This window comes from Rhodococcus gordoniae (assembly GCF_001646655.1).
Classification (GTDB): Bacteria; Actinomycetota; Actinomycetes; order Mycobacteriales; family Mycobacteriaceae; genus Rhodococcus; species Rhodococcus gordoniae.
In genome coordinates, this window is sequence record NZ_LPZN01000016.1 from 1 (window position 1) to 94,761 (window position 94,761).

Below are 94,761 nucleotides of genomic sequence, written 5' to 3' on the forward strand. Positions count from 1 at the left end.
AAACTAGCTATACAACACTGACCATCCCAGACGGAAGAATGAGACGATCAGCAAATACCCACCCCATCGAAACGATGGAGCGGAGTACCAAATAATATTGGCACTGACATTCATCGGCACACTGTTGAGTTCTCAAAGAACACGCACACACCATCGATCCCGAACCTTCCGGTTCGTTCACTCCGGGGTGAGAAGTTCCATCCGGAAGTCTTTTCAACTTCCGGGGCGGCCACCGACCTTACCAGAAGAATCGGGGACTCGTAAACACGTTCAGGCGCCTTCGTCCAACCTCGTTGTCCCGTTCCTTTCGGCCCGGGTCGGTGTCCGTGTCGCTCTGACCTGGATTAAGTTACGCGAGGATCAACTGCCCGCCAAATCGCCTGGTCAGAGTGGGTGAGTCGCGAGGAATCCCCAGGTGGGCAGGTCCGAGAACCGTCTGCCGGCCCGACATCCCTTCTCGTGACGCCCGCCACAGGCGTTCGAACAGGGATGTACGCCTAGCGCGACAGGAGCCGGTCTTCGTCGACACCCACCCGCTCGATGGTTCCCCCGAGCTCCTGGAGGATCTCGACGAATCGCGGATAACCACGATCGATGTGGTACACGTCGTGCACTTCCGTGACCCCGTCGGCGCACAGGCCGGCGAGCACCAATCCGGCGCCCGCACGGATGTCCGACGCCCACACAGGAGCACTCGACAACTGCTCCACTCCGCGCACGACCGCGTGGTGTCCGTCGGTGCGGGCGTCCGCTCCGAGACGCACCATCTCCTCGACGAATCGGAATCTGGCTTCGAAGACGTTCTCGGTGATCATCGATGTCCCGTCCGCGACGGCAGCGAGACCGATGGCCATGGGCTGCAGGTCGGTCGGAAATCCCGGGTACGGCAACGTCGCGAAGTTGACGGCACGGGGGCGTTCCTTCTGCACGACGTGGAACCCGTCGGCCAGGGGCGTGACCTCGGCACCGGCGCTGCGCAACTTGTCCAGCACCAACGCCAGGTGCTTCGGGTTCACCCCATGAACGCTGAGCTCGCCTCGCGTCATCACTGCCGCGATCCCCCACGTCGCCGCGACGATCCGGTCGCCGATGCAGCGGTGTTCGGTGGGCCGGAGCGAGGCGACGCCCGAGACCCGGAGCGTCGTACTACCCGCCCCGGTGATCCGCGCGCCCATCCGGACGAGCATGGTGCACAGGTCGACGATCTCGGGTTCGCGGGCAGCGTTGTCGATCGTTGTGTCGCCCTTCGCGAGGACTGCTGCCATCAGGATGTTCTCCGTCGCTCCCACCGAGGGGAACGCCAGGCGGATGGTGGCGCCGTGCAGATCGTCCGCTTCGGCGACGACGCATCCGTGTTCGATCGTCGAATGCGCGCCGAGCAGACGCAGACCCGCCTGGTGCATGTCGAGGGGGCGAGAACCGATGGCGTCACCCCCGGGCAGGGCCACGATCGCCTTGCGGCATCGGGCAACCAGCGGACCCAGCACGCAGACCGATGCCCGGAACTGGCGCACGGCCGCGAAGTCGGCGCGGTACTCCGGTTCGGCAGGTGTCGTGATGCGGACCGCGTCGCCGTCGAGTTCGACCTCGCACCCGAGTCCGCGCAGGACGTCGGCCATCAAGGGCACGTCGAGGATGTCGGGGCAGTTGGTGATCGTGGTCGTGCCTTCGGCCAGCAGAGCTGCGGCCATCAACTTGAGGACACTGTTCTTGGCACCCCCGACGACGACGTCGCCGGAAAGGCGGCTCCCACCTGTGACAAGAAAGCGTTCACTCACAACGACACAGCGTAACGGCGTGTCCGCCGGAAGAGCAGAGCCGGTACCGTGACGCCCATGGCAGTCCACCTCACACGGATCTATACGCGCACCGGAGACGACGGAACGACGGGGCTCAGCGACTTCTCCCGCGTCTCGAAGAACGACCCTCGTCTGATCGCCTACGCCGATTGCGACGAGACCAACGCGGCGATCGGTGTGGCGCTCGCACTGGGCGCGCTGCCGGAACGGCTCGTCTCGGTCCTTCGGCAGATCCAGAACGATCTCTTCGATGCCGGCGCCGACCTGTCGACTCCCGTTGTGGAGAACCCGAAGTACCCGCCGCTGCGCATCACGCAGCAGTACATCGATCGACTCGAGGGCTGGTGCGACGAGTTCAACGAAGAGCTGGAACCGCTCGATTCGTTCATTCTTCCGGGTGGCACGCCGGGCGCTGCTCTGCTGCACACCGCCAGGACGGTCGCGCGACGCGCCGAACGGTCGGCGTGGGCGGCGGTGGATGCTGCTCCGGACGACACCGACGTCTTGCCGGCGAAGTACCTGAACCGGCTCTCGGATCTTCTCTTCATCCTGTGCCGGATCGCGAACCCGGACGGAGACGTGCTGTGGAAGCCCGGAGCAGGAGCGTGACGAAGTCTCTCTAGAGGGGGCGGCGGCGCTGCGACCGGCCGTCGGGCCTGGATTCGACCCAGGACATGAAGGCCATCAAAGCGCCGCTGTCGAGCGCGATCTCGTACGAGTCGTCGCGGTCGACCACATCGAGGATCACGATGTCCTCGGTCATGATGTCGAATTCGGTGTTCTTCGGCGACCGCCGCGACCGCACGTCGATGCCCTGACGGGCCAAGCGCAGGTCGGGTCCGGGCCGAAGGCTCGAAAGCCTGTAGAACGCGAGTGTCTCGTCGCCGTAACGGACGATTCCGTGCCTCCAGCCGGAACCCTCGTTCTGAGGCATCACTCGCAGGATCGCGGCAGTACCCCCGCCGCGCAGGGTGAACAGTCGGTACAACAAAGCCGCGACGGAGACCGCGAGCAGCACCACAAGGATAGTGAGAATCAGAAATCCGAGTGACACTGCTCGTCGGCTCCGTCGCGGCTTCTCGTTGTTCGACGATCAGGCTCGTTCGACAGCCCGCAGGCGGCCTCGGGCCGCTGCGATCTCCGACTCGTCGCGATTCTCATCGTTCAGAGCCGACTTGGCTGCCTCGACGTCGATGTCCTCCACGCGGTCGGCGGCTTCGGCGAGCACCGTCACCGTCGTCGCGGTCACCGAGAGGAATCCGCCGTGGACGGCCATGACGATCCGCTGACCGTCCGCGGTCCTGACGGACACGACGCCACCCTCGACGAGCTGGCCGAGCACGGGCTCGTGACCGGGCATGATGCCGATCTCGCCCTCGGTGGTCTGGGCGGTGACGAGAGTCGCCGATCCGGACCACACACGCTCCTCGACGGCAACGATGTCCACGCTCATCTCAGCCACGGTGGCCTACTTTCCGGCGATCTTCTTGGCTGCAGCCTCGACGTCGTCGAGTCCACCGCAGCTGTTGAACGCCTGCTCGGGCAGGTGGTCGAACTCACCCTTGCACACGCGGTCGAAGGCCTCGATGGTGTCGGCGAGCGGCACGACCGAACCCGGCTGACCCGTGAACTTCTCGGCGACGATGAAGTTCTGGCCGAGGAACTTCTGGAGACGACGGGCACGGGCGACCGTGACCTTGTCCTCTTCGGAGAGCTCGTCCATACCGAGGATGGCGATGATGTCCTGCAGTTCCTTGTACTTCTGCAGGATGCGCTTGACCTCGTTGGCCACCCGGAAGTGGTCGGCACCGACGATGCCCGGCTCGAGGATTCGCGAGGTCGACGTCAGCGGGTCCACAGCGGGGTAGATACCCATCTGCGAGATCGGACGCGAAAGCTCGGTGGTCGCATCGAGGTGGGCGAACGTCGTGGCCGGCGCGGGATCGGTGTAGTCGTCGGCGGGCACGTAGATCGCCTGCAGCGAGGTGATCGAGCGACCACGCGTCGAGGTGATGCGCTCCTGGAGCTCACCCATCTCGTCCGCGAGCGTGGGCTGGTATCCCACGGCCGACGGCATACGGCCGAGGAGGGTCGAAACCTCCGAGCCTGCCTGCGTGAAGCGGAAGATGTTGTCGATGAACAGGAGCACGTCCTGTCCCTGGACGTCGCGGAAGTACTCCGCCATCGTCAGGGCCGACAGAGCGACGCGCATACGCGTTCCCGGCGGCTCGTCCATCTGACCGAAGACAAGGGCGGTGTCCTGGAGGACGCCCATCTCTTCCATCTCGAGGTGGAGGTCGGTGCCCTCACGGGTGCGCTCACCGACGCCGGCGAACACCGACGTGCCGGAGAACTCACGCGCGATACGGGTGATCATCTCCTGGATCAGAACGGTCTTGCCGACACCGGCGCCACCGAACAGGCCGATCTTGCCGCCCTTGACGTACGGGGTCAGCAGGTCGATGACCTTGATGCCGGTCTCGAGGATCTCGGTCTTGCCCTCGAGCTGGTCGAAGGCCGGGGGCTTGCGGTGGATGCCCCACTGCTCGCCGTCGCGGCCGGTGCCCGGCGCGTCGAGGCAGTCGCCCAGCGCGTTGAACACGTGGCCCTTGACGACGTCGCCGACGGGAACCGAGATCGGCTTGCCCGTGTCGGACACCGGGGCACCGCGGACCAGTCCGTCGGTCGGCTGCATGGAGATCGTGCGGACCAGGTTGTCACCCAGGTGCTGCGCGACCTCGAGGGTCAGGGTCTTCGCCACGGACGGCAGAGTGACCTCTGCGTGCAGGGCGTTGAACAGCTCGGGCACGGCGCCACGCGGGAACTCCACGTCGACGACGGCGCCGATGACGCGGACGACGCGCCCGGCAAGGGCCGACGCCGCACCGGCGTTGTTGTCGGTTACTGCTGCGGTCATTGTGGTTCAGTCACTTCCTGCACTCGAGGCGAGCGCACCGGCACCGCCGACGATCTCGCTGATTTCCTGGGTGATCTGGGCCTGGCGGGCCTGGTTCGCCTGACGGCTGAGGGTGTTCACCAGTTCCGTGGCATTGTCCGTCGCGGCCTTCATGGCGGTACGACGGGCCGCCGACTCGGAGGCCGCCGCGTCCAGCAGCGACGCGTAGATACGCGTGCTGATGTACTTCGGCAGGAGAGCTTCGAGCAGGACTCCGGCCTCGGGCTCGAAGTTGTACACCGCCTGAGGCCCCTCGGTGCCCGTGCCACGGTGCCCGTCGGTGAGCATGTCCTCGCCGAGGTCGATCTCGTCCTCGGTGATGCTCACCTCGAGCGGAGCCATTCTGCGGACCTGGGGGGTCTGCGTCAGCATCGACACGAAGCGGGTGTAGACGATGTGCAGTTCGTCGACGCCCTCGACGGTGCCTTCGCCGTTCGGGGCGGGCACCTCGGTGCCCGAACCCGCCATGAACAGCTCGACCAGGTGGCGGCTCGCCTTCGCGGCGTCCGTGTAACGAGGATCCTGCGAGAAGCCCGTCCAGGCAGCGACCACTTCACGCTCACGGAACGTGTAGTAACCGAGGCCCTTGCCGCCCATCACGTACAGCACAGGCTCCTTGCCCTCGCTGAGGAGCAGCTGACGCAGCTCCTCGGCTTCCTTGAGGACGTTGGAGTTGTAACCGCCGGCCATACCGCGGTCGCTGGTCACGACCAGCACTGCGGCACGCTTGGGGTTCTCACGCTCGTTGAGCAGGGGGTGATCCAACGAGGCCGACGCACTCGCCAGCTCGGAGAGCACCTTGGTGATCTCCTCGGCGTACGGCTTGGACGCTGCCACTCGGGCCTGGGCCTTCGTGATACGCGACGTCGCGATCAGTTCCTGCGCCTTGGTGATCTTCTTGGTCGAGTTGACCGACTTGATCCGCGAGCGCAGTTCGCGCAAGTTCGCCATTCGTCGATCACACTCCCTTCACTGGACGCTGGGTCATGGACTCCCCGCTCACTTGCGAACGGTGGTGCGCTTGACGGAGACCTGCTCCTGCTCGACCTCGTCGGCACCGAGAGCCTCGGCCTCCGCCTCGTTCACGACACGGCTGCCGTCGGAGGCGATGAAACCCTCCTTGAACTTGGCGGTCGCGGCGTGGAGAGCCTCGATCGACTCGTCGGACAGGGCCTTGCCACCGGCGATCTGCTCGTAGACGCCTGAGGCGTTGCGGTGCAGATCCTCGAGGAGCTCGGCCTCGAAGCGACGCACGTCTCCGACCGGAACCGAGTCGAAGACACCTTCGCCGGCGAGGTAGATCGACACGATCTGGTCCTCGACCGCGATGGGAGCGTACTGGTCCTGCTTGAGCAGCTCGACGAGACGCTGACCGCGCTCGAGCTGAGCCTTCGACGCGGCGTCGAGGTCGGAGGCGAAAGCGGCGAAGCCTTCGAGCTCACGGAACTGGGCGAGCTCCAGACGCAGCGAGCCGGACACCTTCTTCATGCCCTTGGTCTGGGCGGCGCCACCGACTCGGGAAACCGAGATACCCACGTTGATGGCGGGGCGGACACCCTTGTTGAACAGGTCGGACTCGAGGAAGACCTGGCCGTCGGTGATGGAGATGACGTTGGTCGGGATGTACGCCGACACGTCGTTCGCCTTGGTCTCGATGATCGGCAGGGCCGTCAGCGAACCGCCACCGAGCTCGTCGGAGAGCTTGGCGGAGCGCTCCAGCAGACGCGAGTGCAGGTAGAAGACGTCGCCGGGGTATGCCTCGCGGCCCGGCGGACGACGCAGCAGCAGGGAGATGGCGCGGTACGCCTCGGCCTGCTTGGTGAGGTCGTCGAACACGATGAGGACGTGCTTGCCCTGGTACATCCAGTGCTGGCCGAGGGCCGAACCGGTGTAGGGGGCGAGCCACTTGAAGCCGGCGGAGTCGGAGGCGGGAGCCGCGACGATGGTGGTGTACTCCATCGCGCCGTTCTCCTCGAGTGCCTGCTTGACACCCGCGATGGTCGAGCCCTTCTGGCCGATCGCGACGTAGATGCAGCGGACCTGCTGCTTCGGGTCGCCGGTCTCCCAGTTCGCCTTCTGGTTCAGGATCGCGTCGATGCAGACCGCGGTCTTGCCGGTCTTGCGGTCGCCGATCACGAGCTGACGCTGGCCACGGCCGATCGGGGTCATCGCGTCGATGGCCTTGATGCCGGTCTGCAGCGGCTCCTCGACCGGCTGGCGCTCCAGCACGGTCGCGGCCTGCAGCTCGAGGGCGCGGGTCTCACCGGCTTCGATGTCGCCGAGACCGTCGATCGGCTGACCGAGCGGGTTCACGACGCGGCCCAGGAAGTTGTCGCTCACCGGCACCGACAGAACGTCGCCGGTCCGCTTGACTTCCTGGCCCTCCTCGATGGTCTGGAAGTCGCCCAGGATAACGGCACCGATCTCGGTGGCCTCGAGGTTGAGGGCCACGCCGAGGACGCCGCCGGGGAACTCCAGCAGCTCGTTGGCCATCGCCGACGGCAGACCGCTGATGTGCGCGATGCCGTCACTGGTGTCGACGACCACGCCGACCTCCTCGCGGGAGGCCTCCGGGGAGTAGCTCGCGGTGTAATTGTCAATCGCGCTACGGATCTCGTCGGAGGAGATCGTCAGCTCCGCCATGTTCTTCCTGCTCTCGGTATCTGGTCTTCGAAAAGATCTATGTGTGTGTTCGGTAGTGGACTACGTGAGGCTCTTGCGCACTGCAGCGAGTCGACCCGCGGCACTACCGTCGATGACCTCGTCGCCCACCCGGACGACCAATCCACTGAGAAGCTCGGGATCGACCTCGACGTGCACCGTCACAGGCTTCCCGTAGATGCGGGTCAGGGTCGCGGAGAGCCGCTCCTCCTGCCGCGCATCGAGCGGTGCCGCGCTACGGACATGCGCAACGGCACGGTCCCGCTGGGCTGCTGCGAGTGCCGACAACTCGTCGAACGTGCCGGCCGGAGACTCGCTCAGCCGACCGACCGCATGGACGGCCAGCGTTTCGGTGACCGCGGTCACCTTCCCGTAGAGCAGGCGCGTCAGCAGATCGCGCTTGGCCGAAGCCGGCGTGCCGCGATCGGAGAGCGTCTGCTCGAGGTCGGGGTTGCCGGCCACGATGCGACCGAGGCGGAACAGTTCGTCCTCGACGGTGTCGAGCTGGTCCTGGTCCGCTGCAGCCTTCAGCAGCGCCTCCCGACCGAGCTGGACGAGAGAGTTCGTCAGATCGGACTGGGCCGACCAGTCCTGCCCCGCTGCTGCCTTGACGGTCGCGAGGGTCTGAGCCGAAACCTTGCCGCCGAAGACCTGCTCGGCCAGCCGCTCACGAACGGCAGCCGGGGCCGAGGCGTCGGCCAGCGCGGTCCGAAGAGCCCGCTGGCTGTCGAGCGCCTCGACCACCGAGAAGAGTTCGGAACCGGCCTGAGCCGCAGCGGCAGTCGCGGCACCCGAGCCCAGGGCGGACTGCAACGCGGAACGCGTATGAGCGAGTGCCTCACGGCTTGCTGCGTACATGGTGCTCACTTTCCGGATGCAGAGTCAGCGCTGAGGGAGTCGAGTTCGTCGAGGAATCGATCGATCGAGCCGGCACGCTTCACGTCGTCCGCGAGCGCTTCGCCGAGGATCTTCTCGGCGAGATCCACGGAGCTGCGTCCGAGATCGCTACGCAGCTCGGCCACGATCTGCTGGCGCTGGGCCTGCAGCTGGTTGTGACCGGCGGAGACGATACGGTCGCTCTCCTCCTGGGCCTGCGCCTTCATGTCGGCGATGATCTGCTGGCCCTGTGCACGGGCCTCTTCACGGATCTGCGCCGCCTCGGTGCGGGCCTCGGCGAGCTGGCTACGGTACTGCTCGAGCGCGGCCGCAGCCTCCGCCTGAGCTTCCTCTGCCTTCTTGATGCCGCCTTCGATCAGCTCCGAACGCTCGTCGAGCACCTTCTGGAACATCGGAAGCACGAACTTCCAGAAGACGAATCCGACGAGAATCAGGGCGACCAGCGACCAGACGATGTCGTATGTCGCGGGAAGGAGGGGGTTGGGAGTCTCCCCTTCCTCGGCCGCGAGAATCAGGATGCTGTCAGCCATGGTGATCGTCGGATCAGAAGATGAAGCCGGCGACGATGCCGATCAGCGCCAGGGCCTCGGTGAACGCGATACCGAGGAACATCGTGGTGCGCAGCTGGCCGGCCATCTCGGGCTGACGAGCCATGCCCTCGATCGCCTTGCCGACGACGATGCCGATGCCGATGCCGGGGCCGATGGCGGCGAGGCCGTAGCCGATGGCGCCTGCACCCGAGATCGTGGTGTCCTGGGCGAGGACGTCTGCTGCCTGAAGCGCAACGCTCATTGGTGTTCCATTCCCTTTCTTGTGGCTCGGCCCCGGGAGTCGGCAACCGAGTCAGTCTGTGTGTAGATGTGGGTCGTGCCGTTCGTCGAGCTAGTGCTCTTCGGCGTGCAGCGCCAGATCGATGTACACCGCGGTGAGCAGCGCGAAGATGTAGGCCTGCAGGACGATCACCAGGAGCTCGAAGAAGGTGAACGCGATTCCGCCGATGAGAGAACCGATGCCGAACACCTTCATGAAGCCGTCGGAATCGAAGAAGAAGAACTGGGTGGCACTGAAGAACAGCACGAGCATGATGTGACCGGCCAGCATGTTGGCCATGAGACGAATGGTCAGCGTGAACGGCCGCAGAATGAACGTCGAGACGAACTCGATCGGGATCACCAGCACGTGGAGAGCGGGCGGCAGGTTCGGAATGACGATGCTGCTCTTGACGTAGCGGAAGAATCCGTACTTCTTGATGCCCACATAGTTGAAGACGATGTAGGCGAGTGCCGCGAGCACGATCGGCATACCGATTCGTGCGTTGGACGAGATGTTGAGGAACGGGATGACCGATGTGAGGTTCAGACCGACCACCAGGAAGAAGATGGTGACGATCACCGGAAGGAACCGGCGTCCCTGTTCCTTACCGAGGATGTCCTCGGCGATATGGATCCGGACGAAGTCGAGCATGATCTCGGCGACGTTCTGCACACCCCGCGGCACGATCTTCGGACTCCGCAGCGCGAAGAAGAAGAACAGAGCGACGATCAGGGCGACGGCGACGCGGATGAGCATCAACCGGTCCATCTCGAAGGGGGTGCCTTCGAACAGGACTGCCGGTGGGAAAAAATCAGCTAGTGACGGCGCGTGGAATTCTCCGGCTGCCAAGGTGGTGACGCTCAGCGCTCTCTCCCGTAGTCGGCCGCAGGCATGCCGTCTGCGGTTCGATCGGACATTGACGATCCAGAAGTCGACCAGGTCGGCTCGCGTATTCGCCAGTGTTCCGAACCGCGTGAACGGTCCTGCTTCCTGCCGGTGTCGGCGACTCTCGTCGACTCGGCGGCCATTTGAACACGGCCGCCTACGAAGTCACAACTGCGCACCGTTTCCAAACCGGATGCGGCCAGTGTCACTCTCGCAGAACTCACCCTACCAACTGCTCTACGACAGCGCGTAGGTGGGTTCCTACGTGGGGGGTTATGGACATCCGGCGCTACTACCGATCGTCGTTGTTCACCTCGGGCGACGGGCGGGGATCGACGTACAGGGCGCGCTGCGAGAGCACCCCGTAGGTCTCCGCTCCCAGAACGATGACCAGCGCGAAAACGATCGTGAGCACCAGCGCGTTGCGGTTGTAGAAGTCGAGCGAGTCGAGCGAACCCATCACGACGATGGCGAGGATCAACTTCAGCAACCAGGTGCCGAGAAGAACGGCACCGGCGGTCATCGCCGGCATCTTCGACGTCAGGAGCACACCGAGCGCGGTGAAAAGGATGAATCCTCCGCCGACGGCCGCGCCGATCAGCGCGCCCCACAGTCCCGGCATCCCGGCGACGAGCACCGAGACCACCGATGCCACCACGGCGAGCGCGAGAAGACCGAGGACGCCGTAGCGCACCGCCGCGCGCATGGGTGCGATCGGGTCGGGCAGCGAGGGCAGACCGTGGTCGGGTTCGGGATGATCCGGGTTCGTCACGATATCCGAGCCTAACCGACCTCTCGGGAGTGCTCCGGTGGTGTCTCCCCCGACTCGTCGTGCCGCCGCAGCGACGGCACCGCGGTCACGACGAGAGCGAACACGAGACCGCCCGCGAGAATCAGCACCACGGCCCTCCGATCGAGCAGCGAGGAACCGACGGCCCCGAACGCGAGGATGCCGACCCACAGGTAGAGCAGGAGCACCACGCGACGGTGGGAGTGCCCGATCTGCAGGAGGCGGTGATGGAGGTGCATCTTGTCCGGGCTGAACGGGCTGACACCGGCCCGCGTGCGGCGCACGATCGCGAGGAGCAGGTCGAGGATCGGGATGAACATCACCGCACCCATCAGAATGAGCGGTGAGAGCAGACCCAGCAGGTCGCGCGAGCCGTATGCGCTCAACGGGATGAGCCCCGAGGCGCTCGTGGAGATCGCGGCGAGCATCAGGCCGATGAGCATCGATCCGGAGTCGCCCATGAAGATCTTGGCGGGCTGGAAGTTGTGCGGCAGGAAGCCGAGGCACGCACCCGCGAGGGCCGCAGCCATGAGGGCCGGCGGGTAGGCGGAGACGTCGCCACCCTGATCGAGCAGCAGGCCGACGGAGAACGCACAGATCGCCAGCGCGGCGATGAGACCCAGCCCGGCCGCGAGTCCGTCGAGCCCGTCGACGAAGTTCATCGCGTTGATCATCACGGCGGCGACGACGACGGTGATGAGCCCGCCCTGAAGTTGGTCGAGCACGAGCGTCGACGCGCTGAAGGGGTCGTAGATGACGATCCAGCTCACGCCCATGACCACGAGCACGCCGGCCGCGGTGACCTGCCCGACGAACTTGGTGAGCGCGTCGAGACCCCACCGGTCGTCGACGATCCCGACGACGACGATGATCGAAGCTGCGACGAGCGCCGCTCCCATGTCCGGGGTGTATTCGAAACCCCTTGTCAGAGCTGGCAACTGCTGAGCGAAGATGATCCCCGCAACGAGACCGATGTACATGCCGACCCCACCCATCCGGGGTGTCGGTGTCACGTGCACGTCGCGATCACGGGGCACCGCGACCGCCCCGAACTTCAGTGCGAGGATCCGCACCACGCCGGTCGCGAGGAAGGTCACCACCGCGGAGGTGAGCAGGACGAGGAGAAGCTCCCGGATGGGAACGCCGGCGCCGCGCCCGGCCTGAGCGAGCAGTACGGCGGTGGTGTCGGCTGCAGTCACGTGCTCCGTTCCTCCGCCGCTACTCCCCGCCGGAACGAAGACGCTCGGGATCGTCGCCGAGCACCTCCGCGAGCGCTTCGGCCGTCACGGCGCCTTCGCGCAGGATGCGCGGACGGTCACCCGTGAGATCGACGATCGTCGAGGCGATGCCGTGTTCGGCGGGACCACCGTCGAGATAGACACTCGCCGACGCTCCGAGTTGCTCGCGCGCCTCGGTGACGTTCGTCGCCGGCGGCCGGCCGGAGACGTTCGCGCTGGACACCGCGAGCGGGCCGACCTCGCGCAGCAGTTCCAGGATCACGGGGTGCAGCGGCATGCGGAGCATGACCGTGCCGCGCGTGTCCCCGAGGTCCCAGGCCAGGGAGGGTGCCTGATGCACCACGAGGCTGAGCCCACCCGGCCAGAAGGCACGGATCAATTCCCGCGCCTCGGGACGTACCGAGGCGACGAGGCCGTCGATGGTCGTCCAGGAGCCGACGAGGACCGGCACCGGCATGTCGCGTCCGCGGCCCTTCGCGCGCAGGAGCGAGGTCACGGCGTCGGAGTCGAACGCATCTGCCGCGATGCCGTACACCGTGTCGGTAGGTACGACGACGAGTCGTCCGGCCTTGAGTGCACCACGCGCCGCGTTGAGTCCGGCGGCGCGCGAAGCTTCGTTGTTGCAGTCGTACACGGTGCTCACGCGCTCATCCTTCCACTTCGGCCGGAGTCGGCACCGGACGGGTCCTGCCCGTCAGCCGTCCGCAGCAGACCGTACCGACTTCATGCGGTCGGCCTCCACCGCGGTGGGAACCCGGTGGGCGGTGACGAACCGGGCCTTACCGGCGAGGTCGGGGTGCCGGACGACATCGCCGAAGACGCGACGCTGTTCGAACAGTTCGGCGACGAGCAGACTGTGTGTGTCGTCGTGCTCGACCGCGGCCGCTCCCCCGATCCGCAGCCATCGCGCGATGTTCGACACCATCGGGCGGATGACGGACAGACCGTCGACCCCTCCGAAGAGCGCCGAGTGCGGGTCGTGCTCGATCACCTCGGGTTCCAGTTCGGCGCCTTCCGGGATGTAGGGCGGATTGGCGACCACCAGGTCGACGGTGCCTTCGAGGTTGCTGAGCAGGGTGCGGTCGGTGACATCGCCCTGATACAGCCGGATCGGGGTGTCGCCTTCCTGCGCGCGGGTCTCGGCGTTGCGTCGGGCCCACCCGAGGGCCTTCGCTTCGAGTTCGACGGCGTGGACCTCGGCGTCGGGCCGGGCGTGCGCGATCGCCAGTGCGAGTGCGCCGGATCCGGTGCACAGATCGAGCACGATCGGATTGCGGCTTCCGTGACGTTCGAGGAAGGCCAGGGCCCATCCGAGAAGCAGTTCGGTCTCGGGTCGGGGCACGAAGACACCCGGTCCCACCGCGAGGTCGATCTCCCCCATCGGCGAGGTGCCGGTGATGTACTGCAGCGGTATCCGTTTCGCTCGCTGTTCGACCATGGATCGATAGGCGTCGATGGTCGCCGCGTCGACGAGCGGGACCAGGCCGAGTCGGCCGCGCTCGATGCCGAGCAGGTGCGCGGCGAGAAGTTCGGCGTCGACCCGGGGACTCGGGACTCCTGCTTCCTCGAGGACCGATGCCGCTTCGATGACGGCCAGGCGCAGAGGTTGACGGCTCACGCCTTACAGCGTGCCACGACTCCGGTCCTGCGCTACGCGGAGGTAGCCCTCACATTGCACGCATACGCCGCGGACCGGACATCCGATGTGTTTCCGGCGACGTGATTGACGGCACGGTGGGGCGGGCACCCGAACAGGGACCGATACCTTGCGGTCGGTTTCATCGACAGAAAGGGATTGCCCATGAAGTCACGGACTGTGCGTGGAATCACCGTTCTCGCCGCAGCGGGCGCGGCCGCTTTCGCGGCCCCCGCCCTCGCGAGCGCGGACCCTATCGATTTCCAGCCGATCCCCGTCGGATGCCCGGCGGGGATCGGTCCGGTCGATACGGAGACCGCCGTCGCCGAGGAGGATGCGGAACCCGGCTCGATCGAGTACGAGATCGAGCAGGAGGGCAGCGGCGGAGGCCGGATCGGCTGGGTGAACCTGAGGACGCTCCAGCTGGGGACGGGTGCGCTGCCGGGACCGCTGGAAGGTGAGGAGCCCGCGGTGGTCCTCGAGACCGGTGAGGGCCTCGTCGTCAGCGCAGTCTGGGGTGCCCATGAGAACTCCGACGGTCAGGGTTGCTTCCTGCTGCCGGGCGTCGATCTCACCGACGTCCCGCCGGCCGATCCGGAGGTACCCGCAGTAACCGACCCTGCAGGCAACGAGTAGCCCTGCTCCCCCGTCGAGGCCCGGCTCCTGCGGTTACTCGGCCGCGAGCCGGGCTTCTCGGTCTGCAGCGCCCAGGGCGTCGAGCAACGCATCGAGTTCGCCGTCGAGCACCGCGTCGAGGTTGTGGGCCTTGAAACCGATGCGGTGATCGGTGATCCGGTTCTCCGGGAAGTTGTAGGTGCGGATGCGCTCCGACCGGTCGACGGTGCGCACCTGGCTGGCCCGACCTGCCGATGCTTCCGCGTCGGCTGCCTCTTCGGCCGCCGCCTGCAGGCGCGCCGCGAGCACCTGCATCGCGCGGGCCTTGTTCTGCAGCTGGGAGCGTTCGTTCTGGCAGGTCACCACGATGCCGGTGGGAAGGTGTGTGATGCGCACGGCCGAGTCGGTGGTGTTGACGCCCTGACCGCCCTTGCCGGACGACCGGTAGACGTCGATGCGCAGGTCGCTCTCGTCGATCTGCACCTGCTCGACCTCGTCGGGCTCGGGGTAGACGAAGACGCCGGCCGCGGAGGTGTGCACGCGGCCCTGCGATTCGGTGACGGGCACCCGCTGGACGCGGTGCACGCCACCCTCGAACTTGAGGCGGGACCACACGCCGTCGCGCACATCGGTCTTCGACTTGACCGACAGGGTGATGTCCTTGTAACCGCCGAGATCGGAGTAGGTGGCGCCGAGAACTTCGACGCGCCACCCGGCGCGTTCGGCATAGCGGGTGTACATCCTGGCGAGGTCGGAGGCGAACAGAGCGGACTCCTCACCGCCCTCACCGGACTTGACCTCGAGGACCACGTCGTCGCTGTCGTGCGGATCACGAGGAGCGAGCAGGTCGGTGAGGGACCGGTCGAGCTCGGCGACCTGCGATTCGAGGTCGTCGACCTCCGACGCGAACGACGAGTCGTCGGTGGCGAGTTCGCGCGCCGCTTCGAGATCGTCGCGGGCCTGCTTCAGAGCGTTGTAGGTCGACATCACCGGGGCGAGTTCGGCGAACCGCTTGCCCACCCGGCGGGCCGCCGCGGGATCGTCGTGCAGCGACGGGTCGGACAACTGCTGCTCCAGACCCGCGTATTCGGCCAGGATGTCGTCGATGGCCGACGGCTTGGTCTGCCCCGCCATGATGTGCTCCGCTCTGATTCGGTCCGTGCAACGAAAATGCCGACGCCCGGCCTGCACGGGGGCAGTACCGGGCGTCGGCGTGACAGCTAGCTGTCGGAATCGGCCTTCTTCGATGCACGCTTGCCGTAGCGAGCCTCGAAGCGCGCGACACGACCGCCGGTGTCGAGGATCTTCTGCTTGCCGGTGTAGAACGGGTGGCAGTTGGAGCAGACTTCGACGGTGATCCGTCCGGCCTCCGACGTGCTGCGGGTCTCGAACGTGTTGCCGCAACCGCAGACGACGGTCGTCGTCACGTAGTTGGGGTGGATTCCTGCCTTCATGGTGTCCCTTTCGTGGCCGCCGGGTCGCCTTCGCGGATCGAAGACGTGAACCGGAGCCGGACTGAGCCTGTCGATTATGCCAAACGTAGGGCCCCGGGAAGAAATTCCCGGGGCGCCGACGTCAGTCGTCGAGTGCCCCCGGTGCGGTCTTCGCCACATTCATGAGGAACTCGATGTTCGTCTTGGACTTCTTGAGCCGGTCGATGAGCAGATCGATCGCCTGGTGCGAATCGAGACCCGAGAGCACGCGGCGCAGCTTGTGCACCACGGCGAACTCGTCCGGGCTCATGAGCAGCTCGTCCTTGCGCGTACCGGACGGGTTGACGTCGACCGCCGGGAACACGCGACGCTCGGCGATCTTCCGGTCGAGCTTGAGCTCGGCGTTGCCGGTGCCCTTGAACTCCTCGAAGATGACGGTGTCGCCGGTGGAGCCGGTCTCGACCATCGCGGTGGCGATGATCGTGAGCGACCCGCCGTTCTCGATGTTGCGGGCAGCACCGAGGAAACGCTTCGGCGGGTACAGCGCGGTCGAGTCGACACCACCGGAGAGGATGCGTCCGGATGCCGGCGACGAGTTGTTGTACGCGCGGCCGAGACGGGTGATGGAGTCGAGGAGCACCACGACGTCCTGGCCCATCTCCACGAGACGCTTGGCACGCTCGATGGCGAGCTCGGCGACCGAGGTGTGGTCTGACGGCGGCCGGTCGAAGGTCGAGGCGATGACCTCGCCCTTCACCGAACGCTGCATGTCGGTGACCTCTTCGGGACGCTCGTCGACGAGCACGACCATGAGGTAGCACTCGGGGTTGTTGACGGCGATCGCGTTCGCGATGTCCTGGAGGACCGTGGTCTTGCCGGCCTTCGGCGGCGACACGATGAGCGCGCGCTGCCCCTTACCGATCGGCATGACCAGGTCGATCACGCGCGTGGTGAGGATGTTCGGCTGGGTCTCGAGCCGCAGACGCTGGTTCGGGTACAGCGGCGTGAGCTTGTTGAACTCGGGGCGGCGCTTGGCCGAGTCGACGTCGCGGCCGTTGACCGTGTCGAGGCGGACCAGCGGGTTGAACTTCTGGCGCTGGTTGCTCTGCTCGCCCTCGCGGGGAACCCGCACGGCACCGGTGATGGCGTCGCCGCGGCGCAGGCCGTTCTTACGCACCATGTTCATCGACACGTAGACGTCGTTCGGGCCGGCGAGGTAGCCGGACGTGCGCACGAACGCGTAGTTGTCGAGGACGTCGAGGATGCCGGCGACCGGCTGCAGGACGTCGTCCTCGCGGATCTCGGGCTCGCGCGAGTCCGAACCGCCTTCGTTGCGGTCACGTCCACGGCGACGCTCACGGAAGCGACGGCCCCGGCGGCCGCGGCCGCCTTCCTCGTCGTCTCCCCCACGGCTGTCCTGGCTCTGACGCGGGCCCTGGTTTCCGCCGTCACGATCGCCGCCGTCCTGACCGCGATCACCCTGGTTACGGTCACCCTGGTTGCGGTCACCCTGGTTGCGATCGCGCCGCGAGGAGCCGTCGCCGGAGTTGCGGTCCTGGCCCTTCTCGCGCTGCGAGTCGCGGTCCTGGCGGCCGTCCTCGGACGACTCGGCACCTTCGGTCTGCTGGTTCTGGTCGGCGTTGTCGCCACCACGACGTCCGCGACGGCCACGGCCGCGACGGTTTCCGTCGGATTCGTTGTCGCCGCTGGGGGTCTGGCCACCCTGCTGCTTCTCCTGCGAGCCGTCCACGGCCGACTTCGCGTCGGCCTTCTGCTCGGCCGACTTCGCGTCGGCCGGGTTCGCGTCGGCCTTCTGCTCGGGCGCGGCGGTCTCGTCGGAGGCGGCACGGCCACGGCGACCGCGGGTGCCACGCGAGGGCGCTCCCTCGGGCTTGTCTGCCGTCTCGGTCTTCGCTGCCGCTTCGGCCTTCTCGGCGGACGCGGTCTTGTCGGCGCCGGTGTCCGACGCGGCTGCAGGCTGCTCGGTGGCAGGTGCGGCGCCGCCGCCTCCCTGCCGCTCCTTGATGGCAGCGATGAGATCGCCCTTGCGCATCCCGGAGGTGCCCTTGATTCCGAGCTCGGCGGCAAGTGTCCGCAACTCGGCAAGCACCATGCCCGAAAGGCCTGCTCCGCGGCGACCGCGCGTGGTCGTCCGGCTACCGGCCTCGGGAATGTCGAGCGCAGGTGTAGCGATCAGGTCCGTATCTGTCACGGAGATCCTTCCTTCCCTCGCTCGCTTCATGCGCAGCAGAGGGTTCGTCCCGCAGATCAGTTCGTCCACTGAGCTGGGATTTGCCGTACGAGTTCAGGGAAAACGAACGGTCGGCACGTCCGCCACCACACCGAAATCCGGTAGGTGCGGTCTGTCCCCCTCCCGGATCCGGGAGCAGGTGAGGATCGATCCAGGTTCGACGCCCCGATGGAGCTGGAGTGATTGCCCTGGAGAATCCGGCGACTGATACGCACGACGTGCGGACACCCCACAGAATAGCGACGATCTGTACGTAGGGCAAGAATCGCCGTGCCGGACGGGACGTGTGTGTTGCACCACCGTCCACTCCCGCATCCGGCACCGCGCGCCGGTCTCAGTCGACCTGGACGCCCTCGGCGATCTCGAGGTCCAGCACCGTCAGATCGTCGGCCTCGGCCGCGGCTCGCAGCTCGTCGGGCAGCGCGGAGGTCGTCAGCGCCAGCACCGTCGGCCCTGCACCGGAGACGACGGCGGAGATACCCGCTTCGCGCAGTGCGGCCACCCATTTGGTGGTGAGCGGAAGGGCAGGGGCCCGTTGGGCCTGGTGGAGCAGATCCTGCGTCGCCGGCATCAGCAGTTCGGGTCGCTCGGTGAGCGCGACGACCGCAAGAGCCGCGCGGCTGACGTTGAACGCCGCGTCCCGATGCGGCACGAGCTCGGGCAGCAGTCCCCGGGTGTGGGCCGTGGAGGAACGGACCGACGGGACGAAGGCGTACGCCTTGATGTCGGGGTGCACGCGCAGGTTCACCGCGCGGTAGGTCCGCTGCTGGGAGTCGACCTCGACCTCGGTCCACGACACCACGGCTCCGCCGAGCACGCTGGCGGAGGCGTTGTCGGGATGTCCCTCGAACTCGGACGCCAGTTGCACGAGCTGCTCGTCGTCGAGGACACGCTCCGGCGCGATCTTGCGGACCAGCCCGTTGGCCGCCGCCAGCCCTCCCACCGCCGCGGAGGCCGAGGACCCGAGCCCGCGGGAGTGCGGGATGACGTTGTGGCACACGACGTCCAATCCGTCGGCCCACACACCGGCGGCCTCGAGTCCGCGCTCGACGGCGCGGACGACGAGGTGGGAAGGTCCCCACGGAACCTCTTGCGCGCCTTCCCCCTCCACCCGCACGTCGAGGCCGGAAGCCGTTGTCGTGACGGTGATCTCGTCGTACAGGCCGAGGGCGAGGCCCAGGCAGTCGAAGCCGGGACCGAGGTTCGCGCTCGAGGCCGGAACCCGTGCCGTCACCGAGAGCCCCACGGGCAACGTCTGCGTCATGTCCTGATTCCCAACGGAGGAAGGCGTGGCGGTCAACTCAGGCCAACTCGAGCGCGGAGGCGACCGCGACCGGGTCGACCGGGATCGGCTCGACCACGGGCACATCGCGCAGGGCCGTGTCGGGGTCCTTGAGGCCGTTGCCGGTCACGGTGCACACGACCTTCAGGCCGCGTTCGAGCCAGCCTTCCTTGCTCGCCGCGAGCAGACCGGCGATGGACGCGGCCGACGCCGGCTCGACGAAGATCGACTCGGACTTCGCGAGCAGCCGGTACGCCTCGAGGATCTCCTCGTCGGTCGCCGCGCGGAACGCGCCGTTCGATTCCTCCTTGGCGGCCACCGCGCCGTTCCACGATGCGGGAGCACCGATGCGGATGGCGGTCGCGATGGTCTCGGGATCCTTCACCGGATGGCCGAGGACGAGCGGTGCGGCACCGGCGGCCTGGACGCCGAGCATGCGCGGGCGGCGCGTGCCGAGGCCGTCGGCGGCGTACTCGCTGTAGCCCTTCCAGTAGGCGGTGATGTTGCCGGCGTTGCCCACGGGCAGCACGTGCACGTCGGGCGCGTCGCCGAGCGCGTCGACGATCTCGAAGGCCGCGGTCTTCTGGCCCTCGATGCGCACCGGGTTCACGGAGTTGACCAGCCCGATGGTGGAGAACTCCGCGGTGGTCTTGCGTGCCAGCTCGAGGCAGTCGTCGAAGTTGCCCTCGACCTGCACGATCTTCGCGCCGTGCATGACGGCCTGGGCGAGCTTGCCCATCGCGATCTTGCCCTGCGGCACGAGCACCGCGCAGCCGATGCCGGCGCGTGCGGCGTAGGCGGCGGCCGAGGCAGAGGTGTTGCCGGTGGACGCGCACAGCACGGCCTGCTTGCCGGTCGCGAGAGCCTCGGTGACCGCCATGGTCATACCGCGGTCCTTGAACGAACCGGTGGGGTTGAGACCCTCGACCTTGACGTGGACCTCGCAGCCGGTGATCTCCGACAGGCGCGGAGCCGGGAGCAGCGGCGTGCCACCCTCACGCAGCGTGACCGTCTTCCAGTCGTCACCGATCGGCAGGCGCGAACGGTACGCCTCGATCAGGCCCGGCCACGGCGTGTGCACGGGGGTGGTGTTCTTCTCGGCCGCGCTCATTCGGCGGATCCCTCCAGTCTCAGGACGCTGGTCACAGCGATCACGGATTCGAGTTTGTCGAGCGCTGCGACGGTATCCGCCAGCGCACGGTCGGTGGCCTGGTGGGTGAGTACCACCAGACGGGCAGCGTCGCCGGCGCCTTCCTGGCGGACCGCTGCGATGCTCACGTCCCGCGTGGCGAACTCGGCGGCGACCGCCGAGAGCACACCGGCGCGATCGGCGACCTTGAGGTTGACGTAGTAGCGCGTGAGGATGTCGCTCATGGGTGCGATCTCCAGTTGCGCATACTTCGACTCGCGCGGACCACGCCCACCCTGAACCCGGTTGCGGGCGGCCATCACGAGGTCGCCCATCACCGCGGAGGCGGTGGGGGCGCCACCTGCACCCTGGCCGTAGAACATGAGCCGGCCCGAGGATTCCGCTTCGACGACGACGGCGTTGAACGCGCCGTTGACCGAAGCCAGCGGATGCTCGCGGGGCACGAGCGCCGGGTAGACGCGGGCGGACACACGGTCCTTGCCGTCGGCGGACGGGACGCGCTCGCACAGCGCGAGCAACTTGATCGTGCAGTTGAGCGCACGCGCCGAGGTGAGATCGGCGGCGGTGATCGAGGAGATGCCCTCGCGGTAGACGTCGGCCGCCGTCACACGGGTGTGGAAGGCGATCGACGCGAGGATCGCCGCCTTGGAGGCGGCGTCGAAGCCTTCGACGTCGGCGGTGGGATCGGCTTCGGCGTACCCGAGGCGACTCGCCTCGGCGAGCGTCTCGTCGTAGTCGGCGCCCGTCTCGTCCATGGCCGAAAGGATGTAGTTCGTGGTGCCGTTGACGATGCCGACGACCCGGTTGACCTTGTCGCCCGCGAGCGACTGGGTGAGCGGGCGGATCACCGGAATCGCGCCGGCCACAGAGGCCTCGAAGTACAGGTCGACGTTGCGGGACTCTGCGGCCTCGGCCAGTTCACCGGTGTAGGCGGCGAGCAGCGCCTTGTTCGCGGTGACGACGGACTTGCCTGCGTCGAGCGCCGTACGCACGAGCTTGCGGGGCAGTTCGATGCCACCGATGAGCTCGACGACGATGTCGACGTCGTCACGACGGATCAGCGCCTCGGCGTTCGTCGTGAGCAACTCCGCGGGAAGTCCCCTGTCGCGGGAGACGTCGCGGACCGCGACCCCCCGCAACTCGAGGGGCGCACCGATGCGCGCCTCGAGATCCGCGGCGTCCTCGCGGATGATCCGCGCGACCTCGGCACCGACGGTGCCGTGCCCGAGAACCGCCACACCCACCGGACGCCGGCCCGAAGCATCGGTCGCCGTTGCACTGGTCACTCCGAAACCTCCAAGTTGAGCAGATCTTCCACGGTCTCGCGGCGCAGCAGAACGCGCGAGACACCGTCCTTGACCGCCACGACGGCGGGGCGAGGCAGCAGGTTGTACCTGCTCGACATCGAGTAGCAGTATGCACCCGTCGCCGCGACCGCCAGTAAATCACCGGGTGCGACGTCGGCGGGCATCCAGGCGTCGCGGATGACGATGTCGCCGCTCTCGCAGTGCTTGCCGACGACCCGCGAGACCACCGGTTCGGCCTCGCTCACGCGGGAGACGAGGCGCGATTCGTACTCCGCCTGGTACAGCGATGTGCGGATGTTGTCGCTCATGCCGCCGTCGACGCTGATGTAGCGGCGGACGTGTCCGGAGCCGACCTCGACGTCCTTGAGGGTTCCCACCTCGTAGAGGGTGACGGTGCCCGGTCCGGCGATGGCCCGCCCGGGTTCGACCGCGAGGGTCGGAGCCGGGAGCCCGGCGAGTGCGGACTCGTTCCGGACGATGTCGCCCAGCTTGGCGGCGAGATCGGCGACCGGCGGCGGATCGTCGCTCGGCACGTACGAGATGCCCAGGCCACCGCCGAGGTCGACGATGCTCATCTGCGCGGTCTTGTCGACACCGAACTCGGCGACGATGTCGCGCAGCAGACCGATGACGCGGTGCGCGGCGAGTTCGAAGCCGTCGACGTCGAAGATCTGCGAGCCGATGTGGCTGTGCAGGCCGACGAGTCGGAGGTTGTCGGCGCCGAAGACCCGGCGCACGGCCTGCATGGCATGGCCACCGGCGAGTGAGAGCCCGAACTTCTGGTCCTCGTGCGCGGTGGAGATGAACTCGTGGGTGTGGGCCTCGACGCCCACGGTCACCCGGATCAGCACGTCCTGGACGACACCGGCCTCACCGGCGACCGCATCGAGCCGGTCGATCTCGGCGAGCGAGTCGAGCACGATGTGCCCGACCCCGGCGCTCACGGCGGCCTGCAGTTCGCGGACGGACTTGTTGTTGCCGTGCATCGCGATCTTCTCGGCGGGGAAGCCGGCGTGCAGGGCGACGGCGAGCTCACCGCCGGACGCGACGTCGAGCGAGAGTCCCTCCTGGTGGACCCACCGCGCGATCTCGCTGCACAGGAACGCCTTCGACGCGTAGTGCACCTTCGCCGTCGGACCGAAGGCTTCCGCGATCTCCCGGCAGCGGGAGCGGAAGTCGTCCTCGTCGACGACGAACAGCGGCGTGCCGTACTTCTCGGCGAGCTCGGTCACCGGGATACCGGCGATGCGCATGACGCCGTCCTCGCCGCGCGCGGCGTTGCGGGGCCACACGTGCGGGGCCAGCGTGTTGAGCGCCGCGGTGTCGGCCGGACGGTCGGGCAGGTTCGGGGCGTGCGGGATCTGGGCGTGACGCGGTCCCGCGGGGTGCGCGTTCACATCCGCTCCGGAGCGCCGACGCCGAGCAGGCCGAGGCCGTTGGCGAGGACCTGCCGTGCGGCCGCGCACAGCGCGAGTCGCGCGGTGTGCAGCGGGCCGGCCTCCTCGTCGCCCTGCGGCAGGATCCGGCAGGCGTCGTAGAAGCGGTGGTAAGTGCCCGCGAGTTCCTCGAGGTAGCGGGCGACGCGGTGCGGTTCGCGCAGTTCGGCCGCCTTCGCGAGCACCCGGGGGTACTCGCCGAGGGTGCGGATCAGGTCGCCCTCGCGCTCATGGGTGAGCAGCGAGAAGTCGGCGCCCTCGGTGCTCAGACCGAGATCGGCGGCGTTGCGCGCGATCGACGACAGTCGCGCGTGGGCGTACTGCACGTAGTAGACCGGGTTCTCGTTCGTGGTGCTCGCCCACAGTTCGAGATCGATGTCGATGCTCTGGTCGACCGAGGACCTCACGAGCGAGTAGCGCGCGGCGTCGACGCCGATCGCCTCGACGAGGTCGTCGAGGGTGATCACGGTACCGGCCCGCTTGCTCATCTTCACGGCCTCGCCGCCGCGGACGAGGTTGACCATCTGGCCGATCATCACCTCGACGGTGTCGGGATCGTCGCCGAACGCCGCTGCGGCGGCCTTCAGGCGCGCGATATATCCGTGGTGGTCGGCTCCGAGCATGTAGATGCACAGGTCGAAGCCGCGCGAGCGCTTGTCCTGGAAGTAGGCGATGTCGCCGGCGATGTAGGCGGCGTTGCCGTCGGATTTGATGACGACGCGGTCCTTGTCGTCGCCGTAGTCGGTGCTCTTGAGCCACCAGGCGCCGTCTTCGAAGTACAGATTGCCGGACGCCTTCAGGGTCTCGACGGCCTTCTCGACGGCTCCGCTCTCGAAGAGGGAGTTCTCGTGGAAGTACACGTCGAAGTCGACACCGAACTCGTGGAGGGTGCGCGTGATGTGCGCGAACATCAGCTCCACGCCGATCGAGCGGAACGTCTCGTTCCGCTCGTCCTCGGGGAGTTCGAGAGCGTCGGGGCGCTGCTCGAGCACGGAGGAGGCGATGTCGACGATGTAGGCGCCGGCGTAGCCGTCCTCGGGGGCGGGCTGTCCGAGCGCGGAGGCGATGAGCGACCGGGTGAAGCGGTCGATCTGCGCGCCGTGGTCGTTGAAGTAGTACTCGCGGGTGACCTCACCGCCCTGAGCGGTGAGGATGCGTCCGAGCGCATCGCCGACCGCGGCCCAGCGGGTGCCACCGAGGTGGATCGGACCGGTGGGGTTGGCGGAGACGAACTCGAGGTTGATCCTCGTGTTCGCGAGATCGGTGCCGTTGCCGTAGGCGTCGCCCTCGGCGAGCACCTTCGCCACGATCGCTCCCTGGGCGTCGGCGGCGAGCCGGATGTTCAGGAAGCCGGGACCTGCGACCTCGGCCGAGTCGATGCCCTCGGCAGCGGTCAGGGCCTCGGCGAGCCAGGTGGCGAGTGCGCGGGGATCGGCACCGACCTTCTTCGCGACCTGCATCGCGACGTTGGTCGCATAATCGCCGTGCTCCGGGTTGCGCGGGCGCTCGACGGTGAGGGTCTCGGGAAGAACGGACGCGTCGAGACCACGGTCGGTGAGGACACCGGCGGCGGTTCCGCGGAGCAGCTGAGCAAGGTCGGAGGGAGTCACAGGTATCCATCCTATTGGCTGGTCGATCGTGGCGCCGACGCTCCCCCTACCGGCAGCTCCCACCGCCGCGCGCGGGCACGCCCGTAAAGTTGTGGGTGTTTGTGCGCCCGATGGGCGCGCGTCCGCCTGTCCACCCCGTCGAAAGAGCACACAGCGATGCCCAGCGGTTCGGTTAGTGGCGGCTCCGGTAACAAGAAGACCGGAGCCAAGTCGTCGAAGGCCATCCAGGCCGCCAAGAAGAAGAGCGGCGGCGCTCGCGGGGTCCCCTCCCGGCGCCAGATCCCGTGGCTCACGATCGGCGGCGTGGCCCTGGTCGTCGTCCTGGTCGCCGTGATCGCTGTGAGCCTGATCCCCAAGTATCAGAACCAGCAGGAGCTGTCGGCGTGGACGCCGTCGGAGTCCAACCAGGATCCGTCGGACGACATCGAGGGTGTCCTGAAGCTCGAGTACCCCGCCGGTGTGCACGTCGCAGCGAACCAGCGTGTCGCCTACGACCAGTCGCCGCCGTTCGGTGGCCCTCACGACTCCGTCTGGGCGACCTGCACCGGAACGGTGTACGAGCAGCCGGTGCGGAACGAGAACATGGTGCATTCGCTCGAGCACGGTGCGGTGTGGGTGGCCTACAACCCCGATCTGCTCGACGACGCCGGGGTCGACACGCTCCGCGCGAAGGTCGACGGCCGCACCTACATGGTGATGTCACCCTATCCGGGACTCGAGGCTCCCGTCTCACTGCAGTCGTGGGGTCACCGGCTCGAGGTCGACAGCGTCGACGACGAACGCATCGACCAGTTCATCAGTGCGCTGCGCCTGAACCAGTACACCTATCCCGAGGTGGGTGCGAGCTGCTCGACGATCCCCGGCTCGTTCGATCCGGCGAACCCGCCGCCCTTCGACGCCTCCGAGCCCGGCCCCGACGCGGTGCCGATGAACGGGGAATCCATCGGCGACATGCAGCAGGCACCGGCCGGGAGCTGACGATGAGCGAAACCTCCCCCACCATCTCCACCTCCGAGCGCGGTGGGCACAACCGGCTGCTGCTGGTGCTGCTCACCGCCACCGCGGTCGCGGTCGGCTTCCTCGCGGGGTTCCTGTCCCGGATCCCGTTCGAGGATTCCGCCCCGGCCGCGCCGGGCGCAGGCTCGGTCGATGTCGGATTCGCGCAGGACATGATCGTGCACCACGACCAGGCCGTCGAGATGGCCGCCGTCGTGGTCTCCAATTCGGAGGACGATCGGATCCGCAACCTCGCGTACGACATCCTCACCACCCAGCAGAACCAGATCGGTCGGATGCAGGGCTGGTTGTCGCTGTGGGGACAGCCGGCGCTGCCGGCAGGTGACTACATGGCGTGGATGACCGAACCGGGTCACGGCCACGGTGATCACGGCACGACCGCGAACTCCGCGGATTCCGGTGGTTCACATCTGATGCCGGGTATGGCGACCTCCGAGGATCTCGCGAATCTCCGAGCCGCTCGTGGTCCCGCCCTGGACGTGCTCTTCCTCCAGCTGATGCTGCGCCATCACGAGGGTGGCCTGCCGATGATGGAGTACGGCGAGCAGTACGCGAGCACCTCGGCGGTCCGCAACCTGGCGGGCACCATGGTCGCAACGCAGCAGGGAGAATCGGATCTGATGAGGTCTCTGCTCGCCGAGCGCGGCGCCGAAGCCCTGCCTCCGAACTGAGCCATTCGCTCGGGCCGACCCCCGATTTCGGGCCGAGAACCGGCTCTGACCTGGCGATGTGGAGTTGAGCGCTCGATGCGCTAGGCTAACTCCCGCGCCTCCGGTCATCCGGTGGTCCGGATGCCCTCGTAGCTCAGGGGATAGAGCGCTTGCCTCCGGAGCAAGAAGTCGCAGGTTCGAATCCTGCCGAGGGCACCACGAAGGCCCCGCTTCTCACGAAGCGGGGCCTTCGGTGTTCGTCCGGTCGGTTCGGTGTCCGGTGTCGGTCAGGTGCCGGTGAACGACGTGGGGTCGAAGTAGTCCCGGCAGGCCGCGATCTTCCCGTCGACGATCTCGAACACGCCCGTGACGGGAAGTTCGATCGTCCGGCCGTTCATGGTGAACACGTCGGTGCGTTCGTTGAGCACGACGGTGCCGGAGACCGCCTGGTGGTGGATGCGGTAGTCGATGGCACCGAAGGACGTCACGAAACCCGCGATGTACTCCTCGATCGCCGCGCGGCCGCGGATCGGTTCCATCGGGATGTTGTGGAAGACAGCATCGTCGGTGAAGAAGGCCGCGAGCTCGGCCGGGTCGGGATCGGCCCACCGCCGGCAGAAGTCGGTGACGATCTCGTCGGGCCTCATTCGTTCACCGCGATACGCGCGAAGCGGGCAGGTTCGGTGCCCGGCACGCGACGGACCCGTCCTCGTTCGATGAGCTGGCGCACGTGCGCAGACCCTTCCGCGAGCGCCATCCTCTTACCGTGCACGGGAGTCTCGGTCCACGGCCGGTACCAGCGCATGCGAGCGGTGGCCTCCCACAAGGTGAGTTCCTCGTCGCCGAACGCGTCGTAGAGATCGTCGAGGCGCCGGTCGTGGTGGGCGATCAGTTCGCCCGCGCGATGCGGCAGGTCGTCGATCTGCTGTCGGTGTGCGGGAAGAGCTCGTCGCACGGGCAGATCCGCGACCGCGCGCAGTGAGTCGAAGTACTCGCCGAGCGCATCACGTTGCGGCAGGGGAAAATCGAACTCTCCGACATGCGGAGTCGTGGTGGCCAGGACGTGGTCGCCGGTGAACAGCACACCGTGTTCTTCGAGAAGGAAACAGGCGTGGCCGGGCGTGTGACCCGGGGTGAGCACGGTGCGCAGGGAACGCCCCGACAGCGGGATCGTCTCGTCGGCGCCGAGTTTGCGGTCGGGGAGCACGTCGGGACGACCGACGGCCGGCACGGCGGTGGTGAGCACTTCGTCGATCGCATCCTCCGGCGCTCCGGCGCGGCGCAGCAGTTCGGCCTCCCGGGGACGTCGATCGACATCGGAGAGCATGACTTCGAGGTGGGCGAAGTCGGCCTCGTTCATCGCCACCCAGCATCCGGAGGCTTCCTGGATCCGCCCGGTCAGACCGACATGATCGGGGTGGAAATGGGTGACGACCACTCCTTCGACGTCGGTGACCGACAGACCCGCCGTGGCCAGGCCGTTCTGCAACGCCGCCCACGACCGGTCGTCGTTCCAGCCGACGTCGACGAGGACGACGCCGCGTGGGGATTCCATCACGTAGACCTGAGTATCGCCGACGGGCAGGTCCCCCACCGGGACAGGGACGACATGGATGCCGTCCCCGATATCACGCGCTTCGGCCATGGTGATGCCTCTCGATCATGGTTACTTTCGTTCGAAAGCTACAACAATGACTTCAACTATTACCCTGCACGGGCTCGATGATCGCGACGATCGACCTGATCTCCCCCGCCGGGATGTCGAAGTGCTCCGTCACCACGACCGATGTCTCGGCGCTCGGACCCGCTGCGATGTCCAGGACGAACCGCGCGACGACGCTGTGGTGCCATTCACGGAACTGCAGGTCGCGGATGCGGCGGATGGGCCGGTACTCGGGGCCGTTCTCGAGGCGATCGCGGATCTCGATGCCGCTGTCGCCGGTGCGCTCCCCGTTCTCGACCCGCCAGGCGTCCTCGGCGAGCCGCACATGAGACGCGTCGTGGCTGACCAGGGACCGGATGTACGCGCGTGCCATCGCGACGCGGGGGCTGTCGGTCGGTCCCGTGGCGTACACGGCCAGCGCGGACATCACGTCCGGTGCCCAATCGGCACGGCAGATCACCAGGTCGGGCAGATACGGATGCGGCCGGTTGTATTCGAGTTCGCTGCCGTCGATCCGGGCGCAGTGCAGACCCGCGGCACGCGCGACCGCGACCGGCGCCGCCGAATCCCACTCCCACTGACCGCCGGCGTGGATGTAGGCGTCGGCCTCCCCGCGCACCACCGCCATCGCCTTGGCACCGGCCGAACCCATCCGGATCAGATCGGCACCGAGATCGCGGGCCAGATCGAACACGAAGGCGGGCGGCCTGCTCCCGCTGATGACGATGCGGGGGCGGCGCCGGGCCGGTTGCGGTGCCGGAACCGGATCGGCGGTGCTGTGAACGACGCCGATCGCCGGTTGCGCGACCGCGGCGGCGGTGAGTCCTCGTCCTGCCTCCCAGAGCGCGATGTGGACCGCCCAGTCGACGTGGTCGGGCATCCCGTACTCCTTCGACCCGTCGAGGGGGTCGATGATCCAGACGCGGTCTGCGCCGACCCGGGCCGGATCGTCCGCGGATTCCTCCGAGAGCACCGCGTCACCGGGTCGTGCGGCCGCCAGCCGTTCGAGGATGTACGTGTTGGCGGCGTGGTCGCCGCGCCGGCCCAGCTCGCGCCCGGTGAGAGCATCCGATTCGATGGCACGGACCGTGAGCAGCAGTTCACCTGCGCCGGAGGCCGTCTCGGCTGCGAGTCGGGCGTCGTCGCCCTCGGCTGCGAGCCGGGCCGTGTCGCCCTCGGCTGCGAGCCGGGCCGTGTCACCCTCGGCCGCGAGCCGGGCCGTGTCACCCTCGGCCGCGAGCCGGGCCGTGTCACCGTTGTCGTGCGTCATGTTCTCAACAATTCCACGACAAGGCCGGCCTGCACGGCAGGCGTGCCGTCGTGGGGGCGCACGACCAGGTCGGGATCGGACGGTGGTTCGTAGGGATCGTCGACGCCGGTGAAGCCGGTGATCTCACCGGCCCGTGCCCGCGCGTACATGCCTTTCGGATCGCGGGCCTCGCAGTCGGCGAGCGGAGTATCGACGAAGACCTCGACAAAGCGGATCCCGGCCTCCTCGTGTTGCCGGCGGATGCGGTCGCGGTCCTGTCGGTAGGGACTGATGAGCGCGCAGATCGCGACGAGTCCGGCGTCGGCCATCAAGTGTGCGACCGCGCCGACGCGGCGGACGTTCTCCGCGCGGTCCTCCGGACCGAATCCGAGATCGGCGTTGAGTCCGTGCCTGAGGTTGTCGCCGTCGAGGCGGTAGGCGGGGATGCCCTCGGCGAGCAGCCGTCGTTCGAGTTCGACGGCGAGGGTGGACTTGCCGGAGGCGGACAGCCCGGTGAGCCACACCGTCGTCCCGGCCCTTCCCCGCTCGGCCCGCGAGACCGCCGCCGAGTGCCAGACCACCCGGCTGTCCGCCAGTGTCGGCCCGGTGATCATTCCGGCCGCGACGGTGTTGCCGGTGCGTTCGTCGACGAGCACGAAGCTTCCGGTGGTGCGGTTGCGCCGATAGGGATCGAACAGCAGCGGCTGTTGTGTGCGCAGGTGCACGCGGCCGATCTCGTTGAGACCGAGCGTCGTCGCGGCCTCGTCGCGGTGCAGGGTGTTGACGTCGAGACGGTAGTCCAGGCGTGCCACCCGCGCGGTGGTCGAGCGCGTGGTGTGCAGGAGGGCGTAGCGGGCGTCGGGGTCGAGTGCGGAGCGTTCGTCGAACCAGCACACCATGGCGTCGATCTCGTGCCCGACGAGAGGACGATTGTTGGGTCGGCACAGCATGTCGCCGCGTCCGACGTCGAGGTCGTCCTCGAGTTCGACGCACACCGCCGCACCGGCGAAGGCGTGCTCGAGTTCCGTTCCACCCGGCCCCCACAACGTCCGCACCCGCGTTCCGAAACCGGAAGGGAGAACGACCACGTCGTCGCCGGGCGCGAATCCGCCGGCCGCGACCGTTCCGGCGTAGCCGCGGAAGTCGCGGTGCTCACCCTCGCCGGGCCGGATGACGTACTGCACGGGCAGTCGCGCGTCGATGAGGTTGACGTCCGAGGCGATGTGCACCTGTTCGAGATGGTGCAGCAGCGAAGTGCCCTCGTACCACGGCATGTTCGCGGTGCGGGAGACGACGTTGTCGCCGTGCAGCGCGGAGACGGGAACGAAGGCGAGGTCGGGCATGTCGAGTTTCGCCGCGAAATTCCGGAATTCGTCGCAGATCTCGTCGAAGCGGCACTGTGACCAGTCCACCAGGTCCATCTTGTTGATGCACAGCACCACGTGCCGCACCCCGAGCAGCGACGCGAGGAAGGCGTGCCGGCGGGTCTGTTCGACGATGCCCTTGCGGGCGTCGACGAGGACGAGCGCCAGGTCGGCGGTGGACGCCCCGGTGACCATGTTGCGCGTGTACTGCTCGTGACCGGGAGTGTCGGCGATGACGAATGTTCTGTGCGCCGTAGCGAAATAACGATAGGCGACGTCGATCGTGATGCCCTGCTCACGTTCGGCGCGCAGGCCGTCGGTGAGCAGCGCGAGGTCGGCGCGGTCGGACCCGCGGTCGAGGCTCGTGCGGGTCACCGCCTCGAGCTGGTCCTCGAAGACCGCCTTCGAGTCGAACAACAGCCGGCCGATGAGCGTGGACTTGCCGTCGTCGACGCTGCCGGCGGTCGCGATGCGCAGGAGGCGGGACATCAGAAATATCCTTCCTTTTTGCGGTCTTCCATTCCGGCGTCGGAGATCCGGTCGTCCGCCCGGGTAGCGCCGCGCTCGGTGACACGGCTCGCGGCGACCTCGGCGACCACCTCGTCCGCGGTGGCGGCGGCAGATTCGACGCAGCCGGTACACGTCGCGTCGCCGACCGTGCGGAAGCGCACGAGACTTTCGCGCGGCACCTCTCCGCCGTGCAGGGTGAGAAACGGGTTGTGCGCGAGCAGCATTCCGTCACGTTCGACGACGGAACGCCGGTGGGCGTAGTACAGGGAGGGGAGCTCGACGCCCTCGTCGCGGATGTAGCGCCAGATGTCGAGTTCGGTCCAGTTGGACAGCGGGAAGACCCGCATGTGCTCGCCGCGGCGGTGCCGGCCGTTGTACAGGTGCCACAGTTCGGGGCGCTGTGCCTTCGGGTCCCACTGCCCGAATTCGTCGCGCAGGCTGAAGATTCGTTCCTTGGCGCGAGCCTTCTCCTCGTCGCGACGGGCGCCACCGAAGACGGCGTCGAATCCCCCTTCCCGCAGAGCGCGCAGGAGGGTACCGGTCTGCAGCCGGTTGCGGGTGGCGTGCGGCCCGTCGTCCTCGACGGCACGCCCGGCGTCGAGGTCGTCCTGCACCGAGGCGACGATCAGCCGGAGCCCGAGGCGTTCGACGGTGTGGTCGCGGAAGTCGATCACCTCGTCGAAGTTGTGTCCGGTGTCGATGTGCAACACGGGGAACGGAAGCGGCGCGGGCCAGAACGCCTTGGTGGCCACGTGCAGCATCACCGCGGAGTCCTTACCGCCGGAGAACAGCAGGACGGGCCGCGAGAAGGTCGCGGCGACCTCGCGGAAGATGTGCACGGACTCGGCCTCGAGCGCACCGAGCAGCGGCAGTTCGTAGATCGGTGGTCGTTGCGGCGGCACCGTGGTCACTCGCGCCCCTCTCACCCGGTGCGGTACACATGTGTACCGACGCGGTCGAAGATTACCCCGCAACAGTAGAACGAGTTTCAATTCCAGGTCAACGGGTGACCGCGGTGACCGTCCGTCAGCGCCCCGGCCGGCGTCCACCGAGATCGACGGTGATCGCATCGGCGACCGCCACCAGCGCCGCGCCGCACCGCTCGATCCCGGCGGCGTCCACCTCCCGCTCGAGGTGGAGTGTGAGCACGAGCGACTGGTGACCGTCCGGATCGTAGGCGGGGGCCGCCACGAGGTTGACCGCCCGCTTCTCCCCCGCGGCGAAGGCGTCGGGCGTCAGCACGCGCTCACCGGGACTGGTCACGAGTTCCGCCAGCATCTCCCGCATCTCGGGTGCCAGGTCGTGCGAGACCACCCCCGCCATGAGCGCATACAGGCGGCGACCTCCGGGCGTGAGGGATTCGGCGAGATAGCCCGCGCGGCGACAGTCGGTGACGATCCGCCACAGGTCGTCGCGGTCGACGGACACGGGCAGGGTCGGCTCCCGCCGCAGCCACTGCTCGATGCGCTCGTCGGTGTCCCACAACACGTACATCAACCCCACCGGCGGTGCGAAGGGATACACCTCCCCCACCCGCGCCGCCGCAGCCGTGCCGTGCCCACCGACGACGTCGAGCACCGCGATGCGGTCGCCGACGACCGCCGACGCGGAGCACATCACGCCGAACTCCTCGACGAGTGCGGCGAGATGCCGGCGCGCGACCGGCCCGGACGCGAATCCGCGCTGCGCGGCGCGTCCCGCGACGATCAGCGCCGGCCCGAGCCCGTAGGTCTTGTCGACGGGGTCGCGGATCAGATAACCGGCGTCGGTGAGCGCCGTGAGGATGCCCAGGCAGGTGGGCTTGCTCAGGTCGAGTTCGCGCGCCAGTTCCGACAATCCGAACCGGACGCCGGGTCGCGCGACGAGGTGGTCGAGGACCTGTACGACGCGCTCCGTGGGCGGCGACCGGCGGGCGGTCCCCGCCCCGGCAGCCGACTCCGCGAGCGCCTCGGTCTCGCGACGACCCATTGACCCTCCCTGGAACACGTTCTACTCTCGGCGCAACGGAAGACTACCGCAGCGGTACATATTTGGACCACAGGAGTTCGCAGTGCTCACCGATCCGCTCACCGCGGCGATAGCCGAGGCCGAGAAACTCGTCGCCACCGCCCCCCACATCCGCACCGAGCAGGACCTCGTCGAGGGATACGGCTATCTGGCCGGTGGGATCTCCGCGTGCGTCCACGCCACGTTCGCGTACAGCCGCTCCCATCCGGTCTTCGTCACCGGCACCGGCCCCTACACGAAGATGGGCCTCGACAATCCCGACACCCTGTACTGGGGCGCGTCGATCCGAGACGACGCCGAGTACGTCGTCACCGGGCGCCGCGGCACGACCTGCGACCTCAGCTTCCAGGTGCTGGCCGGCAACTACACGGACGCCGAGGTACCCGGCAACGTCACGGCCTTCGACGACCGCGCACTGACCATCGCCGACGACGGCACCTTCGAGGTGCGGTTCGGTCCCGGCCCCCGCGACCCGGATCGGAACTACTTCCCGCTCGCGCCCGGCTCGTCGCAGCTCGTCGTCCGCGAGGTCTACAGCGACTGGACGCAACGCCGCGGCACGCTGGGCATCCACCGGCTCGACAGCCTCGGCGTCCCGGCCCCCGAACCCACCCACCAGGACGTGGTCACCCGTTACGAACGTGCCGGTCGCGCGCTGGTCTCGCGGGTGAAGACCTGGCTGCAGTTCCCCGAGTGGTTCTACCTGAAGCTGCCGGTGAACACGGTGACGGAACCACGCCGCACCCCCGGCGGTCTGGACACGCAGTACTCGTCCGTCGGGCACTACGAACTCGGCGACGACGAGGCGATGGTCCTGACCCTCCCCGCGAGCGACGCGCCCTATCTGGGCTTCCAGATCGGCAGCCTCTGGTACATCTCCCTGGACTACATCCATCACCAGACCTCCCTGAACAACAGCCAGGCGCAGGTCGATCCCGACGGGATGGTCCGGATCGTGGTCTCGGCCCGCAATCCGGGACTGACGAACTGGGTCGAGACCCTCGGCCGCAGCCGCGGGATCCTGCAGTTCCGCTGGCAGCGCCTCGATCGCGAACTGACCGCGGCCGACGGCCCGACCGCCGAGGTGGTGCCGGTCGATCGGCTCTCCGAGGTCCTGCCCTTCCACGAGTCGAACCGCATCACCCCCGACGCCTGGGCGCAGCGCATCGCGGACCGCCAGCGGGGCGTCGCCGATCGGATGCTCGGATGAGCGCGACAGCGGGACTGCTCCGCGACCGAGTCGTCGTGATCTCCGGGGTCGGCCCGGGACTGGGACGCACGCTCGCGCTGCGGTGCGCCGAGCACGGCGCCGACGTGGTGCTCGCCGCCCGGACCCGGGAGCGGCTCGAGAAGGTTGCAGCGGAAGTCGAGGGCACGGGCCGCCGGGCACTGGTCGTACCCACCGACATCACCGACGACGAATCCGCCGCCGCACTCGTCGAGAGGGTGGTCTCGGAATTCGGACGGGCCGACGTGCTCGTGAACAACGCTTTCTCCGTTCCGTCGATGAAGCCGTTGGCTCGCACCGATTTCCAGCAGATCCGGGACAGTGTGGAGCTCACCGTCCTCGGCGCATTGCGACTCACCCAGTTGTTCGCCCCCGCCCTCGCCGAATCGGCCGGTGCGGTGATCAACATCAATTCGATGGTGCTGCGGCACTCCCAGGAACGTTACGGCAGTTACAAACTCGCGAAGTCGGCACTGCTGGCGATGTCCCGATCCCTCGCGACCGAACTCGGAGTCCAGGGCATCCGGGTGAACTCTGTTGCGCCGGGCTATATCTGGGGTCCGATCCTGCAAGGGTACTTCGAACACCAGGCGGACAAATACGGTACCACCGTCGAACAGATCTACGAGCACACCGCCGCCGCCTCCGATCTGAAGCGTCTCCCGACCACCGAGGAGATCGCGGATGCGGTGATCTTCCTGGCCTCGCCGATGGCGTCGGCGATCACCGGCCAGTGCCTCGACGTCAACTGCGGCGAATACCACCACTGAACGGGACAGCACATGAGCGAACGCACCACCGTCGGCACCGCCCCGGATCTGCATGCCTCCGCGACCCGCCTGACGGGCCTGACCGATTTCGGCGACGACGCCTACCTCGACGGACTCGAGGTGCTGCTCGAATCGTATGCGCGGGACGAGAAGCTCACCCCGCTCGGCAGCAAGATGTCGCGGGTCTTCCTGCGCGGCGCCCTCGTGGCGCGGTTGCTGTCGGAATCTGCCTGGGCCGCCCATCCCGAGCACACGGACGTCCCGATCACCCGGCCGATCTTCGTCACCGGCCTGCCCCGCACCGGAACGACGGCACTGCACCGCCTGCTCGCCGCGGATCCCGCCCACCAGGGGCTCGAGATGTGGCTGACGGAGATGCCGCAGCCCCGGCCGCCCCGCGAGACCTGGGCGGAGAACCCGGTGTTCGCCGGTATCGAGGCCGGATTCGCGCAGCACCACGTCGAGCACCCCGAGTTCATGGGTGTGCACTACATGTCCGCCGCCGAGGTCGAGGAATGCTGGCAGTTGCTGCGCCAGTCGTTCCGGTCGATCTCCTACGAGTGCCTGGCCCACCTGCCCACCTACTCGCAATGGCTTGCCGGGCAGGACTGGACCGCGGCGTATGCCCGGCATCGGAGGAACCTGCAGCTCATCGGGCTTCCCGATGCCGGCAAGCGGTGGGTGCTGAAGAATCCCAGTCACCTGTTCGCACTGGACGAACTGCTCGAGGTGTACCCGGACGCGCTCGTCGTCGTCACCCATCGCGATCCGCGTACCGTCATCCCGTCGGTGTGCAGCCTCGCGGCGCAGGCCACAGAGGGGTGGTCCGAGGCGTTCGTCGGAGAGACGATCGGTCGCAGTCAGCTCGATCTCTGGGCACGGGGTTTCGACGATTTCACCGAGGCGCGCCGCCGACACGATCCTGCCCGTTTCGTCGACGTGGACTACCGGGATTTCGTCGCCGATCCGCTCGGCACCGTCGGGGGCCTGTACGACCGGTTCGGTCTGCCGTTCACTGCGGAGGCCGAACACGCGATGACCGCACTGCACGAAGAAAGCCGCAGCGGGGCAAGGAAACCCGCACACCGGTACACCCTCGAGGAGTTCGGGCTGAGTGTGGGCGAGGTCGACGAGCGTTTCCGCGACTACGCATACCGCTGAACCCGGCAGGAACGGCACCGGAAACCGGTGTGCCCTGGCTACCTGCGCGTTCGTCCGTGGGATGATGGAGACATGCCCGCACCACTCCCCCTCGACCCCATCGCCGAAGCCCACCGCCAGTGGACCGCCCACGGCTGGGGCGAAGTCGCCGACGGCATGGCCGCGGTCACCTCGGTGATGCGGGCGCAGCAGATCATGATGGCGCGGGTCGAGGAGGTGCTCAAACCCTTCGGCCTGACCTTCGCCCGTTACGAACTGCTCACGCTGCTGCATTTCACCAGGTCCGGAGCGTTGCCGATGGCGAAGGCCAGCGCGCGCCTGCAGGTGCACCCCACCAGCGTCACCAACGCCGTCGACCGCCTCGAGAAGGCCGGGCTGGTCCGGCGCACCCCGCATCCGAGCGATCGACGGGCCACTCTCATCGAACTCACCGACGAGGGACGGGCATCGGCGATCCAGGCGACCGAGAAGCTCAACACGGAGGTCTTCGCCCGGCCCGGCATTCCCGAGGGGCACATCGACACGTTGTTGCGCATCCTCGCGACGATGCGGCACGACGCCGGCGACTTCGACACCGGCGGTGCGCCTTCCAAGTGGTGAGGCGCGAGAACGGTCGAATGCCGAAAACGAGAAGGGCCGCCCCGTTCGGGGCGGCCCTTCGTCGCATGCGGGGTGATGCCTGTCAGGCGTGCTTGAACTCCGGCGCGCGCTTCTCGACGAAGGCCGCCATGCCTTCCTTCTGGTCGGCGGTGGCGAACGTCGAATGGAACACGCGGCGCTCGAACTTCACGCCCTCGGCCAGCGTCGTCTCGAAGGACCGGTTGACGGCCTCCTTCGCCATGATCGCGACAGGCAGCGACATCGACGCGATGGTCGTCGCCGTCTCGAGAGCCACGTCGAACAGTTCCGCGGCGGGAACGATGCGCGAGACGAGTCCGGCGCGCTCGGCCTCCTCGGCGTCCATGTTGCGTCCGGTCAGACACATGTCCATGGCTTTGGCCTTGCCCACCGCGCGGGTGAGGCGCTGCGATCCGCCGATACCGGGGATGACGCCGAGCTTGATCTCGGGCTGACCGAACTTGGCGGTGTCGGACGCGATGATGAAGTCGCACAGCATCGCCAGCTCGCAGCCGCCGCCGAGCGCGTAACCCGACACCGCGGCGACGATCGGCTTGCGGACGGACGAGAGCCGATCCCACTGCGAGAACAGATCTTCCGCGTACGCCTCGGCAAAGGTCTTCGGCGCCATCTCCTTGATGTCGGCGCCGGCGGCGAACGCCTTCTCCGACCCGGTGAGCAGGATCGCACCGATCTCGCTGTCCGCGTCGAGTTCCTCGACGGCAGCAACGACCTCGCGCATCAACTGGCTGTTGAGCGCGTTGAGCGCCTTCGGCCGGTTGAGGGTGACGATGCCGACGCGGCCCTTGCGGTCGAGCAGGATGGTCTCGAAATCTGTCACTTGCTGTCCTTCGCGGTCGAGCGGTCTCGGATATCGGTGATGATGGCGGAGAAGTCGAGTCCTCCACCACCCTCGGTATTGAAACGATGGTAGAGCTCGGCTGCCCGCAACCCGAGTTCGGCTTCGACACCGTTGGACCGCACCGCGTTCGCGGCCAGTCCGAGATCCTTGTCCATGAGCGCGGCCGCGAAACCCGGCTGGTAGTCGTTGTTCGCGGGCGTGGTCGGGACCGGCCCCGGCACCGGGCAGTTGCTCGTCAGCGCCCAGCACTGCCCGGACGCGTTGGACGCGACGTCGAACAGTGCCTGGTTGTCGAGGCCGAGCTTCTCGCCGAGGACGAAGGCCTCGCTGATGGCGATCATCGAGATGCCCAGGATCATGTTGTTGCAGATCTTCGCGGCCTGGCCGTTGCCCGATCCACCGCAGTGGACGATCTTGCGTCCCATCGCCTCGAGCAGGGGTTGCGCGGTGGCGAAGTCGTCCTCGCTGCCGCCGACCATGAAGGCGAGCGTCCCTGCCGTGGCTCCGGCGACACCCCCGGAGACCGGTGCGTCGACGGCGCGGTGGCCGGCCTCGTGCGCCTTTTCCGCGGCGGCGCGGGCGTCGGCGACGTCGATGGTCGAGCTGTCGACGAACAGCGTGTCCGGCTCGGCGGCGGGCAGGATCTCGTCGTACAGGTCGAGGACGAGTTTGCCGTTCGGCAGCATGGTGATCACGACCTCGGCGCCACGCACCGCGTCGACAGCGGCCTCGGCGACGGTGATGCCGTTCTTCGTGGCCTCTTCCTGCGCAGCGGGAACCGGGTCGTAACCCGTGACGGTGTACCCGGCGCGGACCAGGTTCGCGGCCATCGGTCCGCCCATGTGTCCGAGGCCGAGGAAGGCGACGGCGGGAAGTGCACTCATCGGTCGTTCTCCTTGGGAGCGGCGAGCCCGAGTTCGAGATCGCCGAGCGGCTGGAAGTAGGCGTCGACGTCGGCCTCGGTGACATCGGCGAGGGTGGCCGGCGACCACTGCGGGTTGCGGTCCTTGTCGACGACCTGCGCGCGGATGCCCTCGACGAGGTCGTGCGACTTCAGCGAGGCGGCCGAGACCCGGAACTCCTCGTTCAGCACCTCTTCGAGGCTGCCGAGCTGCCGGGCGTGCCGCAGCGACCGCAGGGTCACCTTCAGCGCGACAGGCGATTTCGAGAGCACCTGATCGGCGGTCTCGCGTGCCTCCGGCACGTCCGAGGCCCGGAGGCGCTCGACGATCTCGTCGACGGTGTCGGCGGAGTACGCCGCGTCGATCCACTCACGCTGAGCGAGCAGCGCCGATTCGGGTGCGGGCTGCGAGTATTCGGCGAGTGCGTCCTCCACCGAGCCGGACTCGAGTGCGGCGACGAACTTGTCGAGCGCCTCGGACGGCAGGTAGTGGTCGGCGAAACCCAGGGCGATGGCGTCGCCGGCCTTCATCCGCCCGGTGGTCAGCGCGATGTGGGTACCGATCTCGCCGGGTGTGCGCGAGAGCAGGTAGGTGCCGCCGACGTCGGGGACGAATCCGATTCCGGTCTCGGGCATGGCGATGCTCGAACGTTCGGTGACGATCCGGACGTTGCCGTGCGCCGAGATCCCGACGCCGCCGCCCATGACGATGCCGTCCATGATCGCGATGTACGGCTTCGGGTAGCGGCCGATGGCGGCGTTGAGGATGTACTCGTCGCGCCAGAAGTCCTGCGATCCCGTGCCGCCGTCCTTGGCGTCGTGGTAGATCGAGACGATGTCGCCGCCGGCGCACAGGCCGCGTTCACCGGCACCGCGTACCAGCACGGCACGCACCGAGTCGTCGTTCTCCCAGGCGTTCAGGGCCTTCGACATCTCGAGGACCATGGCGTGGTTGAGGGCGTTGATGGCCTTGGGCCGGTTGAGCGTGATACGGCCGATGCCGTCCTTCACGTCGATGAGGATCTCGGGTTCCTGCCCGGTCATGCCGCTCCGTTCTGCGCTGCGGCCACCACGCTCCGCGCGACGACCACCCGCATGATCTCGTTGGTTCCTTCCAGGATCTGATGCACGCGCAGATCGCGCACGATCTTCTCGATCCCGTACTCGGCAAGGTAACCGTAGCCACCGTGCAACTGCAGCGCCTCGTTCGCGACCTCGAAGCCGGTATCGGTCGCGAACCGTTTCGCCATCGCGCACAGCTCCACGACGTCGTCGGCGCCGCGGTCGAGCGCGTCGGCGGCGCGCCACAGCAGCGTGCGCGCGGCCTCGAGTTCGATCCGCATGTCGGCGAGGCGGAACTGCAGGGCCTGCGAGTCGAGCAGACGCTCCCCGAAGGCCTTGCGCTCGGCGAGATAGGCGACCGCCCGGTCGAGAGCGGTCTGACCGCCACCGACGGAGCACGCGGCGATGTTGATGCGACCGCCGTTGAGCCCCTGCATGGCGATTCGGAAGCCGCCGCCCTCGGTACCGAGGAGGTTTTCGGCGGGCACCCGGGCACCGTCGAGGATGACCTGCCGGGTGGGCTGGGCGTTCCAGCCCATCTTCTTCTCGTTGGCGCCGAAGGAGAGTCCGGGGGTGTCCTTCGGGACGATGAACGCGGAGATGCCGCGGGCGCCGGTGTCGCCGGTGCGGGCCATGACCACGTACACGTCGGACGTGCCGGCTCCCGAGATGAACTGTTTGACCCCGGTGAGCACGTACTCGTCACCGTCACGAACGGCCTTGGTGCTCAGGGCCGCCGCATCGGAGCCGGCACCCGGCTCGGTGAGGCAGTAGCTGCCCAGATGCTCCATCGAGCACAGCTTCGGCACCCACTGGTGACGCTGTTCGTCGTTGCCGAACTTGTCGATCATCCACGTGACCATGTTGTGGATGGAGATGTACGCCGCGACGGACGGGCAGCCCTTCGCCAGCTCCTCGAAGATCCGGACGGAATCGAGGCGGCGCAGCCCCGATCCGCCCACGTCCTCGCGGACGTAGATGCCGCCCATGCCCAGCTCGGCCGCCTTGCGCAGTACGTCCACGGGAAAGTGCTTGTTCTGGTCCCAGTCGACCGCGTTCGGGGCCAGATACTCGGTGGCGAAGTCCCGGGCGGTGTCGCGGATCGCCCGGTCGTCGTCGGTGAGGAGAAACATGCCGGCCGCCTAGTCCATCGTCGGGATGACGAAGTGGTCGGTGTCGGCGACGTGAGCACCCTCGATGTCGCCTTCCTTGACACCGGAAGGCCAGCGCTGCGTGACCGTCTTCGTCTTGGTGTAGAAGCGGAAGGCGTCGGGGCCGTGCTGGTTGAGGTCGCCGAAGCCGGAGGCCTTCCAGCCGCCGAAGGTGTAGTAGGCGATCGGCACCGGGATCGGGACGTTGACGCCCACCATGCCGACCTGGACGCGGTTGGTGAAGTCGCGGGCGGTGTCGCCGTCGCGGGTGAAGATCGCCACGCCGTTGCCGTACTCGTGCTCGGTGGGCAGGGCCAGGGCGTGCTCGTAGTCACGGGCACGCACGACCGTGAGCACCGGTCCGAAGATCTCTTCCTTGTAGATCGACATGTCGGTGGTGACCTTGTCGAACAGGGTCGCACCGGAGAAGAAACCGTTCTCGTGGCCCTCGAGAACGAAATCACGCCCGTCGACGACGAGTTCGGCACCTTCGTCCACGCCCTGGGCGATGTAACCGTGGACGCGCTCGCGGGCGGCGGCGGTCACGAGCGGACCGAAGTCGGCCTTCTCGTCGAAGCTGGTACCGATCCGCAGGTCGGCGATGCGCTCGGTGAGCTTGGCGACGAGCCGGTCGGCGGTCTCCTCACCGACGGGAACGGCCACCGACAGTGCCATGCAGCGCTCGCCGGCCGATCCGTAGGCGGCACCGACGAGTGCGTCGGCGACCTGGTCGAGGTCGGCGTCGGGCATGATGATCGCGTGGTTCTTCGCGCCGCCGAAGCACTGTGCGCGCTTGCCGTTCTTGGCGGCCGTCTCGTAGATGTACTGCGCGATCGGGGTGGAGCCGACGAAGCCGACGGCCTTGATGCGCTTGTCGTTCAGCAGGACGTCGACGGCTTCCTTGTCGCCGTTGACGACGTTGAACACCCCGGCGGGCAGGCCTGCTTCGAGGAACAGCTCGGCCAGGCGCAGCGGCACCGAGGGGTCGCGCTCGGAGGGCTTGAGCACGAAGGCGTTGCCGGAGACGAGGGCGGGAGCGGCCTTCCACAGCGGGATCATGGCCGGGAAGTTGAACGGGGTGATGCCCGCGACGACACCGAGGGGCTGACGCATCGAGTACACGTCGATGCCGGTGCCGGCGGATTCGGTGTATTCGCCCTTGAGCAGGTGGGGAGCGCCGAGCGCGACCTCGACGACCTCGAGTCCGCGCTGGATGTCGCCCTTCGCGTCGGGAATCGTCTTACCGTGCTCGCTCGAGAGCATGCGGGCGAGTTCGTCCATGTTGTCCTGGGCGAGCTGGAGGAACCTCATGAGCACGCGGGCCCGCTTCTGCGGGTTCCACGCCGCCCATTCCTTCTGGGCCACTTCGGCATCGGCGATCGCAGCCTCGACCTCGCTCACGGCGGCGAGGGGTACGCGTGCCTGGACGTCGCCGGTGTTGGGGTCGAAGACGTCGGCGTAGCGGCCGGAGGTGCCGCTGACGTGCTGTCCGCCGACGAAGTGGGTCAGTTCTCGAACGCTCATGTCCGATCCCGTCCTTTACTGGTGTGCGATGACGTGGGATGTGCGATTTTCGGCGCGAACGGGCTCAGGCCCGAAGTCTTCGCCCATCCTATAGTTGGAAGTCCACGTATGTCTACCGTCACACCGCACCGGAGCGGCCGGCGCACTTCATGGGGGCTGTATGTTAGCCTTCTGCGATCTGCTGTGCCTTCGCGTAGGCGAGATGCAGGAAATCCGCACCGGTGAGCGCAGCGAACGACCCCGCCACCAGACGCGTGAAACCCGGAGCATAGACCCGGCCGACGACGAGGGCCGTCACCGTCCACAGGTCCAGGCAGAACGGGCACGCCAGCAGTTCCCCGACCGCGTGACGGACCCGCGACGACGTACGGGGCTGCTCCATCACCTCGGCCGGACCACCCGGCCCGTCGAACTTCGTGAACGGCGCCCGGACCGGGCTGGTCACCGCCGCCTTGCTCACGATCCGGGAGATCTTGTGGCCGGCCAGCGCAGTGACGACGAGGTCACCGGCATCGGGCCTGGGCAGCGGTCGGCCCCTCTTCGCCGCGACCGCCGAGAGTGCGCCGACGAGGGTGAGATAGATCGACATCAGGACCGCGTAGCCCCCGAGCGGACGATCCTCGTCGCCCCGATAGGTCTCGACTTCCTCCTTCACGGCATGAACCGCGCGTTCCGCGTGCTCCTTGGCCGACGGCTTCTCGGATGTTCCCATGAATCCTCCACTCGAGCGGTTCGCGTGCCGGTGCACGAAGGCCACCCGCATCCTCACCCGGGCAGGCATACCCCCGCGCCCCCTGTCGCAACCCGGATCGGAGGGCCGAGGGTCAGCGCATGCGGCGGTACAGGTCCCCGAGATCGGTGATACCGCGGATCACCACGGCTTCGTCCGTTCCGCCGGCCCGCAACGCGCGGCGCAGGAGCATCGGGTCGAGATCCTCGAGCGCGGGCCGGAACCGCTCCGCCGGCAGGTCGGGCAGCTCGGTGTCGTCGCCGTAGAAGTCCTGCACCGCGGCCGCGTCGTCGTCGGGCTCGGCCTCGTCGATGCCGCCGATCAGCGTCGCGAGGTCGACCCCCCGAAGCGTCAGCACGGCGAGCGGTTGATCGTCGACGTGCTCCGCGAGCAGATAGCCGACGGCCGCGGCGTGCTTGCAGGGCCACCCGTCGTCGGGGCACGTGCACTCGAAGTCGAGCTCACCCGCGCGTCGCGGAAGGAGGGAGGATCCGAGTTCCTCGGGGAGGATGCCCGCGGCCAGCCGGGCCAGCATGCCCGGCGACGAGCGGACCAGCGTCACGAGTTCGCGCACCGCATCCTCGTCGAGCGTGCGCACACGTACCACCGAGGTGAACGGGGTGAGCCGACTGCCCTGCACGTCTCCCACGGCCGCGCCCGGTTCGAGTCGCATGGAGATCACCTGACCGGCGCGCGCGTACGCGCGTCCCCGTGTCAGGCGTCCCTTCTCGGCGAGCTCCTCCATGACGGAGATCAGTTCCTTCGACCACCAGCTCCGGCCGATCGCGCCACGCTTGGTGCGTGCCTCGATGCCACCGTCGATCCGACGTGCCGTGCCGTAGCGGCGTACATCGCCCCGCGCCATCTAGTCCCCCACCGCGTCGTCGCCGAGGGTGAGCAGGGACTGCAGCTGATCGGTGGACAACTCGGTGATCCAGTTCTCCCCCGCGCCGACCGCGATCTCGGCCAGTTCCTGCTTGCCGGTGAGCATCTCGTCGATACGCTCCTCCACCGTTCCCACACAGACGAGCTTGCGGACCTGGACGTCGCGGCGTTGCCCGATCCGGAACGCGCGGTCGGTCGCCTGGTTCTCCACCGCGGGATTCCACCACCGGTCGAGATGGACGACGTGGTTGGCGGCGGTGAGATTCAGTCCGGTACCACCCGCCTTGAGGGAGAGCACCATGATCGGCGGGCCGGCCTCACCCTGGAACGCCGTGACCATCGCGTCGCGCCGGCCCTTGGACACTCCCCCGTGCAGGAAGGGCACCGTCGCCGCGAACCGCTCCTCGAGATACGGGACGACGAGTTCGCCGAATTCGCGGAACTGCGTGAACAGCAACACCTTCTCGCCGTCGGCCAGCACGGACTCGACGATGTCCTCGACCAGACCGAGCTTGCCCGAGCGATGCCGGCCGCGGCGCAGGACGGGCGAGCCGTCGCTCAGATAGTGCGCGGGATGGTTGCACACCTGCTTGAGCCGGGTCAGCGCCGCGAGCACCGCTCCCTTGCGGGCCATGCCCTCCTTGTCGCGGATCCGGCGCATCATGTCGTCGACCACCGCCCGGTACAGGGCGGCCTGTTCGGCGGTGAGGTTGGCCCGTACGGTCTGCTCGAACTTCTCGGGCAGATCGGAGATCACGTCGGGGTCGGTCTTCACCCGGCGCATCACGAACGGCGCCGACAGGGACCGCAGCCGCGCCGCGGCGACGGCGTCGTGGTCGCGTTCGATCGGCACCGCGAAGCGGGCCCGGAAGGACGCTGCGCTGCCCAGCAGGGACGGATTCGCGAAGTCCAGGATCGCGCGCAGTTCCTCGAGGCGGTTCTCCACGGGTGTGCCGGTGAGCGCGATCCGGTGCGCCGCGGGCAGCGCGCGCGTGGCGCGGGACTGCGCGGTCGCGGTGTTCTTCACGTGTTGTGCCTCGTCGAGGACCACGCGTTGCCACGACAACGCCGCGAGTTGCGCGACGTCGCGGGCGGCGATGGCGTAGGTCGTCACCACGAGATCGTGGTCGGCGGCAGCCGCGGCGAGCATCGGTCCGCTCAGTCGCTGTGCGCCGTGGTGGACGTGCACCCTCAGATCGGGCACGAACCGCTCGGCCTCGCGTTGCCAGTTGCCCACGACCGACATCGGGCACACGAGCAGTGTCGGTGCGTGCCGCAGGCCCGACTCGCGTTCGTGGGCGAGCAGCGCGAGCACCTGGATGGTCTTGCCCAGGCCCATGTCGTCGGCGAGCACGGCGCCGAGGCCGATCCGGCTCATGAACGCGAGCCAGTCGAGGCCGCGCTGCTGGTACGGCCGCAGTTCGGCGTTCAGGCCCGCCGGCACGGGAACCGGCTCGGGACGCGCCTGTCCGTCGAGCAGCATCTCGACCCAGCCGGAGGCGGAGACCTCGGTGACCTCCGCGGGCGGCGCGTCGTCGCCGGTGAACTGGGCGAACAACGATCCGAGGGTGGCGTTCTCGGCGGAATGCGCCGTCACGTAGCGCGCGGCGCGGGCCAGTGCCTCGGCGTCGGCCCGTACCCACTTGCCGCGCAGCTTGACCAGGTCGCTGTTCGCCGCGACGAGCTCTTCCATCTCCGACGGGGTGAGCAGCATGTCGCCGACGGCGAGCTGCCATTCGTACGAGACGATCGCGCTCATCCCGACGACGCTGTCGTCGGCGCTCACGGGTGTCACGGGCGACTCGACCTGCAGGCGCAGGGACGGATCGACCCTCGTCCAGGCGCGCGGCAGCAGCACCGCGATCCCGGCGGCGTCGAGCGCCCGGGCACCGTGCTCGACGAGGTCCACGACGACCGGGGTGGGCAGCAGCAGGTCGAGGCTGTCGGGGTCGCGGGGTACGTCCTGCAGGCGCGGATAGGACTGGAGCGCGATCCCGAGCTTGCGCACGCCGATCTGCAGCAGGTGCGGATCGGTGTCCGCGACGGGCAGGGGCATCGGTGCCTGGCCCTCCGCGCGCAGGCACACCTCGAGACGCCAGAGGGAATCGGCACCGACACCGTCGTCGACGTCGTCGGGCTCGACGAGACGCAGTACCAGATCGGGTTCGTATCCGGCCAGGCTCGCACGCCATTCCTCGAGCGCGTCGGCCATGCGCTGGGTGCCCCGGGGGTGGGGGTTGCCCTCCGCCAGGGCGGCGACGAGCGGATGCAGCGAGGTGGAGGCGCCGTGGAGCGTGCGCACGATCGGGTCGGTCAGTTCGCGGCACAGATCGTCGAGCAGATCGACCGGTCGTCCGAGCTGTCGCTGCGCAGGAGACATCGCGGCCGCCAGTTCCGCGGACCAGGCCCGCGTCTTCTCGCCACCGAGCAGACGCCACCGCGCCCACCACTGCTTCTCGACCCGCACCAGCTCCGGTGCGACGCGACCGGCCTGCGCCCACCTCTCGATGCCGCGGGCGACGTGCGCGAGATACCGCAGGTCGCCGCCCACGCCTCCGGGACGCCGGGGTATGTCCAGCAGCAGTTCGGCCGCGTCCGGTGGTGCCACGGCGACGGCGGGCACCGTGCTCGGCTCGGTCTCCGTGGGGAAGGTGAGGGTGACGCGGTGGCGGAACGGGCGGTCGATCCGCCGGCGCAGCGCAGACGGCAGCGCGTCGGGATCGGGCTCTGCGGCGGGGTCCCACCACAGCATCAGGCCGGATCCCGGTGACCACAGCCCGTGCAACATGCCCACTATCGTGCCAGCCGCACCCGACCCCGATGGCAGGCTGGGTCCCATGGCACGCGCATACGGCTTCGTGGAGTACGGCGGTCCGGAGACACAGCAGCTGTTCGACACTCCCGTCCCCTCACCCGGCCCGGGGCAACTCCTCGTGGCGGTCCGGGCCGCGGGTGTGAATCCCGCCGACTGGAAGGTGCGGTCCGGACAGCGCAGGAACAGTGTCACGGTGCGCTTTCCGGCCGTGCTCGGCCGGGAGGTCGCGGGCGTGGTGGAGGCGGCCGGTCCGGACGCCGGCTTCACGGCGGGCGACGCCGTCTTCGGAGCCACCGCGGAGGGTCATGGCGGCTACGCCGAGTACACACTCGTCGATGCGCGCGCTGCCGCGCACAAGCCCGGGTCCGTGCCGTTCGAGGTGGCGGCCACTCTTCCGGTCGCGGCCGGAACGGCCTTCGACATCGTCGAGCACCTCGACATCGTGGACGCGGACACCGTGCTCGTCCTCGGTGCCGGTGGCGGTGTGGGAACGGCGACCACGCAACTCGCGCACGCCGCGGGCGCCGCCGTGCTCGGCGTGGCGAGTGCGGGGAAACGCGATCTCGTCGAATCGTGCGGCGGGCTGTGGATCGAATCCGGTGCGGGCTTCGGCGAGCGGGTCGCGGCCGCCGCGGAGCGGTGCGGGGCGGTGACCGCGGTCGTCGATCTCGTCGGCGGCGACGTGCTGGAACGGGCGGTCGCGCTGACCCGGGCGCCGGAACGGGTCGTGAGTGTCGCCGATCCTTCCCGCGCACAGGTCCTGGGCGGTTCGGGGATCACCCGGCGACGGACCCGGGCAGTGTTCGAGCAGGTCGCGGAGCTCGTCGAGCGTGGCGTCCTCACGCCTCGCATCGAGCGGACCTTCCCTCTCGGCGAAGCCGGTCGCGCGCTCGAACTCGTCGAATCCGGGCATGCGGACGGGAAGGTCGTCGTCACTGTGCCCTGAATCGCTCTGCCGCGAGCGCCCTGTCGGCGCGGTATGCCAGGATCGCCGCGTGCGTGGGGGGAACGCGATGTGGTGGGTGGTGGCCGTGATCGTCGCGGTGGTGCTGTCCTGGCTGTGGGATCGCACCGGACCGGGATCCGGGACGGTGCCGGGCAGCCCCGCCCGAGCCGAGGTGCACGCCCTGCTGGCGCAGGTGACGGTGGTCGAGGAGCGGCAGAAGGTGCCCGGTTATCAGCGGGGATGCGGCGCCGGGGAGCGATGCGTGTTCGGGCCGGCCTGGTCCGACGACCATCCCGGCGCCGGCGGGCACGACGGATGCGACACTCGCAACAACGTCCTCGCCCGCGACCTCGTCTCACCCACCTTCCGGGCGGGCAGCGACGACTGTGTCGTGATGTCCGGGGTCCTGAACGATCCGTACACCGGGGCGCGCGTGGAGTTCCGGCGTGCCGAGGCGAACGCCGTGCACATCGACCACATCTATCCTCTCGCCGCGGCATGGGATCTCGGTGCCGCCGGATGGCCCGCCGACCGCCGGCGCCAGTTCGCGAACGACATCACCTACAACCTCGTCGCCGTCGACGGGCAGGCGAACCTCGACAAGCGCGACGGCACGCCGGCGCGGTGGTTACCGCCGGCGCCGGGTTACCGCTGCTGGTTCGCGGGACGGTACCTGACCGTGGCGGTGCGCTACGCACTACCGATCACGATCGGCGACCACCGCGCCCTGATGGGCGCGGCGGAATCGTGCCCGTGACCTCTCGCGCGGTTCGCCAGGCCTGTCGGGCAGGAAGGTCGCGCGGGATCCGGTCGGGATGCTCGAGCGAGAACATCGATGTCTTCGTATGCCGTGGGGCTACGGTGAGGAAATGCTCGAGCGCATCTCCAAGGACACCCGGCTGTGCATCTCGATGTCCGGCCGCCCCAGCAACATCGGCACCCGCTTCCACAACTACCTCTACGAGGAACTCGATCTCGACTTCGTCTACAAGGCGTTCGCGCCCGTGAACATCGAGGACGCGGTGGCCGGGATTCGCGGCCTGGGTATTCGCGGAGCCGGTGTATCCATGCCGTTCAAGGAAGCGGTGTTGCCCCTCGTCGACGTGCTGCACGATTCCGCGCGCGCCATCGAGTCCGTGAACACGATCGTCAACGACGACGGAGTCCTGCACGCCTACAACACCGACTACCAGGCGGTGAGCGATCTGCTCGTCGAGCACGGTGCCGATTCCGCCCTGCCGGTCACGGTGGTGGGCAGCGGTGGAATGGCGAAGGCCGTGACAGCGGCGCTGCGCCACAACGGATTCACCGACGGAACGATCGTCGCCCGCAACGAGGACACCGGACGGCCCCTCGCGCGCAAGTACGGCTACGAGTGGCGCGCCGACACACGCGACGTCGCGCCCGGTCTGATCGTCAACGCAACCCCGATCGGGATGGCCGGCGGGGCCGAATCGGGCGACCTGCCCCTCCCCCACGATTTCGTCGCGGCGGCGTCCACGGTCTTCGACGTCGTGGCCGTCCCGCCGGACACCCCGCTCGTCCGGTTCGCCCGCGAGCACGGCATCCCGGTGATCACGGGCGACGAGGTCATCGCGTTGCAGGCCGCGCTCCAGTTCGAGCTCTACACGGGCGTGACCCCGACGCGCGAGCAGGTGCGCCGCGCGTCGGAGTACTCCCGCTCCTGATCGATCGGTGCCCCGGGGACGGCCCGTCGTCGGACGATCCCACTCTGTTCGAGGCCGTCGAGCACGACCGTGGTCTCTTCTCCGGAACACGTCTGCGCGTCCCGTTTCCGGCCGGACACCGGTCAGCCGCCGGTGGCGACCTCCCGTGCCGGATCGGCCGACCACTGCGACCACGAGCCCGGATACAGGGCGGCGTCGATGCCCGCGATCCCGAGTGCGGCGATCTCGTGTGCGGCGTTGATACCCGACCCGCAGTACACGGCGACGTCGGTGCGCTTCACGCCGAGCTTCGAGAAGCGGTGCGCGAGCTGATCCGCAGGCAGGAACGAGCCGTCCTGCCGAAGGTTCTCACCGGTCGGCGCACTGACCGCACCGGGAATGTGGCCCGCGCGGCGGTCCACCGGTTCCTCGGCGCCGCTGTAGCGCGCGTAGGCCCGCGCGTCGAGCAGAACCCCGTGAGTGGCGAAGGCCGCGGCCTCGTCCGGGCCGATCGTCGGCATGTGACCGGGACTCAACGTCACGTGGCCCGGCTTCCGCTCACCGCCCGGGCCCGCGGCGAGCGGGTGTCCGCCGGCGATCCACGCCTGCAGCCCGCCGTCGAGCAACCGCACCTCGGAATGCCCGGCCCAGCGCAACAACCACCACGCGCGGGCAGCGGCGAGATCACCGGTGTCGTCGTACGCGACGACGGGCGTTCCGTCGTCGATCCCCCATCGGCGCGCGGCGGCCTGGAAGCGATCGATGTCGGGCAGCGGATGACGGCCGAGCTCGGGTGCGGGCGGGGCGGCGAGTTCCTCGTCCAGGTCGACGTAGACCGCGCCGCTGATGTGACCTTCGTGGAATCGGTCCCGTCCGTGCTTGTCGCCGAGTGCCCAGCGGACGTCGAGTATCACCGGAGATCGACCCTGCTCGATCATCTGGGCGAGCTCGACGGTGGTGAGGAGAACGGCGGTATCGGACATGACCCGATCCTGACACGAACCGCAGACGGCGTTCCGGCTTTGGGGCGACACGCCGTGCATGCTGCGACGACCCCCTCGGCGAACACGCCCCGTACACGTCCGATTCGAGGGTTTTGCGTCTCGGTTCGGGATTGTCGTGAGGGTTGGTCTGATTTGCCGTGCCGAGAGCACTATCGTCGAGACGTGAGCAACCGCCAACCGACGAGCCCAGCCGCCCCGCCTGAGCCGGAGCAGTTCCCGGTGTTGTGGCCCATGCAGACACGTTGGGCCGACAACGACCATTACGGCCACGTCAACAACGTCACGTACTACTCGTACTTCGACTCGGCGGTCAACGGGTGGCTCATCTCCACCACCGGTGTCGACATCCGCGAACTCGACGCGATCGGGGTCGTGGCCGAGACCTCCTGCCGATATCTCGCCGAACTGTCCTTCCCCGACCGCCTCCAGGTCGGATTGGCGGTCGAACGTCTGGGGACACAGTCGATCACGTATTCGCTCGCAATCTTCCGGGAATCCGACGACGCGCTGATCGCCGCCGCGACCGGCCGTTTCGTCCACGTCTACGTCGATCCGCAGACGCGCCGTCCCGTCCCCGTCCCTGACCAGATCCGCAAGGCCGCCGCTCAGCTGGCCACCCCGAGCGCCGGCCGGTAGCGGTCTAGTCCGTCTCGCCTCCGCTGCGTCCGGCGGCCCGGGCCAGCAGCGGAGCCGTGCGCTGCGGGACGAGTTCCTGCATGACCAGCGACATGTCCGTGCGCTCGACGCCGCGGATCCTCAGGATCCGGCCGGCCAGCCGATACAGGTCGTCGGCGTCGCGAGCGACCACCTTGACCGACAGGTCGATCTGCCCGGTCAAACCGTAGACCTCGGTGACCTCGGGGATCTGGGCGAGCTCGTCGACGACCTCGTCGAGACGGTGCTGATCGACGCGGGTGGCCACGTAGGCGGCGAGCGGGTAGCCCAGGCTCACGGGATCGACCCGCCGCTCGAACGATGCGAGCACACCTTCGGCTTCCCATCGGGCCAGGCGCGCCTGGACGGTGTTGCGCGACAGCCCGAGACGATGCGCCAACTCCACGCCCGTGGCCCGGGGTGTGCGTGCGAGTTCGAGCAGCAGACGCGCGTCGGTCGCATCCAGACTGGTCATTCTTCGCAGTCTGCCAGCATCGGGCACCCGAAAACCGTGCTTTCTGCACGGTCCCGGCCGAATCGATTGCGCATACGCGACGCACCCGGATGATGTGAGGTACGGCACACATCATCCGTTCGTGCCTCACGAGGGCACGCCGGATCCGCACCGACGAGGTGATCCGATGGATGTACCGACCGCCTATCCGGTCCAGTTGATCCAGCCCGACGGGCGACGCGTCCTCGACACCGAGTACGGCCCACTCGTCGCCGACATCGGCCCCGACGAACTGCGCGGGCTCTATCGCGACATGGTCGTCGCACGACGCCTCGACTCGGAGGCGACGGCCCTGCAGCGACAGGGTGAGCTCGGCCTCTGGGCACCGCTCCAGGGCCAGGAAGCCGCGCAGGTCGGCTCCGCCCGGGCCCTCGCGCCCGACGATTACGTCTTCACCAGCTACCGCGAGCACGCCGTCGCGTGGTGTCGCGGCGTCGATCCCGCCGACATGACCCGCCTGTGGCGCGGGTGCGGGTTGTCCGGTTGGGATCCGCACTCGGTGGCCACCACCAACCCGGCCATCGTCGTCGGCGCCCAGGGCCTGCATGCCACCGGGTACGCGATGGGCGCGAAACTCGACGGAGCCGAGATCGCCACCGTCGTGTACTTCGGCGACGGTGCCACGAGCCAGGGCGATCTCTCGGAGGCCCTCGTGTTCTCCGTCAGCTGGGGAGTCGGCGTGGTGTTCATCTGCCAGAACAACCATTGGGCGATCAGCGTGCCCACCCGAGTGCAGAGTCCTGTGCCCCTGGCCCGGCGCGCCGCCGGATTCGGGATGCCGGCCGTGCAGGTCGACGGTAACGACGTCCTTGCAGTCCTCGCGGTGACCCGTCGCGCCGTCCGCCATGCCCGCGACGGAGCCGGACCGTTCTTCGTCGAAGCCCTCACCTACCGCATGGGTCCCCACACGACCTCCGACGACCCCACTCGCTACCGCACGCCCGCCGATCTCGAGGAATGGAAGGCGCGCGACCCCATCGACCGGTTGCGCCGGTTGCTCGAACGCGAAGAGCTCGTCGACGAGACCTTCTTCGACGAGGTCCGGACGGTCGCCGACGAGACCGCTGTGCGGCTGCGGCGGGGAACACTCGGGATGCCCGACCCCGAACCCGCCGCACTGTTCGACCACGTCTACGCGACCGAGCATCCGCTCATCGAGCAGGAACGTGCCGATCACGCCCGGTATCTGGCGAGTTTCGGTACCACGGACGAGGAGGCGCGACGATGACCACCACGACGATGACACTCGGCGGTGCCCTCAACGCCGGACTCCGCCGCGCGCTCGAACACGATCCCAAGGTCGTCGTCATGGGCGAGGACGTCGGCACCCTCGGTGGCGTCTTCCGCATCACCGACACCTTGCAGAAGGATTTCGGTGAGGGACGCGTGATCGACACGCCCCTCGCCGAATCCGGGATCGTGGGAACGGCCTTCGGGATGGCGCTGCGCGGCTACCGGCCGGTGTGCGAGATCCAGTTCGACGGTTTCGTCTACCCCGCCTTCGACCAGATCGTCTCGCAGGTCGCGAAGATCCACTACCGCACGGCGGGCACCGTGACGGCGCCGCTGACCGTCCGTATCCCCTACGGCGGCGGTATCGGTGCGGTCGAACACCACTCGGAGTCACCGGAGGTGTACTTCACCCATACCGCGGGTCTGCGTGTCGTGAGTCCGAGCACTCCGTCCGATGCGTACTGGATGATCCAGCAGGCCGTCGCCCTCGACGACCCGGTGATCTTCCTCGAGCCCAAACACCGTTACTGGGAACGCGGAGAGGTGGATACGAACACCGCACCCGACCTCGCCCTCACCTCCGCGCGGGTCACCCGGTCCGGCACCGAAGCAACGATCGTGACCTTCGGTGCGTTGGTCGCCACCGCGCTCCGTGCGGCGGAGATCGCGGAGGCGGAAGGACATTCGCTCGAGGTCGTCGATCTGAGGTCGCTGTCCCCCATCGACTTCGACACGATCGAGGCCTCGGTACGACGGACCGGTCGGCTCGTCGTCGTGCAGGAAGCGCCGGTCTTCTGCGGTATCGGCGCGGAGATCGCCGCCCGCACGAGCGAGCGGTGCTTCTATCAACTCGAGGCGCCGGTGCTGCGGGTCGGCGGATTCGACATCCCCTATCCGCCCGCCAAACTCGAATCCCATCACCGTCCCGATCCGGATCGCATCCTCGACGCGGTCGACCGCGCACTCGCGGCGTGAGGTGCACCGATGACGAATCCCACACGCGTAGTACAGGAATTCCGGCTCCCCGATCTGGGTGAGGGACTCACCGAAGCGGATTGGGTGCAGTGGGCGGTCGAGGTCGGCGACCGGATCGAACTCAACCAGACCATCGGGGAGGTCGAGACCGCCAAGGCCACGGTGGAACTGCCCTCTCCGTATGCGGGCATCGTCACCGAACTGCTGGTCGAACCGGGGCAGACGGTTCCGGTCGGGGCACCGTTGCTGCGGATCGCCACGGAGGACGGACCCGCCGAGGCGTCCGGGGGCGGCAGCGCGTCCCGTCCGTCGGTGCTGGTGGGCTACGGACCCGGCGATGCCCCGCAGAGCAGGCGCGCGGCCCGCCGCGCATCGGCCGACACCGCTCGTGCCCGTGAAGTCGATCCACCGACCGCACGACCCGACGCGAAGCCCGGTGCACGCAAACTCGCAGCCCTTCTCGAGATCGACCTGGACACGGTGACGGGCACCGGACGGGGTGGCGTGATCACGCGTGACGACGTGAGACGCACCGCCGCTCACGGCGAGGGGCCGGCTGCCGGTCCCGGCGACGAACCCGCGGCGGCGTCTCCGCTTCCGCGCACACCCGGGCCCTCCGTCGAGCGGACCACGCGAATACCTGTCGGAGGAGTCCGCAAGCGGACCGCCGAGGCCGTCTCACGCAGCGCCTTCACCGCGCCGCACGCCACGGTCTTCCTCACGTGCGACGCGACCGCCACCGTCGCTCTCGTATCCACACTGCGCGCGTCGCCGGCCTTCGAGGGTGTCCACCCGACCGCACTGAGCATCGTCTCGCGCGCACTGCTGTGCGCGATCGCCGACGAACCGTCGCTCAATGCGCACTGGGACGACGATGCGGACGAGATCGTCCTCCACCACGACGTGCACCTCGGCATCGCCACCGCGACGTCCGACGGCCTGAAGGTCCCCGTCGTCCGTGAGGCCCAGCGACTGTCGTTACCGCGATTGGCGAGCTCGATCGCCGAGGTCGCCGACCGTGCGCGGACGGGCCGGGTAACGCCGGCCGAGCTGACCGGTTCGACGGTCTCGGTGACGAACGTAGGGGTGTTCGGGGTGGATGCGGGAACCCCGATCCTCAATCCCGGCGAGTCGGCCATCCTCGCCGTGGGAGCGATCTCCGACCGCCCGTGGGTGGTCGACGGCGCCCTCGCGATCCGGAAGATCGTCACGTTGTCGCTGTCGTTCGACCATCGGCTCGTCGACGGGGAGCAGGCAGGACGGGCCCTCGCGACGATCGGTGCCGTCCTCGGCGATCCCGTGCCCGCACTGCTCGCCGGCATGTGAGAGCTGTGCGGCCTCGGTAGCGTGCATCCACGTGGTGGATACACGACGGACGGCGGACCGGCTCACGCACGCCCGGGCCGCGGTGTTCGCGATCTTCGGGCTCAACGGTTTCCTGCTCGCCCTGTGGGTCGTCCACATCCCGACGATCCGGGAGCGAGTGGGAGTCGATCATGCAGCGCTCGGATCGTTGCTGTTGCTGCTCGCCCTCGGGGCGCTCGGCGGCATGCACGTGACGGGCAGACTCGCCGATCTCCTCGGCAGCCACCGCACCACCGTCGTCTTCGCCGTGGCGCTGGCATTGACGGTGGTGGGACCGGGTCTGGCCACGGCGCCGTGGCAGCTCGGGCTCGCTCTCGCGCTGTTCGGTTTCGCGAACGGCGCCCTGGACGTGTCGATGAACTTCCAGGCGGTGGTGGTCGAACAGCGATACCGGCGACCGATCATGTCGGCTTTCCACGGGTTGTTCTCCGCAGGTGGGATCGCGGGGTCGCTGGTCGGTGCGGCCGTCCTGGCCGCCGATGTCCACCCTGCGATGACGCTCGCGGCGGCCGGGGTCGTGGCGGCTGCGGCGACGTGCTGGGCGGCACCGCGCCTCGTCCGGACGGAAGCGCCGCCCCGCTCGTCGTCACCGGTCTCCCGGGGTGGCTACTCGCGGCGGGTGGTGCTGCTCGGAGGGGTGGCGTTCGCGCTGATGCTGTGCGAAGGGGTCGCGAACGACTGGAGTGCGCTGCAGGTGCAGGAACGTCTCGGCAGTCCGGAGTCTGTGGCCGCGCTCGCGTTCGGCGCGTTCTCGGCGACCATGACGATCGGGCGCTTCGTCGCCGACCGGGTCACCGCCCGATTCGGCAGTGCCGCCGTCATCCGGTACGGAACGCTGGTGGCCGCGGCCGGGATGGGCACGGTGGCACTGTCGCCGTGGCTGGTCCTCACTCTCGCCGGGTGGGCGTTGTTCGGCCTCGGCTTGTCCGGCGCCGTACCACAACTGTTCACCGCCGCGGGCAATCTCGGCACCGGATCCCCCGGGGCGAACATGTCTCGCGTCGTCGGGCTGGGCTATCTGGGTTTCCTGGCCGGCCCGGCGTGCATCGGCTGGATCTCCGAAGCCACCTCGCTCACGACGGCGATGGCGGTCCCGCTCGCGTGTGTGCTCCTCGCTGCGCTTCTCGCCCCCACGCTGACGCCGACGGCGCCCACGCGGTGATCCGCGTGGGCGCCGTGACGGGCAGCGACGGTCCCGAGGGCCTACAGGGCCTTCAGTTCCTCGGTGACCTCCGAGACCATCTTCTTCGCGTCACCGAACAGCATCGACGTGTTGTCGGCGGTGAACAGCGGGTTGTCGATGCCGGCATAGCCGGAGCTCATCGAGCGCTTGAGCACGATGACCGACTTCGACTGGTCGACGTTGAGGATCGGCATGCCGTAGATCGGGCTCGTCGAGTCGAGGCGGGCCGCCGGGTTGGTGACGTCGTTGGCGCCGATGACGATGGTGACATCGGTGCGGCCGAACTCGCCGTTGATGTCGTCCATCTCCTTCATCGCGTCGTACTCGACGTCGGCTTCGGCGAGCAGGACGTTCATATGGCCGGGCATACGACCGGCGACCGGGTGGATCGCGTACTTGACCTCGACGCCGCGGTCCTCGAGCAGTGCCGCCATCTCCTTGACGGCGTGCTGGGCCTGCGCGACGGCCAGGCCGTAGCCGGGCACGACGATGACCTGGTTGGCGTACGCCATCTGGATGGCGGCGTCGGAAGCCGAGGTGGCCTTGACCGTGCCACCGGAGGCCGAGGCCACGCCGCCGGCCGCTTCGCCGCCACCGAAGGCGCCGAAGACGATCGCGGGGATCGACCGGTTCATGGCCTTGGCCATGAGGTTGGTCAGGATCGTGCCGGAGGCACCGACGATCATGCCCGCGACGATCATGGCCTGGTTGTTCAGCGCGAGACCTGCGGCGGCGGCCGACAGACCGGTCAGTGCGTTGAGCAGCGAGATGACGACGGGCATGTCGGCGCCGCCGATCGGGAACACCACGAACAGACCCATCAGGCCGGCCACGACGAGCAGGGCGAGGATCCACCACGAGGCCAGCGGCTCACCGTCGGCACTGATGCCGATGTAGACGGCGATCGCGATCGATGCGAGCACCAGCACGATATTGGCCAGCTGGAAGAGCTTCGCCGACGCGACCAGTTTGCGCTCGAGATTCTTGTTCAGCAGTTCCTGCAGCTTGGCGAAGGCGACGAGCGAACCCCAGAACGAGATCGAACCGATGATCGCGGCGAACAGCGAACCGACGATCATGACCACGGTGGGCTGGTCGTCGAGTGTGGTGAAGCTGGTGGACTCGAGGTATTCGGCCCACGCGATGAGCGCGACGGTGCCACCACCGACGCCGTTGAACAGCGCGACCAGCTGCGGCATGGCCGTCATCTTGGTCTTCAGGGCCGGCGGGACGCCGAGGATGATGCCGACGGCCAGACCGCCGATGATCAGGCCCCAGTTCTCCGTGTCGCGGATGTCGATGAGCACGGCGACGACCGCCAGGGCCATACCGGCCGCAGCGATGTAGTTGCCGCGCACGGCGGTCTTCGGGCCGGTCAGACCCGACAGACCGTAGATGAACATCGCGAAGGCGATGATGTACAGGACCGAGACGAGGTAGCTCATCAGGCGTCAGCCCCCTTCTTCTGAGCAGCCGGGGAGTCCTTGCGCTGCTTGAACATCCCGAGCATGCGGTCGGTGACGACGAAGCCACCGACGACGTTCAGGGTGCCGAAGACCAGAGCGACGAACAGGATGATCTTGATGCCCCAGTGGGCATCGCCGGGGAGGTGACCGAGCACGACGAGCGCGCCGAGCACGACGATGCCGTGGATCGCGTTGGTGCCCGACATCAGCGGCGTGTGCAGCGTGTTCGGCACCTTGGAGATGACGGCGAAACCGACGAATCCGGCCAGGACCAGAATCGCGATGTTCGCGAGTAGTTCGTTGTACATCTAGGAGTTCTCCTTCGACCGCGTCACGCAGGCAGCCGCGAGGATCTCGTCCGAGAAATCCGGGGCCAGGGCACCGGACTCGTCGAGGAGCAGCTCGATCAGCGCGTACACGTTCTTCGAGTAGAGCTCGGAGGCATGCTCCGGCATCGTCGCGGGCAGGTTGAGCGGCGAGCAGATGGTGACGTCGTGCTTGACGACGGTCTGCCCCGGCTCGGTGAGTTCGCAGTTGCCACCGGTCTCGCCGGCGAGGTCGACGATCACCGAACCCGGCTTCATCCCCTCGACTGCGGCGGCGGTCACCAGGCGCGGCGCCGGGCGACCCGGCACGAGCGCGGTGGTGATGACGACGTCGAAGCCCTTGATGGCGTCTTCGAGCGCCTGCTGCTGCTGGGCCCGCTCGGCCTCGGTGAGCTCGCGTGCGTAGCCGCCCTCACCGGCGGCGTCGATGCCGAGGTCGAGCCACTGGGCGCCGACCGAGCGCACCTGGTCGGCGACCTCGGGACGCACGTCGTATCCGGTGGTGCGGCCACCGAGACGCTTCGCCGTGGCCAGCGCCTGCAGACCCGCGACGCCCACGCCGAGCACCAGCACGGTCGCCGGCTTCACGGTGCCGGCGGCGGTGGTGAGCATCGGGAAGAAGCGTGTGGATTCGCTCGCCGCGACCAGCACGGCCTTGTAACCGGCGACGTTCGCCTGCGACGACAGGGCATCCATGACCTGCGCGCGGGAGATGCGCGGAATGGCCTCGACGGCGTACGCCTCGACTCCGGCCTGCGTCAGGGCGCCGATCTGATTGTCGGCGTTGCGCGGGGCGAGGAAACCGATCAGGCGCTGACCGGAGGTCAGGCGGGCGATCTCGGCGTCGCTCGGCGGGGCGACCTTGACGACGATGTCGGCGGACCAGGCGTCACCGACGGTCGCGCCGGTCTCCTTGTACGCCCCGTCCGGAATCAGCGCGCCCTGACCGGCACCGGATTCGACGATGACGTCGAGTCCCTTACCGATCAGCGAGGGCACGATCTTCGGTACGAGCGCGACCCGCCGTTCCCCGTCGTTCGTCTCACGGACCACGCCGACGGTCGGACGGCGGTGCGCTCCGCTCCCCGTGTTCGATCCTTCGGTACTCAATTCTTGACTCCTGCGTCGATGAAAGTGCGCGTCGTGCCGCGGTCGGCGGCGAAAGATGCGTTATCGAAGGCCATGTGACGGCCTGTCATGCACTGAAAGGCTTAAGCAGACCTACCGTGCCCTCCTGTGAGGCCGCAACCTGGTCGGATCATCTGAATCGAGTCCGAACAGCAAGATGACGAAAGTTTGTGAGGCAGCTCACCTCACAAATGCCATTTTCCTCCGGTGAGCAAGACCGTGGAGGACTATCGGGGTCGAGCCCCGGAACAATTCCGGGAACGTCCTTCGGAGCGAAAGGGCACCGATTGCAAAAAGATTCGCTACACGCATACCGAACGGAGCGGTGTACCGATTCAGAATGCTTCGGAATCGATTCAGAACCCGGTCGCCGGACCTCTGCTTTGCGCTCGTGCGACAGGAAGCGTAGGAGGCCGCGGATGAGTCCCGGACCTGGAAAGAAACCCGCGAACGGGACCGCCGACGAGCGCACCACCGACGACACGGGCGGCGACCCGGTCTGCTGGCTCCACCTTCTGTGCCCCGACTGTGGAGCGATGCTCACCGCCACCGACGAGCCGTGCCCGCGGTGCGGCAGAGAGCACCCCGAGCCCGGTCCCTTCCCCACCTGAGCCTTTAGCCTGAGCCCCATGAACGTGCCGGACCCCGTCCTCGACCTCGCCCGCTCGGCCCGCCGCGTCGCCGTCCTGACCGGCGCCGGGATGTCCGCCGAGAGCGGCGTGCCCACCTTCCGCGATGCGCAGACCGGACTGTGGGAGAAATTCGACGCGACCGCCCTCGCCACACCGGAGGCCTGGGCGGACGATCCCGCGACGGTCTGGGCCTGGTACCAGTGGCGGGTCGCGCTCGTCCGGGGCGTGCAACCCAATGCCGGACATCGCGCCCTCGCCGACTGGGCACACTCCGTCCGCCTGCGGATCGTGACGCAGAACGTCGACGACCTCCACGAACGGGCGGGAAGCCGTGACGTCACCCATCTGCACGGAAGCCTGTTCACCCCACGGTGCAGCCGGTGCGAGCGGGCCGTCGATCTTCCCGATCCGCCGGAGGAGCCCGTCGCCCGTCTCGATCCGCCTGCGTGCCCCGCGTGTGGAGGCCCCGGGCGGCCCGGCGTCGTGTGGTTCGGTGAGATGCTGCCGCAGGAACCGTGGGAGACCGCGACCGAGTCCCTGCGAGACGCCGATCTGCTCCTGGTGGTCGGCACGTCGGGAGTCGTCCATCCGGCCGCCGGCCTGCCGTCGCTCGCGCGCAGCCACGGCGTGCCGGTGGTGGAGATCGATCCGCGCGAGACCGGCCTCAGCGATCAGGTCGACCACACCTGGCGGACGACGGCAGCCGTGGGACTCCCGGCCCTCGTCGACGCGCTGAAGATCCGGACCCGCACACCGCGTTAAGGTGAGCCGGTGAGTTCTTGTGTGTTCTGCGCCATAGCCGACGGCAGCGGCCCGGCAACACGGGTGTACGAGGACGACGAGGTCGTGGCCTTCCTCGACATCCGACCGATCGCGCGCGGACACCTCCTCGTGGTCCCGCGCGTGCACGCGGCGCGGCTCGAGGATCTCGATCCGGTGTCGGGTGCGGCCGTCTTCCGCGCCGGACAGCGGATCGCCCGGGCGATGGCCCGTTCCGAACTTGCCACCGACGGAACCAATCTCGTCCTGAACGACGGACGAGCAGCCTTCCAGACCGTCTTCCACACGCATCTGCACGTGCTGCCCCGCTGGGACGGCGACCGTGTCCGGATGGGTATCGGTCTGGTTCGCCGTCGACTCCACGATCCGGAGACCACCGCGGCACTCGTCCGCGCCGGCCTCGAACGCCTGACCGCCGAGGAGCACCAGTGACATCGCAGCCCGACACCTCCCCCGACAGCTCCGCTGCCGAGTTCCCGATCGACACGATCCGGCCGCTGCTGCTCGAGCAGTTCGCCGCGCTCGACGAACTGCTCTCGGGAGCGACCGAGGACGCGTGGAACACCGCCACCTGCCTACCGGGATGGACCGTCAAGGACATCGCCGCGCATCTCATCGGCACCGAGTCGATGCTCGCGGGCGTCGAGGCTCCGCGCGTCGAACGCGACGTGCGGTCGCTTCCCCACGTGCGCAACGACATCGCGGCCTTCAACGAGTTGTGGGTGGAGTCGCTGCGTCCCGTCCCCGGCGCGGACGTGCTCGAGCGTTACCGGCAGATCGTCGCCCGTCGCACGGACCAGCTCGACGCGATGACGCAGGAGGACTTCGGGAAGCAGTCGAACACCCCGGTCGGACCGGCGCCCTACGGGCGCTTCATGCGGATCCGCGTGTTCGACTGCTGGCTGCACGAACTCGACATCTGCGACGCGCTCGGCAGGACGGGCACCGAGGGCGGTCCGCGCGCCGAACTCGGGTCGGCGGAGGTCTTCGGCGCGGTTCCGTTCATCGTGGGCAAGCGCGGCAAGGCTCCGGAGGGAGCGCGGATCACGATCGAGCTCTCCGGTCCCCTCGCGCGCACCGTCCATATCGAGGTGCACGGCCGGGCCACCGAGGTACCGGCCCTCTCGGCTCCGGCCACGACGACGATCACGATGGACTCGGGACTGTTCGTGCGCCTCGCCGGCGGACGCGTGCGGGCGCAGGACCGGATCGACGAGATCTGCCTCGGCGGCGACGTCGAGGTCGGACGCCGCATCGTCGACAACCTCGCGTTCACGATCTGACGTCGTGCGACTGTTCCTGTCCTCCTACCGGTTCGGTAGCGATCCCGCGCCCTTCGTCCGGCTGGTGGGCGAACCCGGACGCATCGCGGTCGTCGCGAACGCCGCCGACGCGTGGCCGTCCACGGCCCGGGCGGCGGCGGTCACGAGCGAGATGGGCCCGTTGCGCTCGCTCGGCTTCGCTCCGGAGGAGGTGGATCTGCGCGATCACCTCGACGACCCCGGCTCGTTGCGGCAGCGACTGTCGGGCTTCACGTCCGTGTGGGTGCGCGGCGGCAACACCTTCGTCCTGCGAGCGCAGTTGGCCCGCAGTGGCGGCGACGCCGTGCTCACGGATCTGGTACGTAGCAACCGTCTCGTGTACGGCGGATACAGCGCCGGGGCCTGCGTCGCGACGCCGTCGCTGCGCGGCATCGAGTTCTCCGACGATCCCGGTGAGGTCGCCTCGACGTGCGGCATTCCGGTGATATGGGACGGTCTCGGCTGGGTCGGCCACGCGATCGTGCCGCACGCCGGAGAATCGGCTCTCGCCGACGAGGGAATCCGGCAGTGCCTGAGCTACCTGCGCGAGCACAGAGTCGAGCATGTGGCATTGACCGACGACGACGCGATCGTCGTCGGCACCCCTCCCGGACGGTCCCCGAGTACGGTGACATCATGACGCAGAACATCGACGGCACCGAACCCCGGATCGAGCACGACGCCGACAAGTCCCGGTTCGCGCTCTATCTCGGCGACGATCTCGCGGCGTACGCCGACTACACGCAGCACGGCGACCTGCGGGACTTCGACCACACCGTCACCGATCCGCAGTTCCGCGGCCGGGGTCTGGCCGGGATCGTGGTGAAGTACGCCCTCGACGAGACCGAGAAGCAGGGACTGAAGATCGGCACGTCCTGCTCGTACGTCGAGAAGTTCGTCTCCGAACATCCCGAATACCGCAACTGAGCCGGGTTCTCCCGAGCCGGGGTCCTCAGGTGAACGCCATCACCTCGGTGCCCCAGATCCGGCGCATCTCACCGTCCGGATCCGATTCCACCCTGTCCGGGGAGTCGATGAGCAGGGTCGAGCGTTCCTCCACCTCGTACTGCGGCCAGTGCTTCGAACCGTCCAGCGCCGCAGGCACGCCGTGATGCGCGAACGCCAGCCAGCGCCGCTGCACACGTCCGGAGACCTCGCCGGCAGCCTTGCGACCCCCGAGCCAGAAGCTCGGATCCCGGCCGAGCGTGCCGAAATTACCGAATACATACGGCAACTCGGTCGCGTGACCGGCACCGATCCGGGCGGCCTTCAGCATCGGGGTGGCGTGGTCGAAGCGGTACACCCAGGTCGGCGAATGCGCGCTGTGCGCTTCGGCGACCCAGAGCACCGGCATGCGGAAACCGGCGTCGCGCGAGAGCGCCATCGCCCCGGCAGGCTTGGGCAGGTCGGGATACGCCGCGACGATCTCGGCGAGACGCTCGGGAAGCAGATCCGTCCGGTCGTCGGCCAGGGCGGCGAACATCGCCTGCACCGCCGTGTCGTCCACGGGCATCAACGGTGACTTCATGAAACGGAAGATCGACGGCTCGTCCTTGTTCGAGCCGATGATCAGCGGGATCCGATGCGACAGACCCTTCTTGAAGGCCGCGACCGGATATTTCGGCACGAGGTCGCGGTCGACGACCGGGGTCATGGCGAGTGTGCCCGGCACCTTCGTCGGAGTCTCGGCGACGAGTACCTCCGAGGCCTCGACCAGCCTGTCGGCCGGCATGGTGAGCAGTTCGGCGGCCCGGGACGGCGGCAGGGCGAGGATCTCGAGGAAACGCTCGGCGACCGTCGCGGCGCGTTCGCGGCCGTACACGGACGTCGCGGGCGGCGACTGGGCGATCGCGCGGTGGAACAGACCTTCGGCCCGCGGGACGGTCATGAGCGTGGTGATCGACCCGGCACCCGACGATTCGCCGAAGAGCGTCACGCAGTCCGGGTCGCCGCCGAAGTCGGCGATGCAGTCGCGTACCCATTCGAGGGCGGCGATCTGGTCGCGGAGGCCGACATTGGATTCGAATCCGGCTTCGGGGGTGGAGAACGACGACAGATCGAGGAAGCCGAGCGCACCGAGCCGGTAGTTGATGGTCACTACTACGACATCGCCGCTCTCGCACAGCATTCGGCTGTCGTAGATCTTCTGCCCCGAGTACCCGAGCACGTAGGCGCCACCGTGTATCCACACCATGACCGGACGTCGGTGCCCGTCCGGCGGTGGTGCCCAGATGTTGAGCGAGAGACAGTCCTCGCTCAACGTCATCTCGGGATCGATTCCGATCGGGCTCTGCCGGCTCTGCGGAGCGATGGGTCCGTACCGCGCGCCGTCGAGGACTCCGTCCCACGGCTCGGGCGGCAGAGGTGACCGGAACCGCCGAGGTCCGGTCGGAGCCGCGTACGGGACGCCCTTCCAGACGTAGACTTCTCCGTCGCGATATCCGCGGACCTCGCCGTACTTGCAGGCGACGGTGAGCGTGTCGTCCTTCACGGGGCCTCCCACCCGAGCCGGTGCCGCGGTGCAGCACAGATCTCGTCGTTCGTCGACCTACCAATGATGAGGGATGGCGAGGCCGTCCGTCAGCCGGCTGCAGAGAGCGGTTCGGGTGCCACACACTCGACGAGATCGATCACGAGCGCGTCGAGCACGTCGCGCAGGTCGCCACGCGCCGTGTCGGCCAGCGCCGGGAAGACGGTCGCGAGCGCGATCGGCACGAGCGAGGCCTGGCCGAGCAGGATCCCCATGGCCGCATCGAGCTTCACGACCTCGCTGTTCAGTCGGGCGTAGGTGACGGTGTCCGCGCCGTGGGTCACCGCGATCCGGCCGGGTTCGCATGCCGCTGCATCCGCCACCATCCGGGGCAGATCTTCCGCTGTGATCTCGTCGGCACTCGTGCCTGCAACGTCGAATTTCCGCAACATCTCGCCTTCGCTCGTCCCCCGGAGCGGCGCCGGGCCGCGCGCCGCACGTCGAAACATACAGTCAGTGTGGCCCGAAAAGTATGGAATGTGCAGAAGGTCCGGAAAACTTTTTGCACTGCCGGTACCTGACAGAAGGTACATCGCCGAGAACCCGCCTCCGCCCGGAATCATCACCCTGAGATCAGGACCACAACGATTGCTCGACAGACCCTCGCGACCTGGATGAACGGGCGTATCCTCGTAAATCCGGAGTACGTGCAGCCACCGACCGGGTCCGACCACGACTCCGCGCCGACCGAGGAGGTGCCGGTCGTGAGCGTCGCCCGCGCCGAGTTGCTCCCTCCGCCCGCGCATCGCGCACCCACGCGCGAATTCGCGGGTGTGAGCACACAGTCCCGCGCCCTGTCCTTCTCCGTGCGCCGTACCGTACGGCCCTTCATCGAGGCGTGGTCCTACACCCCGGCCCTTCCCTGGCCGACGACCATGATCGACCGCCTGGCGTTCCCGCTCGTCCCGGTGCCCGGCACGCATCGCCGGCACGTCGATCTCCCGACGTGCCCGGCGGAACTGGTGTGGGCGCCGGGTGCCACGGCCCCGGTCGGTCGAGGGGGCCTGCACGGCACCGCACTCCTGTACCTGCACGGCGGCGCGTTCCTGTGCTGCGGTCTCTCCACGCACCGCCATCTGGTCTCGCGCATCTCCGCCGCCACCGGAGCACCGGCCCTGGCGGTCGGTTACCGCATGCTGCCCCGCCATCCGATCCGCCGCGCGGTCGAGGACGGACTCGACGGGTTGCGCTGGCTGGTGGCGCACGGCTGCCCGGCCGAGCGTGTCGTGATCGCCGGGGACTCCGCCGGTGGTTTCCTCACCTTCGCCGTCGCCCACGAGGCCGTGCGCCTCGGCATCGGCCGTCCGGCCGGCACCGTCGCGCTCTCACCTCTCACCGATCTCGATCCGCAGGGCAAGCTCGACCATCCCAACTCCCACCAGTGCGCAGTCTTCCCGCGACGCGCTGTCGGCGTGCTGTCCACCCTCGTCGAGCGCGCCGAGCGGCTCGGCGGCGAAGGTGCCGAACCGGTCGCCTCCCCCGTCGACCTCGACCTGTCGGAGATGCCCCCGGCGCTCATCCAGACCGGATCCGAAGAGATGACCTATGTCGACGCCGAGCTGATGGCCCGGCGTCTGCAATTCGCCGGTGTGGCCGCGGAACTCCAAGTATGGGAGAAGCAGGTGCACGTCTTCCAGGCAGCGGCGGGCGTCGTGCCGGAGAGCGGACGGGCGATCGCCGAGATCGGCCGCTTCGTGCGTGAACTACGGTGATCCGCTCCCTCGGCCGCCCTCGAATTCGGCGCTGCACACGCGCAGCACCCGCCCTCAGGGCCGGCCGGTGAACAGGTCGTTACGGTCCTGCCGGGCCCCCGCGCGTCTCCCCCGGCCCCATCCGACGACGGCCCGATAGCGTCCGAACTCGCCGGAGGCAGTGAGCGCATCGACATCGCGGTGTGATGAGTTCTCTTCCACTGCGGTCGAGTACGGAGCCACATAGAGGGCGTCGACGGGACAGTGGACCTCGCACATGAAACAGGTCTGGCAGTCCTCCTGATGGGCGACGACGGGAAACCCGTCGGGTCCACGATCGAAGACGTCGGTCGGACATACTGCGATGCAGATGTCGCACGAGATGCACCGGTCGGCGACGATCACCTCGATCATCGGCTCGCTCCTCGTCGTGCGGGCCGGCCCTCGGCACGGCCCGCAGGGTCACTTTCGGCACGGCCCGCAGGGTCACTTTCGGCACGGCCCGCAGGGTCACTTTCGGCACGGCCCGCAGGGTCACTTTCGGCACGGACGTCCACCCGGTCCAGACCGCTCGTCACCAGGCGGTACCGGAAGCCGGGATCGGTGTCCGCGTGATCGGCGCGCACGTGCATGCCTCTCGTCTCCGCACGGGCGAGGGCGGTGTGGCTCACCCATCGAGCCACGGCGAGAAGCGCGGCACCGGACCGGGCCCGCACCAATTCGCGGCCCCGGCCGCCCAGCACCACCGGTGCCGCAGTCCACGCGTCGTCGAGTGCGGCGATGCTGTCCTCGAGACTCCGCGCCGTCCGCCGGAAGCTGCGCTCGAGCGGCAGCGTGTGCTCCTGCACCAGACCTATGATCGACCGGGTGGCGGCGCGATCCGGGTCGCCCACGAGGCCGACCCCGCCGATCGGTGGCGCGACGTCGGCGACACCGCGTCGACGGGCGAACCCCGCGGCGGCCGCCCCCGACCACGAGCCCGACGACATCGCCCAGGCCCCGTTGTGACTGCCTCCGCCGCTGCGTCCACCGGTGATCAGCTCGCGCGTGGCCACGTCGCCGGCGGCGAACAGACCCGGCACCGACGTGCCACAGTCCGTGCCGGTGATCCGCAGGCCACCGGTACCGCGCACCGTTCCCTCGAGCACCGCCCGCACCGGGTACATCTCGGTGAACGGATCGATCCCGGCCTTGTCGAGGGGTAGGAAGTAATTGGGTTGAGAGCGTCGCATCAGGTCGCGGTGGTCGGGATGCGCCCGGTCGAGCCGGGCGTGGACCGGGACGCCGTCGAGCAGGTACCGCATGGCGGTCGCGCGGTCGTCCCCGAGCCGCGCACCCTGATCGTCGTAGAACGTCGCGAACTGCATGAACAGGCCCTTCGTGTGCCCGCTCCAGGACGGTGCGAGCGCGTAGGCCGATGAGAACTCCATGCCCGAGAACTCGGCACCGGCCTCGGCGGCCATCAGATGGCCGTCGCCCGTGTCGACGTCGGTACCGAAGCTGCCGGAGAGGAAGGCGCATCCTCCGGTGGCCAGTACGACGGCGCCGGCACGTACCGTCCACGACTCGTATCCCTGCCGGCGGTGAACCCCGGTCGCCCCGGCCACCACCCCGTCGGCGTCGACGAGCAACTGCAGGGCCGGCGACTGGTCCAGGATGCGCACCCCGGCGCGGTGGACCATGCGGCGCATCCGCCGCATGTACTCGGGCCCTTGCAGGCTGCTGCCCCGGCGCCGTCCGGTCTCCGGATCCACGCCGAAGGGATAACGCCCGTTCACGGCCAGGTCGTCGACACGCCGGTAGGTCTCGTCGAGCACCCGGTGCATCCAGGCGGGTTCGGAGAGCAGTCCCCCTTCGGCGTGGCGGCGGTCGACGGCCGCGGCACGCTCGGGTCCGGGGGGCAGGTACCAGAGGTTGTTGCCGCCGGACGCGGTCGGACCACTCGTCCCGCAGTAACCCTTGTCGGCGAGGACCACGCGGCTCCCGGCCCGGGCGGCCGCCAGCGCTGCCCACGTGCCGGCCGGTCCCCCACCGAGCACGAGAACGTCGGTGTCGATCTCCGTCCCGTCCGTACCGTTCATATCGAGACCCGGATCGCGTAGTCCGCCAGCGCATCCGAAGTGCATACCGGCACGCCGATCGGAGCTGCGGCGTCCCACGCGGACGGATCCACCGACCGGACTCCCGGGAGACGGGCCGGCAGTGTCCGCACGAGACGGATGACGGCGTCGATCATGCGTCGATGCTCGACCACCACCGGACGGACCGACACGGTTTCGCTCGCCGAGATCGGAACACTCCGGGGAGCCGTCGCCGGGCGAGAACCATGCGTTCCGGCGAGCCGTCGCTCGTGCGACCGAGCGAAGGAAGGTCTGTCGGTGCCGGCGACTAGTCTTTCTCTCGGCTCGACCGCACAGAGAAGGGGGTCCGATCATGGCCGACGCGCAGACCCGGTTCGACCAGGACGTCGATGCGGCCTGGCGCGAGTTCCGCACGCGCCTGGCCGACCATGTCGCGGCCATGAGCGACGGCGACGGCCTCGTTCTCGAACCCTTCACCGACGAAGCCGGCGGTCCGGCGGGGCCGTGTGTGCAGTTCTACGCGTGGGGAGATCGGCTCGTCCGCTGCGAGGTGCCCTCCAACGCTCACCTCGCGCCCGACCGGCATCTCACGCCGGTCGACGAACAGATGCTCCTCGAACTCGGCCTGGAGGCGCCCTCCCGCGGACCGGACGATCCGGAGGACGGCGGATCCCCGGCCTTCTGGATCGACCGTCCTGGAAGCTGGGCCGATCAGCTCGCCGTGATCGCCGTGCGTGCCCTGCGTTCGGTGTGGGGTGTTCCCCATCCCCTCTTCCTGCGGGCCGAGACGTTCGGGACGGAACGTTCCGTCGCCCATCTCACGTCGTTCCTCGTGCCCGAGACACCGGACGCGGGGCGCACACAGGCTGTGCAGGTGCCGCTCGCGGTCGTGCCCACCGGAGACGACCACGTCCGCGAACTGATCGAATCCACCCTGCACGAGCGGATCGGCGATCTTCCCGCCTGGGACGAGGACGGCGATCTCGTCCTGCGGGTCGGCGGGGTGCTGGTGTTCGTCGGTGTCGGCCCGGGCGGCGGCACCGTCGACCTGTTCGCACCGATCGTCCATTCCATCACCGGGCGCACGCGGGCCGCCGAGATCTGCGCCGACCTCAACCGTCGATGGCCGCACCTGAAGTTCGTGCTGGTCGACGATCGTCTCGCGATCGTCGACCACGTGCCTGCCGCGCCGTTCGCGCCGGCCCATCTGCTCGGATCGCTCGAGACGATCACACAGTTCCTCGACACCGTCGACGGTTCGTTCGCCGCCCATATCGGCGGCGCGTTGCTGCGCGATCAAGGATTCGACGGAGCGCAGGCGGGCGCGGACGAGCCGCCCTGGGGCGATGTCTCGCAGTTGCCCGACGCCGAGGACGATCTGCCGGTGGCTCTGCTCGCGGTGCGCGACTTCCATCTCGACGGTTCCACCGATGTCGGAGCGAGCACCGTCGCGGCGATCGGCGATCGCAATCCCGAACAGCTGCGGCGGTTCCTCACCATCAGCACCGAACTGCAGGTCTGGTGGGACGGCGAGTCGCACACCCGCGAAGCGGCGCTCAACACCGACGGCGCTCGCGAGGCCCGGGCGCGAGCCCTCGAATGGGAGGCGACGAGCCGGTCGCTCGCCGAGGCGCTGCAGTTCCTCGAGCAGGGGGACGGTCCCGACCCGGCCGGCCGGCAAGCGTCGAAGTCGGGTTCCGGCCGCGAGACGGCGCCCGAGCAGCCCGCCCTGTTCGACAATCCCGACGAACCGACCCTCTTCGACGGTTTCGGCGACTACGCCTGAACGGACTACGACCGGGAGACGGCGCGACGGAGCGCGTCGACGGCGGCCGAGTCGAAGCCGACGAGCACGACGGTCTCCACCGCCGTCTGCGTTTCCCGGATCGTCGTGACGGCCTGCCGGGCGGCGTCCTCGAGCGGCCAGCCGTAGATACCGGCCGAGACGAGCGGGAACGACACCGTACGGGCACCGAGATCGTGCGCCACGAGCAGGCTGTTGCGGTACGCCGAGCGCAGTATCCCGGATCGGTCCTCGTGCGCCGACCACACGGGACCGACGGTGTGGATCACCCATCGTGCCGGAAGACGGCCCGCAGGAGTTGCCACCGCACGGCCCGGTTCGAGCCCGTCGGGTAGCGAGGTCGCGCGGAGTTCGCGACAGGCCGCGAGGATCTCCGGGCCCCCGGCCCGGTGGATCGCACCGTCCACTCCGCCACCTCCGAGCAGGGCGGAGTTCGCGGCGTTGACGATCGCATCCACCTCGATGGTGGTGATGTCGCCGTGCGCGATGTCGAGAGCGCTCACCCTGTCGACCCTATGTTCCGCACGCTGCCCCCGAGCCGTTTTGCTGGCATGATTCAGGACCGTGACGTCCTCGGCGAAGCTGCGCGAACTGGCCGGAAAGCACGGTGTCTCCACCACCTACACCGGGTGGGGTGGACTCGACCACGATGTCTCCGACGAGACGTTGCGGCGGATACTCGCCGCGCTCGATGTCCCGGCCGGGACGGACGACGACGTCGTGGCGTCGCTCGCCGACTTCGACGACCGCCCGTGGCGCAGCATGCTGCCGCCCGCCCTCGTGGTCGTCGAGGGCGACGACCGGACGTTCCCGGTCCACGTGCCGCACGGCGATCCCGTGTCGGTGTGGGTGGTCTCCGAGGACGGCGCGGAGATCGAGGTCGAGCAACTCGACGTGTGGGTGGATCCGCGGACGGTCGACGGCCGGCTCGTGGGCCGCGCGACGTTCGCCGTTCCGCGACTGCCGCTCGGCTGGCACGTCGTGCATGCGCGCAGCAACGACATCGAGGCCACCGCGCAGCTCGTGGTGACCCCACGGCGTCTGTCCACCGCCGACCGGCTGCTCGAGAAGAAGCGGTGGGGGCTTGCGGCACAGGTCTATTCGGTGCGCAGCCGCCGGTCGTGGGGTATCGGAGATTTCGCCGACCTGGCGGATCTGGCGGCGATCACGGCCGGATACGGCGGCGACTTCGTCCTGATCAATCCCGTGCACGCGGCCGAGCCGGTGCCCCCGCACGAGCCTTCGCCCTATCTGCCGTCGTCTCGGCGCTTCGTCGACCCGCTGTACCTGCGCATCGAGGATGTTCCGGAGACGGCCTATCTCCCCGCGAAACACCGCAAGGAACTCGACGAGCACGCACAGCGCGCGGCGAAGGCGAACCGGAAAGCGCGCCGTCTCGACCGCGATGCGACCTTCCGCGCGAAGCTCGACGTCCTCGAACGCGTGTACCGGGTGCCGCTCGGCCCCGCCCGGCGGGCACGGTACGAGGCGTTCTGCGCCGAGGGCGGGCAGGCCCTCGACGACTTCGCGTTGTGGTGCGCCCTGTACGAGAAGTTCGGCGACCGCGCCGACCGGTGGGCGTCGCGCGCGCCGAGCCCGGACGACCCGAAGGTCGACCGGTTGCGCGAGCGGCTCGAATCTCGAATCGACTTCCACCGGTGGCTGCAGTGGCTGTGCGACGAGCAGCTCGCGGCGGCTCACACCGCCTCGCTCGCGGCAGGTTCCGAGATCGGCATCGTGCACGACCTCGCAGTGGGTGTCGGCCCGCACGGCGCCGACGCGTGGACGTTGGGAGACGCGCTGGCCACGGGCGTCACGGTGGGTGCCCCCGCCGACGACTTCAACCGCAACGGCCAGAACTGGAATCAGCCGCCGTGGCGGCCGGATCGTCTCGCGGAGCTGGGATACATCCCCTTTCGGGATGTGGTGCGCTCGGCATTGCGGCACGCGGGTGGCGTCCGGGCCGATCACATCCTGGGACTCTTCCGCACCTGGTGGGTGCCGGAGGGGATGTCGCCGGCCGACGGCGCGTACGTCCGCAGCGACCACGAGGCACTCGTCGGCATCCTGGCGCTCGAGGCACATCGCGCCGGTGCCGTGGTCGTGGGTGAGGACCTCGGGGTCTTCGAGGAGTGGGTGCAGGAGTATCTCGCCGAGCGCGGCATCGCCGGTACGTCGATCCTGTGGTTCGAACGCGACGAGGACTCCCCTCGCGAGCCCGAGACCTACCGCTCCCTGTGCCTGACCTCGGTGACCACGCACGACCTTGCGCCCACGGCGGGGTATCTGGCGGGCGACCACATCCGGCTGCGTTCGGAGCTCGGTCTGCTCGAGGGCGATCTCGACACCGAACTCGCCGATGCGGCAACCGAACGCGATTCGGTTCTGGCGCTGGCAGTCGAGCGGGGCCTGCTCGACGAGGGTGAGACCGACGTCGGCAGGCAGGTCGAGGCACTGCACCGGGTGATCGCGGCGAGTCCGTCTGCGCTGCTCGGTGTTTCACTTGCCGATGTGACCGGCGAGCGCCGCAGCCAGAACCAGCCGGGCACGGTCGACGAGTATCCGAACTGGCGGGTTCCGCTCGCCGATGCGCGCGGCGAGGTCGTCCTCGTCGAGGACCTCGTCGAGCACGACGGATTCGCGAGGCTCGCGCGCGCGGTGTCCGGAGACATCTCACCGGCGGAGTGACACCGTCCCACGCATGCCGCGGCCGCGGCGGTGATGTCGCCGCATGCCGCGACCGCGGCGGTGATGTCGCCGAATGCCGCGACCGCCGACCCGGGCGTCGGATCGGCGGTCGCGGCGGGAGAACAAGTCCCTAGGGCGTCACTTCGCGTACAGGGCGTCGATCTCGTGAGCGAAACGTTCGGTGACGACGTTGCGCTTGATCTTCAGCGTCGGGGTGAGCTCCCCGGATTCCTCGGTGAGATCGCGGTCGAGGATGACGAACTTCTTGATCGCCTCGGTGTGCGAGACGAGCGTGTTGGCGTCGTCCACGATGGTCTGCATCGCGTCCCGCAGCGCGGGATCGTGGCGCAGGTCCGCGATCGTCGCACCGGCCGGCTTGCCGTTCTCGGTCTTCCAGTTCTCGAAGACGTCCGGGTCGACGGTCACGAGAGCGGTGACGAAGCTGCGACCGTCGCCGACGACGACGGCCTGGGAGACGAGGGTGTGCGACCGCATGCGGTCCTCGATCGGCCCGGGCGAGACATTCTTGCCGCCGGCGGTGATGATGAGGTCCTTCTTGCGTCCGGTGATGGACAGGTATCCATCCTCGTCCAGCGAACCGAGGTCACCGGTGCGGAACCAACCGTCGTCGAAGGCGCCGGCGGTGGCCTCCTCGTTGCGCCAGTAACCGTCGAAGACGACCATTCCGCGCAGTTCGATCTCGCCGTCGTCGGCGATACGCGCCGAGTTCCCGCCCATGGGGCGTCCGACGGTACCGATCTTCTGCGAGCCGGGCGTGTTCACGCTGTGTGCGGCCGTGGTCTCGGTGAGGCCGTAGCCCTCGTAGATCGGCACGCCGACGCCGCGGAAGAAGTGACCGAGGCGAGGGCTCAGGGCACCGCCCCCGGAGATCGCGTACCAGCATTCGTTGCCCATGGCCTGACGCAGCTTGGAGAAGACCAGCTTGTCGGCGACAGTGCGCTCGGCCTTCAACAGCAGCGTCGGTCCGCCCTGGTCGAGCGACTCGCTGTAGGCGATGGCGGTACGCTCCGCGAACTCGAAGATCGCTGCCTTGACCGGACCGCCTGCCGCAGCTTTGGCCGCTGCCGCGTCGCGCACCTTCTCGAAGACGCGGGGCACACCGAGGATGATGTTGGGCGAGTACCGCGCGAACTGCGCGGACACGGTCGAGAAGTCCGACCAGTGCGCCTGCGCGGCTCCGGCTTCGAACAGTGCGAGCGACACGGCGCGGGCGAGAACGTGTGCGAGGGGCAGGAAGGTCAGGCCCCGGTTGCCGGGCTTGGCGACCACACCGACGTCCGAGGTGAGGATCGACCGGACCTCGGCGAGGAAATTGCGGTGGGTGAGCATGCACCCCTTGGGACGCCCGGTGGTCCCCGAGGTGTAGACGAGGGAGGCCAGTCCGTCGGAGCGGATTGCGGACAGGCGCGCGGTGATCTCGGCGTCGTCGACGTCGGCGCCGTCGGCCGCGAGGGTGTTCACGGCCCCGTCCTCGATCTGCAGGATGCGACGCAGCGTGGTGGGCATGTCGACGAAGAGCTTCTCGTGCCGCGCGGTCTCGACGACGGCGAGGACGGCCTCGGAGTCCTGGAGGATCCAGCGGATCTGTTCGGTGGACGACGAGTCGTAGATCGGCACCGATACCGCGCCCGCCGCCCAGATCGCGTAGTCGAACAACGACCATTCGTACCGGGTGGCCGACAGCAACGCGACGCGATCGCCGGGCTCGACGCCGTTCGCGATCAGGCCCTTGGCGACGGCCTTCACCTGGTCGGCGAACTGCTGCGCGGTGACCGCGACCCAGTCGTCACCCTGCGGCCGGGAGTACATCACTCGATGCGGAGTCTTCTCCGCATGGGTGAACACCGTGTGGACGACCGATTCGTCGTCACCGATGGTGAACGGGGCCGGGGTCGAGTACTCACGCACTGCAATCTCCATCGTTCTGGTCGGGAGTCCGGTCATCGGAATCGATTCCTGCGCGGAAGCGGCGCAGGAGGTCCACGAAGCGGTCGAGGTCGTTCTCGTCCCAGCCCTCGAGGCCGGCGCGGACGTCGTCGAGACGACGCACGACGGCACCTTCGAGAACCGCCGCTCCGTGGTCGGTGAGTCGAAGCGGATGACCGGCGCGTGCCGGACCCGTCCCCGCCTCGACCCAGCCCACATCGACGGCGTGCCGCAATTGGCGCGACACGGTCGAGCGGTGGACACCGAAGACCTCGGATATGTCGGTGGCACGGCAGCCCGGATTTCGCGAGATGAAGCCGAGAAGCGAATGCTGGACCAGCGAGAGACCGTTGTCCTGCGTCCGCGCTCCGGACGTCAGGAAGCGCACGAGGTGTACGAACTCCTCGTATACGCGGGCAACGCCGTCCGCGGACGGCGGCCGGGCCTGCCGATTGTGTTGCACAGGGCAACTATAAACACGAGTGAGGCAGGGCACGAATCCACTCCGTGTCCGGCCGATCCCGGTCTGCCTCTTCACAGTCCGTGCCCGCGCTCGGCGAACTCGCCCGCCCTGCTCCGCGATCACCGGGCTAGCCTGTCTGACCGTACGGCGTCGGCACGCGGGAGAGGAGGTCGGATGGGCGGACACACCGGTCGCGACCTGTTCCGCTACCTCGTCGCCGACGAAGCGGACGAGTACCTCGCGGTGATGGACAGCTTCACCGGCCTGTTGCTCGCGGATCTGTCCGCGGCCGACATCGCAGCCTCGTGCGCGGCGCGGGGCGCGACACTCGACATCGCGGTCGTCGACGCCCGGTGTCATCGGCTGGTCCGATGGGGGAACCTCGCGCTCGCGGGCCGGGCCGGGGAACGCGACGACGCGGGCACCGAGGGTGGATCCCACCGGCGGAACGTCCGGGGCGCGGTCTCCACCGATGTCGGAGACGTGGTCTCCACCGACGTCAGGGATCGTGCCCGGTACCGGCCGACACCGGCCGGAGTACGGGTGCACCGTGAGGTCGGCAGGTTGCTCGACACCTCCGACGGAGTGCGCGAGGTCGCACGCGAGTCGCTCGGGTGTGTGGCCGACGCACTCGGCCGGATCGACGAACTGCTGGTCGGCGACGGGGTCGTGCTCGACCGGGACGAGTTGGCCGCGCAGGTCACCGCCGTATTCGCACACCACCGGTTGTTCACGGACAGCGTCGCCGACTTCTACTCGCATCTCGCCGGGATCCTCGGCCGTCTCGAAGACACAGGGGGCGTCGACGACTACACGGAGACCAAGCACCTGCTCCTCGACTACGTCGACGTCATCGGTTCGGACGTCGAGCGTCTCGCCCCACTCGTCACGAGCAGACTGGCTCGGCTGGAACCACGGCTGGACTCCCTGCTCACCGCCCTGCCCGAGTTCGGCCTGCCCGGGGCCGAGCAGTCGGACACCGTTCCGGTCCGCTCCCCCGGTCGACGTCGCGCCGACTGGGAGGCACTGGCGCAGTGGTACGCCGAGGACTCCGGCCCGCGACGCATGCGCGACGCGGCGGCGTCGGCGCTGAGCCGGCTGCTCGCGCGCACACGACGGGTCACGGCGAGCACGCCGGGCTTCTCGCACCGCGCGGATCTGTTGCGCCTGGCACGGTGGTTCGCCGAGTCCTCCGACGAGCAGGCCCACCGCGTGTTCGCCGCGACCTTCGGCACCTTCCCGAGCCGGCACCTGTTGCTCGGTCCCGACGAGACCGACCCTCGCGTCGGCGCAGGCACATCGTGGTGGCGGGCCGCTCCCGTCGTGGTGCCGGTGTCGCTGCGCGAACGCGGCGACAACTCGTCCCGAGGAGGTATCGGGCGTCTCCCCGATTCGCTGCCCGGTCGGGTCCGAGCGGACGAACTCGCCCGGCACGAGTCACGTCGACGCGCCGACGCCGTCGCCGAGCTGAGTTCGGCGGGCGACCTGCACGGCGCGCACCTGTCGACGCAGGCACGGGACGTAGTCCTCGGCGTCCTCGCCGCAGCACTCGCGGGCTACCGAACCGTCGAGGGGCCGGTGTACGTGGACGATCCCGATCTCGGGCTGTCGCTGACGGCCGAGCCCGGTGCCGACACGGTGGTGCACTGCCCCGACGGCGATCTCACCGTGCACGGTCTGTCACTGCGCGTTGTGGCGACAGAATCGCTCGACCCCGGCGCGGTGACCCCGTGAGCACCTCGCATCCGGGTGCGGCATCGCTGGATGCCTCCGGCCGCCGCGACGCCGCGCGAGCACTGCTGCAGCAGCCGATCGTCACCGCCGCCGGCGACCGTGAGACGTTCGACCTCGTACGACGTCACGCGCCACCCCTGAAGTCGATGTTCGCCGACCGGCTCGGATACCGCCTCGTCGTCGAACCGACTTTCGTCCGTCTCCTCAAGGCACCGCTCGAACCCATGGCACCGCACCGCGCCCTTCGGCACGCCGACGGCACCGAGTTCGGCGCGATCACCTACGCGTGCCTCGCACTCGTGTGCGCGGCACTGCTCGAACCCGGGGCCGGCGACCGAGTGTCCGTCTGCAGTCTGCTGGAACAGGTGCGCGCCGACGCGCGGGAGAACGGCATCGTGTTCGGCGACCCGGTGTCCGAGGAGCGGAACTTCGCTGCCGTCCTGCGCATCCTCGAGGAATGGGGAGTGATCACCGAGTCCGATCGGGTCGACGAGGAGAACGGCGACGTTCCCCATCTCCGGATCCATCGCGACCTGCTCCCCCACCTGCTCGACGTTCCTCTGCACGAGATGCCCGGGCCTGCGGCCGCACTCACACGCCACGAGCACGAGCCCGCGGGCCGGCGCCTGTACCGGCGGCTCGTCGAGGATCCGTTCGTCGCGCGCGACGAACTGGACGACGAGTCGGCGGCGATACTCGCCCGCGACCGCCACGAACTCGCCCGGATGCTGGAGGAGGACTTCGGTCTCGTCCTCGAGGTGCGTGCCGAAGGTGCGATCGCATACGACCCGGCCGGCGTACTCACCGACGACGCCTTCCCGGGATCGGGGACCCTGCGGCATGCCTGCCTGTTGCTCGTGTCCGAACTCGTCGGACGGTTCGGGGATCGGGCGGCGGCCACACTGCACATCGACGCGCAGACCCTCGACTCGACCCTCGGCGAGCTCGCCGCCTCGCATTCCCGCACGTGGAAGAGCACCTACGTCCGCGACCTCGCACTCCTGCGCCGCGACGTCGTCGCCCTGCTCACTCGTCTCGGCTTGGCGCGCCCGCACGAGGACGGACTCGAACTGACCGCACCCTCCGCCCGTTACCGTCCCGTCTCCGCCGAAAGCCACTGTCGATGACCCACTTGCCCGACTCGTCCGCCGGCGACGGGAACCCTCCACCCCGCTACCCGGATCGCTGGCGTCTCCACCGCGCCGGGATCGTGAACGTCTGGCACTACCTGGACGTCGAGTTCGTCCTGTCCGGGGGGCGGATGATCCTGCGCGGCACCAACGGATCCGGCAAGTCCCGCGCCCTCGAGATGTTGTTGCCGTTCCTGCTCGACGGCGACCGCAGACGCATGGACGCGACGGGTGCCGCGAAGGTCGATCTGGACGAACTCATGCGCACCGGAGCCCCGGATACGACGGATCGTGTCGGATATCTGTGGCTCGAACTGGCGCGTCCCAGTGGGCATCTCACCATCGGCGCTCAGATCCGCCATCGCTCCGACGCACGTCGCAGCGAGGCGTACTTCTTCACGACGCCCCTGCGGGTCGGCACCGACCTGCGTCTCGTCGACGACCTTCGCGCCCCCCTCTCGCGCGAGCGGCTCACCGACCTCGTCGGCGCCGACAATCTCACCCGCGACCCGGAGCGGCATCGCGAGACGGTCCGCAGACTGGTGTTCGGGCTGCACGGTGAGAGCGGACGCGACCGCTACGACGGTCTGCTCCAACTTCTGCACACCCTGCGCTCGCCCGACGTCGGCAACCGGATCGACGAGGGTCACCTTCCACAGATCCTGTCGGACGCGCTGCCACCGCTGACGGAGAACATGCTCACCGAGGCCGGAGGTCGCCTCGACCTGCTCGGCGAGACCCGTCGGGAACAGATCCGCCTCGAGACGGCGCACGCGCACGTGCTGCGCTTCCACGAGGTGTACCTACGGTATGCGGCGGATCTGCTTCGCGCCGACGCCGACGCTGCTGTCGAGGCCGCGCGGCGGGTCGTCGAGACCCGACGCGCACTCGCCGCCGCGGAGGCCGAGGCGACCGACCTCGATGCCCAGGTCGCTGCCGCGGACACCCGTCTCCGGGAGCGCCGCGATCAAGTGGCCGAACTCGACCGCGCGATCCGCGGACTCGAAACCCACGCGCTGTTCCGAGCGGCGGACGATCTCGCGCAGCGGCAGCTCGCCGTCGATGCGCTCCACCGCGCGGCCGAACACTCGGCCGCCGCGGCCGAACGCAGTCGCCTGCGGGAACGCCGCGACGCAGACCGTGCGGCCGGAGTCCTCGACGAACTGACCTGCGTGGTCACGCGCGCCGTGCGGCGTCTCGCGACGGCGGGTCGCGACCTGCCGGCGGTGGGCCTTCCGCACGACACCGTGCCGGCTACGCTGCACTTCTCCGTCGACCACCCACCAGCCGTGCTCGAACCCGTCCGGACCGGTGTCCACGACACCCCCGAGCAGGTGGTGAGGCCGGTCGTGGCGACGGTGTCCCTCGACCCCGGACAGGTCGGCGACGCCCGGGATGCCGTCCTGCGCGCCGCCGAGGCGACCCGTCGCAGGCGGGACCAGGCCGACCGGCGACTGCTCGAGGCGCGTCGTCTCGACGCCGCCGCGCACGCGGTCCGGGAGGCCGAGGCGGCCGCCGACCGCGCGGCCCACGACGCCGAACACCGTGCGGTCGAAGCCGCCGAGACGGATGCCGGTGTCGGCGCGGTCGCCGCCGGTCTGCAGCACCGGTGGCGCGAGTGGATCACCGCCGACCGCACGACGGCGTTGCTGCCGGAACTCGACCGGGACCGGGTCGTTCTGATGCGCCGACTGTCCACGCAGCTCGACGTGCTGATCGACACGGCGCCGGCCGACACCGGCTCCGATGGTGTCGACCTCGATCCGGCACTCGCGGAGCTGGATTCGCTACCGGCGGCCGCCGCGCGCTCCGCGCTGAGCTACCTCCACAACGCCCCGGACGAGCGGGAGAGTCGAGAACGCGACGCACGGATCGCACGCGAGCACCTCGTCCGGGAGCAGGCGGCGCTCGAAGCAGCAGGCGAGGGACCCGAGCAGGCGCCCTGGCACGTGCGCACCGACGGTGCCCCACTGTGGCAGGCAGTGGAATTCGTCGACACCCTCGGGGACGACGACCGCGCCGGAATCGAAGCCGCGTTGCTCGCCGCGGGTTTCCTCACCGCCACGGTCGACGGGGAGGGCCGATTACGTGCACTCGGCGGCCAGGTCCTCGTCTCGCCGCGCGGCGAACCACCGACGCAGCCCTTGGCGACGGTCCTGCGTCCCGACCTCGACGCCGGCGTACCGCGGTCGGCGATCGACGCCGTCCTGAACACGATCGGTTTCGAGGACGCCACCGCTGTGGCCTCGGTCTCGCGGGACGGCCGCTGGCACAACGGTGTTCTGCGTGGACGGCACACCGCCGAGACCCCGCGCTTCATCGGCAGGGCGGCCCGCGAGGCCGCCACCGCGGCCCGCCGCGTGCGCCTCGACGAGATCCGTGCCGAACTCATCCGGATCGACCTCGCGACGGAACAGCTGCGCGTCGACTTCCCCGACGCGGCGCACCGGCGGGCGGAGATCGACGCCCACCTGTCGACCGCACCGACCTCGCACGCGCTGCGAGCCGCGCTCGAACGACGTCGGCACGCGTACGAGCGCGTGCGTTCCGCGGCGGACACGGCGGTGGAGCTGCGCGATCAGGCGACGGTGCTGCGCGCCCGATGGAGCGCCGACCTCGACGCCCATCGCACCGCATGCGCGCATTTCGGCGTGCCCGGTGAGGTTCCGGAACTCGAGGCGCTGGTCGCCGGATGTGCCTCCGCCGAAGCGCTGTGCGCCGAACTGGCCCGCGCTCTCGGTGACGTCCTCGCCGCACACACCCGGTTCACGGATGTCGCCGAGCGGTGCGCGCAGGCCACGGCCGAGCGGATCGAGGCGGAGGAGATCGCCGAATCGTGCCGCTACGAATGGCACGCGAAGGCCGCGGTGGTCGCAGCCCAGACCGCGGCCGTGGACGTCGACGCAAGCGACCTGGCGCGGGAACTGCGTAACTCGGAGACCGAACGGGCACGTGCCGACGAGCAGTTCCGGCGCACGGTCGCTCATCGCGAGCACCTCGGCCGTGCCGTCGCGGAGGTGCTGCAACGATGCGCGGCAGCGCGCGAGCGGCTCGACCGTGACCGTCGCGAACTCGCCGCGGCCGCCGAACTGCTCGCCGCGCACCTGCAGCTGCCCGAGCTGCGCGCCGCGCTCGAGGAAGATCCCGATCCGGCCGCTGTGTCCTCGCGGACGCTGCTCCCTCCCGTCCACCTCGAGGATCCGGATCATGTGCTCTCGGTGGCCGGGCACCTCTCGGCCACGCTGCCGCCACGCACCGGAATCGACGAGAACGCGATGCTGGTCGCGCTGCAGCAGTTCGACCGCGACATCACCGCGCGCTTCGACGTCGAGCACACGGTGACGCACGGTGCCCATCGCGTACGGATCGCTGGAGCGGTCGACGACAGCACACCTGCGGGTGTCTCGGCCGCACTCACCCGGCAGGTCGAGGAGGGCCGCCGGGTCCTGTCGCAACGTGAGCACGACGTGTTCACCGGCTTCGTGCTCGGCGGTGTGGCCGACGAACTGCGCCGGCGGATCGACCGGGCACGGCAGCTGATCGCGGCGATGAACGACAGTCTCGCCGACAGCCGCACGACGCACGGGATCGGCGTGCGGATCGAGTGGCGACCCGGCGGTGAGGACACCGACGCGGCTCGCATGACGCGACTGCTCACCGACACCGACCGCTCGGCCGAGGATGCGGCCGAACTGGTCGAGATGCTGCGCCGCCGGGTGGAGTCCGCGCACGTCGCAGACCCGTCCGCCGGGTACGCGCTGCACCTGTCGCAAGCACTGGACTACCGGCGCTGGCACGAGGTCGAGGTCACGATCGTCGGTCCCGGACCGGACCAGGAGCGGCGGATCTCCGCGCGCGCCAAGATATCCCAGGGCGAGACACGCTTCGTGTCGTACGTCTCGCTGTTCGCCGCGGCGGACGGCTATCTCTCGGGTCTTCCCGACACCGGTACCGCATTGCGGCTGGTGCTGCTCGACGACGCGTTTGCCAAGATCGACGATCCGACGATCGGTGAACTGATGGGCCTGCTCGTACGGCAGGACATCGATTTCGTCATGACCGGGCACGCGCTGTGGGGTTGTGTGCCCGAGGTACCCGAACTCGACGTCTACGAGGTCCGCCGGCTCGGCGACGGAACGGCTGTGACGACCCGGGTGCACTGGGACGGCCGCGTGCGGCACCTGCGGCCGCTCACCGATCTACCGACCTAGCAGCGGCGGGCGCGATACCGATATCACGCCCGCCACCGCCGGGATCCTGAGAAGGTGCCGGATCAGGACACGCGACGCAGCAGCGCTGCGAGTGCCTGTCCGCCACCGATGCACATGGTGACGACGCCGAGCTCGAGGTCGCGTCGGATCAGGTCCTTGGCGACGCGCAGCGTGAGGATCGCGCCGGTCGCGCCGACCGGGTGCCCCAGGGCGATGGCACCGCCGTAGGGGTTGGTCTTCTCCGGGTCGAGCTTGGCGTCGCGCGCCACCGCGAGGGCCTGCGAGGCGAAGGCCTCGTTGAGCTCGACGGTGTCGATGTCGGCCGGGGTCAGACCGTTCTGCTCGAACAGCTTCACCAGGGCGAGAGTGGGTGCGTAGCCCATCAACTCGGGTTCCATCGCCGCGGTGACGACGGACTCGAGCACGACCGAGCCGGCAAGGCCGCGTTCGCGGGCCACCGATTCTCGGGCGAGGACGAGGGCGGCCGCGCCGTCGTTGATGCCGGAGGCGTTACCGGCGGTGACGGTGCCGTCCTTGATGAACGCCGAACGCAGCTTGCCGAGCACCTCGAGGGTGGTGTCGGGCTTGGGATGCTCGTCCTCGGTCACGGTGACCGGCTTGCGGCCACCGATCTCGACCGGGGTGATCTCCTCGGCGAAGACGGCCTTCGCCGCATCGGTGGCGGCGCGCCGCTGCGATTCGAGGGCGAACTCGTCCTGCTGCTCACGGCTGACGCCGTACTCGCGGGCGACGTTCTCGGCGGTGACGCCCATGTGCAGTCCGCTGAACGGATCGGTGAGCATCCCGACGGTGCCGTCGACGAGCTCGCGGTTGCCGAGCTTGTAACCGCTGCGGGCACCGAAGTCGTAGAACGGCATGCGGGACATGCTCTCGTCGCCGCCGGCGACGGTGATCTCGGCAGCACCCCAACGGATCTCCTGGGCGGCGGACCACACGGCCTGCAGTCCGGATCCGCACAACCGGTTGACGGTCAGGGCCGGGGTGGAGACGGGCAGTCCGGCGGCGAGGGTCACGCGACGGGCGTTGTAGGCGTCGGCTCCGACTTGCCCGATGCAGCCCATGACGACCTCGTCGATGTCCTCACCCGCGACATCCGCACGCCGCAGCGCCTCGCGCACCGCGGTGGCGCCGAGTTCGTGGGCGGGTACGTCCTTCAGGGCGCCACCGAAGCTGCCGACGGGGGTGCGTGCGCCGTCGACGATGACGATGCGTTCCGGAGCGGTCATTTCTCGTCCAATCTGGTCGAACACCTGGGGTCCACACGCCGGCACCGGCCGAGCGCACGGCTCTTCGAGAGGCTGGCCCTCCCGAAGGGTCCGATTCATGCTACGGCACCGAGTGCCGCAGTCTCGTGGGCTCGAACGCGCGCTGCTGGAACAGGTGCGGAAACGCCATTCTACAGGAGGAGCTACGTTGTTTTCACGCGTCGTCCGCAGCGAACGGGGGACCCGCCGCGAGACGATCCGCGGCCGCCGGCGTGCCCAGCTCGCGGCGGTGCCGGGGGTGCTCCACGTAGAACTCGAGGAAGCGGTACAACTGCACGGGGTCGACGGCCAGATACCGTGAGTCCAGCTCGATCCGGGGCTCCTGCGGCAATCGCTCGAAACGGAACACACGACTGGTCCGCCGGCGCGCCCACGCCGCCGACTCGTGCCCCTCGATCCAGATCACCGGGACCCCCCGGTCGACCGCCCGGAGCCCCCGCACCGACACCCAGGGCAGGTAGGACTCCACGAACCAGCAGCGCAGCCTGATGCCGTCGGGTCCGAGAACGAGCGATCCGGCCCGGATGCGCCCGAGTGCCACCTCGGCGAGGAAGGTCAGGCACACCCCGGCGACGAGTGCCAGCGCCACCGCCACCACGGGAAGCCCGTCGTTCCCCACCACGATCTCCACGGCCGCCCCGAGCGAAAGGAAGGCGCCGCACACCACCATCGCGAGCAGCAGACCGAAGACGACGTGGCGTCCTCCGATCTCGGTACTCCCGCGACCCGCCGCGTCGACATGCCTCACCCGGGGTCTGCGCCCCGGTGGCGACCAGAAGGCAGCGCCGAAGGCCGCCGTCAGCAACATCAGCACCGCCAGGATCGAATAGAAGCGGTCGGCGCCCACCGAGCCGGCGCGCCACACACCTACTCCGCGGGTCGCGGCGAAGACCGACACGAGCACGGCCGCACCGGCCGCTGCGTATACACGCAGAGTATGTGCGCCGTGCCGCCATTCGCTCGGCGGTTCGGTATCGGATGTCCGTTCGGTGTCCGAAGTCGCAGCCTCCGTGCCGCGCCCACCCCACGGGACAACAGGTCGTTGCATCGGTCTCCCCTCCCGGTGTACCGAGGAGCCTCGACGCTCTCGGCCGTGCCGGTCGGCCGGAACGCTACCTCGAGCGGCCGATCGGATGCGGACCCTCCGGGCGCTCCGCCACGACCGGGCACGCGAGTTGGCACCGGCCGGTGTGACGATTAACATACCCCCCGGTCATCACCGTGTTATTCCAGGTCACGGCTGTTTTTGGAGGGACGGGACGCGTATGGGGGAAGCTGGCGAGAATATTTCCCTACGTGTCGGTAACACCTACAGGCGAGATCGCGACACAATCTGTGACGATTCAGACGAGACCGGAGGAGTCTGCATGACTGTCCAGCTTGATTCGCCTGGCATCGCGTCCGTCGGCGAAGCTTCGTCGGCCGCGGCAGAGCTCGGCGAGCTCTTCGAGCAGATCAGGGAGCTCGACGCCCAGTTGCTCGCGGTGATCAAGCGGCGTTCCGAACTCGTTCAGCGCGTCGGAGCATCGGCCAAGGGCACCGACGCGAGCCGCGAGGCACAGTCCGAGGAAATGGCCGTCCTCGGACGGTTCGACGAACTCGGCGCCGACGGAAGCACGCTCGCCATGACGCTGCTGCGCCTCGGCCGCACCCGCAAGGCCTGAGACCCACCCCGACGGCCCCCGCACCACACGGAGCGGGGGCCGTCGGCGTACCCGCCCCGTCCGCCGATTCGAGTCACGCCGGTCGCAGACGTGGACGCACCCTGCCTGTCGGAGGTCCCGGTATCAGACAGGAGCAGTATGCATCTCGGGCTCACTGCGAAGCGGGCCGTCGACCGGTCCCCGAACGACACAGCACCGGCCGGAGCGACTCCGGCCGGTACTGTGCACTTCCGTCAGCGCAGGATCGTCTTGATCTCCAGGAACTCCTCGAGCCCGAAGACACCCGCTTCGCGTCCGATACCCGACTGCTTGTAACCACCGAAAGGTGCGTCGGTGTTGAAGGCGCCACCGTTGACGTAGACCTGACCGGTGCGCATGCGGCGGGCCACGGCCTCCGCTCGCGCCGGGTCGGCCGACCACACGCCGCCCGACAGGCCGTAGTCGCTGGCGTTGGCGATGCGCACGGCGTCGTCCTCGTCCCGGTAACCGATGATCGACAGCACCGGACCGAAGATCTCCTCACGAGCGATCGTCATCTCCGGCGCGACGTTCGTGAAGACGGTCGGCCCGACGAAGTAGCCGGTGGAGAACTCGGTCTCGCGCCCGTCGAGCACCAGTTCGGCCCCCTCCTCGACCCCCTTGTCGATGTACGACTTCACCCGTGCCTGCTGCGTACCGCTGACGAGCGGGCCGAGCTTCGACGACGGATCGTCGGGCAGTCCGACGGTGTAGGCCCGCGCGACCTGCTCGGCGATGGCGGTGGCCTCCGGCAGACGGTCGGCGGGGACGAGCATGCGGGTCAGCGCGGTGCAGGTCTGGCCGGAGTTGAGGAAGCACTTGCCGACACCCTCGGTGACAGCGGCGGTGAGGTCGGCGTCGTCGAGGATGATGTTGGCCGACTTGCCGCCGAGTTCGAGCGCCACCTTCTTCACCGTCTCGGCCGCGACGACCGAGACCCGCTTGCCGGCGCGCGTCGACCCCGTGAACGACACCATGTCGACATCGGGGTGGGCGGCGATGGCCTCGCCGACGACCGGTCCGTAACCACTGACGACGTTGAGCACACCCGGCGGCAGCCCGGCCTCGTCGACGATGTCGACGAGGGCGTAGGTCACGAGCGGCGCGACCTCCGTGGGCTTGAGCACCACGGTGCATCCTGCCGCGAGCGCGGCGAACACCTTCAGCACCACCTGGCGCAGCGGATAGTTCCACGGGGTGATCGCCCCGACGACCCCGATGGGTTCGCGGACGACCAGGGCGTTGCCGATCTCCCGGTCGTCGAAGTCGTAGTTTCCGGCCAGCGACGCGTAGGCCGCGATGTTCTTCAGCGGCATCCCGACCTGGATGACGCGTGCGAGGTGCGCGGGCATCCCCAGGTCCTGCGAGACGACGGCCGTGAGTTCGTCGGCGCGCTCGTTCGCCAGGGAGGAGACCTTCTCCAGGTAGGCGGCGCGTGATGTACCGCTGAGCGCGGACCAGGCCGGGAATGCTTGCTTCGCCGCGGCGACGGCCCGATCGACATCGGAGGCGACACCCTCGGCAACAACAGCGACGACCTCCTCGGTCGCCGGGTTCACGACCTCGATCCGGCCGGTGCCGTCGGAATCGACCCATTGCCCGTCGATGTAGATCTTCGTGCGGTCGAGAATGTCCGTCATCTCGGTCTCCCTGCTCGTAGGACGCCCTTGCGCGAGGGTAACGAAGACCACACCGCAATGCGGGGTCGATCTCGTCGAGCCCGAAGGCGTGCGGCGGCTCGGTCGCCGGTGGCGTGGCGAGCCTCGAGCGCGTGTTGCCAACCTCCCCGGAGGGACGATCGGAATGCCCTAGACTGTGCTGCAGGTCACACGAGGGAGTAGCTCGATGCCCGATCGCTCCGCAGCACGCAGCCGGCAGGCACCGACCGCCGACAGTCCCGACCGGATCCGCAACGTTGCCCTGGTGGGGTGCAGCGGATCCGGGAAGACCACCCTCGCCGAATCCCTCGCCGTGGCAGCGGGCGCCGTCGGGCGTGCCGGGCGCGTGGCCGAGGGCACGACGGTGTCCGACTACGAGGAGATCGAACAGCGGCACCGCCGGTCGGTGCAGCTGTCCGTGGTGCCCCTCGAATGGAACGGCATCAAGATCAACCTGATCGACACGCCCGGCCACCCCGACTTCGACGCGGAGGTCCGCGCGGGTCTGCATGCGGCCGACGCGGCGATCTTCGTCGTCTCCGCCACCGATCCGATCAGCGCCGCGACCCGCGCCCTCTGGCGTGAGTGCGACGACGAGGCCGTTCCTCGCGCGATCGTGGTGAACAAACTCGATGTCGCCCGGCACGGCTACGACGACATGCTCTCGGACTGCCACGATGCCTTCGGGCTGGGGCCCGACACCCTGCGGGCCCTGTTCTATCCCGTCTACGACGGCGACCGCCCGATCGGATCGATGGGGCTGCTGACGGGCCGCAACTACGGCGAACCGGGCCCGTGCCCGGTCTCCACCGAGGCACGGGAAAGCCTGGTGGAGGCCATCTCCGGCCAGGACGACACGCTCATGGAGCGGTTCATCGCCGGCGAGCAACTCGACACCGCCTCCCTGCAGGAAGGGCTCACCCGCGAGATCCTGGCCTGCACCCTGCACCCGGCCGTCCCCGCGGACGAGACGGGTATCGGGTCCGTCGAACTGCTCGAATTGATCACCACCGGCTTCCCTGCCCCGACACACCGCGGTCGCGGGGCACCGCCGTGCGACCCGGAAGGTCCGCTCACAGCGCAGGTCGTGCGCGTGGCCGGCGACTCCTATGTGGGCCGGATCAGCCTGGTGCGCGTGTACTCCGGCACGCTCCGGCCCGACACGATCGTGGCGCTGGCCGACAGCGACCGCGACAGCCGCGAACGCATCCCTGCCCTGACGAGCCCGTTCGGCAAACAGCAACGCCCGGTCGGTGAGGCGGTCGCGGGAGACATCGTCTCCGTCGGGAAACTCGCAACGGCGCAACCCGGAGACGTCCTGCACGACCCCGACCGTCCGGTCTCGCTCGACCGGTGGCCGACCCCGACACCGCTGCTGCCCGTCGCGATCGAAGCGCACACCCGCACCGACGACGACAAACTGTCCCAGGCCCTCTCGCGACTGGCCGCCGAGGATCCGGCGCTGCGCGTCGAGCAGAATCCCGAGACCCACCAGCTCGTGTTGTGGTGCACGGGTGAGGCACACTCGGAGCTGGTCCTCGAACGGCTGCGTACCCGGCACGGTGTGCAGGTCGACACGGTCGAGCATCGGGTGCCGCTGAAGGAAACCTTCGCCGCCTCAGCGAAAGGTCACGGCCGGCTCGTCAAACAGTCCGGCGGACACGGTCAGTACGCCGTCGTCGACGTCGAGGTCGAGCCGTTGCCGGTGGGGAGCGGTGTCGTCTTCGCCGAGCGGGTGGTCGGCGGTGCGGTTCCACGTCAGTTCATCCCGTCCGTGGAGAAGGGCGTGTACGCACAGGCGGAGAAGGGGGTGACGACGGGATATCCGCTCGTCGACGTGCAGGTCACCCTGGTCGACGGTAAAGCCCACTCGGTGGATTCGTCCGACGCGGCCTTCCAGGCGGCAGCGGGACTCGCCCTGCGGGACGCGGCCTCGCACAGCACGGTTCGAGTGCTCGAGCCGGTCGCTGCCGTACGGGTGATCGTGCCCGAGGAGTTCCTCGGAGCCGTCCTGGGCGATCTGTCCGCCCGGCGCGGCCGGGTACTCGGCACCGAATCACCGGCACCGGGAATCGCACTGCTGCGCGCGGAGGTTCCCGAACTCGAACTCGGCCGCTATCCGGTGGAACTGCGGTCCATCACGCAGGGCACCGCCGACTTCGCGCGCCAGTACCTGCGGCACGAGCCGATGCCCGAGAACCTCGCCGCCCGATACGGGGGGTCGGACTAGGCCGTGTTTCGAAAGTGATCTTGAACCGAGATGGTGCCAGCAGGAGTGTCGCAACAACTGAATGAGTGAAGTCTCCGGTATCGGGGTTTAGCGACCAAGCAAAACCTTGAATACCGGAGACCTCGTGCCCAGCGTAGCCGTCCAGCGGCGCGCGGACCTGACCGACGCCCAGTGGGCGCGGTTGGCGCCGCTGCTGCCCTGTCCACAGAAGACCGGCCGTCCACCGAAATGGACGAAACGCCAGCTCATCGACGGAATCAGGTGGCGCATCCGCACCGGCGCACCGTGGCGGGAGATGCCGACACGATATGGACCGTGGCAGACGGTCTACGGACTGTTCCGCCGGTGGCAACGCGCCGGGGTGTGGACGCAGATCCTGACCGCGTTGCAGGCCCTGGCCGACGCTGCCGGTGAGATCACGTGGGACGTGAGCGTCGACTCGACGATCGCACGGGCCCACCAGCACGCCGCTGGAGCCCGCAAAGACGGTGATCTCCAGCGTGAGCCACCCGGCGGGGTCGAGACCGAACCGGACGACCACGCCTTGGGTCGTTCGCGGGGCGGGTGGACCACCAAGGCGCATCTGGCCTGCGAACAGGGCCGCAAGCCCTTGTCGATCGTGATTACCGCCGGTCAATACGGGGACAGCCCGCAGTTCACGACGGTTCTCGCTGCGATCGAGGTGCCTCGCCTCGGTGGTGGCCGGGCTCGGACGCGACCGGATCGAGTGTTGGCGGACAAGGCGTACAGCAGCGCTGCCAATCGCGCTCACCTGCGTAAACGCGGGATTCGGGCGACGATTCCGGTCAAGTCGGATCAGGTGGAACATCGCCGACGCAGAGGATCGGCCGGCGGTAGGCCGCCGGAGTTCGATCCCGCACTCTACAAGCAGCGGCATGCTGTCGAGTGCGGGATCAACCTGCTCAAGCAGAATCGTGCTGTGGCAACGAGATACGACAAGCTCGCGGTCCGTTACACAGCGGTGGTGCGTATCGCTGCGATCAATATGTGGTTGCGGAGCGCTTGCTTATGAAACAGGGCCTAGCCGCCACACCTTCCGGACAACGTGCCAGCATGAACGCCATGAGCGTTCTGCTGTGCTTCCACGCGCACCCCGACGACGAGGTGTTCCTCACCGGCGGCGTGATGCGCCTGGCCGCCGACGCCGGACACCGGGTCGTGCTCGTCGTCGCCACCGACGGAGCCCGCGGTGAGTATCCCGACGGACTGCTCGCACCCGGCGAATCTCTCGCCGCACGGCGCACGAAGGAACTCGAAGAGTCCGCTCGCGCGCTGGGTGCCGCCCGGGTGGTGTCCTTCGGCTACGGCGATTCGGGGATGGCCGGCACGAGCGGCAACCAGGACCCCGACGCCTTCGCGAACGCCGATCCGGGCGAGGCGGGAGCACGGCTGGCCGCGGTGATCGAGCAGGAACGCGCCGATGTCGTCACCATCTACGACGCGCACGGCGGATACGGCCATCCCGACCACATCCAGGTCCACCGCGCCGGGGTCCACGCCGAACGCATGACCGGGCACGACACCGTCTACGAGGCCTCGACGAACCGGGATCACCTGAAGCGGCTGTTCTCGGCGCTGCCGGACGCACCGGACGATGTGCGGCCTCCGGACCTCGAGACCTTCGGTCTGCCGGAGTCGGAACTGACCACCGCGGTGGATGTGTCGACGGCGCTGGACGCCAAACGCGCGGCGATGGTCGGTTACGAATCGCAGATCGGCGACTTCGGACCGATGCTGACCATGCCCGAGGAACATCTGCGGGCCGCGTTCGGTGTCGAATGGTTCCGGCGACGCGGTGGTGCGCCCGGTCTGCGGGAGACCGGTCTCCCGCTCCGACCGCCGACATCGACGTGAGCAGAACCGTTGCAGCCGTTTGATCGTCCCGACGCTCGGGTACCGCTCCCCTGCACCTACGAACGAAGGACGGACGTCGATGGACAACGCCCCCAAGCACGGCTCCGGCCGCCCCGAGGACAACGACGACCTCACCGGCCGGAAGATCGAGAACCTCGTCGACAAGCTCGAACAGAAGGTCGAGAACGAACGCGAGGAGGAAGGCGCGGCCGGCAGCATCTCGGACCGGGTGAAGACGGAGAAGGTCGAGCCCGACGATCAGGCCCCCGAGTGAGCCGCGTTCAGCCGTAGATCCGTGCGTAGAGCTCGCGGATCTCGTCGGCCGTCGGGATCCTGGGGTTGTTGTTCGGAGATCCCGACGCCAGTGCCTGCTCGGCCATGACCGGGACCCGCTCGTCCCAGGTCCGCCTGTCGATGCCGTAGGACTTGGGCGTGGGCACCTCCACGTCGCGGCACAGTTCTTTCAGCGCGACGAGCAGATCGGCAGCGGCCGTCGCGTCCGAAGCGTCCGCCGACGTCGCGCCGAGAGCGCGGGCACATTCGGCGTAACGGGGTTCGGCCGCATCCACCGAGAACTCGGTGACCGCCGGGAACAGCATCGCGTTCGACAGGCCGTGCGCGACGTGGAAGTGCGCCCCGATCGGCCGGCTCATGCCGTGCACGAGCGCGACGCTGGAGTTGGAGAATGCGATCCCGGCCTGCGTGGCGGCCAGCATCATCTGCTCGCGCGCCGCGGCATCCTGTCCGTCCGCGTAGACGCGCCGCAGCACCCGTCCGATGGTGCCGATCGCGACGAGCGCGAGACCGTCGGAGAACGGGTTCGCCTTCCTGCTGACGTAGGCCTCGATGGCGTGGGTGAGTGCGTCCACGCCGGTGTCCGCGGTCAGCCGCGGGGGCATCGTCATGGTGAGCCGGTAGTCGACGATCGCCGCGACCGGCAGGAAGGCCAGGCCGGGGCACAGCATCTTCTCGTCGGTCTCGCTGTCGCTGATGACTGTGAACTGCGTTGCCTCGGAGCCACTTCCCGCCGTGGTGGGCACGGCGATCACCGGTAACGCCGGACCGGTGTTGTCGCGCGGCGCCTTGTAGTCGCGCATGTGCCCGCCCTGCCGGGCGAGCAGGCCCAGCGCCTTCGCGGTGTCCATCGGGCTCCCCCCGCCGAACCCGATCACGCAGTCGGCGTCGTGCTCGGCGACCGCCGCGACACCCGCGTCGAGTGAGGCGGTGGTGGGGTCGGGCACGGTGTCGGCGAAGACCGCGGGGTGCAGTCCGGCGGCGTCGAGCTGCGCGACCATCCGATCCACCGCACCCGTACCGACCAGGAACTTGTCGGTCACCACCAGGGGCCGGGCGAGCCCGAGTCCGGCGACGACCTCCCCGATCTCGGCGACGGCACCTCCGCCGACGCGCATGATGCGTGGAAGTGCGATGGAAGCCACGTGCGATCCCCCTCGAATATCCGGCCGACAGGTCGTGTCTACCGCATCACAGTCGCGAGCGGAGGCATCCGGCGGATCTCGGGGAGTCTCAGCTCTCGACGACCCGCAACCGTGCGCCGTGTTCGCCGGAGCCCTTCCGTGCGGTGAGCAGCCCGAGGCGCTCGAGGTCGTCCGCGCGGTAACCGGGCCACCCGTGCAGCATGCGACGCCACCGCTCCGGAACCGCGGACGCACCCCAGCGTGCGCCCAGCAGTCCGCCCGCGATGGCCGCGACCGTGTCGGTGTCGTTGCCGGCGCGCACGGCGAGTTCGAGTGCCTCCGGCAGGTGTCCGGGGCCGTCGGTGCGGGCGTGTGTGATAGCCCACCACGCGGTCTGCAGGGCGTGGACGACCCAGCCGTTGTTGTCGAACACGCGGGGGCTCGGCGCGGCCTCGGCCTCCTCGAGCAACACCGTCCACCGCTGCTCGGCAGGTCGCGGCAGGTGGGACAACACGATCCGCACCCCGTCGAAGGTGCCGTGGAGGACGGCGTGACGGATCGCGAACGACCACAGGCGGCACGCTTCGGATGCCTGCTCGTCCGCGTGGGTGAGGCTGCTGATCGCATGGGCCGCGGCCAGGCACCGCTCGGCGTCGTCGAGGAAGGCGAGCCCGACGGGTGCGGTGCGCATGAGCGATCCGTTACCGCCGGTGCGTCCCGGGAGGCTGCGGGCGCGCGCCGTCATGCCGGCGGCGGTGGGGCCCGCCTCGCGCAGGACGGCACGCGTCTGGTTGCCGATGTCCTTGGGGTCGGTGGCGTACCAGCGGAGGAACTGCGCCGCGACCGCGTCGAGTCCGGCACCCTGTCCGATGTCGACGCCGGTCGCCGAGACCTCGGCGATGGCGAGGGCCATGGAGGTGTCGTCGGTCCACTCGCCGGGCGCGAACGGCCCGAGTCCGCCGCCGATCATGTCGACGGGCGTGGTGGCCGTCGGATACGTGAATTCGTATCCCGCCCCGAGTGCGTCACCTGCTGCGGTGGCGAGCAGGACTCCGGCGGCCCGGTCGTTCTGTGCTGCGGTCGTTTCCATGAACCCCTCAATTCGATCAAGTCTGCGCTAAAGTTAGCGCATCAATGATTGAATGTCCACCATGGGCACACCGACCGATTCGACCGGCAGGTCGCTCACCGACTACCCGCGCCCCTCGGTGGCCGTGGACGTCGCGGTCCTCACCGTCGACGAAGTCCTGAAGGTGCTGGTCGTCGAACGTCCCGAGGGCAGCTTCGCCCTGCCGGGCACCTTCCTGCACCCCGGCGAGCGACTCGCCGAAGCCGCCGAACGCGCCTTGCGCGACAAGGCCGGGCTCACGGGCGTCGACTTCCACCAGCTGGCCATGCTCGACGATCCCGAGCGCGACGACCGCGGATGGGTGCTGTCGATGGCCCACGGCGCCGCAGTGCCGGTCGCCGAAATCCCCGCCGAGGCGCATCTCGTGCCGACGACCGAGACCACCGGCCTCGCCTTCGACCATGCCGAGATCGTCGACCTGGCCGTCGCCGACCTGCGTCGCCGGTACTCCGCCGCAGTCGACCCCGGCAACTTCCTCGGCGAGCAGTTCACCGTGCTCGACCTGCGGATGCTGTACGAAACCGTCTATGCCCGCAGCTATCCCAAGGACACCTTCCGCCGGCACCTGCTGCACGGCCTCGAACCCACCGGCGAACTGCGCAGGGAGGGCACAGGTCGCCCCGCCGAGATCTACCGCCGGCGCGACACTCCCCTGCCGTCGTCCACCGCCGCCTTCCTGCTGCAGTGACGCCTCAGGCCACCAGCGCGAGCGCGATCTCGGCGGCTACAGCGACATTCCCGCGATAGACCGCGACATTCGTCTCGAGCGAGCGCCCCTCGGTGGCCCGATGCATGTGGTCGAGCAGGAACGGGGTGAGCGCCTTACCGCGCATCCCGGTCTCAACGGCCGCGCGCTCGGCCTCCGCGAGCACCCGGTCGTGCAGTTCCGGATCGATCTGCGCCTCGGCCGCCACCGGATTCCCCACGAGCACCGCCGAGCGCAGTCCCAGCCCGTCCCGCGCCCGCGCCACCTCCGCGGCCTGTTGTGCCGACTCCACCGCGTCGACGTCGCAACCGCTGTCGCGCACGTAGAAACCGGGGAAGCGCGGGGTTCGGTAGCCGACCACGATCACCCCGAGCGTCTCGAGCCGTTCGAGTGTCGCG

General features: G+C 68.7%; 89 protein-coding genes and 1 tRNA gene. 35 read left to right on the forward strand and 55 right to left on the reverse strand.

The genetic code is table 11. The features are described 5' to 3' along the window. Window positions 1–497: 497 nt before the first annotated feature. Window positions 498–1,778, reverse strand: coding sequence for a UDP-N-acetylglucosamine 1-carboxyvinyltransferase (murA, locus tag A8G18_RS08880; RefSeq protein WP_064063585.1), 1,281 nt, complete (start codon window positions 1,776–1,778; stop codon window positions 498–500). Window positions 1,779–1,835: 57 nt separating this feature from the next. Between murA and A8G18_RS08885 the strand changes: the two genes are divergently transcribed. After that, window positions 1,836–2,408 (forward strand): cob(I)yrinic acid a,c-diamide adenosyltransferase, encoded by a 573-nt coding sequence (locus A8G18_RS08885; protein ID WP_064063586.1) that lies wholly within the window; start codon window positions 1,836–1,838, stop codon window positions 2,406–2,408. Between the two features lie 10 nt (window positions 2,409–2,418). Here the strand turns inward: A8G18_RS08885 and A8G18_RS08890 are convergent, their stop codons facing one another. The 13 genes from A8G18_RS08890 to prmC form a co-directional block, all read right to left on the reverse strand. Further along, window positions 2,419–2,817 (reverse strand): DUF2550 domain-containing protein, encoded by a 399-nt coding sequence (locus tag A8G18_RS08890; protein ID WP_371053968.1) that lies wholly within the window; start codon window positions 2,815–2,817, stop codon window positions 2,419–2,421. 75 nt (window positions 2,818–2,892) lie between these two features. Beyond that, window positions 2,893–3,261, reverse strand: a complete 369-nt coding sequence (locus tag A8G18_RS08895) for a F0F1 ATP synthase subunit epsilon (RefSeq protein ID WP_026003510.1) — start codon at window positions 3,259–3,261, stop codon at window positions 2,893–2,895. A 6-nt stretch (window positions 3,262–3,267) separates the two neighbouring features. After that, window positions 3,268–4,716, reverse strand: a complete 1,449-nt coding sequence (gene atpD, locus A8G18_RS08900) for a F0F1 ATP synthase subunit beta (protein WP_016692470.1) — start codon at window positions 4,714–4,716, stop codon at window positions 3,268–3,270. Between the two features lie 6 nt (window positions 4,717–4,722). Then, window positions 4,723–5,706, reverse strand: coding sequence for a F0F1 ATP synthase subunit gamma (locus tag A8G18_RS08905; RefSeq protein ID WP_016934669.1), 984 nt, complete (start codon window positions 5,704–5,706; stop codon window positions 4,723–4,725). Between the two features lie 48 nt (window positions 5,707–5,754). Then, window positions 5,755–7,398: a F0F1 ATP synthase subunit alpha gene (atpA, locus tag A8G18_RS08910; protein WP_064063588.1), complete on the reverse strand. Its 1,644-nt coding sequence runs from the start codon at window positions 7,396–7,398 to the stop codon at window positions 5,755–5,757. Between the two features lie 60 nt (window positions 7,399–7,458). Continuing rightward, entirely contained in the window at window positions 7,459–8,274 is an 816-nt protein-coding gene (locus tag A8G18_RS08915) for a F0F1 ATP synthase subunit delta (protein WP_064063640.1), read from the reverse strand. Window positions 8,275–8,279: 5 nt separating this feature from the next. Further along, entirely contained in the window at window positions 8,280–8,843 is a 564-nt protein-coding gene (locus A8G18_RS08920) for a F0F1 ATP synthase subunit B (RefSeq protein ID WP_064063589.1), read from the reverse strand. Between the two features lie 13 nt (window positions 8,844–8,856). Continuing rightward, complete coding sequence (locus tag A8G18_RS08925) at window positions 8,857–9,105, reverse strand: ATP synthase F0 subunit C (protein ID WP_016935169.1); 249 nt, start codon at window positions 9,103–9,105, stop codon at window positions 8,857–8,859. Between the two features lie 90 nt (window positions 9,106–9,195). Further along, window positions 9,196–9,975 carry a F0F1 ATP synthase subunit A gene (atpB, locus tag A8G18_RS08930; RefSeq protein ID WP_170318521.1) on the reverse strand — a complete coding sequence of 260 codons (780 nt, stop codon included), beginning with the start codon at window positions 9,973–9,975 and terminating at the stop codon, window positions 9,196–9,198. Between the two features lie 328 nt (window positions 9,976–10,303). Then, entirely contained in the window at window positions 10,304–10,783 is a 480-nt protein-coding gene (locus A8G18_RS08935) for a Cg1360 family ATP-synthase-associated protein (protein WP_064063590.1), read from the reverse strand. An 11-nt stretch (window positions 10,784–10,794) separates the two neighbouring features. Beyond that, window positions 10,795–12,000, reverse strand: a complete 1,206-nt coding sequence (locus tag A8G18_RS08940; RefSeq protein ID WP_064063591.1) for a glycosyltransferase family 4 protein — start codon at window positions 11,998–12,000, stop codon at window positions 10,795–10,797. A 19-nt stretch (window positions 12,001–12,019) separates the two neighbouring features. Continuing rightward, window positions 12,020–12,682: an L-threonylcarbamoyladenylate synthase gene (locus A8G18_RS08945; protein ID WP_064063592.1), complete on the reverse strand. Its 663-nt coding sequence runs from the start codon at window positions 12,680–12,682 to the stop codon at window positions 12,020–12,022. A gap of 51 nt (window positions 12,683–12,733) precedes the next feature. Further along, on the reverse strand, window positions 12,734–13,657 hold the full coding sequence (prmC, locus tag A8G18_RS08950) for a peptide chain release factor N(5)-glutamine methyltransferase (RefSeq protein WP_064063593.1): 924 nt from the start codon (window positions 13,655–13,657) through the stop codon (window positions 12,734–12,736). 183 nt (window positions 13,658–13,840) lie between these two features. Between prmC and A8G18_RS08955 the strand changes: the two genes are divergently transcribed. Beyond that, window positions 13,841–14,311, forward strand: coding sequence for a hypothetical protein (locus tag A8G18_RS08955; RefSeq protein WP_064063594.1), 471 nt, complete (start codon window positions 13,841–13,843; stop codon window positions 14,309–14,311). 33 nt (window positions 14,312–14,344) lie between these two features. On the opposite strand, the gene prfA is transcribed toward A8G18_RS08955, so the two are convergent. From prfA to argS, 8 genes are all read right to left on the reverse strand, one after another. Further along, the gene (prfA, locus tag A8G18_RS08960; protein ID WP_064063595.1) at window positions 14,345–15,424 is read right to left on the reverse strand and encodes a peptide chain release factor 1; all 1,080 of its coding nucleotides are present in this window, start codon (window positions 15,422–15,424) and stop codon (window positions 14,345–14,347) included. A gap of 86 nt (window positions 15,425–15,510) precedes the next feature. Beyond that, on the reverse strand, window positions 15,511–15,744 hold the full coding sequence (gene rpmE / locus A8G18_RS08965; RefSeq protein ID WP_016933591.1) for a 50S ribosomal protein L31: 234 nt from the start codon (window positions 15,742–15,744) through the stop codon (window positions 15,511–15,513). Between the two features lie 121 nt (window positions 15,745–15,865). Then, the gene (rho, locus tag A8G18_RS08970; RefSeq protein ID WP_084421639.1) at window positions 15,866–17,935 is read right to left on the reverse strand and encodes a transcription termination factor Rho; all 2,070 of its coding nucleotides are present in this window, start codon (window positions 17,933–17,935) and stop codon (window positions 15,866–15,868) included. A gap of 373 nt (window positions 17,936–18,308) precedes the next feature. Continuing rightward, window positions 18,309–19,238, reverse strand: a complete 930-nt coding sequence (gene thrB, locus A8G18_RS08975; RefSeq protein WP_016933589.1) for a homoserine kinase — start codon at window positions 19,236–19,238, stop codon at window positions 18,309–18,311. 37 nt (window positions 19,239–19,275) lie between these two features. Then, the gene (gene thrC / locus A8G18_RS08980; protein WP_064063597.1) at window positions 19,276–20,367 is read right to left on the reverse strand and encodes a threonine synthase; all 1,092 of its coding nucleotides are present in this window, start codon (window positions 20,365–20,367) and stop codon (window positions 19,276–19,278) included. After that, window positions 20,364–21,650 (reverse strand): homoserine dehydrogenase, encoded by a 1,287-nt coding sequence (locus A8G18_RS08985; RefSeq protein ID WP_016933588.1) that lies wholly within the window; start codon window positions 21,648–21,650, stop codon window positions 20,364–20,366. The genes thrC and A8G18_RS08985 overlap by 4 nt, the downstream gene beginning before the upstream one ends. 38 nt (window positions 21,651–21,688) lie before the next feature. After that, window positions 21,689–23,110, reverse strand: coding sequence for a diaminopimelate decarboxylase (gene lysA, locus A8G18_RS08990; protein WP_064063598.1), 1,422 nt, complete (start codon window positions 23,108–23,110; stop codon window positions 21,689–21,691). Next, entirely contained in the window at window positions 23,107–24,759 is a 1,653-nt protein-coding gene (gene argS, locus A8G18_RS08995; protein WP_064063599.1) for an arginine--tRNA ligase, read from the reverse strand. Before argS ends, lysA begins: the two co-directional genes overlap by 4 nt. 156 nt (window positions 24,760–24,915) lie before the next feature. Here argS and A8G18_RS09000 point away from each other — a divergent pair, with 156 nt between their 5' ends. The 3 genes from A8G18_RS09000 (at window position 24,916) to A8G18_RS09010 (ending at window position 26,645) form a co-directional block, all read left to right on the forward strand. Next, window positions 24,916–25,737, forward strand: coding sequence for a thioredoxin-like domain-containing protein (locus A8G18_RS09000; protein WP_064063600.1), 822 nt, complete (start codon window positions 24,916–24,918; stop codon window positions 25,735–25,737). Window positions 25,738–25,739: 2 nt separating this feature from the next. Beyond that, window positions 25,740–26,447 carry a DUF305 domain-containing protein gene (locus tag A8G18_RS09005; protein ID WP_064063601.1) on the forward strand — a complete coding sequence of 236 codons (708 nt, stop codon included), beginning with the start codon at window positions 25,740–25,742 and terminating at the stop codon, window positions 26,445–26,447. A 122-nt stretch (window positions 26,448–26,569) separates the two neighbouring features. After that, a tRNA-Arg gene (locus A8G18_RS09010) sits at window positions 26,570–26,645 on the forward strand. Between the two features lie 68 nt (window positions 26,646–26,713). Here the strand turns inward: A8G18_RS09010 and A8G18_RS09015 are convergent. From A8G18_RS09015 to A8G18_RS09040, 6 genes are all read right to left on the reverse strand, one after another. Beyond that, window positions 26,714–27,073 (reverse strand): nuclear transport factor 2 family protein, encoded by a 360-nt coding sequence (locus A8G18_RS09015; RefSeq protein ID WP_064063602.1) that lies wholly within the window; start codon window positions 27,071–27,073, stop codon window positions 26,714–26,716. Further along, entirely contained in the window at window positions 27,070–28,071 is a 1,002-nt protein-coding gene (locus tag A8G18_RS09020; protein WP_064063603.1) for an MBL fold metallo-hydrolase, read from the reverse strand. The genes A8G18_RS09015 and A8G18_RS09020 overlap by 4 nt, the downstream gene beginning before the upstream one ends. Window positions 28,072–28,123: 52 nt before the next feature. Continuing rightward, window positions 28,124–29,359 (reverse strand): 3'(2'),5'-bisphosphate nucleotidase CysQ, encoded by a 1,236-nt coding sequence (locus A8G18_RS09025; RefSeq protein ID WP_084421631.1) that lies wholly within the window; start codon window positions 29,357–29,359, stop codon window positions 28,124–28,126. Then, window positions 29,356–31,191 (reverse strand): adenylyl-sulfate kinase, encoded by a 1,836-nt coding sequence (gene cysC, locus A8G18_RS09030; protein ID WP_064063604.1) that lies wholly within the window; start codon window positions 31,189–31,191, stop codon window positions 29,356–29,358. Before cysC ends, A8G18_RS09025 begins: the two co-directional genes overlap by 4 nt. Further along, window positions 31,191–32,123, reverse strand: a complete 933-nt coding sequence (gene cysD, locus A8G18_RS09035) for a sulfate adenylyltransferase subunit CysD (protein WP_064063605.1) — start codon at window positions 32,121–32,123, stop codon at window positions 31,191–31,193. Before cysD ends, cysC begins: the two co-directional genes overlap by 1 nt. A gap of 115 nt (window positions 32,124–32,238) precedes the next feature. Next, window positions 32,239–33,180, reverse strand: coding sequence for an IclR family transcriptional regulator (locus A8G18_RS09040; RefSeq protein ID WP_064063606.1), 942 nt, complete (start codon window positions 33,178–33,180; stop codon window positions 32,239–32,241). An 82-nt stretch (window positions 33,181–33,262) separates the two neighbouring features. Between A8G18_RS09040 and A8G18_RS09045 the strand changes: the two genes are divergently transcribed. From A8G18_RS09045 to A8G18_RS09060, 4 genes are all read left to right on the forward strand, one after another. Next, window positions 33,263–34,429: a hypothetical protein gene (locus A8G18_RS09045; RefSeq protein ID WP_064063607.1), complete on the forward strand. Its 1,167-nt coding sequence runs from the start codon at window positions 33,263–33,265 to the stop codon at window positions 34,427–34,429. Then, complete coding sequence (locus tag A8G18_RS09050; RefSeq protein WP_064063608.1) at window positions 34,426–35,217, forward strand: SDR family oxidoreductase; 792 nt, start codon at window positions 34,426–34,428, stop codon at window positions 35,215–35,217. The genes A8G18_RS09045 and A8G18_RS09050 overlap by 4 nt, the downstream gene beginning before the upstream one ends. Before the next feature lie 12 nt (window positions 35,218–35,229). Then, window positions 35,230–36,378: a sulfotransferase family protein gene (locus A8G18_RS09055; RefSeq protein ID WP_064063609.1), complete on the forward strand. Its 1,149-nt coding sequence runs from the start codon at window positions 35,230–35,232 to the stop codon at window positions 36,376–36,378. 72 nt (window positions 36,379–36,450) lie between these two features. Next, a complete protein-coding gene (locus tag A8G18_RS09060; protein ID WP_016932086.1) occupies window positions 36,451–36,978 on the forward strand; it encodes a MarR family winged helix-turn-helix transcriptional regulator in 528 nt (175 codons plus the stop codon). Window positions 36,979–37,060: 82 nt separating this feature from the next. Here A8G18_RS09060 and A8G18_RS09065 read toward each other — a convergent pair whose 3' ends face one another. The 8 genes from A8G18_RS09065 to A8G18_RS09100 all read right to left on the reverse strand — a co-directional run bounded on the left by A8G18_RS09065 (window position 37,061) and on the right by A8G18_RS09100 (window position 46,899). Beyond that, window positions 37,061–37,837, reverse strand: coding sequence for an enoyl-CoA hydratase (locus A8G18_RS09065; protein ID WP_016932087.1), 777 nt, complete (start codon window positions 37,835–37,837; stop codon window positions 37,061–37,063). After that, window positions 37,834–38,742: a 3-hydroxyisobutyrate dehydrogenase gene (gene mmsB / locus A8G18_RS09070; RefSeq protein WP_064063610.1), complete on the reverse strand. Its 909-nt coding sequence runs from the start codon at window positions 38,740–38,742 to the stop codon at window positions 37,834–37,836. Before mmsB ends, A8G18_RS09065 begins: the two co-directional genes overlap by 4 nt. Beyond that, the gene (locus tag A8G18_RS09075; RefSeq protein ID WP_064063611.1) at window positions 38,739–39,803 is read right to left on the reverse strand and encodes an enoyl-CoA hydratase/isomerase family protein; all 1,065 of its coding nucleotides are present in this window, start codon (window positions 39,801–39,803) and stop codon (window positions 38,739–38,741) included. Before A8G18_RS09075 ends, mmsB begins: the two co-directional genes overlap by 4 nt. After that, a complete protein-coding gene (locus A8G18_RS09080) occupies window positions 39,800–40,954 on the reverse strand; it encodes an isobutyryl-CoA dehydrogenase (RefSeq protein ID WP_026002831.1) in 1,155 nt (384 codons plus the stop codon). The genes A8G18_RS09075 and A8G18_RS09080 overlap by 4 nt, the downstream gene beginning before the upstream one ends. Window positions 40,955–40,963: 9 nt before the next feature. Beyond that, window positions 40,964–42,496 (reverse strand): CoA-acylating methylmalonate-semialdehyde dehydrogenase, encoded by a 1,533-nt coding sequence (locus A8G18_RS09085; RefSeq protein WP_064063612.1) that lies wholly within the window; start codon window positions 42,494–42,496, stop codon window positions 40,964–40,966. A 163-nt stretch (window positions 42,497–42,659) separates the two neighbouring features. After that, a complete protein-coding gene (locus A8G18_RS09090) occupies window positions 42,660–43,208 on the reverse strand; it encodes a DUF1360 domain-containing protein (RefSeq protein ID WP_064063642.1) in 549 nt (182 codons plus the stop codon). A gap of 112 nt (window positions 43,209–43,320) precedes the next feature. Further along, entirely contained in the window at window positions 43,321–44,091 is a 771-nt protein-coding gene (locus A8G18_RS09095) for an SWIM zinc finger family protein (protein ID WP_064063613.1), read from the reverse strand. Then, window positions 44,092–46,899, reverse strand: coding sequence for a DEAD/DEAH box helicase (locus tag A8G18_RS09100; protein WP_064063643.1), 2,808 nt, complete (start codon window positions 46,897–46,899; stop codon window positions 44,092–44,094). A gap of 49 nt (window positions 46,900–46,948) precedes the next feature. Between A8G18_RS09100 and A8G18_RS09105 the strand changes: the two genes are divergently transcribed. From A8G18_RS09105 to A8G18_RS09115, 3 genes are all read left to right on the forward strand, one after another. Beyond that, window positions 46,949–47,872 carry an NADP-dependent oxidoreductase gene (locus A8G18_RS09105; RefSeq protein ID WP_064063614.1) on the forward strand — a complete coding sequence of 308 codons (924 nt, stop codon included), beginning with the start codon at window positions 46,949–46,951 and terminating at the stop codon, window positions 47,870–47,872. A gap of 67 nt (window positions 47,873–47,939) precedes the next feature. Beyond that, the gene (locus A8G18_RS09110) at window positions 47,940–48,629 is read left to right on the forward strand and encodes an HNH endonuclease family protein (RefSeq protein WP_245207815.1); all 690 of its coding nucleotides are present in this window, start codon (window positions 47,940–47,942) and stop codon (window positions 48,627–48,629) included. Between the two features lie 112 nt (window positions 48,630–48,741). Then, window positions 48,742–49,560, forward strand: a complete 819-nt coding sequence (locus A8G18_RS09115; protein ID WP_064063645.1) for a shikimate 5-dehydrogenase — start codon at window positions 48,742–48,744, stop codon at window positions 49,558–49,560. Between the two features lie 122 nt (window positions 49,561–49,682). Here the strand turns inward: A8G18_RS09115 and A8G18_RS09120 are convergent, their stop codons facing one another. Then, window positions 49,683–50,522, reverse strand: a complete 840-nt coding sequence (locus A8G18_RS09120; protein ID WP_064063615.1) for a sulfurtransferase — start codon at window positions 50,520–50,522, stop codon at window positions 49,683–49,685. 183 nt (window positions 50,523–50,705) lie between these two features. On the opposite strand from A8G18_RS09120, the gene A8G18_RS09125 reads away from it, so the two are divergent. Continuing rightward, entirely contained in the window at window positions 50,706–51,179 is a 474-nt protein-coding gene (locus A8G18_RS09125) for an acyl-CoA thioesterase (protein WP_026003570.1), read from the forward strand. A gap of 4 nt (window positions 51,180–51,183) precedes the next feature. Here A8G18_RS09125 and A8G18_RS09130 read toward each other — a convergent pair whose 3' ends face one another. Further along, entirely contained in the window at window positions 51,184–51,672 is a 489-nt protein-coding gene (locus A8G18_RS09130) for an Lrp/AsnC family transcriptional regulator (protein WP_064063616.1), read from the reverse strand. A gap of 166 nt (window positions 51,673–51,838) precedes the next feature. Here A8G18_RS09130 and pdhA point away from each other — a divergent pair, with 166 nt between their 5' ends. The 4 genes from pdhA to A8G18_RS09150 are packed head-to-tail and all read left to right on the forward strand — an operon-like array spanning window position 51,839 to window position 56,446. Beyond that, window positions 51,839–52,939 (forward strand): pyruvate dehydrogenase (acetyl-transferring) E1 component subunit alpha, encoded by a 1,101-nt coding sequence (gene pdhA / locus A8G18_RS09135; protein ID WP_064063646.1) that lies wholly within the window; start codon window positions 51,839–51,841, stop codon window positions 52,937–52,939. Then, entirely contained in the window at window positions 52,936–53,919 is a 984-nt protein-coding gene (locus A8G18_RS09140; RefSeq protein ID WP_064063617.1) for an alpha-ketoacid dehydrogenase subunit beta, read from the forward strand. The genes pdhA and A8G18_RS09140 overlap by 4 nt, the downstream gene beginning before the upstream one ends. A 9-nt stretch (window positions 53,920–53,928) precedes the next feature. Then, window positions 53,929–55,245, forward strand: a complete 1,317-nt coding sequence (locus A8G18_RS09145) for a dihydrolipoamide acetyltransferase family protein (protein WP_064063618.1) — start codon at window positions 53,929–53,931, stop codon at window positions 55,243–55,245. Window positions 55,246–55,276: 31 nt separating this feature from the next. Continuing rightward, window positions 55,277–56,446, forward strand: coding sequence for an MFS transporter (locus tag A8G18_RS09150; RefSeq protein WP_084421633.1), 1,170 nt, complete (start codon window positions 55,277–55,279; stop codon window positions 56,444–56,446). A gap of 41 nt (window positions 56,447–56,487) precedes the next feature. Here A8G18_RS09150 and A8G18_RS09155 read toward each other — a convergent pair whose 3' ends face one another. From A8G18_RS09155 to A8G18_RS09165, 3 genes are read right to left on the reverse strand one after another with little or no spacing between them, the layout of a single operon-like run. Beyond that, on the reverse strand, window positions 56,488–57,912 hold the full coding sequence (locus A8G18_RS09155) for an NAD(P)(+) transhydrogenase (Re/Si-specific) subunit beta (RefSeq protein ID WP_064063620.1): 1,425 nt from the start codon (window positions 57,910–57,912) through the stop codon (window positions 56,488–56,490). Continuing rightward, window positions 57,912–58,241, reverse strand: coding sequence for an NAD(P) transhydrogenase subunit alpha part 2 (locus A8G18_RS09160; protein ID WP_006552916.1), 330 nt, complete (start codon window positions 58,239–58,241; stop codon window positions 57,912–57,914). The genes A8G18_RS09155 and A8G18_RS09160 overlap by 1 nt, the downstream gene beginning before the upstream one ends. Next, complete coding sequence (locus tag A8G18_RS09165) at window positions 58,242–59,369, reverse strand: Re/Si-specific NAD(P)(+) transhydrogenase subunit alpha (protein ID WP_016932597.1); 1,128 nt, start codon at window positions 59,367–59,369, stop codon at window positions 58,242–58,244. Between the two features lie 437 nt (window positions 59,370–59,806). Here A8G18_RS09165 and A8G18_RS23190 point away from each other — a divergent pair, with 437 nt between their 5' ends. The 6 genes from A8G18_RS23190 to A8G18_RS09195 are packed head-to-tail and all read left to right on the forward strand — an operon-like array spanning window position 59,807 to window position 63,027. Beyond that, window positions 59,807–59,998 (forward strand): hypothetical protein, encoded by a 192-nt coding sequence (locus A8G18_RS23190; protein ID WP_064063621.1) that lies wholly within the window; start codon window positions 59,807–59,809, stop codon window positions 59,996–59,998. Between the two features lie 18 nt (window positions 59,999–60,016). Continuing rightward, a complete protein-coding gene (locus tag A8G18_RS09175) occupies window positions 60,017–60,781 on the forward strand; it encodes an SIR2 family NAD-dependent protein deacylase (protein ID WP_064063622.1) in 765 nt (254 codons plus the stop codon). A gap of 9 nt (window positions 60,782–60,790) precedes the next feature. Further along, a complete protein-coding gene (locus tag A8G18_RS09180) occupies window positions 60,791–61,231 on the forward strand; it encodes an HIT family protein (RefSeq protein WP_064063623.1) in 441 nt (146 codons plus the stop codon). Next, window positions 61,228–62,082 carry a maleylpyruvate isomerase family mycothiol-dependent enzyme gene (locus tag A8G18_RS09185; protein ID WP_064063624.1) on the forward strand — a complete coding sequence of 285 codons (855 nt, stop codon included), beginning with the start codon at window positions 61,228–61,230 and terminating at the stop codon, window positions 62,080–62,082. The genes A8G18_RS09180 and A8G18_RS09185 overlap by 4 nt, the downstream gene beginning before the upstream one ends. A 4-nt stretch (window positions 62,083–62,086) precedes the next feature. After that, the gene (locus A8G18_RS09190; protein WP_064063625.1) at window positions 62,087–62,740 is read left to right on the forward strand and encodes a Type 1 glutamine amidotransferase-like domain-containing protein; all 654 of its coding nucleotides are present in this window, start codon (window positions 62,087–62,089) and stop codon (window positions 62,738–62,740) included. Continuing rightward, complete coding sequence (locus A8G18_RS09195) at window positions 62,737–63,027, forward strand: GNAT family N-acetyltransferase (RefSeq protein WP_016932592.1); 291 nt, start codon at window positions 62,737–62,739, stop codon at window positions 63,025–63,027. The genes A8G18_RS09190 and A8G18_RS09195 overlap by 4 nt, the downstream gene beginning before the upstream one ends. A 25-nt stretch (window positions 63,028–63,052) precedes the next feature. On the opposite strand, the gene A8G18_RS09200 is transcribed toward A8G18_RS09195, so the two are convergent. Further along, window positions 63,053–64,591: a carboxylesterase/lipase family protein gene (locus A8G18_RS09200; RefSeq protein WP_084421643.1), complete on the reverse strand. Its 1,539-nt coding sequence runs from the start codon at window positions 64,589–64,591 to the stop codon at window positions 63,053–63,055. Between the two features lie 89 nt (window positions 64,592–64,680). Continuing rightward, window positions 64,681–65,079, reverse strand: coding sequence for a non-ribosomal peptide synthetase (locus tag A8G18_RS09205; RefSeq protein WP_245207812.1), 399 nt, complete (start codon window positions 65,077–65,079; stop codon window positions 64,681–64,683). A gap of 255 nt (window positions 65,080–65,334) precedes the next feature. On the opposite strand from A8G18_RS09205, the gene A8G18_RS09210 reads away from it, so the two are divergent. Beyond that, complete coding sequence (locus A8G18_RS09210) at window positions 65,335–66,342, forward strand: alpha/beta hydrolase (protein ID WP_245207813.1); 1,008 nt, start codon at window positions 65,335–65,337, stop codon at window positions 66,340–66,342. Between the two features lie 54 nt (window positions 66,343–66,396). On the opposite strand, the gene A8G18_RS09215 is transcribed toward A8G18_RS09210, so the two are convergent. Genes A8G18_RS09215 through A8G18_RS09225 form a run of 3 tightly spaced genes read right to left on the reverse strand, consistent with a single transcriptional unit; the run spans window position 66,397 to window position 68,557 of the window. Next, on the reverse strand, window positions 66,397–66,735 hold the full coding sequence (locus A8G18_RS09215) for a 4Fe-4S dicluster domain-containing protein (protein ID WP_064063627.1): 339 nt from the start codon (window positions 66,733–66,735) through the stop codon (window positions 66,397–66,399). After that, the gene (locus A8G18_RS09220) at window positions 66,732–68,402 is read right to left on the reverse strand and encodes an FAD-binding protein (RefSeq protein ID WP_064063628.1); all 1,671 of its coding nucleotides are present in this window, start codon (window positions 68,400–68,402) and stop codon (window positions 66,732–66,734) included. The genes A8G18_RS09215 and A8G18_RS09220 overlap by 4 nt, the downstream gene beginning before the upstream one ends. Next, on the reverse strand, window positions 68,399–68,557 hold the full coding sequence (locus tag A8G18_RS09225) for a hypothetical protein (RefSeq protein ID WP_245207814.1): 159 nt from the start codon (window positions 68,555–68,557) through the stop codon (window positions 68,399–68,401). Before A8G18_RS09225 ends, A8G18_RS09220 begins: the two co-directional genes overlap by 4 nt. A 197-nt stretch (window positions 68,558–68,754) precedes the next feature. Between A8G18_RS09225 and A8G18_RS09230 the strand changes: the two genes are divergently transcribed. Next, window positions 68,755–70,188 carry a T3SS (YopN, CesT) and YbjN peptide-binding chaperone 1 gene (locus A8G18_RS09230; RefSeq protein ID WP_064063630.1) on the forward strand — a complete coding sequence of 478 codons (1,434 nt, stop codon included), beginning with the start codon at window positions 68,755–68,757 and terminating at the stop codon, window positions 70,186–70,188. A 5-nt stretch (window positions 70,189–70,193) separates the two neighbouring features. Here A8G18_RS09230 and A8G18_RS09235 read toward each other — a convergent pair whose 3' ends face one another. Beyond that, window positions 70,194–70,709: an O-acetyl-ADP-ribose deacetylase gene (locus A8G18_RS09235; protein WP_016933113.1), complete on the reverse strand. Its 516-nt coding sequence runs from the start codon at window positions 70,707–70,709 to the stop codon at window positions 70,194–70,196. 61 nt (window positions 70,710–70,770) lie between these two features. Between A8G18_RS09235 and malQ the strand changes: the two genes are divergently transcribed. Further along, a complete protein-coding gene (gene malQ / locus A8G18_RS09240; protein ID WP_016933114.1) occupies window positions 70,771–72,894 on the forward strand; it encodes a 4-alpha-glucanotransferase in 2,124 nt (707 codons plus the stop codon). Between the two features lie 138 nt (window positions 72,895–73,032). Here the strand turns inward: malQ and A8G18_RS09245 are convergent, their stop codons facing one another. Beyond that, the gene (locus A8G18_RS09245; protein WP_016933115.1) at window positions 73,033–74,823 is read right to left on the reverse strand and encodes an AMP-dependent synthetase/ligase; all 1,791 of its coding nucleotides are present in this window, start codon (window positions 74,821–74,823) and stop codon (window positions 73,033–73,035) included. Then, the gene (locus tag A8G18_RS09250; protein WP_016933116.1) at window positions 74,816–75,304 is read right to left on the reverse strand and encodes a MarR family winged helix-turn-helix transcriptional regulator; all 489 of its coding nucleotides are present in this window, start codon (window positions 75,302–75,304) and stop codon (window positions 74,816–74,818) included. Before A8G18_RS09250 ends, A8G18_RS09245 begins: the two co-directional genes overlap by 8 nt. Window positions 75,305–75,478: 174 nt before the next feature. On the opposite strand from A8G18_RS09250, the gene A8G18_RS09255 reads away from it, so the two are divergent. Genes A8G18_RS09255 through A8G18_RS09265 form a run of 3 tightly spaced genes read left to right on the forward strand, consistent with a single transcriptional unit; the run spans window position 75,479 to window position 82,379 of the window. Continuing rightward, entirely contained in the window at window positions 75,479–77,038 is a 1,560-nt protein-coding gene (locus tag A8G18_RS09255) for a DUF2397 domain-containing protein (protein WP_064063631.1), read from the forward strand. Continuing rightward, complete coding sequence (locus A8G18_RS09260) at window positions 77,035–78,165, forward strand: TIGR02678 family protein (RefSeq protein WP_064063632.1); 1,131 nt, start codon at window positions 77,035–77,037, stop codon at window positions 78,163–78,165. Before A8G18_RS09255 ends, A8G18_RS09260 begins: the two co-directional genes overlap by 4 nt. After that, window positions 78,162–82,379: a TIGR02680 family protein gene (locus A8G18_RS09265; protein WP_064063633.1), complete on the forward strand. Its 4,218-nt coding sequence runs from the start codon at window positions 78,162–78,164 to the stop codon at window positions 82,377–82,379. The genes A8G18_RS09260 and A8G18_RS09265 overlap by 4 nt, the downstream gene beginning before the upstream one ends. A 62-nt stretch (window positions 82,380–82,441) precedes the next feature. On the opposite strand, the gene A8G18_RS09270 is transcribed toward A8G18_RS09265, so the two are convergent. Together A8G18_RS09270 and A8G18_RS09275 are read right to left on the reverse strand one after the other, a co-directional pair. Further along, window positions 82,442–83,626, reverse strand: a complete 1,185-nt coding sequence (locus A8G18_RS09270; RefSeq protein WP_064063634.1) for a thiolase family protein — start codon at window positions 83,624–83,626, stop codon at window positions 82,442–82,444. 193 nt (window positions 83,627–83,819) lie between these two features. Beyond that, window positions 83,820–84,713, reverse strand: coding sequence for a hypothetical protein (locus A8G18_RS09275; protein WP_084421635.1), 894 nt, complete (start codon window positions 84,711–84,713; stop codon window positions 83,820–83,822). Window positions 84,714–85,032: 319 nt separating this feature from the next. On the opposite strand from A8G18_RS09275, the gene A8G18_RS09280 reads away from it, so the two are divergent. Then, window positions 85,033–85,329, forward strand: coding sequence for a chorismate mutase (locus A8G18_RS09280; protein WP_016934680.1), 297 nt, complete (start codon window positions 85,033–85,035; stop codon window positions 85,327–85,329). 233 nt (window positions 85,330–85,562) lie between these two features. On the opposite strand, the gene A8G18_RS09285 is transcribed toward A8G18_RS09280, so the two are convergent. Beyond that, a complete protein-coding gene (locus tag A8G18_RS09285; RefSeq protein ID WP_064063635.1) occupies window positions 85,563–86,987 on the reverse strand; it encodes an aldehyde dehydrogenase family protein in 1,425 nt (474 codons plus the stop codon). Between the two features lie 205 nt (window positions 86,988–87,192). On the opposite strand from A8G18_RS09285, the gene A8G18_RS09290 reads away from it, so the two are divergent. The 4 genes from A8G18_RS09290 (at window position 87,193) to A8G18_RS09305 (ending at window position 91,384) form a co-directional block, all read left to right on the forward strand. Then, window positions 87,193–89,235 carry an elongation factor G-like protein EF-G2 gene (locus tag A8G18_RS09290; protein ID WP_064063650.1) on the forward strand — a complete coding sequence of 681 codons (2,043 nt, stop codon included), beginning with the start codon at window positions 87,193–87,195 and terminating at the stop codon, window positions 89,233–89,235. Window positions 89,236–89,359: 124 nt separating this feature from the next. After that, window positions 89,360–90,268: an IS5 family transposase gene (locus A8G18_RS09295; protein WP_064063636.1), complete on the forward strand. Its 909-nt coding sequence runs from the start codon at window positions 89,360–89,362 to the stop codon at window positions 90,266–90,268. 50 nt (window positions 90,269–90,318) lie between these two features. Continuing rightward, entirely contained in the window at window positions 90,319–91,110 is a 792-nt protein-coding gene (locus tag A8G18_RS09300; protein ID WP_064063651.1) for a PIG-L deacetylase family protein, read from the forward strand. A 79-nt stretch (window positions 91,111–91,189) separates the two neighbouring features. After that, window positions 91,190–91,384 (forward strand): hypothetical protein, encoded by a 195-nt coding sequence (locus A8G18_RS09305; RefSeq protein ID WP_064063637.1) that lies wholly within the window; start codon window positions 91,190–91,192, stop codon window positions 91,382–91,384. Window positions 91,385–91,391: 7 nt separating this feature from the next. Here the strand turns inward: A8G18_RS09305 and A8G18_RS09310 are convergent, their stop codons facing one another. Beyond that, window positions 91,392–92,522 (reverse strand): iron-containing alcohol dehydrogenase, encoded by a 1,131-nt coding sequence (locus A8G18_RS09310; RefSeq protein ID WP_064063652.1) that lies wholly within the window; start codon window positions 92,520–92,522, stop codon window positions 91,392–91,394. Between the two features lie 115 nt (window positions 92,523–92,637). After that, window positions 92,638–93,618: an ADP-ribosylglycohydrolase family protein gene (locus A8G18_RS09315; RefSeq protein WP_064063638.1), complete on the reverse strand. Its 981-nt coding sequence runs from the start codon at window positions 93,616–93,618 to the stop codon at window positions 92,638–92,640. A 61-nt stretch (window positions 93,619–93,679) separates the two neighbouring features. Here A8G18_RS09315 and A8G18_RS09320 point away from each other — a divergent pair, with 61 nt between their 5' ends. Beyond that, a complete protein-coding gene (locus A8G18_RS09320) occupies window positions 93,680–94,345 on the forward strand; it encodes an NUDIX hydrolase (protein ID WP_064063639.1) in 666 nt (221 codons plus the stop codon). A 4-nt stretch (window positions 94,346–94,349) separates the two neighbouring features. Here A8G18_RS09320 and A8G18_RS09325 read toward each other — a convergent pair. Next, window positions 94,350–94,761: pseudouridine-5'-phosphate glycosidase (locus tag A8G18_RS09325; RefSeq protein WP_167352081.1), on the reverse strand; the 412-nt coding region annotated here is incomplete at its 5' end.

Coding starts and splice junctions, on each gene's coding strand:
- prfA (WP_064063595.1), bottom strand. CDS start 15,424: ATGGCGGGGCAGACCAAGCCGTCGGCCATCGACGACATCCTGGCCGAA.
- A8G18_RS09050 (WP_064063608.1), top strand. CDS start 34,426: ATGAGCGCGACAGCGGGACTGCTCCGCGACCGAGTCGTCGTGATCTCC.
- thrC (WP_064063597.1), bottom strand. CDS start 20,367: ATGAGCGCGGCCGAGAAGAACACCACCCCCGTGCACACGCCGTGGCCG.
- A8G18_RS09090 (WP_064063642.1), bottom strand. CDS start 43,208: ATGGGAACATCCGAGAAGCCGTCGGCCAAGGAGCACGCGGAACGCGCG.
- A8G18_RS09130 (WP_064063616.1), bottom strand. CDS start 51,672: ATGACCAGTCTGGATGCGACCGACGCGCGTCTGCTGCTCGAACTCGCA.
- A8G18_RS09055 (WP_064063609.1), top strand. CDS start 35,230: ATGAGCGAACGCACCACCGTCGGCACCGCCCCGGATCTGCATGCCTCC.
- A8G18_RS09155 (WP_064063620.1), bottom strand. CDS start 57,912: ATGAGCTACCTCGTCTCGGTCCTGTACATCATCGCCTTCGCGATGTTC.
- A8G18_RS23190 (WP_064063621.1), top strand. CDS start 59,807: ATGAGTCCCGGACCTGGAAAGAAACCCGCGAACGGGACCGCCGACGAG.
- A8G18_RS09005 (WP_064063601.1), top strand. CDS start 25,740: ATGAGCGAAACCTCCCCCACCATCTCCACCTCCGAGCGCGGTGGGCAC.
- A8G18_RS08885 (WP_064063586.1), top strand. CDS start 1,836: ATGGCAGTCCACCTCACACGGATCTATACGCGCACCGGAGACGACGGA.
- A8G18_RS09195 (WP_016932592.1), top strand. CDS start 62,737: ATGACGCAGAACATCGACGGCACCGAACCCCGGATCGAGCACGACGCC.
- A8G18_RS09115 (WP_064063645.1), top strand. CDS start 48,742: ATGCTCGAGCGCATCTCCAAGGACACCCGGCTGTGCATCTCGATGTCC.
- A8G18_RS08915 (WP_064063640.1), bottom strand. CDS start 8,274: ATGTACGCAGCAAGCCGTGAGGCACTCGCTCATACGCGTTCCGCGTTG.
- A8G18_RS09160 (WP_006552916.1), bottom strand. CDS start 58,241: ATGTACAACGAACTACTCGCGAACATCGCGATTCTGGTCCTGGCCGGA.
- A8G18_RS09100 (WP_064063643.1), bottom strand. CDS start 46,899: ATGTTGCACGGGCTGTGGTCACCGGGATCCGGCCTGATGCTGTGGTGG.
- A8G18_RS09060 (WP_016932086.1), top strand. CDS start 36,451: ATGCCCGCACCACTCCCCCTCGACCCCATCGCCGAAGCCCACCGCCAG.
- A8G18_RS09025 (WP_084421631.1), bottom strand. CDS start 29,359: ATGACGCACGACAACGGTGACACGGCCCGGCTCGCGGCCGAGGGTGAC.
- A8G18_RS09000 (WP_064063600.1), top strand. CDS start 24,916: ATGCCCAGCGGTTCGGTTAGTGGCGGCTCCGGTAACAAGAAGACCGGA.
- A8G18_RS09015 (WP_064063602.1), bottom strand. CDS start 27,073: ATGAGGCCCGACGAGATCGTCACCGACTTCTGCCGGCGGTGGGCCGAT.
- A8G18_RS09120 (WP_064063615.1), bottom strand. CDS start 50,522: ATGTCCGATACCGCCGTTCTCCTCACCACCGTCGAGCTCGCCCAGATG.
- atpA (WP_064063588.1), bottom strand. CDS start 7,398: ATGGCGGAGCTGACGATCTCCTCCGACGAGATCCGTAGCGCGATTGAC.
- A8G18_RS09080 (WP_026002831.1), bottom strand. CDS start 40,954: ATGTTTCTCCTCACCGACGACGACCGGGCGATCCGCGACACCGCCCGG.
- A8G18_RS09040 (WP_064063606.1), bottom strand. CDS start 33,180: ATGGGTCGTCGCGAGACCGAGGCGCTCGCGGAGTCGGCTGCCGGGGCG.
- A8G18_RS09320 (WP_064063639.1), top strand. CDS start 93,680: ATGGGCACACCGACCGATTCGACCGGCAGGTCGCTCACCGACTACCCG.
- A8G18_RS09105 (WP_064063614.1), top strand. CDS start 46,949: ATGGCACGCGCATACGGCTTCGTGGAGTACGGCGGTCCGGAGACACAG.
- A8G18_RS08925 (WP_016935169.1), bottom strand. CDS start 9,105: ATGAGCGTTGCGCTTCAGGCAGCAGACGTCCTCGCCCAGGACACCACG.
- cysC (WP_064063604.1), bottom strand. CDS start 31,191: ATGTCCCGCCTCCTGCGCATCGCGACCGCCGGCAGCGTCGACGACGGC.
- A8G18_RS09205 (WP_245207812.1), bottom strand. CDS start 65,079: ATGTTTCGACGTGCGGCGCGCGGCCCGGCGCCGCTCCGGGGGACGAGC.
- A8G18_RS09215 (WP_064063627.1), bottom strand. CDS start 66,735: ATGATCGAGGTGATCGTCGCCGACCGGTGCATCTCGTGCGACATCTGC.
- A8G18_RS09275 (WP_084421635.1), bottom strand. CDS start 84,713: ATGCAACGACCTGTTGTCCCGTGGGGTGGGCGCGGCACGGAGGCTGCG.
- A8G18_RS09265 (WP_064063633.1), top strand. CDS start 78,162: ATGACCCACTTGCCCGACTCGTCCGCCGGCGACGGGAACCCTCCACCC.
- A8G18_RS09020 (WP_064063603.1), bottom strand. CDS start 28,071: ATGGCCGAAGCGCGTGATATCGGGGACGGCATCCATGTCGTCCCTGTC.
- A8G18_RS09285 (WP_064063635.1), bottom strand. CDS start 86,987: ATGACGGACATTCTCGACCGCACGAAGATCTACATCGACGGGCAATGG.
- A8G18_RS09075 (WP_064063611.1), bottom strand. CDS start 39,803: ATGACCGGGCAGGAACCCGAGATCCTCATCGACGTGAAGGACGGCATC.
- thrB (WP_016933589.1), bottom strand. CDS start 19,238: ATGACGCAGACGTTGCCCGTGGGGCTCTCGGTGACGGCACGGGTTCCG.
- A8G18_RS09110 (WP_245207815.1), top strand. CDS start 47,940: ATGTGGTGGGTGGTGGCCGTGATCGTCGCGGTGGTGCTGTCCTGGCTG.
- A8G18_RS09145 (WP_064063618.1), top strand. CDS start 53,929: ATGACGAATCCCACACGCGTAGTACAGGAATTCCGGCTCCCCGATCTG.
- A8G18_RS09300 (WP_064063651.1), top strand. CDS start 90,319: ATGAGCGTTCTGCTGTGCTTCCACGCGCACCCCGACGACGAGGTGTTC.
- A8G18_RS08955 (WP_064063594.1), top strand. CDS start 13,841: ATGAAGTCACGGACTGTGCGTGGAATCACCGTTCTCGCCGCAGCGGGC.
- rpmE (WP_016933591.1), bottom strand. CDS start 15,744: ATGAAGGCAGGAATCCACCCCAACTACGTGACGACGACCGTCGTCTGC.
- A8G18_RS08905 (WP_016934669.1), bottom strand. CDS start 5,706: ATGGCGAACTTGCGCGAACTGCGCTCGCGGATCAAGTCGGTCAACTCG.
- A8G18_RS09315 (WP_064063638.1), bottom strand. CDS start 93,618: ATGGAAACGACCGCAGCACAGAACGACCGGGCCGCCGGAGTCCTGCTC.
- A8G18_RS09255 (WP_064063631.1), top strand. CDS start 75,479: ATGGGCGGACACACCGGTCGCGACCTGTTCCGCTACCTCGTCGCCGAC.
- pdhA (WP_064063646.1), top strand. CDS start 51,839: ATGGATGTACCGACCGCCTATCCGGTCCAGTTGATCCAGCCCGACGGG.
- A8G18_RS09290 (WP_064063650.1), top strand. CDS start 87,193: ATGCCCGATCGCTCCGCAGCACGCAGCCGGCAGGCACCGACCGCCGAC.
- A8G18_RS08920 (WP_064063589.1), bottom strand. CDS start 8,843: ATGGCTGACAGCATCCTGATTCTCGCGGCCGAGGAAGGGGAGACTCCC.
- mmsB (WP_064063610.1), bottom strand. CDS start 38,742: ATGAGTGCACTTCCCGCCGTCGCCTTCCTCGGCCTCGGACACATGGGC.
- A8G18_RS09310 (WP_064063652.1), bottom strand. CDS start 92,522: ATGCGCGTCGGCGGAGGTGCCGTCGCCGAGATCGGGGAGGTCGTCGCC.
- A8G18_RS09140 (WP_064063617.1), top strand. CDS start 52,936: ATGACCACCACGACGATGACACTCGGCGGTGCCCTCAACGCCGGACTC.
- A8G18_RS09305 (WP_064063637.1), top strand. CDS start 91,190: ATGGACAACGCCCCCAAGCACGGCTCCGGCCGCCCCGAGGACAACGAC.
- A8G18_RS09085 (WP_064063612.1), bottom strand. CDS start 42,496: ATGAGCGTTCGAGAACTGACCCACTTCGTCGGCGGACAGCACGTCAGC.
- A8G18_RS09280 (WP_016934680.1), top strand. CDS start 85,033: ATGACTGTCCAGCTTGATTCGCCTGGCATCGCGTCCGTCGGCGAAGCT.
- A8G18_RS09270 (WP_064063634.1), bottom strand. CDS start 83,626: ATGACCGCTCCGGAACGCATCGTCATCGTCGACGGCGCACGCACCCCC.
- A8G18_RS09225 (WP_245207814.1), bottom strand. CDS start 68,557: ATGATCGACGCCGTCATCCGTCTCGTGCGGACACTGCCGGCCCGTCTC.
- A8G18_RS09175 (WP_064063622.1), top strand. CDS start 60,017: ATGAACGTGCCGGACCCCGTCCTCGACCTCGCCCGCTCGGCCCGCCGC.
- A8G18_RS09220 (WP_064063628.1), bottom strand. CDS start 68,402: ATGAACGGTACGGACGGGACGGAGATCGACACCGACGTTCTCGTGCTC.
- A8G18_RS09230 (WP_064063630.1), top strand. CDS start 68,755: ATGGCCGACGCGCAGACCCGGTTCGACCAGGACGTCGATGCGGCCTGG.
- A8G18_RS09095 (WP_064063613.1), bottom strand. CDS start 44,091: ATGGCGCGGGGCGATGTACGCCGCTACGGCACGGCACGTCGGATCGAC.
- atpD (WP_016692470.1), bottom strand. CDS start 4,716: ATGACCGCAGCAGTAACCGACAACAACGCCGGTGCGGCGTCGGCCCTT.